Annotated in this window: 95 protein-coding genes and 1 tRNA gene (1 of these 96 running past the window's edge); 50 read left to right on the top strand and 46 right to left on the bottom strand. The window is 40.1% G+C overall.

The window, feature by feature from the left end:
• Together ppk1 and R2Q78_RS20215 are read left to right on the top strand one after the other, a co-directional pair.
• Window positions 1-1,853, top strand: the 3' portion of a protein-coding gene (gene ppk1, locus R2Q78_RS20220; RefSeq protein ID WP_316794374.1) for a polyphosphate kinase 1. Its footprint begins 205 nt before the window's first position; the window shows 1,853 of its 2,058 coding nt (coding positions 206-2,058); the start codon falls outside the window, past its left edge; the stop codon is at window positions 1,851-1,853.
• Between the two features lie 3 nt (window positions 1,854-1,856).
• Entirely contained in the window at window positions 1,857-2,744 is an 888-nt protein-coding gene (locus R2Q78_RS20215; RefSeq protein WP_316794373.1) for an exopolyphosphatase, read from the top strand.
• On the opposite strand, the gene R2Q78_RS20210 is transcribed toward R2Q78_RS20215, so the two are convergent.
• From R2Q78_RS20210 to R2Q78_RS20155, 12 genes are all read right to left on the bottom strand, one after another.
• Window positions 2,739-3,200 carry a 4'-phosphopantetheinyl transferase superfamily protein gene (locus tag R2Q78_RS20210; protein WP_316794372.1) on the bottom strand — a complete coding sequence of 154 codons (462 nt, stop codon included), beginning with the start codon at window positions 3,198-3,200 and terminating at the stop codon, window positions 2,739-2,741. The two genes, R2Q78_RS20215 and R2Q78_RS20210, sit on opposite strands and share 6 nt — an antisense overlap.
• Window positions 3,197-3,451 carry an acyl carrier protein gene (locus tag R2Q78_RS20205; RefSeq protein WP_316794371.1) on the bottom strand — a complete coding sequence of 85 codons (255 nt, stop codon included), beginning with the start codon at window positions 3,449-3,451 and terminating at the stop codon, window positions 3,197-3,199. The genes R2Q78_RS20210 and R2Q78_RS20205 overlap by 4 nt, the downstream gene beginning before the upstream one ends.
• Window positions 3,444-4,721, bottom strand: a complete 1,278-nt coding sequence (locus R2Q78_RS20200; RefSeq protein WP_316794370.1) for a beta-ketoacyl-[acyl-carrier-protein] synthase family protein — start codon at window positions 4,719-4,721, stop codon at window positions 3,444-3,446. Before R2Q78_RS20200 ends, R2Q78_RS20205 begins: the two co-directional genes overlap by 8 nt.
• Entirely contained in the window at window positions 4,714-5,160 is a 447-nt protein-coding gene (locus R2Q78_RS20195; protein ID WP_316794369.1) for a 3-hydroxyacyl-ACP dehydratase FabZ family protein, read from the bottom strand. The genes R2Q78_RS20200 and R2Q78_RS20195 overlap by 8 nt, the downstream gene beginning before the upstream one ends.
• Before the next feature lie 190 nt (window positions 5,161-5,350).
• On the bottom strand, window positions 5,351-6,406 hold the full coding sequence (locus R2Q78_RS20190; protein WP_316794368.1) for a type III polyketide synthase: 1,056 nt from the start codon (window positions 6,404-6,406) through the stop codon (window positions 5,351-5,353).
• Between the two features lie 10 nt (window positions 6,407-6,416).
• Complete coding sequence (locus R2Q78_RS20185; RefSeq protein WP_316794367.1) at window positions 6,417-7,130, bottom strand: methyltransferase domain-containing protein; 714 nt, start codon at window positions 7,128-7,130, stop codon at window positions 6,417-6,419.
• Window positions 7,131-8,258, bottom strand: coding sequence for an NAD(P)/FAD-dependent oxidoreductase (locus R2Q78_RS20180; RefSeq protein ID WP_316794366.1), 1,128 nt, complete (start codon window positions 8,256-8,258; stop codon window positions 7,131-7,133). It abuts the gene before it with no gap.
• A 64-nt stretch (window positions 8,259-8,322) separates the two neighbouring features.
• A complete protein-coding gene (locus tag R2Q78_RS20175; RefSeq protein ID WP_316794365.1) occupies window positions 8,323-9,306 on the bottom strand; it encodes a type IX secretion system membrane protein PorP/SprF in 984 nt (327 codons plus the stop codon).
• Window positions 9,307-9,310: 4 nt separating this feature from the next.
• Entirely contained in the window at window positions 9,311-10,267 is a 957-nt protein-coding gene (locus R2Q78_RS20170; RefSeq protein WP_316794364.1) for a gliding motility-associated C-terminal domain-containing protein, read from the bottom strand.
• Between the two features lie 24 nt (window positions 10,268-10,291).
• On the bottom strand, window positions 10,292-11,023 hold the full coding sequence (locus R2Q78_RS20165) for a hypothetical protein (RefSeq protein ID WP_316794363.1): 732 nt from the start codon (window positions 11,021-11,023) through the stop codon (window positions 10,292-10,294).
• A 38-nt stretch (window positions 11,024-11,061) separates the two neighbouring features.
• Window positions 11,062-13,527 (bottom strand): Ig-like domain-containing protein, encoded by a 2,466-nt coding sequence (locus R2Q78_RS20160; protein ID WP_316794362.1) that lies wholly within the window; start codon window positions 13,525-13,527, stop codon window positions 11,062-11,064.
• 795 nt (window positions 13,528-14,322) lie between these two features.
• The gene (locus R2Q78_RS20155) at window positions 14,323-14,775 is read right to left on the bottom strand and encodes an Lrp/AsnC family transcriptional regulator (RefSeq protein ID WP_316794361.1); all 453 of its coding nucleotides are present in this window, start codon (window positions 14,773-14,775) and stop codon (window positions 14,323-14,325) included.
• A gap of 115 nt (window positions 14,776-14,890) precedes the next feature.
• Here R2Q78_RS20155 and rocD point away from each other — a divergent pair, with 115 nt between their 5' ends.
• The 9 genes from rocD to R2Q78_RS20110 all read left to right on the top strand — a co-directional run bounded on the left by rocD (window position 14,891) and on the right by R2Q78_RS20110 (window position 28,662).
• The gene (gene rocD, locus R2Q78_RS20150; RefSeq protein ID WP_316794360.1) at window positions 14,891-16,150 is read left to right on the top strand and encodes an ornithine--oxo-acid transaminase; all 1,260 of its coding nucleotides are present in this window, start codon (window positions 14,891-14,893) and stop codon (window positions 16,148-16,150) included.
• Window positions 16,151-16,155: 5 nt separating this feature from the next.
• Window positions 16,156-17,124 (top strand): arginase, encoded by a 969-nt coding sequence (gene rocF, locus R2Q78_RS20145; protein WP_316794359.1) that lies wholly within the window; start codon window positions 16,156-16,158, stop codon window positions 17,122-17,124.
• Between the two features lie 141 nt (window positions 17,125-17,265).
• On the top strand, window positions 17,266-17,859 hold the full coding sequence (locus R2Q78_RS20140) for an RNA polymerase sigma factor (RefSeq protein WP_316794358.1): 594 nt from the start codon (window positions 17,266-17,268) through the stop codon (window positions 17,857-17,859).
• 150 nt (window positions 17,860-18,009) lie between these two features.
• Complete coding sequence (locus R2Q78_RS20135; protein WP_316794357.1) at window positions 18,010-19,137, top strand: FecR family protein; 1,128 nt, start codon at window positions 18,010-18,012, stop codon at window positions 19,135-19,137.
• A gap of 317 nt (window positions 19,138-19,454) precedes the next feature.
• A complete protein-coding gene (locus tag R2Q78_RS20130; protein WP_316794356.1) occupies window positions 19,455-23,093 on the top strand; it encodes a SusC/RagA family TonB-linked outer membrane protein in 3,639 nt (1,212 codons plus the stop codon).
• A gap of 13 nt (window positions 23,094-23,106) precedes the next feature.
• Window positions 23,107-24,567 carry a RagB/SusD family nutrient uptake outer membrane protein gene (locus tag R2Q78_RS20125; protein ID WP_316794355.1) on the top strand — a complete coding sequence of 487 codons (1,461 nt, stop codon included), beginning with the start codon at window positions 23,107-23,109 and terminating at the stop codon, window positions 24,565-24,567.
• Window positions 24,568-24,583: 16 nt separating this feature from the next.
• Entirely contained in the window at window positions 24,584-25,972 is a 1,389-nt protein-coding gene (locus tag R2Q78_RS20120) for a substrate import-associated zinc metallohydrolase lipoprotein (protein ID WP_316794354.1), read from the top strand.
• Between the two features lie 2 nt (window positions 25,973-25,974).
• On the top strand, window positions 25,975-27,435 hold the full coding sequence (locus R2Q78_RS20115) for a DUF4302 domain-containing protein (protein WP_316794353.1): 1,461 nt from the start codon (window positions 25,975-25,977) through the stop codon (window positions 27,433-27,435).
• Window positions 27,436-27,603: 168 nt separating this feature from the next.
• Complete coding sequence (locus R2Q78_RS20110; protein WP_316794352.1) at window positions 27,604-28,662, top strand: metallophosphoesterase; 1,059 nt, start codon at window positions 27,604-27,606, stop codon at window positions 28,660-28,662.
• Between the two features lie 114 nt (window positions 28,663-28,776).
• Here the strand turns inward: R2Q78_RS20110 and R2Q78_RS20105 are convergent, their stop codons facing one another.
• On the bottom strand, window positions 28,777-30,753 hold the full coding sequence (locus R2Q78_RS20105; protein ID WP_316794351.1) for an FUSC family protein: 1,977 nt from the start codon (window positions 30,751-30,753) through the stop codon (window positions 28,777-28,779).
• A gap of 104 nt (window positions 30,754-30,857) precedes the next feature.
• Here R2Q78_RS20105 and R2Q78_RS20100 point away from each other — a divergent pair, with 104 nt between their 5' ends.
• Entirely contained in the window at window positions 30,858-31,985 is a 1,128-nt protein-coding gene (locus tag R2Q78_RS20100) for a DEAD/DEAH box helicase (RefSeq protein ID WP_316794350.1), read from the top strand.
• A gap of 24 nt (window positions 31,986-32,009) precedes the next feature.
• Entirely contained in the window at window positions 32,010-32,330 is a 321-nt protein-coding gene (locus tag R2Q78_RS20095; protein WP_316794349.1) for a hypothetical protein, read from the top strand.
• Between the two features lie 71 nt (window positions 32,331-32,401).
• Here R2Q78_RS20095 and R2Q78_RS20090 read toward each other — a convergent pair whose 3' ends face one another.
• Window positions 32,402-33,847, bottom strand: a complete 1,446-nt coding sequence (locus R2Q78_RS20090; protein WP_316794348.1) for a TlpA disulfide reductase family protein — start codon at window positions 33,845-33,847, stop codon at window positions 32,402-32,404.
• A gap of 276 nt (window positions 33,848-34,123) precedes the next feature.
• Here R2Q78_RS20090 and R2Q78_RS20085 point away from each other — a divergent pair, with 276 nt between their 5' ends.
• Window positions 34,124-34,654 carry a DUF4833 domain-containing protein gene (locus tag R2Q78_RS20085; protein WP_316794347.1) on the top strand — a complete coding sequence of 177 codons (531 nt, stop codon included), beginning with the start codon at window positions 34,124-34,126 and terminating at the stop codon, window positions 34,652-34,654.
• A gap of 55 nt (window positions 34,655-34,709) precedes the next feature.
• On the opposite strand, the gene R2Q78_RS20080 is transcribed toward R2Q78_RS20085, so the two are convergent.
• The 5 genes from R2Q78_RS20080 to R2Q78_RS20060 form a co-directional block, all read right to left on the bottom strand.
• Window positions 34,710-35,936 carry an FN3 domain-containing metallophosphoesterase family protein gene (locus R2Q78_RS20080; RefSeq protein ID WP_316794346.1) on the bottom strand — a complete coding sequence of 409 codons (1,227 nt, stop codon included), beginning with the start codon at window positions 35,934-35,936 and terminating at the stop codon, window positions 34,710-34,712.
• A 214-nt stretch (window positions 35,937-36,150) separates the two neighbouring features.
• The gene (pgl, locus tag R2Q78_RS20075; protein WP_316794345.1) at window positions 36,151-36,876 is read right to left on the bottom strand and encodes a 6-phosphogluconolactonase; all 726 of its coding nucleotides are present in this window, start codon (window positions 36,874-36,876) and stop codon (window positions 36,151-36,153) included.
• Window positions 36,877-38,388, bottom strand: coding sequence for a glucose-6-phosphate dehydrogenase (gene zwf, locus R2Q78_RS20070; RefSeq protein ID WP_316794344.1), 1,512 nt, complete (start codon window positions 38,386-38,388; stop codon window positions 36,877-36,879).
• Window positions 38,389-38,414: 26 nt separating this feature from the next.
• Window positions 38,415-39,821, bottom strand: a complete 1,407-nt coding sequence (gene gndA / locus R2Q78_RS20065) for an NADP-dependent phosphogluconate dehydrogenase (RefSeq protein WP_316794343.1) — start codon at window positions 39,819-39,821, stop codon at window positions 38,415-38,417.
• 31 nt (window positions 39,822-39,852) lie between these two features.
• Window positions 39,853-40,614: an ROK family protein gene (locus R2Q78_RS20060; protein WP_316794342.1), complete on the bottom strand. Its 762-nt coding sequence runs from the start codon at window positions 40,612-40,614 to the stop codon at window positions 39,853-39,855.
• A 687-nt stretch (window positions 40,615-41,301) separates the two neighbouring features.
• On the opposite strand from R2Q78_RS20060, the gene R2Q78_RS20055 reads away from it, so the two are divergent.
• Genes R2Q78_RS20055 through R2Q78_RS20005 form a run of 11 tightly spaced genes read left to right on the top strand, consistent with a single transcriptional unit; the run spans window position 41,302 to window position 59,901 of the window.
• Complete coding sequence (locus R2Q78_RS20055) at window positions 41,302-44,295, top strand: SusC/RagA family TonB-linked outer membrane protein (protein ID WP_316794341.1); 2,994 nt, start codon at window positions 41,302-41,304, stop codon at window positions 44,293-44,295.
• Window positions 44,296-44,323: 28 nt separating this feature from the next.
• Window positions 44,324-45,874: a RagB/SusD family nutrient uptake outer membrane protein gene (locus R2Q78_RS20050; RefSeq protein WP_316794340.1), complete on the top strand. Its 1,551-nt coding sequence runs from the start codon at window positions 44,324-44,326 to the stop codon at window positions 45,872-45,874.
• Window positions 45,875-45,891: 17 nt separating this feature from the next.
• On the top strand, window positions 45,892-47,109 hold the full coding sequence (locus R2Q78_RS20045) for a fasciclin domain-containing protein (RefSeq protein WP_316794339.1): 1,218 nt from the start codon (window positions 45,892-45,894) through the stop codon (window positions 47,107-47,109).
• 29 nt (window positions 47,110-47,138) lie between these two features.
• Window positions 47,139-48,260, top strand: coding sequence for a DUF5007 domain-containing protein (locus tag R2Q78_RS20040; RefSeq protein ID WP_316794338.1), 1,122 nt, complete (start codon window positions 47,139-47,141; stop codon window positions 48,258-48,260).
• Window positions 48,261-48,285: 25 nt separating this feature from the next.
• Complete coding sequence (locus R2Q78_RS20035) at window positions 48,286-51,447, top strand: SusC/RagA family TonB-linked outer membrane protein (protein ID WP_316794337.1); 3,162 nt, start codon at window positions 48,286-48,288, stop codon at window positions 51,445-51,447.
• A 24-nt stretch (window positions 51,448-51,471) separates the two neighbouring features.
• On the top strand, window positions 51,472-53,091 hold the full coding sequence (locus tag R2Q78_RS20030; protein WP_316794336.1) for a RagB/SusD family nutrient uptake outer membrane protein: 1,620 nt from the start codon (window positions 51,472-51,474) through the stop codon (window positions 53,089-53,091).
• Between the two features lie 15 nt (window positions 53,092-53,106).
• Complete coding sequence (locus R2Q78_RS20025; protein WP_316794335.1) at window positions 53,107-53,883, top strand: fasciclin domain-containing protein; 777 nt, start codon at window positions 53,107-53,109, stop codon at window positions 53,881-53,883.
• 28 nt (window positions 53,884-53,911) lie between these two features.
• Window positions 53,912-55,519, top strand: a complete 1,608-nt coding sequence (locus R2Q78_RS20020; protein ID WP_316794334.1) for a DUF5008 domain-containing protein — start codon at window positions 53,912-53,914, stop codon at window positions 55,517-55,519.
• A 31-nt stretch (window positions 55,520-55,550) separates the two neighbouring features.
• Window positions 55,551-57,353 (top strand): DUF4983 domain-containing protein, encoded by a 1,803-nt coding sequence (locus R2Q78_RS20015; protein WP_316794333.1) that lies wholly within the window; start codon window positions 55,551-55,553, stop codon window positions 57,351-57,353.
• A 10-nt stretch (window positions 57,354-57,363) separates the two neighbouring features.
• Window positions 57,364-58,815, top strand: a complete 1,452-nt coding sequence (locus R2Q78_RS20010) for a hypothetical protein (protein WP_316794332.1) — start codon at window positions 57,364-57,366, stop codon at window positions 58,813-58,815.
• Between the two features lie 45 nt (window positions 58,816-58,860).
• Window positions 58,861-59,901: a PKD domain-containing protein gene (locus R2Q78_RS20005; protein ID WP_316794331.1), complete on the top strand. Its 1,041-nt coding sequence runs from the start codon at window positions 58,861-58,863 to the stop codon at window positions 59,899-59,901.
• A 46-nt stretch (window positions 59,902-59,947) separates the two neighbouring features.
• On the opposite strand, the gene R2Q78_RS20000 is transcribed toward R2Q78_RS20005, so the two are convergent.
• The 4 genes from R2Q78_RS20000 to R2Q78_RS19985 are packed head-to-tail and all read right to left on the bottom strand — an operon-like array spanning window position 59,948 to window position 62,538.
• Window positions 59,948-60,250, bottom strand: a complete 303-nt coding sequence (locus R2Q78_RS20000; RefSeq protein ID WP_316794330.1) for a hypothetical protein — start codon at window positions 60,248-60,250, stop codon at window positions 59,948-59,950.
• A 2-nt stretch (window positions 60,251-60,252) separates the two neighbouring features.
• A complete protein-coding gene (locus tag R2Q78_RS19995; RefSeq protein ID WP_316794329.1) occupies window positions 60,253-60,969 on the bottom strand; it encodes a pirin family protein in 717 nt (238 codons plus the stop codon).
• Window positions 60,970-60,973: 4 nt separating this feature from the next.
• Window positions 60,974-61,603 (bottom strand): alpha/beta hydrolase, encoded by a 630-nt coding sequence (locus tag R2Q78_RS19990; RefSeq protein WP_316794328.1) that lies wholly within the window; start codon window positions 61,601-61,603, stop codon window positions 60,974-60,976.
• 2 nt (window positions 61,604-61,605) lie between these two features.
• Window positions 61,606-62,538 carry a ring-cleaving dioxygenase gene (locus R2Q78_RS19985; protein WP_316794327.1) on the bottom strand — a complete coding sequence of 311 codons (933 nt, stop codon included), beginning with the start codon at window positions 62,536-62,538 and terminating at the stop codon, window positions 61,606-61,608.
• A 102-nt stretch (window positions 62,539-62,640) separates the two neighbouring features.
• Here R2Q78_RS19985 and R2Q78_RS19980 point away from each other — a divergent pair, with 102 nt between their 5' ends.
• The 4 genes from R2Q78_RS19980 to R2Q78_RS19965 all read left to right on the top strand — a co-directional run bounded on the left by R2Q78_RS19980 (window position 62,641) and on the right by R2Q78_RS19965 (window position 70,036).
• On the top strand, window positions 62,641-65,172 hold the full coding sequence (locus tag R2Q78_RS19980) for a BamA/TamA family outer membrane protein (protein WP_316794326.1): 2,532 nt from the start codon (window positions 62,641-62,643) through the stop codon (window positions 65,170-65,172).
• 98 nt (window positions 65,173-65,270) lie between these two features.
• Entirely contained in the window at window positions 65,271-65,873 is a 603-nt protein-coding gene (locus tag R2Q78_RS19975) for a sterol desaturase family protein (RefSeq protein ID WP_316794325.1), read from the top strand.
• Between the two features lie 138 nt (window positions 65,874-66,011).
• Window positions 66,012-67,844 (top strand): beta-N-acetylhexosaminidase, encoded by a 1,833-nt coding sequence (locus tag R2Q78_RS19970; RefSeq protein ID WP_316794324.1) that lies wholly within the window; start codon window positions 66,012-66,014, stop codon window positions 67,842-67,844.
• On the top strand, window positions 67,844-70,036 hold the full coding sequence (locus R2Q78_RS19965) for an alpha-galactosidase (RefSeq protein ID WP_316794323.1): 2,193 nt from the start codon (window positions 67,844-67,846) through the stop codon (window positions 70,034-70,036). The genes R2Q78_RS19970 and R2Q78_RS19965 overlap by 1 nt, the downstream gene beginning before the upstream one ends.
• A gap of 98 nt (window positions 70,037-70,134) precedes the next feature.
• Here the strand turns inward: R2Q78_RS19965 and R2Q78_RS19960 are convergent, their stop codons facing one another.
• From R2Q78_RS19960 to R2Q78_RS21925, 3 genes are all read right to left on the bottom strand, one after another.
• Window positions 70,135-70,443 carry a GNAT family N-acetyltransferase gene (locus R2Q78_RS19960; RefSeq protein WP_316794322.1) on the bottom strand — a complete coding sequence of 103 codons (309 nt, stop codon included), beginning with the start codon at window positions 70,441-70,443 and terminating at the stop codon, window positions 70,135-70,137.
• An 84-nt stretch (window positions 70,444-70,527) separates the two neighbouring features.
• A complete protein-coding gene (locus R2Q78_RS19955) occupies window positions 70,528-70,650 on the bottom strand; it encodes a hypothetical protein (RefSeq protein ID WP_316794321.1) in 123 nt (40 codons plus the stop codon).
• Window positions 70,622-70,903: a hypothetical protein gene (locus R2Q78_RS21925; protein ID WP_410478498.1), complete on the bottom strand. Its 282-nt coding sequence runs from the start codon at window positions 70,901-70,903 to the stop codon at window positions 70,622-70,624. Before R2Q78_RS21925 ends, R2Q78_RS19955 begins: the two co-directional genes overlap by 29 nt.
• Between R2Q78_RS21925 and R2Q78_RS19950 the strand changes: the two genes are divergently transcribed.
• From R2Q78_RS19950 to R2Q78_RS19930, 5 genes are all read left to right on the top strand, one after another.
• Complete coding sequence (locus R2Q78_RS19950) at window positions 70,815-71,405, top strand: TetR/AcrR family transcriptional regulator (RefSeq protein ID WP_316794320.1); 591 nt, start codon at window positions 70,815-70,817, stop codon at window positions 71,403-71,405. The genes R2Q78_RS21925 and R2Q78_RS19950 overlap by 89 nt on opposite strands.
• Before the next feature lie 12 nt (window positions 71,406-71,417).
• Window positions 71,418-71,636 (top strand): hypothetical protein, encoded by a 219-nt coding sequence (locus R2Q78_RS19945; RefSeq protein ID WP_316794319.1) that lies wholly within the window; start codon window positions 71,418-71,420, stop codon window positions 71,634-71,636.
• 5 nt (window positions 71,637-71,641) lie between these two features.
• Window positions 71,642-72,886, top strand: a complete 1,245-nt coding sequence (locus tag R2Q78_RS19940) for an MFS transporter (protein WP_316794318.1) — start codon at window positions 71,642-71,644, stop codon at window positions 72,884-72,886.
• 96 nt (window positions 72,887-72,982) lie between these two features.
• Window positions 72,983-74,011, top strand: a complete 1,029-nt coding sequence (locus R2Q78_RS19935) for a hypothetical protein (protein WP_316794317.1) — start codon at window positions 72,983-72,985, stop codon at window positions 74,009-74,011.
• A 231-nt stretch (window positions 74,012-74,242) separates the two neighbouring features.
• Window positions 74,243-75,766 carry a PAS domain S-box protein gene (locus tag R2Q78_RS19930; protein WP_316794316.1) on the top strand — a complete coding sequence of 508 codons (1,524 nt, stop codon included), beginning with the start codon at window positions 74,243-74,245 and terminating at the stop codon, window positions 75,764-75,766.
• A 1-nt stretch (window position 75,767) separates the two neighbouring features.
• On the opposite strand, the gene R2Q78_RS19925 is transcribed toward R2Q78_RS19930, so the two are convergent.
• A complete protein-coding gene (locus R2Q78_RS19925; RefSeq protein ID WP_316794315.1) occupies window positions 75,768-77,270 on the bottom strand; it encodes a hypothetical protein in 1,503 nt (500 codons plus the stop codon).
• Between the two features lie 131 nt (window positions 77,271-77,401).
• On the opposite strand from R2Q78_RS19925, the gene yiaA reads away from it, so the two are divergent.
• Entirely contained in the window at window positions 77,402-77,869 is a 468-nt protein-coding gene (gene yiaA / locus R2Q78_RS19920; RefSeq protein ID WP_316794314.1) for an inner membrane protein YiaA, read from the top strand.
• A gap of 321 nt (window positions 77,870-78,190) precedes the next feature.
• Here the strand turns inward: yiaA and R2Q78_RS19915 are convergent, their stop codons facing one another.
• From R2Q78_RS19915 to R2Q78_RS19865, 11 genes are all read right to left on the bottom strand, one after another.
• Window positions 78,191-80,353 carry a hypothetical protein gene (locus R2Q78_RS19915; RefSeq protein WP_316794313.1) on the bottom strand — a complete coding sequence of 721 codons (2,163 nt, stop codon included), beginning with the start codon at window positions 80,351-80,353 and terminating at the stop codon, window positions 78,191-78,193.
• 249 nt (window positions 80,354-80,602) lie between these two features.
• Complete coding sequence (locus tag R2Q78_RS19910; protein ID WP_316794312.1) at window positions 80,603-82,984, bottom strand: hypothetical protein; 2,382 nt, start codon at window positions 82,982-82,984, stop codon at window positions 80,603-80,605.
• Between the two features lie 156 nt (window positions 82,985-83,140).
• Window positions 83,141-85,420, bottom strand: coding sequence for a hypothetical protein (locus R2Q78_RS19905; protein ID WP_316794311.1), 2,280 nt, complete (start codon window positions 85,418-85,420; stop codon window positions 83,141-83,143).
• Window positions 85,421-85,644: 224 nt separating this feature from the next.
• Window positions 85,645-85,887, bottom strand: a complete 243-nt coding sequence (locus R2Q78_RS19900; protein WP_316794310.1) for a hypothetical protein — start codon at window positions 85,885-85,887, stop codon at window positions 85,645-85,647.
• Window positions 85,888-86,217: 330 nt separating this feature from the next.
• Window positions 86,218-86,302, bottom strand: a tRNA-Ser gene (locus R2Q78_RS19895).
• A gap of 78 nt (window positions 86,303-86,380) precedes the next feature.
• The gene (locus tag R2Q78_RS19890) at window positions 86,381-86,971 is read right to left on the bottom strand and encodes a YdeI/OmpD-associated family protein (protein WP_316794309.1); all 591 of its coding nucleotides are present in this window, start codon (window positions 86,969-86,971) and stop codon (window positions 86,381-86,383) included.
• 27 nt (window positions 86,972-86,998) lie between these two features.
• Window positions 86,999-87,565: a DUF4256 domain-containing protein gene (locus tag R2Q78_RS19885; RefSeq protein WP_316794308.1), complete on the bottom strand. Its 567-nt coding sequence runs from the start codon at window positions 87,563-87,565 to the stop codon at window positions 86,999-87,001.
• A gap of 11 nt (window positions 87,566-87,576) precedes the next feature.
• A complete protein-coding gene (locus tag R2Q78_RS19880; RefSeq protein WP_316794307.1) occupies window positions 87,577-87,960 on the bottom strand; it encodes a DoxX family protein in 384 nt (127 codons plus the stop codon).
• A 6-nt stretch (window positions 87,961-87,966) separates the two neighbouring features.
• Window positions 87,967-88,431, bottom strand: a complete 465-nt coding sequence (locus R2Q78_RS19875) for an SRPBCC domain-containing protein (protein ID WP_316794306.1) — start codon at window positions 88,429-88,431, stop codon at window positions 87,967-87,969.
• A 1-nt stretch (window position 88,432) separates the two neighbouring features.
• Window positions 88,433-88,756, bottom strand: coding sequence for a metalloregulator ArsR/SmtB family transcription factor (locus tag R2Q78_RS19870; RefSeq protein ID WP_316794305.1), 324 nt, complete (start codon window positions 88,754-88,756; stop codon window positions 88,433-88,435).
• A 266-nt stretch (window positions 88,757-89,022) separates the two neighbouring features.
• The gene (locus tag R2Q78_RS19865) at window positions 89,023-89,373 is read right to left on the bottom strand and encodes a VOC family protein (RefSeq protein ID WP_316794304.1); all 351 of its coding nucleotides are present in this window, start codon (window positions 89,371-89,373) and stop codon (window positions 89,023-89,025) included.
• A gap of 114 nt (window positions 89,374-89,487) precedes the next feature.
• Between R2Q78_RS19865 and R2Q78_RS19860 the strand changes: the two genes are divergently transcribed.
• Together R2Q78_RS19860 and R2Q78_RS19855 are read left to right on the top strand one after the other, a co-directional pair.
• Complete coding sequence (locus tag R2Q78_RS19860; RefSeq protein ID WP_316794303.1) at window positions 89,488-90,483, top strand: hypothetical protein; 996 nt, start codon at window positions 89,488-89,490, stop codon at window positions 90,481-90,483.
• Between the two features lie 228 nt (window positions 90,484-90,711).
• Window positions 90,712-91,695, top strand: coding sequence for a pentapeptide repeat-containing protein (locus tag R2Q78_RS19855; RefSeq protein ID WP_316794302.1), 984 nt, complete (start codon window positions 90,712-90,714; stop codon window positions 91,693-91,695).
• A gap of 4 nt (window positions 91,696-91,699) precedes the next feature.
• Here the strand turns inward: R2Q78_RS19855 and R2Q78_RS19850 are convergent, their stop codons facing one another.
• The 4 genes from R2Q78_RS19850 to R2Q78_RS19835 form a co-directional block, all read right to left on the bottom strand.
• Window positions 91,700-92,077: a helix-turn-helix transcriptional regulator gene (locus R2Q78_RS19850; protein WP_316794301.1), complete on the bottom strand. Its 378-nt coding sequence runs from the start codon at window positions 92,075-92,077 to the stop codon at window positions 91,700-91,702.
• A 7-nt stretch (window positions 92,078-92,084) separates the two neighbouring features.
• The gene (locus tag R2Q78_RS19845; RefSeq protein ID WP_316794300.1) at window positions 92,085-92,390 is read right to left on the bottom strand and encodes a type II toxin-antitoxin system HigB family toxin; all 306 of its coding nucleotides are present in this window, start codon (window positions 92,388-92,390) and stop codon (window positions 92,085-92,087) included.
• 304 nt (window positions 92,391-92,694) lie between these two features.
• Window positions 92,695-93,972, bottom strand: coding sequence for an erythromycin esterase family protein (locus R2Q78_RS19840; protein ID WP_316794299.1), 1,278 nt, complete (start codon window positions 93,970-93,972; stop codon window positions 92,695-92,697).
• A 104-nt stretch (window positions 93,973-94,076) separates the two neighbouring features.
• A complete protein-coding gene (locus R2Q78_RS19835; RefSeq protein ID WP_316794298.1) occupies window positions 94,077-94,271 on the bottom strand; it encodes a hypothetical protein in 195 nt (64 codons plus the stop codon).
• 145 nt (window positions 94,272-94,416) lie between these two features.
• On the opposite strand from R2Q78_RS19835, the gene R2Q78_RS19830 reads away from it, so the two are divergent.
• Complete coding sequence (locus tag R2Q78_RS19830; protein ID WP_316794297.1) at window positions 94,417-95,661, top strand: glycoside hydrolase family 27 protein; 1,245 nt, start codon at window positions 94,417-94,419, stop codon at window positions 95,659-95,661.
• 10 nt (window positions 95,662-95,671) lie between these two features.
• On the opposite strand, the gene R2Q78_RS19825 is transcribed toward R2Q78_RS19830, so the two are convergent.
• Together R2Q78_RS19825 and R2Q78_RS19820 are read right to left on the bottom strand one after the other, a co-directional pair.
• Window positions 95,672-95,977, bottom strand: coding sequence for a helix-turn-helix transcriptional regulator (locus R2Q78_RS19825; RefSeq protein WP_316794296.1), 306 nt, complete (start codon window positions 95,975-95,977; stop codon window positions 95,672-95,674).
• The gene (locus R2Q78_RS19820; protein WP_316794295.1) at window positions 95,958-96,308 is read right to left on the bottom strand and encodes a type II toxin-antitoxin system RelE/ParE family toxin; all 351 of its coding nucleotides are present in this window, start codon (window positions 96,306-96,308) and stop codon (window positions 95,958-95,960) included. Before R2Q78_RS19820 ends, R2Q78_RS19825 begins: the two co-directional genes overlap by 20 nt.
• A gap of 319 nt (window positions 96,309-96,627) precedes the next feature.
• Between R2Q78_RS19820 and R2Q78_RS19815 the strand changes: the two genes are divergently transcribed.
• Window positions 96,628-97,197 carry an RNA polymerase sigma-70 factor gene (locus R2Q78_RS19815; RefSeq protein WP_316794294.1) on the top strand — a complete coding sequence of 190 codons (570 nt, stop codon included), beginning with the start codon at window positions 96,628-96,630 and terminating at the stop codon, window positions 97,195-97,197.
• Window positions 97,198-97,330: 133 nt separating this feature from the next.
• The gene (locus tag R2Q78_RS19810; RefSeq protein ID WP_316794293.1) at window positions 97,331-97,783 is read left to right on the top strand and encodes a PA2169 family four-helix-bundle protein; all 453 of its coding nucleotides are present in this window, start codon (window positions 97,331-97,333) and stop codon (window positions 97,781-97,783) included.
• A 244-nt stretch (window positions 97,784-98,027) separates the two neighbouring features.
• On the opposite strand, the gene R2Q78_RS19805 is transcribed toward R2Q78_RS19810, so the two are convergent.
• Both R2Q78_RS19805 and R2Q78_RS19800 read right to left on the bottom strand, forming a co-directional pair.
• Entirely contained in the window at window positions 98,028-98,426 is a 399-nt protein-coding gene (locus R2Q78_RS19805; RefSeq protein WP_316794292.1) for a hypothetical protein, read from the bottom strand.
• An 82-nt stretch (window positions 98,427-98,508) separates the two neighbouring features.
• Window positions 98,509-99,090 carry a DoxX family membrane protein gene (locus R2Q78_RS19800; protein WP_316794291.1) on the bottom strand — a complete coding sequence of 194 codons (582 nt, stop codon included), beginning with the start codon at window positions 99,088-99,090 and terminating at the stop codon, window positions 98,509-98,511.
• A 168-nt stretch (window positions 99,091-99,258) separates the two neighbouring features.
• Between R2Q78_RS19800 and R2Q78_RS19795 the strand changes: the two genes are divergently transcribed.
• The 10 genes from R2Q78_RS19795 (at window position 99,259) to R2Q78_RS19750 (ending at window position 115,088) form a co-directional block, all read left to right on the top strand.
• Window positions 99,259-99,834 carry an RNA polymerase sigma-70 factor gene (locus tag R2Q78_RS19795; RefSeq protein ID WP_316794290.1) on the top strand — a complete coding sequence of 192 codons (576 nt, stop codon included), beginning with the start codon at window positions 99,259-99,261 and terminating at the stop codon, window positions 99,832-99,834.
• 139 nt (window positions 99,835-99,973) lie between these two features.
• Window positions 99,974-101,086 carry a FecR family protein gene (locus R2Q78_RS19790; protein ID WP_316794289.1) on the top strand — a complete coding sequence of 371 codons (1,113 nt, stop codon included), beginning with the start codon at window positions 99,974-99,976 and terminating at the stop codon, window positions 101,084-101,086.
• Between the two features lie 98 nt (window positions 101,087-101,184).
• Window positions 101,185-104,691 (top strand): TonB-dependent receptor, encoded by a 3,507-nt coding sequence (locus tag R2Q78_RS19785; protein WP_316794288.1) that lies wholly within the window; start codon window positions 101,185-101,187, stop codon window positions 104,689-104,691.
• Window positions 104,692-104,703: 12 nt separating this feature from the next.
• Complete coding sequence (locus R2Q78_RS19780) at window positions 104,704-106,458, top strand: RagB/SusD family nutrient uptake outer membrane protein (RefSeq protein ID WP_316794287.1); 1,755 nt, start codon at window positions 104,704-104,706, stop codon at window positions 106,456-106,458.
• A gap of 23 nt (window positions 106,459-106,481) precedes the next feature.
• Entirely contained in the window at window positions 106,482-109,277 is a 2,796-nt protein-coding gene (locus tag R2Q78_RS19775; protein WP_316794286.1) for a SusC/RagA family TonB-linked outer membrane protein, read from the top strand.
• Window positions 109,278-109,301: 24 nt separating this feature from the next.
• Window positions 109,302-110,987: a RagB/SusD family nutrient uptake outer membrane protein gene (locus R2Q78_RS19770; protein WP_316794285.1), complete on the top strand. Its 1,686-nt coding sequence runs from the start codon at window positions 109,302-109,304 to the stop codon at window positions 110,985-110,987.
• Between the two features lie 12 nt (window positions 110,988-110,999).
• Window positions 111,000-112,424, top strand: a complete 1,425-nt coding sequence (locus R2Q78_RS19765; RefSeq protein WP_316794284.1) for a Gfo/Idh/MocA family protein — start codon at window positions 111,000-111,002, stop codon at window positions 112,422-112,424.
• Window positions 112,425-112,653: 229 nt separating this feature from the next.
• Window positions 112,654-113,085 carry a DUF1016 N-terminal domain-containing protein gene (locus tag R2Q78_RS19760; protein ID WP_316794283.1) on the top strand — a complete coding sequence of 144 codons (432 nt, stop codon included), beginning with the start codon at window positions 112,654-112,656 and terminating at the stop codon, window positions 113,083-113,085.
• A 287-nt stretch (window positions 113,086-113,372) separates the two neighbouring features.
• The gene (locus R2Q78_RS19755; protein WP_316794282.1) at window positions 113,373-114,401 is read left to right on the top strand and encodes a virulence RhuM family protein; all 1,029 of its coding nucleotides are present in this window, start codon (window positions 113,373-113,375) and stop codon (window positions 114,399-114,401) included.
• Between the two features lie 120 nt (window positions 114,402-114,521).
• The gene (locus tag R2Q78_RS19750; protein WP_316794281.1) at window positions 114,522-115,088 is read left to right on the top strand and encodes an RNA polymerase sigma-70 factor; all 567 of its coding nucleotides are present in this window, start codon (window positions 114,522-114,524) and stop codon (window positions 115,086-115,088) included.
• Window positions 115,089-115,343 lie beyond the last annotated feature (255 nt).

The following is a 115,343-nucleotide window of genomic DNA, read 5'->3' as shown; positions in this document are numbered from 1 at the left end:
AAGCTTTACTGGGCTTTAATCCGAGGAAGGTACTCAATGAAATCAAAAATATAGTAGTAAAACAAGAGCGCAAATTTGAGCAGCTTTTTCAGGCAACCTTAATTAACGAACTTGCCCAGAATAGGATATTTATCCTGAATGAAACACAGCTAAACGTGTCCAGAGGGGAGTTTGTCCGCAATCATTTCAGGGATAAGATATTATCCAACCTGGTTCCGATAATGCTCGATATGGACAAACCATTTCCAGAGCTTAAAGACAGGTATCTGTATTTCTTTGTTCGTCTTTCCAGAAAGACTTCCAAAAGAAATGCGAAATACGCATTGATAGAACTGCCCCCGGATCTGCCCAGATTCCTGGTGTTACCTGAGACCAATGGGTTGAAATTTATCATTCTTGCCGAGGATATCATTAAATATTGTCTTGATGATATCTTCTACGTGTTCAATTATGATGTTTTAGATGCCTATTCCATTCAACTGACAAGAGATGCAGAGCTTGATATCGATAAGAACATCAGTGATAAGTTTATTGAAGAGTTGAAAACAAGTCTGGATAAACGAAAAAAAGGCAAACCGATGAGGTTGCTTTACGATACGGAGATGCCTTTTGATATGCTTACTGTACTGATCAGTAAATTAAAGATAGAAGCAGAAAGTCTGATCCCTGGAAACAGATACCATCGTTTTGGTGATTTCATTGCATTTCCAAATGTAGGTGCCAAGGATCTGGAATACGCGCCAAATGTGCCATTGAAAGTACATGGACTGCACCGTACAGAAAGCATTTTCAATAAATTGCATGAAAGAGATTATGTCATAAACCTGCCATACCAGTCCTACGACTATATTATCCTTTTCTTACGTGAGGCAGCTATAGATCCTAAAGTAACTGAGATTAACATTACCTTATATAGACTGGCAGAAAACTCCAGGGTCATTAACGCCCTGATCAATGCAGCTAAAAACGGTAAAAAGGTCAACTGTCTGGTTGAGCTGAAGGCCAGGTTTGATGAGCAGGCCAATATATTTTGGACCAGTAAGCTAGAAGAAGAAGGAGTACATGTGAACTATGGATTGACAGACTATAAGGTACACTCCAAGATCTGTCTGGTGAAAAGGATGGAGAAGGGAAGACCTGTATACTATGCTAATCTGGCGACCGGTAACTTCAACGAGAAAACGGCTAAATTGTATTGTGATCACAGCATATTTACAGCTAAGAAAGAGATCACATCAGATCTGATCAAACTGTTTACTGCACTCAATAAAAAGACGGTAATAAAAGGCTTTAAACACCTGATCGTATCTCCATTAGAATCACGCAGTAAAATGTATGGATTGATAGACCGGGAGATCAAAATTGCAAAACAAGGCAAGCCTGCCTATATGATATTGAAAGTAAACAGCCTTGCAGATGAGGGAGTAGTTGAAAAGCTCTATGATGCCAGCAATGCGGGTGTTAAAATTAAGCTGATTGTAAGAGGTATTTGTACTTTAGTTCCCGGTATTGAAGGGTTCAGTAAGAACATCACCGTAATCAGCATCATTGATAAATTCCTTGAACATGCCAGGGTATTTATCTTCGGTAATAACGGCAAGGAGGAAATGTTTCTTTCCTCAGCAGATCTAATGAGCCGTAACTTTGAACATAGGGTAGAGGTAGGTTTTCCAGTGTTGGATGAAGATGTACGCCATGAAATCAGGGATATTATTGAATTCCAGTTGCAGGACAATGTAAAAGCAAGGGACATCACCAGGCTCAATAATAATAAATACCATAAAAACAGACTTACTACCAAAGTTAGGGCGCAAGTGCAAACCTACAATTACCTAAAAAACAAACATCAATAATACATGTTAAGATACGCTGCCATCGATATAGGATCTAATGCCGTAAGGTTACTCATCGCTGATATTTCAAGAACTGAAGGAGGATATACATTTAAAAAAAACACATTGGTACGTGTACCTTTAAGATTGGGCGATGATGCGTTCCTGGATCAGCACATTTCAGATCGTAAAGTAGAAGATCTCGTAAAGACCATGATTGCCTTTAAGAACCTGATGGATGTATATCATGTATCAAAATACCTTGCCTGTGCTACATCAGCAATGCGCGAAGCAGAGAACGGAGGAGAAGTTATCAAGAAGGTAAAAAAGATGGCTGATCTGGATCTGGAGATCATAGAAGGACAGCGTGAAGCGAATATTATTTATTCAAACCACATTGAAGAAAACCTGGATGCTAAAAGGAGCTATCTGTACATAGATGTTGGTGGGGGAAGTACTGAATTATCTGTTTTTGTAAATAAAATGCCTGTGGCCTCTAAATCCTTTGATATCGGCACCATACGCATTCTTGATAACCAGGATAAAGATGAAACCTGGGAGTCAATGAAGCAATGGGTTAAGGAAAATACCAAATCTCTGAAAAATGTTGCAGGTATAGGAACTGGCGGAAATATCAATAAACTATTCCGCATGTCTGATGAAAAAGATGGGATGCCTCTGTCTTTTATCAAATTAAAAGGTTTATACAATCAACTCAACAGTCACTCTCTGAAGGAAAGAATTGGTGTTTTCGGGCTTAATCCAGATAGAGCAGACGTAATTATTCCAGCTTGCGAGATCTACATCACTCTGATGAAATGGACGGGTATCAAACAGATCTATGTGCCTAAGGTAGGGATGGTAGATGGTATTATTAATTTATTGATAGAAGAAAACCTCGTCGACTTATAAATAGGCAAGTGCGAGATACTTGCCATGATGGCTTACGCACTGCGGATTACTGTTTTTATAATCCGGATAGCAGCCTGTAATCTCTACCCGCACAGTTTGTAATGCAGCCTGTTCACCTGATGCGATGGTATGCACATAAGCGTCATTCAAATCACTACGGGTATAATAACACTCGCTTTCATAAGTTACGCTCCCTGTGGCGCTATGCTCATGAATGCTGATGTTGTCGCAGACCAGTCTAACCGGAGCAAAAGACCTTAAGCCTGTTTTTCTGGAATTGATTTTGTAGGCCGATTCTTTCATGGTCCACAACAGCCAGACCATTAAATTGGCATCAGGGGCTGAGGCGATCAGGCATTGTTCAGAGGCAGTAAATAATTTATCCAGATAACCTTTTCTTCCCCAGTTACTGTCCTTTGCCGCCTGCTTCAGATCTACAATGTCATTGCCGATCATTTGTCTGCCAGCTTCTGTTCAACTACATCAATGGAAGCGCCAACGCTCAGCATTTTTTCCATAGCAGTATTATCTATCTCTATTCCAAATTCCTCCTCAACATCTAAAACGATATCTACAAGATTGGCCGAATTGATCTTAAGGTCCTTAATGAAATCTGTCGACTCATCAAGCTGATCCAGCGCAGACTTGTCATCTACATAAACGGTGATGATCGGTTTTAATCGGGCAATGATTTCTTCTCTATTCATTTTTATAACTTTTGAAGATGATACAGGCATTTACATCACCAAAGCCAAAGCTGGCTTTGGCCACTATATTTAAATCCTTTTTCAATAATTTGACTGGAATCTTTTGAGCGTTAATGATGCTTGTAATTTCAGGATTCAGATCTTCACAATTGACATTTGGAAAAATAAACCCCTGGTCAAGCTGCAATACCGACGCTACAGATTCTAGACTTCCTGCTGCGGTAAGGCAGTGGCCTATAGTTGATTTGAGTGAATTGATTAAAGGAAATTCAGTGCCTTCAAGACCTAGCGCCAAACTCCAGTTTCGAATCTCTACCGCATCTTTTGCTGTTGCGGTCAGATGACCATTAATAGCATCAATATCTTTTGCTTCAATGCCGGCATTTATCAATGCGGCTTTAATGCAACGTTGAACAGCGGTATTGTTCGGCGCAGTCATGCTACCTGTCCCAAGCTGCCCACCCGAATTGATGTTACCACCCAAAACTTCCGCATAAATCCTGGCGCCACGTGACAGGGCAGAGTCCAGGCTTTCCAAAACCAAAGCCCCTGCGCCACTTGAGGGTACAAATCCGGAGGCGCTTTCGCTCATTGGCCGGGAGGCTTTTTCCGGAGATTCGTTGTGCTTATAAGTACAAACCTTTAATGCATCAAAACCTGCCCATATATAAGGGCCACTATCACTCGTGCTGCCGGCCAGCATCGTAATCGCCTGTCCGCTTTTAATTCGCTCATAAGCCATTAAAATACTCTCTGTGCCCGTGATGCAGGCCGATGAATTGGTGGTGACCTGATTGCCTAGTCCAAGTTTCCCTCCAAGGTAAGCACTTACGCCACTTGCCATGGTTTGAGCGACTACAGTACTGCCTAATTTACGGATTTGTTGTTCATCGATTTTATAAATCGACTCCCTGAATTTATCGATGCCCGACGTACCAGTTCCGAATATCGTTCCGCTATCCCAGTCGGGTTCATCGCCCTCACGACTCCTCAGGCCAGCGTCATGCCAGGCATCCATTCCGGCTATTACACCATAAAGAATGCCTGTACTATTGAAGTTCTTTAATTCTAAAGGAGTAAAATAACGGGATATCAGTTCGTCGCTCAATTCGGGTGTACCACTGATCTGGCAGGAAAAACCGAGTTGCGCCAATTGCGGATCATATTTAATTCCTGATACTCCATGCTGGATTGCCTGAGTAAAAGACTTTAATCCGATCCCATTTGGTGCCACCACACCTAATCCCGTTATGACAACCCTGTTATCCATTCATTTTATTGGTTACCATTCCAGATACAGTACCCTTACATACTACTTCTCCGGCCTCATTTAGCATCTGTACATTGCAATGCAGTTTTTTAAACCTGAAATAGATTTTCTCCGCTACTACTTTAACTTTTTCCCCGGGATAAACGGGTTTCATAAAGTCGATCGCAGTAGAAGTAAGCATCACATGTCCTGGCAGGCCACCCTCGGCACTACCTGATAAATAGATGCCCAGACAAACCAGTCCGACCTGAGCCATAGTCTCGGTGAGTATTACGCCTGGGGTCACGGGTGCATCTTTAAAATGGCCTTTATAAAAATCAAGTTCTTTGTCGAAAGTATAACTGCCGGTAATGCCGGTTTCGTCGATTTCATCGATGGTGTCTACAAACAGAAATGGTTTTGAGTAAGGTAAGTGTGCTAAAATTTCTTCTTTATTCATGTTGTGTTTTTTTATCGTTAACCAGTCATCTCTAGCTTGCGAGAGATCTCTTGATCATGTTTTACCAGAAACAAATTCCGCTCAAACAAGAGATCTCTCGTTTCACTCGAGATGACGACCGGTTCATCAAACTCCTGCCAGGCAAGATAACTACCCAGCAAGATAATTGCTTAGCAAAACTAACCTTAAATCACCATTTCAACAAAATCCTTTGCGCAGAAAAACCCGGTCCAAAACTTAGCATCAAACCATACTGCCCTGCAGCAGGTTTCACGTCATCCATATACCTTTCCAGCACATACAGCACCGTGGCGCTCGACATGTTTCCATACAACCTTAAAACTGTTTTAGTCTCCTCAATGTTCTTTCCAAGTTTAGAAAAAAGTCCTTCTACCAGCTGTACAATTTTTTTTCCTCCAGGATGAAAGATCAGATGGTCAATCTGCCCGACTGACAGTCCGTTTGCCGCGAGAAAGGGATGTATGATTTCCGGGAAATGCTGTTCTATGGTATCAGGTACACTAACATCCAATACCATCTGCAAGCCAGTATTGGTCAACTTAAATCCCATCATCTCCTCGGCATTATAAAAATGGTACATCTCATCAGCAATAACCTCCGGACCTTCGTCATCAGGATGAGAAGAGAGCAATGCACAGGCTGTTCCATCACCAAAAATAGCAGCACTTACGATGTTTGCCATAGAGAAATCATTGAGTTGGAAAGTAGCCGTCGGCGACTCATAAGCTAGTACTGCTGCCCGTTTTCCGGGATTGGCCATCAGAAAATTCTTCGCATAAATTATGCCCGAGATGCCCGCCGCACAACCCATTTCAGTAACTGGTAAGCGTATGATATCTTTTCTTAATCCCAAAGCGTTGATCAGGTATGCGTCCAAAGAAGGGATCATGATCCCGGTACAGCTTACTGTGATGATGTAATCAAGGTCCCGGGGCTGCCATCCTGCTTTCTCCAGTGCTTGCGATAAGCAGCTACTGCCCAGTTTGATACCCTCCCTTATGTAAATCTCATTGCGTTGCTCAAAAGACATGTTACTGAAAACCTCTTCGGGCGACATGATGGAGTACCGTTCGTCCACACCTGCATTCTCAAAAATCTTCTTTACCTTTTTTACAAAACGCTCATCCTGACCATCTAGCCAAACGTCTAAAAATGGCAGAATATCTTTTGTTTTTCTTGAATAATCGGGCAATAGCTTACAAACATTAGTTATTTTTACGCTCATGACAAAAAGGTTATAAAGTTTTGATCAGCCATTGATACCTGAAGGCCCATTTCCATTTGATGCTATATTTTTTCAGACCCAGGTCCCGGGAATACGCCAACAGGTCTTTCCGTTTAAATCCCCTTAAAATAGAAACCAGTCCATCATCCCTCGACATTTTATTGAGGCCAAATACGAAGCACAGTGCCATGAAAAGGTAATAAGCCAATGCGCTTCTGTGAAGATCATTAATTACAATTCCTTTAGCCGCTTGTGTCATAAAGCCATTGATGAGTTTGATGATTTCCGAATCTTTAAAATGATGCAATGTTAATGTACATAGGATAACATCATAGTTTCGAGGTTGTTTAATTTCCTCAAAAATATCCGCACATAGAAAACTGATATTCGGATATTCAGCAGATAAATTGCCGGCATGCTTAATGGTGAAATTGTTTGCATCTATGCCAACCAGATTAAATCTAAGGTCATTTTCGGCAGCATAGTCTGCCAAAGTCCTCAGCATATCGCCATTGCCACAGCCTACGTCCAGGATGCTCACTTCATTGCCTGGCGAATGATCCTTCAGCAGCCATCTCAAGCCCTGAAGCGTTACTTTATTTCCACCAAGCAAGCGGTTGATGCTGGCAATTTTATCCAGTGCATCTCTAAGTAGGTCGCCTTCCATTTCAAAATCATCCATGATTTCAGGAGAGTTGCTTCTGTATCGGGTGTTTATAAACATCTATCGAATAGGTTTTCCATGAGTTAATTTAATAATGAAAGACAATGCTGATGGGAATTTAACGAATACATTTAACAAAGGTTTGAGCAATCTTTCTTTCCTTAAAACTGTAGCCAAAATTCTGCCTGTCAGTAGCCTGTCCTTAAAAGTACGGTCCCATTGTTCTGAATAGCGTTTTTCAAGGTCTGCTCTTGATGTTATACTGCCTTTTTTATATTTAATGAGTAGTTCTGCGCAAATCTTAGCACTATGTATCGCCATCGCCATGCCATTTCCACACAGCGGATGAATAAGTCCTGCAGTATCACCAGTCATTAAAATATGGTTGTACACTGGTTCTTTTTTGTCGAAGGAGATCTGACTAATAGTTAGGGGTTGTTCGAATAACAATGTGCAGGATTCAAATATTTGTTTTAGATGAGGATTTTTAGATAACACCCCTTTTTGAAATTCATCGATATTTTTAAAGTTTTTGAAACTTTTGTAGTCTGTCAGATAGCAGATATTGATCCTGTTGTTTTCCACTTTAGAAACACCACAATAACCACCTTTAAAATTGTGTATTGCTACAAGTCCATCTGGAAAGTTTCCTGCATAATGCGCTTTTATAGCCAGCCATGGTGACTTTTTAAGAAGGTAGTTTCTGTGAAGCTTTTGATCTATATTTGCTCTTTTGCCATAAGCGCCTATTACAAACGACGCTTTGAATATGCCTGATAAATAGGTGTTTACTGTAAATTCATCGGCTGAAAACGAAACCTGATCAACCGTGTCCCTTATGAAATTACAGCCCAGACTTACAGCCTTTTCATACATGAAATTGTCCAGCGCAAACCTGCTGATCCCGAAACCACCTAAAGGTAGATCTGTAGTAATTGCCTTTCCCTGCGGAGAAGAAAATGTCAATCTGGAAATCTGTTCAGGGTCTAATGTAAAAGGATCAATATCCAGCGACCTTAAATAGGGGAGTACTTCATTAGATATGTACTCACCACAGACTTTATGCTGCGGAAAGGTATTCTTTTCAATAAGCGTTACCTGAAGACCGGATTTTAATAGATGTATTGCACATGTTAGTCCTGCCAGACCTCCGCCTATAATAATGATATTGGTATTTTCAGGATTCATGGCAATCTGGTAGAGCTGTCAGTAAATGTACTGATTTACAACATTGAAAACCCGTGATTGTTCTTTAAAAATCGTAGCAGTTCAGTTGCCTGTCTTTTCTTGATGATTTACGGTTTAAATAAAATCCTGCAGAGATTTCATGACTTCCCGAGTTGTAATTCTGAAGTTTGTTGAGCGTGTAGTCATAGGAGTACCCGATTCGCAGGTTGGGAGTGGCAAAAACTTCAATTATCAGACCGGTAGCACTGCTTTTCGGTAAATTATTTTGAAGATTGGGTTTGTTATACAGGCCCACAGAAGTTCTATAAAATGCACCTAGCCAGATTCTTTCGTTCAATAGAATAAATCCGTTGATGTCCAGTGATGTTGGGCCTTTTATGTCGTCTTTAAGCATGACAACCGGTTTTATAGTAAGTTCATCAGAAAGCGGAAAAAGTGCCCCGGCTGTAAGGTAAAAGTGTGGCTCGGGAACTGGAACAGTCAGATTGCTCATGTTTTTTCTCGCCGCATAACGCGACAGCATATTGGTAGCCGAAAATCCGGCAAAGAAGTTTTCATTAGAATAATATACGCCGACACGTACATCGGGCAGTATTCTGGTTTGTGAGGATGTGGCAACAGATCCGTCTGTCTGATCAATGCTCTGCAATTTATTGCCATCAAGACCCAGTTGTATCAGTCCGGCCGCAATGCCGAAAGACAGCCTTGAATTCTCGTAATAACCCAGCCTGATCTTGTATGCGTAGCTGCCATAAGCGCTCAGATAGCTTTGGGCGCCAATCTGATCATTAGTAACAGACAAACCTAATCCGATATTGCCTTCAGGAGTAGCCCCATCTACGGCAACGGATAAGGTTTTTGGAGCACCTTTAATTCCCTGCCATTGTGCGCGGTAAAAGGACTGGATATAAACGTTTTCCTTGTAGCCGGCATATGCCGGATTAATGTGGATGCCATTAAAGAGATACTGCGTAAACTGACTTTCCTGCTGTGCATGTGCGAAGCAAGAAAAGATCAATCCGGTCAATATTAAAATAATTCTTCTCATGGCTTTACTTGTTGTTGATGCCTCTTATTAAGGTGATATAGCCTTTATATACTTCCCATTTGTTACTCGCAGATTTGAGCTTTAACAAGTAGAAATAGGTCCCTTCATTGAGTGAACTGCCATCCCAGTCATTTTTGTAGCCTTTTTTCTGGTAAACTGTGCTACCCCATCTGTTGATGATGGTCATTTCATTCTCGACGTACTTATCCAGTCCCGGGATTTCAAACGTATCATTTTTGCCATCTCCGTTTGGTGTAAACACATTTGGAATGATGATTCCGATGATTTCTTTGTTGTCTTCCGAGCTATTGTTGTTTGGATTAGGGTCGGTCTCTACAGCGCTAACGGTAGCTGTATTTTTGACTAAACCCGGTTGCAGTGCTTTAGTTCTTATTTTTAGTTCTGCGCTCTGACCGTTATCAAGCTTGTCGATTTCCCAAAGTACCACTCTGGTAGAATTGTTATAATCAGCTTTTCCTAAACTAGGGGCGAGCAACTGCTCCATACTGATCTCGGGTGGAAGAGCATCATGTACTTTTACCTGTGTGGCATTTGCAGCACCATTGTTCGTTATTTTAATTAGGTATTCAAAAGTATCATTTATGCTAACAGCCTTGACCTCGGAAGTCTTCCTAACCACCAGGTCAGCGGTTAATGCCACTGGAACACCTATTACAATTTCCAGAGGATCAGATATATCTGAAGCACAGCCTTCAGCATTAAAGGATACAACATTATATTTACCAGCAGAAGTCGCAAGGTACTCCTGTTGAGTAGCATTAGCTATCGCAACGTCATCTTTAATCCACTGATAAGTGGTGGCGCCAACAGAATTCGCCCGCAGTTTTAGTGAAGAACCCTGCGCGATCTTCACGGGCTGCGAACTGCCAGATTGCGCAAAGCCTGCCGTTGCACTAAGCAACAGCAGACTTGTCACGAAACCTGTTTTTCTGTTAAACATTTCAACAATTATGAATTGAGCAATTTAGTTCCCAGCGATGGTAATAACCGGTTTTGTAGGTCCATTGGTAACTGTAACTGTTTTTTTATCCGAAGTAATCAAATCACAGCTTTTCAGTGCATAAGTTGTTTTTACATATACCTCGTAGCTCTCAGCTGTGGTTGGCGAAGTAAGAGCAAGCGTTGCTGATGTACCACCTGTAGCTACAGCTGTTTCAGCTCCTGCACTTGCTTTTGTATACCATTGGTAAGTCACTGGGAAAGTGAAACCTGCTGCTGTGTTACCAGTTACGTTAGACGAAAAATTGAAAGTTTCGGAAACATTATTACAAGCAGCAACATCAGAAGGGGCGGTAACAGTTACAGATTGTTCTGGAAGTACGAAAACAAGCTGATCATAAATCTCAGAACATCCGGTTAGCGTATTTGTGGCTTTTAATTTATAGGTATAAAATCCGGCTGCAAGTGCCGCTGCTTCATCAAATGTGCCTGTATTGACAGCAAGTGCGGTCCCGGTTCCACTTCCATCAGCTGAGGGGAAGCGCGTTTCCCATACATAAGTAGTGTTGGCAGGAGGAGTAGGAGTTTCCAGATGTACTTTTTTTCCGGCGCAAATTACCTGATCTAAGCTGGTTATGTTGGCATTTGCAGCGGTGAAATTAGCAAGCGAACTGATTGTTTGGCTGTATACATTAGCTGTAAACATGGAGAAAAGGCAAATGATTGCAGTTTTCAAAATTGTTGATTTAGTGTTCATAATGAAATTGTTTTTAAGAGATTTAATGTTATATGTTATTAATTTGAACTTATGCTTGTTACCGGATGTATCGGTTTAGGATTTATTATGATCGTTGCAGTCCCACTTTGTGATTGAGCACATTGTGTTGAACTGTTGTCTTTTATGCTAATCAGATTGTAATTGAAGGTGCCCGAAGTGGTTGTCGGTATTGTCAGACTAACAGAATTTCCACTAGTTGTTGTAATTGTGGTATTGCTTCCTCCATTTATGTTATAAGTGAAAGTATAAGGTGCAGTTCCTGATGCACCTGTGAATGTGACTGTTGGAGAGGACGTACCCTGACAAACCGTTGTTGTTCCAGATAATGAGGCTGTAGGCAAAGGGTTAATATCTATTACTCTAATTGCAGGGGTGGAACAACCGTTCGAAGTCACAGTGTAAGTGATTATGGTTTGCCCTGCTACAAGCCCGGTTACCAGACCACTGGAATTTATAGTAGCGCTGGTGGGGTTGCTGCTTGCCCAGATTCCTCCGGGAGTTGAATTGGCCAACGTGATTGTATTGCCCACACAAAGTGAAGAATTTCCTGTAATTGAATTTACAATTGGCAAAGCGTTAACTGTAACAGACATAGTTGTGGAGTTTGTACAGGTAGTACCAGGATCAGTTACAGTATAGGTTATAGTTGCAGTTCCTACCGCGATACCGGTAACTGTCCCAGTACCATCTACAGTTGCTTTTGTCTCGTCACTGCTTGTCCAGAGTCCACCGGGTGTCGCATTTGTTAAGGAGGTTGTTTGTCCTAGGCAGACCCCAGCATTTCCGGTGATTGTACCTGCAGAAGGCAATGCGTTTATATTGACGGTAACTTTTGCTCTTGTTCCAACACAAGTGGTTGTATTATTAGTGGCCTCAACATAATAATCCTTAGCTGTTGTTAATGTAGGGGTGGTGTAACTGGTTCCTGTATTAAAGCTTATGCCTCCAGAAGAAACAGTATACCATTTGTAGGTATAATTAGCATCTGGAGATGTTACTGACAATGTTGTTGCTGTCCCGGTACAAATGGCTTTTCCGGGAACTGTTGGTGCAGAAGGTAGCGCATTGACTATAATCTTTACAGGAATTCTTCCTGAGGTCTCTGTACAATTGGTTCTTGTTGCTTCAAGATAAAATATGTTGTCTCCTACTATTAAACTCGATGCTAGAGGGGTGTAGGCTGTAGTTCCGGTATGAACTGCTGTACCTCCAACAGCGGTTTTATACCAATTATAAGTAGTACAATATTGAGTTTCACTAACTGATAAAATAGCTGTATTACCAAAACAAACATCTTTGGAAGCAACTTGGTTACCATCTATTAGAAGTGTAGGTTGTATAATTCTTTTTACGTCATAGATTCTTAAACCAGGTTCTAGCCCAACAGTTGCAACACCACCTATTTTTACCTGCACTCGATCATATGCTCCGTAGCTTGCAGGGACAGCTATCATTAATTCTCTCTTCGTTTCACCTATGGCTGCTCCAGGAAGTAAATTCAATGATAACAGGCCGGTAGAACTACTTGTTAATGGAACTCCAACGGCATTAGGACCGTTGTACAATTGAATGGAAAACCCCGATAAGACCCCTAAATTCAAAAGACCCCCCCCAGGTTTTTCCACAATCATTTTAACAACATCTCCTGGTTGTGCCTGAGTCTTGAAAATGGTTGTATGGTATATTTCGCCAACTAAATTAACACCTGCATTTAATTCGGCAAAGGTTGTCAATAATGGATCAGTGTCAATCGCATAGTATTGACCAGTAACGCTCGCAGTTGCATCTAATACACCTCCGACTAAACCAGCTTTCACTCCGGCTAAAACGTCAATAGGATTATTGCAGGCCGCAGTAGTTAAATCATTCTCTGTTACATAAGCACTGTAAATATTGGCACTTACACCTACGCCAACCACAGAACCAATGTTAACCCATATTCCCTGATATTGTTGAGTTGGCGTAATTGTAAATTCCAATTCACCTACGCCATTGACGAGATTTACAAGTGCTGCGCCGGTAAAGGCGGAACCAACCGCATCAGCCTCCCATCTTGCTCCGACTCCAAAAATACCTGGATTGTAGTTTAGGTTTTTAAATGGTTGAAGTTTTACATTATCTAAGACTCCCAGTATTGATGTCGGGAGTGACATTCTAACTGTAACAGGAGTGTTAGCTGGAATATATGTGGATCCGCTAGTAAATTCTAAGTATTGCGTGGCTTGACTTTGATTTAATACACCTACATCCACAGAAAGAGTGGAGAAAGTTTTTAAATCCCCATCAACCGCTTTTGCTCCATCTGAAATCGTTCCAGGTAATAGGATGCCTAAAAGTGCTTGTCCGTAAAATTCTTGTCTTGTCGAGTACCTCCTTTTTTTAGGAGTACAATCTTGCCCCTTCACATTCTCTACAAGCAACATCACACCAACTACTGTAAACAGCAATATTAAAAGTGATGGATATGGGAGTTTCAGTTTCAAAATGTAGAGCAATTAATAAGTTTTGCGATTTTTCAGTTAAGTTTTTTAAGTAAAAACACACTTCATTGTATCGTTTATCAAACTTATTACAGAAACTTCATTGATTTTTATTCATTACGTTCAGTTTGTGAATACACTAAAGCCTCAGAATCTCAAATAGAAATTCAGATTTTAAAATCGCGGAACAGATAATTGATTGAAAATCAAGAACATTTTTTTGAAAGCCAGAGGTGTTCATTTTGTTCACAAAAAATGTTTTAAACATGATCTGAAATAAAGCAATTTTTGTCTAATTTTCGTCTGCCTAAAATGTACTACATCAATATTAAATACGTTAGGCACTCGAGCGATTTGATCGTTTGACTCCCGATACAACAAATCCTAAAAACCCTGGTGTTTTCCAATAAAATCAGCAGTAACTAAACTCTGTCTCAGGACTACCTGCGCTCTATATACGTTTTGCCTTTATTCCACTAAAGTCTAACACGGGAATCAGTAGGGGGTTACTCGGGAATTAACCGGAACTAAAGTCCCGTAGAACTCCCGATTGATACGCATGATGCGCTAATGTGATATACGTGAGGGTACTGGATAGACTTTATAATAACCAAAACTCTTTGTTTCAGGATTTGTTACAAGGGGTATGACAAAACTTCCCTTACTTGGCATGCTCAAAATTGTCTGTGATCATGTTTCTGACCTGCAGCCCTATGGTTTTTTGATCGGCACCGAAAAGCAAAGGAGCAAGAAGATGGGTGTTATCGATAAAATAAAGGCAATGTTCAGCAGGTAATTTTATAGAATGATATTTCTTTTAAAAGCACATCCAAGTTCCATGATGGAATCAGTTTTCGCAATACCTGCGATGTTGTCAATTTTTTCATAAAGGACTTCTCGCATATGTGTATGGTTTTTAGCGATGATCTTGATGTATAAAGTATAAGTTCCGGTGATATAGTAACATTCCGTTACCTCCGGGATTTTTTTTAGCTCTTCAATGATACGGTTGGAATCATGATCCTTTTCCAGGATCAGGCCAGTGAAAGCACCCCAGTCATAGCCTAGTTTTTTTTCATCAAGCACTGGCCTTATGCCGGTCAAAATACCTTGTTCAGTCAGCCTGCTGACCCTTTGATGGATCATCGTATTGGATACGCCTAATTCAGTAGCTATTGCTGAATAAGCCATTCTGCCATCCTTCTCCAACTGCTTTAAAATCTGTATGTCAAAGTCGTCAAGGTTTTCCATTTATTTAGAAATTAAGTCAATATGTGTTTTTTAACAAAAGTAAAAGTTTAAATTGACTTTTTATAGGTGTTTGTAAAATTAATGTTTAATTTTGAGGCATCTTAAATTGAATGGTATGCAAAAGGAATCTGTAGCGAATCTAACCAAAAGCGAGAAGCTAATTACTAAGGAAAACAGTTACGGCGCTCACAACTATCATCCACTGCCTGTGGTATTGGAAAGGGGCGAGGGCGTTTTCCTATGGGATGTGGATGGAAACCGGTATTTCGACTTTCTGTCGGCCTATTCAGCAGTTAACCAGGGACACTGTCACCCTAGAATTATTGCAGCATTAAAGGCGCAGGCAGAAAAGCTGACTTTAACCTCGAGGGCTTTTTATAATGACAAGCTTGGTGATTTCGAGGAGTTTATGTGTAAGCTGTTCGGTTATAATAAGGCTTTGATTATGAATTCCGGGGTGGAAGCTGTAGAAAGCGCGATGAAACTTTGCAGAAAATGGGCCTATCAGGTGAAAGGTGTTCCTGACGGCCAGGCTAAGATTGTGTTTGCCAGAGGGAATTTTCACGGACGCACAATTTCAGTGATATCCGCGTCGGATGATCAGACCGCCAGAAAAGACTTCGGACCCTTCCTTGACGGTATACTTCAGGTTCCATATAATGATGCAGATGCATTTGAAAATTTGCTGAAGCAGGATCAGCATATTGCCGGGTTTATTGTAGAGCCCATACAAGGCGAAGCTGGTGTAGTAGTGCCTGATGAGGATTATTTGTTGCGCATTCACGATTTGTGTAAAACTTATAATGTGCTTTATATAGCCGATGAAATACAGACTGGTATCGCGAGAACAGGTAGTATGCTGGCTTCTTATGATATCAATACGGGCATCAACAGACCTGACGTACTCATACTTGGTAAAGCGATCTCCGGTGGTGTACTTCCTGTTTCGGCGGTACTGGCCGATGATGAGATCATGCTTTGCATCAAGCCTGGTGAACATGGTTCTACCTACGGTGGGAATCCACTGGCCTGTGCAGTTGCCACAGAAGCAATGCAAGTAGTATTGGACGAAAACCTCGCTTTAAATGCGCTGAAATTAGGCGAACAGCTGCGGGAGGGACTTAGAGATATAGCTGATCGACTGGGTCTGATCAAGACGGTACGTGGAAAGGGATTGCTGACCGCTATTGTCATCGATAGCGAGGAAAACTCTGATCTGGCATGGAACATTTGTATGGAGTTTAAGAAGCTGGGGCTTCTGGCAAAACCTACTCATGGCAATAAAATCCGTCTGGCACCACCGTTGGTGATTACTGAAGAACAGATTAAAGAGAGCTTGAAGATCATTGAAAAGGCGATTTCTAATTTCGCGTAGGGTTTATGAAAAGATCCATTAAAATCATCAAAAACAGGTCTGACATTGGTGCGGGAACAAGGGGTTCAGATATGGGGGTAGACGCTATAGAGATCGCGGCAATTAATAAGGGGAGTCAGTATTTTAACGAGCATCCTTTTATTGAAGTGCAGACGAGGAACGAGTCTGTTTACCGCGCAGATCAGAATGCCTTTGCTAAACGAATTGAAGAGGTAAAAGAACAGTGTGACCGTCTCGCTGCCGTTGTAAGGCAAACATTAACGGACAGCGAGTTCCCTTTGATTTTTTCAGGAGACCATTCTTCGGCCATCGGCAGTATTGCCGGAATCAAAGCCGCGTATCCTGATAAATTACTGGGAGTGATCTGGATTGATGCACATGCAGACCTGCATTCGCCATACACTACTCCTTCAGGAAACCTGCATGGCATGCCCCTTGCTGCTACAATTGGTGAAGATAATTTTCCCTGTAAGCTAAACGAAGTACCTGAGCTTACCAGCATTTACTGGGAGCATCTGAAAAATATTGGGATCAAAGGACCTAAAATTAAGCCTGAGCACCTGATTTATTTTGGTGTGCGTGATACAGAAGAAAGTGAAGACAAACTCATAGAAAATCTCGGGATCAAAAATTATCAGGTTAGCGAAATCAGGCGTAGAGGGATGGATGTATGTGTACAGGAAGCAATTAGTCAATTGTCAGATTGCGACGTTTTGTATATGTCCTTTGATGTAGATAGCATGGACTGTGACCTCATTTCTGACGGTACAGGAACGCCTGTTCCCAAAGGATTTGATCAGCAGGAGATCATCGCCATGACAGAAAAAATAATCAATTCAGGTAAAGTGATCTGTTTTGAAGTGGTTGAGGTTAATCCTCTGCTGGACCATAAAGGTAATCGCATGGCCGAAGTTACCTTTGAGATTCTGGAACAGATTACTCAGCCGATGTTAAATAGCTTAGACATTAACTAAGATTAATTCCCTTTGTCAGAATGATTTAAGAAAGTGCAGTAAATATAGGGCCTTGATGAAGAAACCTAGTGTAGCTGAAGGTTTAGGATGAGGATTATGGCATCTTATCGTTATTTTAGCTATAATTGCCGTGGTTATTATATGTCAATAAATTACTTATACACGGAAGCAGAACTACTTGGCCGGTTAAAACTGGGTGAGGAGCGTGCTTTTGAAGAATTGTATGTGATCTATAGTCCTTTGTTGTATAAGAAGTTGCTTAGGCTTGTTAAAGATGAAGCTATTGCCCAGGAACTTTTGCAGGATTTGTTTGTACGTATATGGGAGAAGCGGAGCCAGATCGATGCTGAAAAATCATTTCGAGCCTACTTGTTCCGGATCACTCAAAATTTGGTAACCGACTTTTATAGAAGAGTGGCCTTTGATAAAAAGATGATTGAAGTGTTTGTCAGGGAATCGACAGAGTATGTATATGCTTTTGAAGATGAATTGCAGGACGAACGTAGGCAGATACTAATGAAAGCGATGGATACCCTTTCGCCAAAGCGGAAAGAGATCTACATGTTGATTAAGCTGGAACGTAAATCTTATGAGGAGGTGGGTGAGCTTTTGGGTATTTCTGTGTCAACAATCAGTGACCATGTTGTAAAAGCTACCAAGACACTAAAAGAATACATCAGCAAAAATGATACGGCACTGATTGCGCTTATCGCCGTAACTTTAACATCCATTTAAATTTATTTTATTTTTTTTTAAGCAGAGCAGAGGGAATTGCTTTTTCATTCGTAATAGCATGAAAACAGAATTTTGGAAACAAAGCGAGAAACCAGCAAACTATTTCAAAAATTTTTAAATAATCAATGCAGCGCTTTAGAAATCGAACAGTTGCTAGAATATTTTCATACCGATAGGATCAGTATGCTCAATGAACTGATTTTAGAGGAGCTGGAAAAACCGGAAGATGCCCTACTGATTTCGGTACCTGTTGAGGTTTATCAGGGGATACAAAACAGGATTCATCACGTAGCGACTGAAAGTGTCTGGAGTCTATGGAATAAATTAGGAATAGCAGCTGCAATGGCTGCGGTTACGCTAGGGGTGTGGTTGTACTATACGGCTCGTTATGCTGGCGAAGGCCGGAATTCCGGAAACGCACAATATGCAATTGACATAAAGCCAGGGGGTAATAAAGCTACGATTACCCTGACAAATGGTGAGGTGATTAATTTAAGTAACGCAAAGACTGGGGTAATGATCGGAGATGGTAAAATAGCATACAATGATGGTCCTGACTCTGGCGGTCGTCATCCTGACCTAGAAGAAGCTGCGAAGCAAATTTTTCTAGAATCCGGGACTAAACGAGCTACCTTACTTACTGCAAGCACCCCACGCGGCGGTACTTATGAATTCACGCTTCCAGATGGTTCAAAAGTGTTTTTGAATGCTGCTACTACGATTAAGTTTCCATCGGCCTTTGATAAATCGGATAGGGTAGTTGAGCTCGTTTCAGGAGAAGCATACTTTGAGGTGGCCAAAGAAAAAAAACGTCCGTTTATTGTGAAAAATGAAAGGCAACAGGTAGAGGTATTGGGTACGCATTTCAATATTAATGCATATGCCGATGAGCCGATCATCCGAACTACATTGCTTGAGGGTAGTGTTAAGGTTAGCAACACTACTGAATCCCTTGTTCAGCAAATACTTCGGCCCGGGCAGCAGTCTATGCTGGCAGGTACCCGGTTAAACGTAGTGGATGTTGATGTTAATACCGTCATTGACTGGAAAAATGGTGAATTTATTTTTGATAATGAATCGTTAGAAAGCTTGATGAGAAAAATTGCAAGATGGTACAATGTCCAAATTGATTACGCGAACGCGGAAGCTAGAAATGTGATCTATTACGGAAGTATCAGTCGCTTCGAAAATGTCTCCAGAGTACTAAGTAAATTCGAGCAAACTGGAGAAGTAACATTTAAAGTGGATAAAAATAAAATTACTGTTTATAAAAGATAGATAACCAAATCATAAACCAACCAAACTAAACAAAAATGAAAAAAGACCATAAAACTTAAGCTCCCCCCTCCATAAAAAACTCAAATACAAAAAAAGAGGTGTTTCCGCACCCCTTTTTTAATGTATCTGTTTTTTAAAGTATTCCTAAAAATATTGGCATATCACTAGGAATTAACCATTGAAATTAACCGTGAATTATGATTAGTGGCGACACTATCGATAATTCCCTTATAAACAAAACAGATTGTCTAATGTATAAAAATTATACCAAAATTCTAAGTAGGCGTTTCGCATACCTACCAAAATTATTGCTTATTATGAAATTGTTAACGGTAATATTGCTTGTTTCCCTGGTTCAGGTAAGTGCTGCGTCTTTTGGACAGTTAGTAACTATAAAAGAAAAAAAGGCAACGCTTGAGAAAGTAATTAAAGAGATTAAACGACAGGCGGGTTACAACGTATTGCTCTCTACGGACAAGATACACAGCCGGTCTATTGTTGACGCAGGATTTAATAATGTCCAGGTAGAGCGGCTGATGGACAAAATACTGCAGGGAAGGGAGCTCACCTATACCATCGAAGATAACACTATTGTAATAAAACCTAAAGAGAAATCAATTATTGACAAAGTAGTTGATTATTTTAAAGCGGCATCAGCTATTAAAATAACGGGTGTTGTAAAAAGTAAAAGTGATGGTTTGCCAATGCCTGGTGTAAATATCACCATTAAAGGAACCAATACTACCGTAATCACAAATGAAAAAGGCGAATATCAGATTACAGCACCGGAAGATGCTGTATTGGTATTTAAGTACCTGGGGCATAAAACCATTGAAATCAGTATAAATGGCAGAATCAGAATAGATACTACGATAGAGGAAGATTCGTCACAGCTAAAGGAGGTAAACATTGTATCTACCGGTTATCAAAATATTGATCGAAAGTTATTTACCGGCTCGGCTACGCAGGTTAAAGCCTCAGATGCAGAACGTAGCGGTGTGCCTGATGTCAGCAGAATGCTAGAAGGGCAGGTAGCAGGAGTTTCGGTGCAAAATGTATCAGGCACATTTGGTGCTGCTCCAAAAATCCGTGTGCGTGGTGCCACTTCAATATCCGGGGATAACAAACCACTTTGGGTTGTAGATGGTATAATTTTGGAAGACGTTGTGAATATTTCCAACGACGCATTATCTACAGGTGATGCAAATACATTAATAGGCTCGTCGGTTGCAGGTTTAAACCCTGATGATATTGAATCTTTTAATATTTTGAAAGATGCCGCTGCAACAGCAATGTATGGCGCACGTGCAATGAATGGTGTAATTGTAGTTACTACCAAAAAAGGTAAGCAATCTTCCGGAGCAGCGCGCATTAATTATACGGGCAATTTTACTACTTATTTAAAACCAAGTTACAACAATTTTGACGTTTTAAATTCTGCAGACCAAATGTCGGTGATGATGGAGATGTCGAATAAAGGTTATTTTCAGCATACTTCTGCTTCAAGAGCGGCTGATGGCGGACCATTCTATAAAATGTATAATGCACTATATGATTATAACCCGGCTACCGATACCTATGCTTTAAAAAATACAGCAATGGATCGTGCTAATTTTTTAAATAGGTATGCAAATGCCAATACAGATTGGTTTGATATATTGTTTAGAAATTCCCTGATGCAAGAGCATTCGATGAGTTTTTCTTCAGGTACAGAAAAATTCCAGACCTACGCTTCGACTTCCTATCTGCATGATAACGGACAAACACTTGGTAACAATGTAGATCGTTTTACGGCTAACCTCAGGACAAACTTTAAATTGAATGACAAGTTTAGCGGAGAATTTATCATTAGCGGCTCTATCCGCGATCAAAGAGCTCCAGGGACATTAACACGGGTAACCGATGCGGTATATGGAACTTTTTCCAGGAGTTTCGACATCAATCCATATTCATATGCCTTAAATTCAAGCAGGGCATTGACACTGTATGACGAAAACGGAAATTTAGATTTTTTTACCAGAAACTACGCACCGTTTAATATTTTAAATGAGCTTAAAAATAACTACCTGGAATTGGGGCAAATCGACTTAAAAGTGCAGGGAGGTTTAAAATATAAAATTATCCCTTCTTTAACTTATTCTATTGATGGTGCATATAGATATGCAAAAACCAGCCGTAAGCATTATATCATGGATCATTCTAATATGGCTATGGCGTTTAGAGCTGCTGAAGATGCAACCACAATTGGAAATAACCCATTTTTATATACCAACCCTGATGACTTGACTCAGTTGCCTGTAGTGGTATTGCCAGAGGGTGGTTTCTATAACCAGACCAATGATGATTTAAAAAATTACTATTTCAGACAGAACCTGGAGTTTGATAAGACAATAAATGATGATCACCGTGTAAATTTCTTTGGCTCAATGGAGGTAAGATACATCGACCGTCAATATTCCAGGTTTGATGGAGTTGGTTATCAATATGACAACGGAGGGATAGTCAATTCAAGTTACCTCTATTTTAAGCAAGGTCAGGAAGGAGCTGCTCCTTATTTTAGCATGCGGTATGGCGCAGATCGTTTTGCTGCTTTTGCAATGAGGGGGGCTTACGCTTATAAAGACAGATATAGCGTTAATGCTACAACCCGCTATGATGGTTCGAACTTAATGGGTGCCAGCCGTTCGGCCAGGTGGTTGCCAACCTGGAACATTTCGGGAGCATGGAATATAGATAATGAAAATTTCTGGGAAGAGAATAATTTTATATCCTCGGCAAGGGTTAGGGCTACCTATGGTTTGGTCGCAAATATTGGTAATGCGGATAATACTGATGCCGTTTTTTACAACAGGCTTAGTCGCAGGCCTTATGCAAATGAAAGTGAAACCCTCACCTATATTTCTGGTTTAGCTAACTCGGAGCTCACCTGGGAAAAACTGAAAGAAGCCAACTTAGGGTTCGATTTAGCCTTTTTAGAAGACAGGATTAACCTGACTGTTGATTTATACCAAAGAAATATTTACGATTTAATTGGCAGCCTTAGGACTTCGGGCATCGGTGGAGAATTTATCAAAACAGCAAATTATGGGAAGATGAAAGGCAATGGTATTGAGCTTACTTTAGGGGCGAATGCCATCAAAGGCCAGGGACTTAATTGGAGGGCCCAATTTAATGTAGCCCATAACAAAAATAAAATTACCGAATTACAAAACACTCCCCGCATCATCGATTTAGTAAGGGATAACGGAGGTTCTATTGTAGGCTATTCGCGTGGAAGTTTGTTCTCTATCCAATTTGCCGGGTTAGACCATAATTATGGCTATCCAACTTTTATTGATGAGAATGGAAATAAAAATCCCTACGTATACTTACAAAGTCAGAATGTTGCTAACCTAAAATATGAAGGCCCAACCGACCCAACCCTTACCGGCGGATTTTACAACAAATTTAGCTATAAGAATTTCAGCTTGTCTGCCTTGTTTACATTTGCAACCGGTAATTACGTTCGTTTATCTCCGGATTTTTCAGCATACTATTCAGATACTTATTCGATGACAAAATCTATGTTGAACAGATGGATGCAGCCGGGTGATGAAGCTTTTACAACGATTCCATCACTTTTAGATCCTTATACTTCGGCAGTAGCTGTGACTGATGCCGGTGGCAATATTATATCTCCCCGTTATCCTTACAATACCTACAATTTTTCGTCAGAAAGGATCGCAAAAGGTGATTTTATAAGATTTAAACAAATATCGTTAAGCTATGAAGTGCCTAAAAAAATAGTATCTAAGTTAGGTGCTTCAAATGCACAGGTTTCTTTTGTCGGCAACAACATTGCACTGCTATATGCTGATAGGAGATTAAATGGTCAGGATCCGGAGTTTTTTGGAAATGGAGGGGTTGCTTTGCCTATTCCCAAACAATATACATTATCATTCAAGGTTGGATTTTAATAAAATATACATCATGAAAATTAATATATTAAAATACATGGCTTTTATCACTGTACTCTCGCTGGTATCGTGCGAAAAATATTTGGATACTGTACCGGATAACCGGACAGAAATCAATTCGGTTGAAAAAGTTGCGCAGTTGCTTGCGACAGCTTATCCTGAGGGCGATTACTATACCTTTGCAGAATCAGCTTCGGACAATGCTGAAGATAAAGGTACTGGCGTGGGCGATCTTGATGAGATTACCGATAAGCCCTATGTTTGGGAAGACGTAATAGGTACAGGCAGAGGAACTACAACGAACTACTGGACCACCTGTTATCAGGCAATTGCTTCAGCGAACCATGCTTTAGAGGCGATTGAAAAAAATAATTTGGGAAATGCAGCTTTACCATATAAAGGCGAGGCTTTGGTGGCAAGAGCGTATGCACACTTTATGCTGGTTACATTTTATGCAAAAGCCTATGTAATTGGGGCTACAAATGATTCGCCAGGTATACCTTACATAACTGAGCCTGAAACTGTGGCTATTAAGCAATATAGCAGAGGTACGGTGGCTTCAAATTACCAGCAAATAGAAAAAGATCTAACCGAAGGTATGGCTCTGCTTTCAGCAGCGGCCTATAAGGTGCCAAAATATCATTTCACACCTGCTGCCGCACGTGCTTTTGCCTCTCGGTTTTATTTGTTTAAAGGCGATTGGCAAAAGGTGGTAGACAATGCATCTTTAATTTCTACAGAAAGCTTTGCAACTATTGTCAGGCCGACAAACAGCACCCTGGCTGCAATGAGCTCTGCCGATGCCAGAGCTGCTTTTACACGCTCCGATCAGAAATACAATTTGTTGCTCATTAATATTTATACGAAATACCATCGCAACACGACACCACGTCATGGATTTGGACAGACTTTGTTCGACATGTTTTCTAATACAGGTAATATTACAGGTAAAAGATTTGCAAATAAGATCAGCGAGTCGGGGAAACCTAATTATTTTTCTTATAAGTATCCTAATTATTTTTATGTGACCAACCAGGTTGCAAACACTGGTATACACTATATGATGTCACCAGCATTAACTACAGATGAGGCTTTATTAAACAGGGCAGAAGCTTATGCCGAACTTGGACAGTACAGTAAAGCGCTTGATGATGTTAACATTATCCTGGCCAATAGTGTATTGGGATATACCAGTACCGATGCTGCAACTTTCCCTAAAATCGCAGGTTACTATGGTACATCAAATCAAAAAGAAGGGGTCATCAAATTGATTTTAGATACTAAAAAGGCACAGTTTATACAAGAAGGGATTAGGTGGTTTGATATTTTACGCCACAGGTTCACAGTAATACATAATGTTTACGATTCGCAAGGAAACCAGACATTTATGGAGTTAAAGGCTGATGATAATAGACGGGTATTCCAGATACCACAAGAAGCCACACTTTCTGGCGTCGCATTGAATCCTAGATAATTTAAAGTTTGATATTATGAAAAGAATTTTTAATCAAATATTTGCAGGATTATTGCTGTTAATTGCAATTGCATCTTGTAAAAAAGAAGATACAGTAAATATAGATCTGAAACAATATGTAGATAACCCTACATCAAATACACCATTAGAGACATGGATACAAACAACTTTTTTGGATCCTTATAATATGGCAGTAGTTTATCGCTATAGTGATTTTTACAAAGACGATGATAAAGTAATAAGTCCGGCAAATCCCGATAAGGTACAACCCCAAATGCAAACCGTGCTGGAAGGATTTATCAATCCATATAAAACTGTTGGCGGAAGTGCATTTATCAAAAGGATGCTGCCAAAGGAATGGGTGCTTTTTGGTTCTGCAGCTTATCAGACAAGTGGAACTGTAATTTTAGCTACTGCTTCTGCAGGCAGAAGGGTTACTCTTTATGATGTAAATAATTTTGATCCGAATAATGCTGACGTTATAACCAGGAAATTGAGGACAATCCACCACGAGTTTACGCATATCTTAAATCAGTTGGTGCCAATGCCTACCGATTTTCAGACCATTACTAAAGCTACATACAATGCAGGTTGGTCGAGCGTTGCTGATGTAACAGCACGTGATAATGGCTACGTGTCCCCTTATGCTACAGACCAGCCAGGTGAGGACTTTGCGGAAACGGTTTCTCACTTATTGGTACTTGGGCAAGCCTGGTTTGACGCACGTGCAAATGCGGCGACGGCAATAGGTAGGGCAGCTCTAAAAGCTAAAGAGGCAAGTGTTGAACAATATTTCACCATTAACCTGGGTGTTGATTTCAGAGCATTGCAGAGAGAGGTTCAAAATGTGGTCAGAAATACTTACAAATTGCAGACAGCAGGCTTGCCTTATTGGTTCGGACAGAATTTGTTTAAAACAATGACCATCAATTTGGAAGATCCTATTTATACATCAAATCCGATGTCCGATAGTTTTACAACTGCTTACAACAATTTTAAAGCGGCTGTTCTAGCTCAGAGTTCATCTGCGAAACACCACCTGGATTATGTGCAGTTTAGGTTTGAATCTACTACCGCGCTGACAGTGAGGGCTGCTTACACACCTGCAGCGGGCGGTACGCAACTGTTTGCCGATTATACATTTTCTTATACCATAAATGCCACAACAGGAGCTGTTACCTTTGTAAAAATTGCCCAGTCCGGCACCACAGGCAACTATGCAAATGCGGCTTTATTTACGGCTGGTTTTACGAGTTCAATCCAAGTTTATTTAACCGGAAAAACATTTATTGTGAACTGGATGCCTGCTACAATCGATAATGCAAACTATAATAAATTTGGAGGCATGTATGTAAGTGGCACGTCAGCAAATTACTTTTTTGGGTCATTAGGTCAAGCGTTATAATTATGAGAAAATTATTTTATTTATTTATGGCTTGCTTAGGTTTTGCAGGTTGTACAAAAGATTCTTTCGTTGCTAATTTTGGTCAAAAGCCAGAAGAAAGAATGGCTGCTTCGATAGCAGAAGTTAATGCAGTTTTGACGTCGGCCCCAAATGGCTGGGTTGCTACTTTGTCAACGCTTGATGGTGGAGGCTACGGATTTTACATGAATTTTGGTGCCAACCAGGAAGTGACTATGTATGGAGATTTGAATGACAATACCTCGTCGGCACTTGGAAAATCGACATTTAGAGTTAAAACAGGACTAGGTGCAGATCTGGTTTTTGATACTTATAATTACATTTCAATGTTAGCTGACCCCAACCCATCGTCTTTTGGTGGCGTTAGAGGTACTGGGTATAAAAGTGATGTAGAGTTTACTTATCAAAGAACTAACGGTGACAGCATTATTTTCATAGGAAGAGCTTATCGTCAGCCATTGGTTTTATTGAAAGCTACTGTCGCTGAAAAGACAATTTACAGCACAGTTGATGGTTATAAAACAGCGATTAACAAGGTTAAGAATTTCTTTGAAACCATAAGTAACCCCTATATCGAAGTGGTTTCTGGCAGTTCTACACAAAAGGTGGCACTAAGTATTGATGTTTCCAATTCCCTAACCGCGGGAAAGAGAACTATTTTCGCAAGCGTATCTGGCGATGGAAAAACAATAAGTTCGGTAACACAGAAATATGCTTTTAATGCAGAAGGTATAACGGTGGTAAACGGAGGTCTGGTTTGGGGAAATATTACTTTTGTAAGCTTTAAATGGAAAGATGCGGCCACTATGGCCGTTTACGATGCTACAGGTAAAGAGTATATTATAAAATCTTCTCTTGTTGCCATATTACCCTTACCTAATTTTCTGGATAGTTTCGGTTTAGATACCGACAACAAAGCTTATTACTCTATTACTGTTTTAGATGCCAGTAAGTCAACCAATTTCCAGGCGATATGGGATGCTATTGCCGCGGAGTATAGCATTTATTCAACAACCCCGGTATCTTTCATTCAGCTTGTTTGGCAAGCGACTGGCGGCGATAATGTATTGCAGGTGAGAGTGTATACGAATGCAACAAGCTATCTTAGAATGAACTTTGGGGTGAGTTTGGATGCAAATGGTGTGACCATATTCAGGTACATAAGTTCATCGTCCAGCAACACTGTCAGAGGAAGATTTACCAAGCTGGAGAAATTTTTCACAGGTACTTATCCTGCCAGTACCTTTACTTCTGGTGGTACCATCTATAATATACCTGCTGATCCAAATCCCGGTTCGCAACCTAAATTTGTTTGGTCCTGGAAAGATTCCCGCTACTTAAGCAATGGTTTGGGCGGTATGTTCGTTATGGATAACAGTGGTGAGAAGACAGGAGTTTCCCTGATTGGTAAGGTGGGCAGAGGTACTGCTCACACCTCATGGTAAGAAATTTGTAATTCGACCTAAGGGAGAAATCTATGTCTCAGTACGATCACTTTAGATTTCTCCCGGGTCGGGTACACGCGGGAATACTAGATTTAAACTATAAATTTCAGATATATGTTCAGTTTTTTAAAGGTCACATTTTTGACATCTATTCTTTGTTCTGCAACGATGAGCCACGCACAAGAGCATGAAAACCTAATAGATGGTCCTTACGTGTTATATCAGGGAGATACTATCCTTGTAAAGGAAACGAAATTAAGTACTGATGGGAAGACCACAGTTTATTCGCACAGCATTCATAAAAGTGAAAGAAAGAACTTACTGTTAAATATCAGGTTTTCAAATGACAGCACCAAGAATTTCAAAGTTAGACTTAGAGATCAGATCGCAAACGAAATGTCCATATGGGAACAACCAAAAAAAATGTTTGTCATTTCAGATGTCGAAGGCGAGTTTGATGCTTTTAGAAATTTGTTGTTGGCTAATAAAGTCATCAATGAAAAATATGAATGGATTTTTGGGACAGGACATTTGGTTTTGTGCGGCGATTTATTTGACCGTGGAATGGATGTTACGGCTACGTTATGGTTGTTGTATAAGCTTGAGGACCAAGCCAGAGAAAAAGGTGGGTATGTACATACCATTTTAGGTAATCATGACATGATGAACATGGCCGGTGATTTACGTTATTTGGAGAAAAAGTATTTAAAAAATGCTGAGGCCATGGGATTATCTTATTTGGATCTTTTTACTGAAAATACTGAATTGGGAAGATGGTTGCGAAGTAAAAACCTGATCGAGAAAATTGGGGAAAACTTATGCCTTCATGCAGGTATTTCAGTAGAAATTGCAAAAATGGGGTTAGATGTAGAACAGCTGAATAAAATTTCAAGACCTTATTATGGTTGGAAAAATCTGAAAAACGCAGTCTCTAACGACACGATAAGGAGTATCTACAGTGGAACCATTGGTCTGTTTTGGTATAGGGGCTATTTTGTAGAGCCATTGATTGAAGAAAGTGCTATAGATCACATTCTGCGCCAATTTGAGGCTAAGCGTATTATAGTGGGGCATACCATACTCAAAGGAAATGTAGCTTTTCATTTTAAAGGAAAAGTCTTAGCCGTCGATGTGAATCAACATAAAGGCGACCACCAGGCTGTTTTGTATACATATAAGAAATGGTACAAATTAAATTTGACTGGAAATAAAACATTATTAAAATAAAGCATCCTTATTCCTGATCCACCCATGCTTTTTGTCAGTATACACTAAAAGATCTCTGGATTGATATTCCAGCACCTTATAAATGTTGTTCATAGTTTTTCAATCCGGATTTTCCTAGTCTTGCTGATTTCGTCTCAATTCCATTAAAAGAGATTCGAGCTGGAGTATCCGATCTCGCGAATACTGAAAGTCAGGAAGATTCCGCTTTTTTCCTATCATCAATGACAGACCAATAAGGAGCGAATTCGTACGGTAGGCCAGTGCCTGGAACTCAAACAGCCTGTCAAAATCTGTCTTTTTTCTCCCTGGCTCAGTTTGTAGCTGATGAAAGGCTTCAGAAAAAGTGGCTAAAGAAATGTGCGCTTTCTTACGATCCAGGCGCATACTGAAAAGATCAACTTTATCCGCTTCCAGACCTGACTTTATGGTTTCGAGGTATGCGGTGTTGCTTTCCACTACAGCATCTTTTAAACTAATGATTCCCTTGCTTTGTCTGACAGGGACAGCAAACCACCCTAAAAGCGCAAGCAAGGCTCCGAGCAACGTAAATAAGGCTCTGCTACTAAATAATTCCAGGCTGGCACCCTCAAATGTAAGTAAAGACACCAGTACGGCTATGGTAACAAACAAAACACTTACCAAATAATTAGGCCTGTTAAAAAGAAAGAAACCAAATAAACTAATGACGACTATGCTTAGCAGAACTGCTTTATTGCCCAGCAGCAATAAAATAAACATGCTGATGATCAAACCAAGAATTGTTCCGACGATGCGTTGGTAATTTCGTCTTTGGGTAACTGCATAGGTGGGCCTGGCTACAATGACTATAGTAAGCAATAACCAATATGAATATTTTGCCTGAAAGATTAAGAAACCAAATATGGCACTTATTCCAAATAGCATCGCCAGGCGAATTGAAAAGCGAAAAACAGGCGATTTAAATGTCAGTTGAGTCCTGATTGTGCTCCATCTTACACTGACACCGGGAATAAATTTGGTATAGTCAAAAACTGAGTCTTCAGATTCCGGCAGGGACTGGATGACTTCAAGTGTTTTTAAACTGAAGATTTTCTCTATGATTTCATTGATATTTCGGGTAGTCGCTTTCAGGATTTTTCCTGGTTCAGCCTTATGCCTATCCGATGATTGTGCTAATTCTGCCAAGTGAAGGCGAATGGAAGCCTCTAAAATTTGTTCTTTCTTGTGGTATTTTTTTAGAGGCAGATGAAGTGCATCAATAAGTTCAGCCATGAGCATGATGATTTTTCTAATCGGACTTAATGATGATTCGGCATCTAAATCCTGACGAATATGATCGTAATCATGATCAATTGCTGTTAGCAGTTCATAAAGATCAATCACACGATAGGTATGCTGCAGCAAATGTTGTCCTTTAGAATTATCTGATCTGAGCAGACTTTCTTCCCGCAACAATAAAGACCTTACATGTTCCTGTTGCTCGCTCACGATAACATGAAGCTTGCTGATTTTTCTATAAATGTCAACTATTGCGATGTCTTTACCGTAAAAGTCAGCTTTTGCACGCAGCAGGGTTGCCATTCCACTATAGCTTTCCTTCATGGCATAGTATAGAGAACGCTGAGGAAGTATGTAGGATTGAATGATGCTGATTAAAAAGTACCATAATGTGCCGCATGCGATGTATAAACTACAGTCGAAAGCCTTGCCCGGTTGCAGTCCAATCGTAAAACAGATTAAAATCAGCGTGAGCACACCAACATTGGCAATGCGTGTTCCCAACGAAAATAACATCCCGCAACTAAAAGCAGCAACTATCAGCCATATCGTGAGCACCCATGGATTAGTCAAGACTACTTCTGTTACCAATGCTGAAACAAAGAAAAATGAAATGCACCAGCTGGCAGACTGCAATTTATCCGCACGGATACCTGGAAGATCTGTTAAAGATGATAAGAGCGCGCCTACGCTAGTCGCGATTGCTACTTTTGTATCTCCTCCTAAGATTACTATAGAAAATCCAGGAACAAAGGTTGCAAATGTATTTCGGAGCGCATCGCCGGTGTGTTCTCTGCGAATAAAATTTAAACAACCATTAAGGAAAGCTTGCATGCTGCAAAATTATGTATAATTAAGCCGCTGGGGTAGTTTTTTATAAGAAAAACACAAAAGTATATCAGTCCATAATCTTTCTGTATTTTTGTAAAAAAAACACTATGTCTTTCGAATCCTTAGGTTTGTCTATTCCATTATTAAAAGCACTGTCAGATCAGTATTTTACACTGCCTACGCCTGTTCAGGAAGCTGCTATACCGGTTATATTAGATGGAAAAGACGTTTTGGGAATTGCAAAGACGGGATCAGGTAAAACAGCAGCCTATGTATTGCCGCTGCTGATGAGCCTTCAGGCAAAGCCAGGTATCAAAAACCGACACGTTGATATCCTTGTTCTCGTACCCACCAGGGAACTGGCTGAGCAGGTTAAAGAAGTGTTCAAGAAATTTAGCCAGGGCTTACCCCAACCGGTAAAAACACTGGCAGTATATGGTGGTGTCTCTATTAACCCACAAATGATGGCGATGCAGGGTGTAAATGTGCTGATTGCTACACCTGGGCGACTGCTGGAATTGGTAGCCGCCAATTCCGTCCATTTATCAACCATTCAAACGCTGGTATTGGATGAGGCGGATAAAATGCTTAACCTGGGCTTTCAGGAAGAAGTCAATAAGATCATAGCGCAATTGCCTGAGCAGCGTCAGAACCTCTTATTCTCTGCTACATTGAGTGCAGATATTCAGCATATTCATCAGGTATTGTTGCGTGAGCCCCTCATTGTTCAGATTGAGGCGGAAGAAGAATCACTGGATCTGATTAAGCAGGTAGCCTACCTAGTTTCAACGGAGAAAAAAGGGCCTTATCTGCGTCATCTGATCGAACATCACCAGATGAAACAGGTGTTGATTTTTGCTTCTTCCGTTCATCAGGTGGATGCCATTGTGCATAAACTTCTCAAACATAAAATCGACGCCAGGGCGATCCATAGTAAAAAGAGCCAGGGATCAAGAACAGAATCCCTGGCCCATTTCAAGTCGGGCAAGCTCAGGGTGCTGGTTGCTACGGATCTCATGGCCAGAGGTATTGACATCAATGACCTTCCTTTTGTGGTCAATTACGAATTGCCCAGATCTCCAAAGGATTATGTGCACCGTATAGGCCGTACCGGACGGGCTGCGGCTACCGGAGAGGCGATATCGTTGGTCAATGAAAGCGAGCTGCATCACTTTGAGGTGATCCAAAAAAAGATGGGCAAGAAGATAGAGCTGATTGACATCGAGCGATTATAGAAAAAACTGTACCTTCGCGACAATATGGCTTACACAAAAGAAAGAAAAAAGCTGGAAAAGCTTTCTGAAAAAACTACAGATCTTCAGAACTATGATGGCAAAAGCTTAGCTGTCATAACAGATATATATGAACAATATTCTCATACTGCGAGAATATTGAAAAACAAAGATACCGAACTGTTTAATGATCTTTACCTGAATGAATTGCAACAAGTAAAAGAAAGCAAAAGAGTACTTAAAGTAACTGAGGAAGAAGACGACCGTCAGGCTAATTTCATCAAATACAAAGGAACTTTGTTGGATGCTTTAAACAAAACCGTTCAGGCAATCGATTCCAACCCATAGCTCTTCCTACCTTAGAGTGTAGATTCTTTCCAGATATCGACTATAAGTGTAAATACGCTGAAAAATGCCTGTTACTTATCGTTTAGTAAAAAATCTATCTTATCACTGAACTGCTGCACCATTTCGGACTCATTAGCCGAGCTGTTGGCAAAGAAGCGGATTTGCCCGTTTTTATCAATAAAAATCGTGGTTGGCAATGCATTGATATTATACTTTTCAGCGATCTGATCAGTATCATAGTAGGAAGAAAAAGTATATTTTCTGGATGTTAAAAAATCTGACATTTTCTGATGCTTTTGTTTGAAATAATTAATCACATCCTCTTTAGGATTGCCCAATTCTTCCCGGTTAATGGCTAAGACTAATACCTTGGGATTAGATTTGTATTTATCAGATATTTTCTGAAAACCAGGAAATGCAGCAATACAAGGACTACACCAGGTAGCCCAAAAATCCAAAACGACAACCTTACCTTTCATATCCGCGAGGGAAAAATAATCACCATTTGCCTTTTTTATTCGGAAAGGCGCAGCGGGCTGGTTTATGCTGCTTAATTTCAGTGTTTCGCTTTTCTTTTTATCTGCCTGATTCTTCAGATCATTTATAATTGTTGATATTTCTGTCGCAGACTTCCCTAAATGCAGTAAGGAAGTGTTTAAGGATTGGTCTATCTTATCGTTCCAATAACCGGATTTTGCCAACGAAACTGACAATTCAGAAACCTTTTGATATTTTTTTGTTTTCAATAAGATATCCAGGTAGCTTTCTCTAACTGGATTATTAGCGTTTGGTTCCATACTATACAACGTGTCGTACACAATAACTGCTTCCTCTAAGCGACCTGCCTTTTCAAGTCCCCTGGCGTAAATAGAGTTTGTCATCATATTTAACCTCTTTTTGTCGGCCATGTCTAATGATTTTAGTGCCTCCTCAGGGGTATTGCGGATAATGTCGAGCTCTTTCTTGCATAATGAAAGAGCCAGTTCAATATCCTGATCATTTTCAATCATGCTTTGTGCTATTGAATGATAAAATATAGGGTGGTTTGGATCAGAAGAAACTACAAAAGCAATGGCTTTTTGATATTCTTTCTGGTTAACGTATAGATTCACAAGTCCCGACATAAGCATTTGTTTTGCAGGTGCTGGCATTTCCGGGAAATCTTTTAAAATCAAAGGAATTTCTGAAATGATTACATCCTTGTTTCCAGTCATAATTTTACCAAATCTGATTTCAAAGGCCAACTTTCCTTTTTTGTTGTAATGAGCTGCATTTTTGGAAATCTCCTGCATTATATCCTCAAACCTTGTTTGCCGGGCCCACATATAGCTGTAGTACACCAGATCTTCATTGTTAATATGCTTTTTGTATGCCGTGCTGATTGCTGCTTTTAAGTTTTCTAGCTTGCCATTTTTATATAGCTCCATCCATTGATGTTCATATTCCTTTTCAGTCTGGGCCGAAGCATTTATCCATACCGACAACAGTACGAAGAGCATTAAAATTCCTTTTTTCATTTGGATATCTGTTTATATTATTGATTTGTGAGTGGGTTATTGAAAGTACTTTGAATTACAAAGTTAAATGTATTTATTTTAAAACCAAATATTTATAAAAAAGAAGAAATGCTGTCTGATGTATTATCAGGCATTAAGATCCCATCCGGATGGGATGAGAACAATATTTATGATGGTTAAATTATATTTGTTTTGTGAAGCATGCTTATCTTTGTCGGTATATCTTGAGAGATAATGGTACAGATAAATTTTCGCGTTTTAGCCTTTGGGCTGCTTATGGCGTTTCAGCTGCTTATTGTTCAGGCCTTCGGCCAGACGGCAGATAAGAGCGATCCTTCGCCATTAAAATTTCCTACACCTAAGGGAATTGCCAATCAGCTATTTTATTTACAAAGAGATCCGAATATAAACACCATTATATGCGAACTAAATGCGGATAAAAATGGAGTGGTGGATAAAAAAGATCCTATCCTGGTTTATTGGATGAGGTATGGTGACAAGGGAGAAAAACAGGATTTGAGTTATATACAACGTAAGTTTGCTTACGGTATTCAGACCAAGGAGCTAGCTAAGGACCAGTATGAACTAAGGTTTGTTTCTCATAAGAAATTACCGATGTATCTGCAGCGTGGTGACGATAAAAAGTTCCATGTATATGTGACGGTAAACCAGAAGAAATTACAAATAGAAAGGATTTTTGTGAGAATAGAAGGCGGTTCTTTTTGGCTCCCTAACGTAAAGTATGTGGAGATAAAGGGGGTGAATACAGCGAATGATGCTATTGTTGTAGAGCGTATTAAAGTATAAATATTTTTACCGGATCCTGCTGTTCGGCTGAATCCGGTAAAAATAAATTTGGTGATTAAGCTTTCAAGCTGTATTTACCTACCTCAGTACCATCGTCTTTCAGCATGGTAAGATTGAGTGTCTTTTGATCCGCTTTTACCTTGATCAGTGTACGGTTGCCATCTCTTGGACCACCACCGATAATGATTGGATAAGGGTGCTCTGCAGAGGGTGGCCAAACGCCAAATTTGTGGGTATGTCCTGAAATAACAATATCAACTTTATGCTTTGCGAAAATTGGAGCAAACAGCTCACGTACATGTAGCGGTCCGTGTGCATCGCCGGAATGGAAATGCGGTATGTGCATCATGACCACACGGAATTTTGCGCGTTTGAATGCACTTGAGGTCATCACTTCTTCCAACCATTTTGCCTGTTCCATGCGGTAATCATCAAAATCAACAATTCCTGCATAGACCGGATGGCTGTCTTCTTTGTCTTCACCTGTATCCAGTACTACATTGAAAACTGGTCCCCACTGGTAAGCAAAATAGCCTTTGCCATCTTTATTGGAAAAATAATCAGCAAGTTCACGGCAGAATTTGCCCCTGGTTTCATGATTGCCCCTCACAAACATAAATGGTTTTGTGCTGGCAAAGGCAGAAGGGGTAAGCATATGATCTATGATCTGCTGCTCATCTGTCTGGTAATCAAATAAATCTCCGTTGTAGAAAACATAATCATAATTGTCTGTTCCGTTAAGTTTCATCAGGTGAGGAATAGATTCAGGCCTGTCATGAATGTCGTTCATGATCAGCCATTCTACAGTCTCCGGATTTAGTTTTGGAGTAGTAAAGGAATAAGTATCGCTGGTAATGGTTTCACCATATTTCAACGCGTAGGGTTTGAAATCTACGATTTCTTTGGCCACCACGCGGTAGCTATATTGAGTTCCGGGTTTCAGATTTTTAAGCGCTACTTTATTGATGCGATTGTGGGCATCAACAAGTCCGGCTGTAACCTGATGTGCTTTTTGGTTCAGGTTGTTGCCTTCACCGTACTCTACCCAGCTGTAGCAAAGCTTGTTGGTTATCCACCTGATAGTCATTCCGTCTGGTGCAGGTACCTGAAGATAAGGTTTAGTCAGGAAAATATGCCCTTCTGCTGGCTTGGCCGTGAGGTGTTGAAGTACTTCAGCAGAACTGCTGCCAGGTAAAAATGCGGCAAGTGAGCCCAGAATTCCGGCTTTAGAGATGTTCCCTAAAAACGCTCTGCGGGGCAATGCATTTAATTCTTGTTCCATAAAAACAGTTTCATTTTGGTTTGTGGCTAAAGTTTAGCTTTTATAAACTTTACTGCAAGTTACAAATAGGATTTTTTTTATTGTGTAACTATGTTGTTGAAAAAGTGCCCCTTGTTGTTAACGCTAGTCATCTCGAATGAAAAGAGATCTCTTGTTTGGAATCAGCATAATTCAAGAGATCTCTCAAGATGTCCGAGATGACTAGCGCCGTTGCCTAGCTGTCTAACAAACCAGCTGCTGCATCATCTAAAAACCAGGTGACATGACCATCAATTGGGTTGATCAATTGGGTAGGGTACAGGCTTGTATTCTTTTGCTCATCCTCAATAACGTGTTTTACTGCATTTGCTTTTCCTTCACCAAATACCAGGAAGGCAATGTTTTTTGCCTTATTGATCAGGGGTGCAGTAAAACTGATGCGGTAAGTAGAGAGCTTGTCTACATAAACCGAGTCTATTTCTACCTCTTTATTAGCTAGTATTTTTGTGCCGGGAAATAAAGATGCTGTATGGGCATCATCACCCATTCCTAATAGGATCAGGTCAAATGCCAGGTCGCCGCCTTTAAAGTGATTTAATATCGCTTTATGGTATTCTATGGCTGCTTTTTCGGGCTCCAGGGTAGTGTCAACATAAAAGATGTGATCTTCAGAGATATTTAGCGGAGCCAGTATCGCATTTTTAGCCATCAGGCCGTTATAACTTTCATGAGTTGGCGCTACATTGCGCTCATCACCAAAGAAGAAGAAGACTTTGCTCCAATCAATTTTATCTTTATAGGTGGTGGCCAGCAGCTCGTATAATGCCTTTGGAGAATTTCCTCCTGTAAGTACAAAGTTGAAACAGCCTTTTTGGCTGATCGACTGGTTTGCTATATTGACGATATAATCTATCAGGTCTTCAAATAATTCTGCCTGAGTTTTATAGATCAGTAAGTTCATTTAATCTTTGTTTAATGGAAGTGTAAACCAATGGAAGCCATCTCTTGCGATCAATGCTTCGGCATCTTCAGGTCCCCACGAATCTGCAGGATAGTTAGGGAAGCTCAGTGATTTTTTGGTTTCCCATGCATTGATAACCGGCATGAGCAGTTCCCAGGCAATCTCCACCTGATCGGCACGCATAAACTGCGTCTGATCACCAGTCATGACATCGAGTAGCAAAGTTTCGTAAGCTTCCGGAGACTCAGTAGTGTAGGTACCCTTGTAGTCAAACACCATATCTACCGGGTTTAACGTCATATCCAGACCAGGTCTTTTTCCCTGAACTTGCAGGCGGATACTCATTTCAGGTTGGATACTGATGATGAGCCTGTTTTGCTGCCAGTGTTCAGTAACGCCAGCAGGGAATACCTGATGTGGTACATCTTTAAACTGTATGGTGATCAGTGAAGAGGTCTGCGAAAGACGTTTACCTGTGCGTACATAGAATGGAATGCCTTTCCAGCGCCAGTTGTCCACAAAGAACTTGATGGCGGCGAAAGTCTCCGTATTGGACTCTTTATCGACATCCTTTTCCGAACGGTAACCTGCAACTTCATCGCCTTTAATCCAGCCTTTGGCATATTGCCCGCGTACAGTATTGAAGCGAATGTCTTCAGCAGAAAATGGACGCATTGCTTTCAGGACATCAACTTTTTTGTCTCTGATTTCATCCGCATCAAAGTTTATCGGGGTTTCCATACCAATGATACAAAGCAATTGTAGTAAATGGTTTTGAATCATATCACGCAGGGCACCAGATCCATCGTAGTAACCACCTCTGTCGCCCACACCCAGTTGCTCGGTAACCGAGATCTGTACATGGTCAATAAAATTCCTGTTCCACAGCGGCTCCAGGAAAGAGTTGGCAAAGCGGAAGGCCATGATGTTTTGTACGGTTTCCTTGCCCAGGTAATGATCGATGCGATAGATTTGTTTCTCTTTGAAACGCTCTTTAAGTAGCTCATTTAGTTCACGGGCTGTTTCCAGATCCTTACCAAATGGCTTTTCTACTACAATACGACAGTTGTCTTCATTTTCAGCCAGCTTGAATTTAGCCAGGCGTTTGGCTATAGGCGGGAAAAGGTCAGGAGATACCGCCAGGTAATAAATAATCTGGGTTTCCGGACCAAACTCATCCTTAAATTTATCTATGTTTTCTTTAAGCGTATCAAAAGATGCAGAATCCTTTACATCAACAGAGTTGTAATGGATATTTGGAGAGAAAGTATCCCATTTGTGTTTTTGTACTTTTCCGGTACGTGAAAAGCTATTGATACCTTCCATCAGGGTTTCGCGGAACTTATCATCCGTTAAAGGTCTTCTGGCGGTACCGATGATGGCAAACTTTTCAGGCATATATCCTTCGGCATACAGATTGTACAATGCAGGCGCCAATTTGCGCATATTTAAATCGCCTGTGCCACCAAAAATGACAATTATGGTAGGATTAAGGCTGATGCTAGTTTTCATTATTTTATTGTGTTTGCTAATTGAATTTAATTCCAGTCGGCGTGGAAAATACCTTCTTCATCTATACGTTCGAAAGTATGCGCGCCAAAAAAATCTCTTTGTGCTTGTGTTAAATTGAGAGGCGATTTATCTGTTCTGAGCGAATCATAGTAAGTCATTGCGGAAGCATAACAAGGGATGGCAATTCCATTAGCGATTGCTGTAATGACAATATTTCTGGTTCCCGGAATGATTTCTTTTAATTGCTGTTGGATGCTTTCGTCTGAGTACAGGTGCGGCAATTGAGGCTGTTTCTTGTAAGCCTGATAAATGTCTTCCAATAATTCAGCTCGGATGATGCAGCCACCACGCCAGATCTGAGAAATTTCTTTCAGGTTTAATTCATATTTAAACTCAACCGATGCCTGTTCAAGCAAGTGAAGCCCCTGAGCATAAGAGGTAATCATTGCGAAATAAAGCGCTTGTTCCAGGTTAGCTTCAAATTCCGCAGTATCTTTAATGGCAACAGGTTGATGTGGCAATGCTTTTGAAAGTGCTACACGTAATGATTTGAACTTAGAAAGATCCCTGGCGCTTACAGATTCATTGATGGTAGGAATGGGAAGTTGAAGGTCCATTGATACCTGCGAAGTCCATTTGCCGGTTCCCTTTGATTTAGCTTCATCTTTGATCATGTCCAGCAGGAAGTTACCTGTTTTTTCGTCTTTAACTTTAAAAATGTCACGTGTCACCTCCAATAAGAAAGACTTCAGACGACCATTGTTCCATTTTTCAAAGAGGCTATAGATTTGGTCATTGTTGTAACCCAATCCATTTTTCAGGATGTCATAAGTTTCGGCTAATACCTGCATCATTGAATATTCGATGCCATTATGTACCATTTTTACAAAGTGACCTGAAGCTCCCGGACCGATATAAGCTACACAAGGATCGCCATTTACTTTCGCCGATACGGCTTCAAGGATTGGTTTTACAGCGATGTAGGCTGCTTTGTCTCCACCCGGCATCATACTTGGTCCGAAACGGGCACCTTCTTCACCACCTGAAATACCCATTCCAAAGAAATGAATCCCTTTTTCAGAAAGTTCAATAGCCCGGCGGCTGGTATCTGTAAAGTGTGAGTTTCCGCTATCGATAATCATGTCTCCTTTTTCAAGCAGGGGAACAAGTTCCGCAATTACACTGTCTACAATTTTACCTGCAGGTACCAGTAGCATAATTCTTCTTGGCAATTCCAAACTCTGTACAAACTCTTCCAATGATTCAAAGCCTTTTAAGTTATGTGCTTTGCCATCTTCTTCAAGTTTCTTTAACATTTTGGGATCCTTGTCGTACCCAGTTACCTGAAAACCATTGTCGGCCATGTTCAGCAATAAATTGCGGCCCATGGTGCCAAGGCCAATCATTCCTAAAGTATATTTATTATTCATCATTCATTGTTATTGGGCATGAGGACATGCCTGTTTATTTTTGGGGATGTACAGTGTATACGTGATATTTTTCAGCTACCTGCCAAAGTTTAGCTCCGCCTTTAATACCATCTTTATTGGTTACCAGTTGAATGTTATGGTCCAAATCAAGTGTGATGTGTTTTGAATTGCCACCACCTATGTATAAGGTATCATAATTAAAAACTGTTTTGTAGATTTCAATGATGCGTTCCAGGCGTTCATTCCAATCCTTCTTTCCAATTTTATCTAAAGCCTTTGTACCGATATAGTCGTCGTAATCTTTGGTTTTTGTAACTGGCAGGTGGGCAAGTTCAAAATGGGGGAGTAGTTCCCCATCAAAAACCATAGCTGTTCCAAAGCCTGTACCTACAGTAAAAACAATTTCAAAACCTTTGCCGCTGACGATACCTAAAGCCTGCTGATCAGCATCATTAATCAGACGTACCGGTTTGCCAAAAAGGTTACTCACTTGCTGGGCGAGGTCAATGTTAGTCCATTTGTTTTTAGCCAGATTAGGGGCAGTTTGTACTTTTCCGCATTTCACGTATCCGGGAAATCCAATAGATATCTTGCTGAATTCAGCTTCCAGAGATGGAACCAGTTCCTTGATCACTGCAATTACCGCTTCCGGTGTAGAATCTTTTGGGGTTGGAATTTTTTTGAACTCGGAGATTAGTTCTCCATCTTGACTTAATATACAGGCTTTAATGCTTGTGCCGCCAATATCAATAGATAATACGTTGCTGCTGACTTCTTTTTTTTGTTTAACTGGCATGTCTGTTTTGGTGAAAGGGCCTGTCTGTTTTTATTTATACATCAAAATAACAAATTTTCATTCATTAAACTGGTGATATTATTGTTTTTATATATTAATAATTACTGAATAGTGATAAAAGGTTTGCTGTGATTGAGCAGTAAAAATAACAATAATGTATATATACTTTGTAGAGTAATCATTTAAAAGTACTATAACGTTATAGCGCAGGACAAAAGGGATAATATTTCACATGTTTATGTTAAAATAAGATTATAAAAAATTTGTAAAAAAAATGATGCAAAAGATTTGGATTATAACTTTTCTTTCGTATAATTGTTATAGATAATCGATTTAGCACCTAAAGATCGGTTAATCTGCAACCAAATAATTACCTAAATATAACCGAACTATGAGTCAAATCTTTACAAGAGCTAACGGGAGTGGGTTCTCACATCCTTTCAATTATCATTTTCAGAAACACAGTCAGTTGCTATCAAAAATTAAAGCTACAGCAGGGGTATCTATTTTTTTAGTTATACCTAGCTAAAACGTTTTAATTTATTTTAAGTTTTCTTGTAAATTTTTCTTCGGTGTACTTAAAAGGTATGCTGGGGTAGGAAGTATTTGCTTGATTTTTTAAGATGGTTCTGATATAAATACGATTAACAAAAAGATTTTCAATCAGTTAATACTTAATTGTCTGTTATGCGCATTATTGCAACTATAACTTTCCTGGGTGTTTTGTGTACGGCAACATACCCTTTCGGCAATACGGCTAGGTCTGCCTGTATTTCGAATAATCTCTCGTTCAATGAGAGCTTTCTGCAGCAAACTGATACGGCTAAAAAATCGGTAGATACAGGTATAGTAGGTATTGCCGGCTCTAAAAAAAGCATAGAGAAAAAAATGCAGTCTAAAGGCAATAGGCTGGATCCCAAAAAACTTTCTGTTTTTCCAGCGATGTCTTTACAGCAGTATCTAAAAGGGGAGTCTGCTGGTCTCTATGTTCAGGAGCCTTCAGGTGAACCCGGGACTGTTCAGCACATGTTTATCCACGGCACTTCACAGCCACTTTTATCGGCACGTGAGTTGTTTGCTACGCAGCCGCTGGTTGTTCTGGATGGTGTTCCTCTGGTGGGTGAGCATCCGTTTGCTTTTGATATTCAGCAGTTCAAATATGACAGAATAGGACCTGCTACGAATACGCTTGCAAATATTAATATGGCAAATATCAAGTCTATAGAGGTCTTGAAAGATCTGTCTTCGACTGCCATCTATGGACCCAAGGGCGCCAACGGAGTGATTTTAATTACTACAAATGCACCCGGTACCAAAAGAAGGATTACGTTTGACAGTTATGTTGGGTTAGCTCAGCCAAATTCTGTTACTACGATAAATGGAAAATTTGAGAATGATTTCAGAAGGCAGTTCTATAATAAATACACCGCCAACGGTAATTACTCAGAAAATGATGTTTATCCTTTATATTTAAGTGATTCATTAAATAATGCTTTTTATGGCGCTTCTAACTGGACTGATGAGTATTATAAAAGCGAAGTTGTTTACGGTGTAAACGCCAGTATCTCAGGTGGTACAGAACGGGCCAACTTTAGATTTTCGCTGGGAACGCTTCGCAGCGGTGGGGTAGCGGATGATACAGGCGCAGATCGATACGATACCAGATTCATCATCAATATGAAACCCGTTAGCTGGTTTACTGTGAGCGCAATGGTAAATGCCAATCAGGTCATGCGTCAGCGCAATAGAAATGTTCGCGACAGGCTTTCGCAAGTGAATTACATTCCTGATTTAAGTTCGCCAATTGCTCCTAATAAGGATTACTATAGTTCTTATCTTTCAGAGTTCAATAAAGGCTTTGATAAAAACAAAACCAACATCATCGAAGGTTACGTAAAACTCGGTGTTAATCTGGGTAAGTTTAATTTCATCAGTACGCTTGGCCTGGACTATAATGAGGGTACGAGGGATATTTTCTTTGCGAGAACGTTGTTGCAAAGCACCAATTATGCATCCAACTATTATGGTTATAATCAACGTGCTACCATCGACAACGTTGCAACTTATGATTATGATTTAAATGAAGATCATAAATTCAATTTTTCAGCAGGAAGTATTATCCAGTATGATAAATACAGATACAGCTATGCTTATGCATATAAAGGAAGTAATGACTTCATTAAACTTAACCTGCTGGAATCTGATCCTAATAATGGCAATTACCTACAGCCAACGGTATTCAGAAGAGAACTGGTATATAAGTTTTTAGATAAAACGAGAAATAACCAGGTTTCATTTTATGGAAAAGCGGATTATACTTATAAAGAAAAGTATAGTTTTTCAGCTATTTTACGTGGTGATGCATCTTCTAATCAGCAGCCTACGAACCGCTGGTTTTATGCACCTGTGTTCTCTGCAGGATGGGACATTAAGAAAGAGTTTCTGGCAACCAATAGTACCGTGTCATCTCTTAACTTAAGAGCAAGTGCAGGAAGAATGGGACGATACGAAAACTTCGATAATTATGCTCAGGGTCCTCAGTATACTGCCTTTATAGGTTTTACGGGAAATCTTATAACTCCTGGCTATAACGGTTTTGCAGTGCTAAATCGCCCTTATACTGCAGGATCAGTTGGCTATGACTTAAAGTGGGCCTATACCGATCAGGCATCTTTAGGTATCAATGGATCTTTCTTAAATGACAGAATCACTGCAAGTGTAGATGCCTATTTTAAAGAAGATAAAAATATGCTGCTGGGAGTTCCTTCAGGAGCTGAGTATGGTTATACATCAGTTATAAAGAATGGTATGGCTATCAGAAATACTGGGTTAGATGTTGCCATTAGCGCAAACATCCTGCCTGCTGAAAAACTGTTCTCATGGAATTCTTCCATCAACCTGAATTTTAATCAAAATAAATTGACTGCATTGCCTGGTGGACTGAACCAGCTGATCATTGGAGACAGACTTTTAAAAATAGGTGAAGCAGTAGATCGCTATTGGGTATTGACCAATGAGGGGATTTACAATACTGATTCTGAAGTTCCGGTAAATTCCGGAGGATACAAGCTGAGCTATAATGGCATTGGTTTAAAAGCAGGGGATCCAAGATGGAAAGATCTAAATGGCGATGGAGCAATCAATAATGAAGACAGGACATTAACAGGTCATGCCTTACCTCTGGTATCAGGTGGTTTCAACAACGACTTCAGCTATAAGAAATGGACATTAGGATTGAATTTCTATTTCAATCTGGGCCGCGAACTGGTAAACCAGGAGATGGCAAACAGATTTGACTTCGTAAACCGTGAAGGTCAGAACAACATCAATTCGGTAAGAGAAATCACTTTTTGGGAGAAGAGAGGAGATTATTCTAAATATCTGCTTTACAACCCATGGAGCTCTGTAGCACCATATCAGGCTAACCAGGATATTTTTGTAGAAAATGCTTCTTTTTTAAAGCTACGCACGCTATCGCTTACTTATGACCTTACTGAGTTCTTTAAAAAGAAAGCAGCAAATGTTCAAAAGTTCCAGGTTTATGGAAGTGTTCACAACGTGTTTACATTAACCAAGTATACAGGACAAGATCCTGAACTGGTAAGCTATACCGGTTATGATACAGGATATGGAATGCAGATTCCAAGAACATTCACCCTGGGTGTAAAAATGGATTTTTAGTGTTTGATCATAGATAAAAACAGAAGAAATGAAAAAAATAATTTTGCTGGGCCTTATTATTTCTAGCTTGTTTGCAGGCAGCTGCAAGAAAGCTCTGGATATTAACTCGACAAGAGTAGTGAATGAAAATAACTACTGGAATACACTGGAAGATGCCAGGGCTGCGATAATGGGTGTGTATGGTTTAACAAGAGCTGCATTGGCCGATAATAACGGCCACTGGATCTATGGTGATGTACGCATGGGGAATTTTGACAGTCCTAACCGTCAGGATCTGAAGGCTGTTATAAAAAATGACCTTAATGCTTCCTATCCGGTTGTAGAACAGTTGTCTAACTGGAGAAGATTTTATGCGATCATCAATGCCGCTAATATATTCCTGGAACGTATTAAAGAAGTAAAGGCAAAAGACGCCAGATATACCGAAAACAATATGGTTGTGGATATGGCACAGGTTCGTTTCTTAAGAGCCTTCGCTTATTTCTATATGATCAGGATTTGGGGCGATGTACCATTTATCAGCTCATCAGATGATAGTAGTTTTGAAAACAGACCCAGAACTGATCAAAAGGCCATACTTGAGTTTGTACAATCTGAAATGGTTGCAGCGGCAGAGGTATTACCTTATCGCTACAGTGTAAATGACATACAGCAACCTGGAAATTACTACAACGAGGGAAGCGGCAGATGGGATGGTGCATTGGTTAGGAAATTATCAGCTTATGGTGTACTCGCACACGTAGCTGCGTGGCAAGGTAAGTACGTTGATGTCATCAACTATTCGAAAATTGTGTTAAATGATTATGGGAAAGCATCGATGGGTTATGTTTCTACTCAGGACTTAACAGATCGTCAGGGTCTTTTTTATGATAAGAAATCTAATCAGCTACTTGCTTTTGGTTTTGTATTTGGCCATCAGGATGCAACCTATGTAGGTAATATTGAATCTTTGACATTGGCTGAACCAGTGGTGAACAAGAACATCCCGGATATTTTTGTTCCGAAGGATTCGATCTTATCCATATTTAAAGAAACCAATGATGGCCGTTTCAATATAGACACGACTGGTATTACCCATTCACAGCTTTATTTTACAAACTTCGCGGGAAGGTATCCTATCTTCAGTAAGATCAAGTGTATTCAGGGTGGGTCAACAGATCCGACATTCAGGATTTTCTCCAGCGCTATTTTATTTACAAGGTTAGAAGATATCACTTTGTTAAGGGCTGAAGCATATGCTGTGCTGGGAGAAACAACTTTAGCAACAAACGACCTGAACCTGGTAAGACAAAGGAGATATAATGTTGACCATATGGGTTTGCAGAATTCGAGTTCAACCGACTACGTTGCTTATTCACCTGTTCAGCACGGTACTTTGATTGAGGCCATCTTTAAAGAGCGTCAAAAGGAATTTATGGGTGAAGGCATGCGCTGGTATGATCAGATCAGGTATCATAAAATAAAACAGAATAACCCTGCTTTTTTGCATTTGATAGAAACCGGAGGTATTTACTGGCCTATAGCAAAAGAATTGCTGGCTCAAAACCCATTGTTAAAACAAAATCCATTTTGGAAGTAATCAAAGTATAGATAGAGATGAAAAAATCAACTTTTTTTGGTAAATGTTTGCTGGTGCTTGCATTTGCTGCACTCACATTTCAGATAGGATGTAAGCGTGAAGAAGGCTTTTATGATACTTCGGATATTGTTAATCAGACAAATTTAGATACTTATGAGTATTTGAAAAGCAAACCTGGGGTTTATGATTCTTTGTTGTTTTTAATCGATAAATTAAACATGCAGAGCATCTTAAAACAAGAACAGGTGACATTGTTTGCTCCGTCAAACTCAAGCTTTCAAATCGCCATTAAAAATTTAAATGATGTACGCAAAGCACAGGGTAAAACTGCTATTTATCTGAATGATATTGCGGAAGGTGTAAAGCCGGGCATGACGAATAAAGAAAGGCCTAAAGCCATTGCAGACAGTTCACATTTAGATACGATGGTGTCGAGATACATCATCAAAAAATTGTTTGTAGCAAATGATTTTGCGGTAGGTGACGGGCAGACAGTCTATAGTGTAAGGGGAGATTACCCTATGCACGGAGTCCGTGCTTTCGCTGATGCTCAGGGATGGCAAAATGGTGGTTCTGCTATTATAGAATTTGCCAACACCAAGCGCAGTATTTTTGTACCAAACTGGTCTAAAACAACCACAACTTCGGTAAATATAAAAACGAAAAACGGGATTGTACACCTGCTAAGGCCTGATCATGTCTTCGGATTTGATGAATTTGTGAACCGCCTTACATTAATCCCGCCGCCACCAAACTTGTTTACTTACCCTACAGGTGGAATCTGGTTTATAAAATGGGACGATGTAAATACTGTCGACGGAAGTATCAGTCCGGGTGAGAAGTTCATCAAGGTACTGGACAATAACTTTCAGACTAAAATGCTCAATAATTTTAGTTCAACCAATAAAATCTATATGAACTGGATACCGAGTGAGCCCAAAGTAGCCAATTCTTACACCATTACGTCTGCAAATGACAGCAAGACCTATCTGGACAGGGATCCAAAGGCATGGAGGCTGGAAGCTACGAATGATCCGGTGACCGGAACTCAAAATTGGGTGCAGCTTGACATCCGTCAGGATCAGAAGTTTACCACAAACTACCAGCAAAAAATCTTTGATTTTGTAAATACAGTTCCATACAAACAATACCGTCTGGTCTTCTTGCAAAATAATGGAGGTAACACAATTCAAATATCTGAGTGGACAATGAATTTAAGGGAAATATTTAATTAACCGCTAAGACAGATTTAAATAGTAATATTATGCAAGACGCAACAAAATATAAAGTTTTAATATTGTTAACTGCAGTAATCTCCTTTACGGGATGCAGAAAAGTATTTGACCTTCCGGAAGAAGTAGATTACCTGAGTACAAAGGCAGATTACAATACCAAGATCTTTACACCAAGACTGGGAAGAACATCTGTAACAACAAATGCATTTAATCCGGATGCATCCAGTTTCCCCATGACCTTCACGATTCAAAATGCAAGATTTGGCGATGGAAGGGATGCAAGTGATATGATGGCCGTAAAGCCTACATTGATCTGGGCTTCTGAATATACCGGTCAGGAAAAGACCCTGGCGGAAATAGAAAGCAAAAGAAGGATTGAAAACAGACCGATGGTTGAGCTTCGCGGATCGGGCGATCTGATCATGTGGTACACTGCAACAAGGGATCTCCTTAAGCCAAGTGATTCAGTAGTATATCCTCAGGACATCCGGTACTTCGATGTGAAAATCTCGAATTCAGGTGGTTCCAGGGTGATTAAGAATTTGCAGATCATCCCGCGTATAGATGTTCCTTATGAGCCTAGTGATGATTACAATACCATTAATGGTAAGCCAAATACCACTACGCCAGGCGGCAAAGTAAGGGTGTTTAATTACCCATCAATCAGTGGGATAAAAGGCGCTACAACAAATGTTGCCATGAATGATCCTAAGAACCCAACCACTGGCCGTGTATACTTATACATCAGAAAATTCTCTAATGACGCCAATGGTCACAGGTTGAGATTCAAGTTTTTGAACAAAGACTCTGTTGCCATGAATCCTTTACTTTTCAATGAAACTAAATGGCTTGAGCAAGTACACGGATTTAATGAAGCGGGTACAGAGCTGGGTTATAAGATGACTACTGAATATGTAGAATATAATGTGGCCTATCCCATCCCTCTAGCAAGGATACCAACAAGGTTTACCGCCGGTGGCCCTACCGGATCAGGCGACATGGCCCACGTAGAATTTGCCTTCTCGAGAGTTGGTTTTGGTGGAGTCAGAGAGTTCGGAAAGCTATCCAAAGACTTTAAAATTTATGAAAAGGGTGATTGGGAAATTGTATTCCACTTTAAAGACATCAACCCTAAGTTTGATAACGACTAGAATCCTAATGATTAAAATTAATACGATGAGAAAACACATTATTTTGCTATCAATTTTTTTCAGCTGCATGTTTTTATGCGAGGATTTGATGGCGCAAGCTAAGAAGATAACACTAACGGGTACCGTCCTTGATGCAGATACTAAATTACCAATGGTAGGCGCTACAGTAGCTTCAGGTACGCCAAGAAGGGTAGTTGTGGTAGACAGTAAAGGGAAATACAGCATTGTGGTAGATGAGGGTGCAGCGGTTATATTTACTTACGTTAGTTATGAACCAAAATCAGTTACACTTTCTCCGGGTCAGACCGTATTGAACGTAAATCTGCAGGAAGAAAAAAATAACATGAAAGAGGTTGTAGTACGTGGTTATGTAAAAAGAACCCGTGACCAGACAACAGGTTCATCTGCATTGGTTTCCCGTAAGGAGATTCAGGATGTACCGGTTGGTAACGTTGAACAGCTTTTACAAGGAAAAGTAGCCGGATTGAACATCCAGAACAATACAGGAGCCCCCGGTATGCGTGGTACTGTAAATATCCGTGGTCTTTCTACGATTGCCACTACAGGATCAGGAGACGATGCTTTCTTACAGCCAACATCACCGTTGTATGTAATTGACGGTGTGCCGATGGATGCAGATAAAGCGTCCGAATTTGGATTTGACCAGCAAGGACCCGGAGTAAGTCCGCTGTCTCTGATTCCTCAGGAAGATATTGCGAGCATTGAAATCCTGAAAGATGCTACAGCAACCGCCTTATATGGGTCAAGAGGTGCTTATGGTGTGATTTTGATCCAGACCGTAAGGGGACAATCTGAAATTCCAAGAGTGATCTATACCTCTAACTACTTCGTGTCAACCGTACCTAAACTACGTGAAACTTATGGAGGTACGTATGAGCGTAACTTTAAGCTTGACCAGATTTTACGTTACGGATTAACAGATGACATCTACAGGATAACAAATACGCCGTTTTTGGCAGATAGTTTAAGTGCTTTTTATAATAACTCTACTGACTGGCAGGATATTTTTTATTCCAACAGGTTTAACATGACGCATAACGTTTCTTTGGACGGGGGAGATGCCAAATTCAATTACAAAACGAATTTAAACTACTTTTCTCAGGACGGTATCGTTGAGAATACCGGTTTCGAAAGATACAGTTTGAATATGAATATGGAGTTCAAACCTTCACCAAAGCTCAGCTTTTTCGGATCTATCAGAAGCTCCATCGGTAATGTGAAATCCGGTAGTGGTAGCGGTGTGTTACAAAGAGTAGTTGACGACAGTGGTCAAAGGTCTTCATTATTACCTGGCCCATCATTCTTATTGGCTACCAGTGATGTTTTGACCACGCTTCAGATCAGAGAGAGTGCTGGTCCAAAAAACATAACTGCAAATATGACTGCGAGTTATGATTTGTTGCCTGGTTTAAATATTGGAACTTCAGGTAATTATGATTATACGATAGAATCTAAAGATACATTCTTACCAGCTGCGGCAAATTCACAGTTTGCACGTGTATATAATTATTACAGTTATAGTTCTACGTTATACAACCGTAATAACATATCCTATACAAAGTCGGTTAACAATAACCACAATTTCTTTGTAAACATATTCTCGGAGATCTACATCAAAAAGAATCAGGAAAACATTACTCAGATTGAGCGGTCTCCAAATGATCAGTTTGAAGGTCCTTTGGGCTATGATGGTTACAACTCAAAAGGGGGTGGTGTATTGACCAGCTTCAGAGATTTGAAACAGGCTTCACTGGCAGCTGCTTTTACCTATGATTATAAAAAGAAATATATTCTGGATGTTACTTACAGGATAGATGGTTCTTCGGCAAGTGGTCAGTTAGATCCTTATTCAAAGAACCCTTCTATTGGTCTTCGCTGGAACTTTGCTAAAGAGGATTTCCTGAAAGGCACTGCTAACTGGTTGTCTTATGGTTCACTTAGGTTAACAGCAGGACAGAATATCTTCCCTCAGGGTAATCTTGTTGATATTTATGGAAGATATAATCCTTATGGATTTTACAACAACGCTGCCCGCGTAGGTATTGACTATGGTCAGATTCCCAATCCATTCTTAAAGGCCAAAAAAGTATTGATGTATAACCTGGGTGTTGATGCCGGCTTCTGGGATGGTAAACTGGATGTCGTTTTTGAGACTTACTTCAAAAAAGTTGACAATGAGTTATTCGATAACAGGCTGTCAAATACATTAGGCTTTGGTATCTATAAAAGTAATGGCGCAGCATTAGCGAATTACGGATATGAGCTCTCATTGTCCAGCAGACCTTTGTCAAAAAACAGCGCTTTTCAATGGACATTCTCTATTAACGGAGCTTTGAACTATGACGTATTGACAAGATTGCCCGAAGAATACAATGGTCAGTATATCGATTTCGTAGATCAGGATGGTATTGGTCAGTACATTGCTAAGAGGGTCGGCAGAAACTCACTGTCGAACTACCTGTTTATTAACCAGGGTGTATACGGTTCTACAGGTAGTGTACCTGTTGATCCCGTGACCGGATTGAGAATGAGAAATGGAAGCTCCGGAAGTTATCTTAACTCATACGAAGGAGGAGATGCGATCATCTGGGATGCAAATGGTGATTATGTAATTGATAACAGAGACAGACAGGTGACAGGTAATACCCAGCCATTGATTACGGGTGGTATTACCAATACATTCCAGTACAAAGATTTCTCTTTAAACTTTTATGCATCCTATACCGCAGTACGCTCCATTCTGAACAATGCATTGTCTAAGCGATTGCTGTTGCTGGGTGATCCTTTTGGAACTAAGACTGTACCTCCGGCCGGAAGCTTAGATATTTGGACCGGTCCCGGAGATACTGATGCGACTTATGCGAATGCATATGATTATGAGCATGGCCGTTACATGGGCAACTTCAGATACGAACAATCTCTATGGCAGGAGAGTGGCAGTTATCTTAAAATCAACCAGGCTACCCTAGCTTATACCTTTAAGAAAAAGCTGGCGAAAAGAGTAGGTGTAAACGGAATAAGAACATATATCTCATCAGCAAACTTAGTTACATTCTCTCCTTATTCAGGACCAAACCCAGAGAGCGTAACCAGTTTGGGTAAAGATTTATCAAGTGGCTATCCAAATCCACGTACATATACCCTTGGTTTTAACGTAACATTTTAATTGAAGTCACAAAATAAATAAGACATGAAAAAGATTACTATTTGCTTATTAATTGTGTTAAGTGCTTCACAATTTAGCTGTAAGAAATTCCTGGACATCACGCCGATTGATAAATTGACAGGAAATAATTTTTATCGCAGCGCAGATGATATAGAAAGTAACATCACAGATATGTATGGTAGGTTATTTGATAAATATACCAAAACATCTTTTGCGGGTGCCACAGGAGAGTTTCGTTCAGGCGAAGCGATACCAGCTGTACAGGGTGGCGAGCTTAGAAGAGGGATCAGCCGTCTTGGCGGTCACACCAGGCAAACTCCTGATCCAAGAGGTGTTACCGATAAACAAGTAATACCAGAAACATCGATCGACGACAGGTTATTATTGGAAGCCGTACAATCCGGGCGCTCCTGGTCTAGTTATAACTTTGGAGATTTAACCGTATGGAATGAATATTACCAGGTAATTCAGGCTGCCAACCTGTTGATCAGTAAAGTTGAAGAAGGAATTCCGGCACTAACAGCAGAACAGTCTAAACGTTATGTTGCAGAAGGAAAATTTATCAGGTCATTCTGTTATTTTCAGATGGTTCGTCTTTACGGAGATGTGGTTTATTACACTACTGCTTATCAGAAAGATCCACTGCCAAGGGAAAATATGGTGACTGTGGTCAATAAATGTATTGCTGACCTGAAAACAGCGAAACCTGATATTGTATGGACCATGAATGATCCTTCTCTGCGTGGGGTTAGAGCTTCCAGAGGGGCAATAGTAGGTTTGCTAATGAATCTTAACATGTGGAATGCAGGTTTTGATCCGGCTAATAAGAATAAATATTATGAGGAAACAGCAGCCCTGGGTGATGAACTGATCAAAAGCAATGCTTTCCGTCTGCTTCCTATTACCGAATGGGCTACAGTAGCCAAAGGCCGCTCTGAAGAAAGTCTATTTGAATTGTTTAGAACACTCAACTATAACGACGCTGACAACCCATTTGCGCAGGCAAACCCATTTTCTCCGTTTGCGGATGTGTTTATTCACTTCCCTTATAAACAACCGGAGTATACACACAGATACAGCAATGCCGTATTTACTGAATTGTATATGAAAAAACTATATCCTGACGAAGGAGATGGCCGATTGAACTATTGGTTTGTTTCACCTTTCGATCAGAATGCAGAAACATTCCAATTGAAGAAATTTGCTTACAACACATTTGTTGATGCCAGTAATCCGGGGCTGGATATAAATCCTGACAATAGCTATTTAATCATGCGTTATGCTGATGCGATTTTACTTCGCGCCGAAGCTCTGGCAGAATTGGGTACCCAGGACGAAGAGGCAACAAAGATGCTGAACATGGTTAGGGATCGCGGACGTGCAACACTTTTTCCTAATGCCGTTGGAGATACAGATTTAAAAGATGCCATATTCTGGGAACGTGCTAAAGAATTGATGGGAGAAGGTACCCACTATTTTGATCTGGTACGGACAAAAAGGGTGCTGAATAAATTGTATACAGATAATCCGCTGACCTACGATAAGTTTAACCGGGGAGGATGGACTTGGCCGATCGACCCATCAGCTTTAAATAACAATCCATACATGTCATTGAATGAATATTGGATAGGTACCGGACTTTAATAAATTGATAAGCACATGAAAAATATTATAAAAAAATACATTATACCTATCACAGCATGTTCTGTTTTGCTGATGTGTACCATTTCTTCCTGTTCCAAAGATGAATATTATCAGGATGGAGGTAAGGCAGATCCGGTTTTTAACGGCACAGTAATGCAGTACCTGCAATCCAATGCAAAATTTGATACCATAGCTCAGATTATTAAACTGGCGGGAATGGAAGACGTTTTTAATAATGAAGAGATTACCTTCTTTGCGCCAACAGATGAAGTGATCAGACGTACAATCGGCCTGGTAAATTCAAATCTGCCAAATGTGAGTAACCGGTTGAATCAGCAATTGTTCAACGCCAATAAAGACACGATAAAAGTCCTGTCTGACATACCTGGCGATATCTGGAAAAAACACCTGATGAAATACATATTCAAAGGTAAGCTCAGATTAAAAGATTACCCTCAAATTGATTTTAACCTGAGGGCACTCTATCCGGGAGGTTATTATTTCAGCTACAACAGTGACCTTTCCAATATAGGGGTCGTTTATAATTCTTCAAATAATGTGAAGTATACCGGCTACAGGCAGCTCAGTATCGCTAATCTTCCTGACCAGTCTAATCCTCAGGTTTATTACACAGCAGCTGTCTCATCTTCAGATATACAGCCAAAAAATGGAGTAGTACATGTACTTGCCGTATACACCGGAAACGCCATAGGAGAGCTCTTCCCTGACGAAGGTGCGAACAGGTTTGGCCTTGGATATGAGTTTGGCCAGGATGTTCTTTTAAACAGATAAGGATTGATAACAGAAAAATAAAAGTATTATGAAATTTAAATATACCGGATTGTTTATTGTCATCGCAGGGTTGCTTTTAAGTAGCTGTAAGGACGATAAGACTGTGTTTGAAAATCCTTATGACGGCGGAAAAGCACCATTGGGGATCATCACAAACGCACAGCAGATACCTGTTCCAGCAGCTGGATATGCAGGTACCGAAGTAACCATTACAGCAACGGGGCTGGTGCAGCATAAAGCCAACCTGAAATTTTTGTTTAACGGACAGGAAGCTGAAATAGTTGAGGTTACTGAAACAGGAATTAAAGTAAAAGTTCCTATCAAGGCAAGTTCCGGAGTAACATCCTTTGTTGTAAACGGACAACTGGTTTTCGGTCCTGTATTTACTGTAATGGGTAAGGTAACTATAGATCCAACCTATGTGGCCATAAATGGAACAAACGGAGCTGTAAACAGTGCATTTATACTGCCTGATAATAACATCATTTTACTGGGTGGTTTTACAAATTACAATAATCATGGTGCTGTAAGAGAACTCAGAAGAATTGTAAGAACATTTCCTAACGGAACCTGGGACAGGTCATATTTATCAGGTAATGCGTCAAATGGTACTTTATCAAGTATGGCAACATTGAATGGCTGGAGCTATATCGCTGGTGGATTTAGCGGATATGCACAGCGTGGGGACATCAGTAATATTACCAGGATTTCAGCGGCTGGAGTTATTGATACCGTGCAGGCAACGACATACACTTTAAAAACAAAGAACGTTCCTAAATTTAACGGGGGTGTTACCGGATACATCCGTAGTCTGTATAGTTTCGGAGGCAAGCTGGTGGCCACAGGTGATTTTACCTATTATGTTAAACGCAGATATGATATCAATTCCTATAAATATCAGGACAGCACGGCTATAGATAGTTCTGAGGTTAGACAACTCGTAAGATTTCATGAAAGTGGAGAACTTGATTCTACATGGAGATATGACCTGAATGCAATAGGATATAAAGGCAAAAAAGGGAAGAGCTGGGCAGGTGGAAACGGGAGGTTATTTTCATTGATGCACGCTGATGGGAAGTTATTGTGTTATGGACAGTTCAATAAATTTGATGATGCTGCAGCAGGATATATTGTAAGGTTAAATCCAGATGGAACCATTGACCCTACTTTTACCCCTGGTACCGGGGCTAATGATTATATCGATCACGTGAGCTACAGTCCTGAGCTGAACAAATACATTGCTGTAGGCAGATTCAGGAGCTTTAACGGAAAGGAAAGCAAAAACATGGTTTTACTGAACTATGATGGTACCGTAGATCAGACATTCGCACCTAAGGTTTTCATTGGAGGGGCTCCGTATTTCGTGAAATTGCTTAAAGACGGACTGGCAGTTGTAGGCGGTGATTTTAAATCATACGATGGCGTGGTGAGAAATGGATTCCTGATTCTGGATAAGACAGGGAACCTTGCAGAGGGGTACAATACGACGGGTAACGTCGTAGGTTCTCAGGCCAAGTTTAACGATATCTATGAGACAACTTCAGCAGACGGAAAACGTGCACTTTTAATCATGGGGCAGTTTAACGTGTTTGACAATAAGCCAATTAACAATATCATCAGAGTAGTATTAGAGTAGGGGTATGAAAACTAAATATAAATTGAAAGGTATGAAAACACTTAAAACCAGGTTCATGGGGGCTTCATTTTTCGTATTGGCTCTATTAGGCGCATGTAACAGCGACTTTGATAAAGTCATTCCGGAATCTCCTGAGCTTAATTCCAACATAAAATATAAAAAACCAAAAGTGCTTTACATCATTGCTGACGGAGCAAGGGGCACGTCTGTAAGAGATGCTGATATACCCGTGCTTAAGTCGCTAATTGCGAAGTCTATATATACATGGAACTCATTGGCAGATTTAAATGGTACGGATGCGACCAACTGGACGGACATGATGACGGGTGTGAAAAAGGAAAAGCACCTGGTTTTAACTGAAGACTTTGCAGACAATAAACTCGCAGATTATCCTGTGGTGTTTCAACGTATCAAGTCGATCAATCCTAACATCAGGGTTGCCTCATTTGCTTCATCAAGTGTCTTTAAGGATAAATTGACAACCGGGGCAGATGTTTCTGAGTCATTTGGCAACAATGATGAAGCGGTCAAGGTCCGTATGGTTGATTTTCTAAAATCGGATACGGCCTCATTTGTGATCGGACAGTTTTCGGGAATCAATTTAGCAGGTAAGGCTTCCGGATATGATAACTCTTTTACAGCCTACAAAACAGCTATAAAGGATTTTGATACACGTGTGGGGGAGATCATCAATTCTGTAAAAGCCAGGTCTACTTATAAAGAGGAAAACTGGCTGATCATCATCACTTCAAACAAAGGCGGGCAATTTGCATTGCCTCCGGCACAAGATGATAAAACGATATTCAGCAACATGAATGTGAATACTTTCACAATGATTTACAGTGAGTCGATCAAACAGACTTTCATAGCCAAACCTTTCCTGGGAAATTCCATTTCAGGTAATGCAGTGACTTTTTTGGGAGATCCTGAAAAGACAGTTGGTTTAGTGAGTCCGGCATTGTCTGCAAATTTTAATTTTGGTGATACGGCAAGTTTTACCATCTCAGTAAAAATCAAAAAAGGGAAAAACCCAACCAACATTTCAAGAGGAGATTATTATTATGAGTGGCCTTCTATATTGGGTAAGAAAGCGACAAGCGGCTGGGGAGATGGTCAGGGGCCTGGCTGGGAATTTAGTTTGCTTCAGAACCGCTGGAGGTTCTTTATCTCCGGTGGTACAGACTTTAGAAATGGATATGAAATCAATGGGTTGGAATTCAGCGGAGATACATGGCATGATCTGACTGCAGTTGTGGAGCGTAAACCTGACGGTAAAAAATATGTGAGAGTTTATACTGACGGGGTTTTGGGAGTTACCAATAATGTGGGGGTGACTGGTGTTGGTGGCTCGATTCCAACACCTGCAGCAAAAGAGGTAGAATTACCGGGTAAGCCAAATTTCGATAACAATGCGCAACTGAGGGTAGGATATACAGGTGGAGAGATCAATGGCTCTTTTGGTAAGATCAATGTACAGCTCGCAGAATTTAAAATTTGGAAAGCAGCGCTTCCTGATGCGGTTGTTAAGCAATACGCCTGTGATCCATCCATGAACGTAAGTCATCCTTATTATGCAAATCTTCTAGGATACTGGCCTATGAATGAAGGATCCGGAACAAAGTTGGCAGATAAAGGGCCTTTTGTTGCAGATTTTACACTTCAGGGCACGTATACATGGAATAGCTTTACAAGTCTGGTATGTTCACCTAACAACACAAATCTTTCAAATCTGGTTCCTAAGAACTCAGATCTTCCTGCTCAGATCTTAAGTTGGTTTAATATTGCACTTCAGGACAAATGGGCTCTGGATGGTAAAGTTTGGATAACAAATTAAAATGAAAATCATGAAAAAGATATTTATTCAATTGCAGTTGGTATTTGTGGCCTTGACTGCAATATTAATTTCATCATGTGAACGTGAATCCTTAGATAATGTCCTATCAAAGGAAACTTATCCTGGTGTAAATGTTTCACTGACTAATAAAACAGAGATAGGTACAGGAAGTTCATTCACTTTGAATGGGTTGGAACTAAGAGTTCCTGTTACATTGAATTTTTCTGCTGCGACAACACGTGCATTTACTGTTCAGTTGCAATCTAAAACAGATACCATTGCCCAATTAATTACAGCAGGCCAGTTGCCTGTTGGTACAGTTCCCCTTATTGAGGGAGTATTTAAGGTGCCACCAGTTTTGAACGTTCCTATAGGCGTTAAGAGCTTTACATTTGAGGTTATTGTCAGCAGATCTTTTCTTGAGATCCAATATGGCAAAATGATCGCATTAGTAGTAAAGATTGAAAATCCATCGAAAGGAAATACTATAGAAGAAGGGAAAAATGCAGCAATTCTGGTGATGAATACCAGTCAGCTTATCGACGAGGCATCTGTTCACACCATTTATTTCGGTACCGGAAATATGATCTTCAATGTACCTTCTGCAAACAATTTTTCTAAAGGTTCTGAGGAGGTTACCATTAGCGTACCAATCCAGTTGCAGGGACAGGTGGGTGCGGAGTTTACTGTCGATGCTGTAACTGCTCCCGATAGTGTAACCAAATACATCAATAATGGAACATTGTCAAATTCAGTATTGTATCCTGCAGCAAATTTTTCAGTGGTGAACAGTAAAGTAAGATTTGAACCAAATAGCAGTAAAGCAACTTTAACTATAACTACCAAGATATTGAAATTACTTTCGGTAACGAATAAAATGCCGACTATAGCCATCACATTAAAGAATCCAAGCAAGTTCCAGGTTGCTCCCAAACTGCACACAGTTTATCTGGTGATAGACCAGGGTGCATTCAGGTCTTATTATGATACACCATTTCTGATTAAAGGAGCTATTAATGCGGTATCTGATCCCATATATGCCGCCTATTATGATTTCGGCGGTGAGGGTATAGCTTATCATGATGATAATGGCAAATCTGGTGATGGTAATTGGAGGATTCCTGATATGGTAGATGTATCGGGTGATTATAATCCAAGGACTGCAATTGGATGGACTGCGGCTAATGAGTGGGTAACCTATACAGTTTATGTAGAAGAGTCAGGTACTTATGAAATGGACATGTATTTTGGAGCCAGCAACAGCAATGGAAAATACAGTGTATTTATGGATAACGTTGACATCAACGGCGGTATAAGAGCTTCTCAGAATACAGGAGCGCACAATAACCAGAAATCACACCTATCTACGGTTACACTGACGAAAGGCAGACACATATTCAAGGTGTTCTTCAATGGAGGCGATCCGGATTACCGAGGTACAATCTTTACAAGAAAAAGTTAAATTGTTTATACAAGCATAATTAGGTGGAATTATAAAATTATAGCCATGAAAAAATTATTCAAACCATTGATATTGTTGTTGTTTGCCGGAGCTGTAGCCTCCTGCTCAAAAAGCGACAAAGGATTTGCGGAAGTGGAACCAGAAATCATAAATCCTCTGGTTAATTACGAAATTATTAAAGGGGATGATCCGTTTTCCTTTGAGTTTAAAAACTTGTCAACCAAGTATACCAAACTTGAATGGAGATTTGGAGATGATACCTTGTCTACCGAAGTATCACCTAAACATGTGTATTTAAGAACCGGGAAATTCCAGGTAGATTTAAAAGCCTTCTCTGAGACGGGAGCGGTGACCAGGAAAATGGTTGATATCAACATCGATCCGGACAGCGTACTTCAGGTTTCAGCGGCTAAGACAGGGGTACTAAATCAGGTTAAATTTGCATTGCAAACAAAAGCGCAGATCGCATCTGTACTTTGGACCTTTAAAGATTCTTCGCCTGCTGCAACAGCTACCGGTTTAACACCTACAAAGAATTTAGCAGCAGGAGCTTTTGTTAATTTTACGGTTAAAGTAACGACCACAAAAGGCTCAGTCGTAACACTAGATAAATTTGTAACTGCAGAGGGTGTAGCAGACAATATTACACGGAAGGGAATTTATAGTGTTCCAAGAGACAATACCAACGCAAACGAAAATGCGGCCAAGTTTATTGATAATGATTTGAATACCAAATTCTTAATTGGAGATCTTCCTGTTGTCGTTAACTTTGCTTACGAATCCCCGCAAACCATTAAATTATATGCTGTTGGCCAGGCAAATGATGCTCATGAACGTGATCCTATGGTATGGAAATTTGAAGGTTCGAATAACCAGCAAACCTGGGAAGTTGTGAGTTCAGTAACCAGAACACAAAGCTTCAAAGAAGAAATGGAAGCCCAGGGAAAAACAGGAGATGCAAGGTATAAAAACCTCTTCTATTATGCGATTGCAAACCCTAAACCTTTCCTTTACTACAGATGGACAGTAACCGCATTAAAAAGTGGCACTACTTTCCAGGCTTCTGAATTCAGAGTCTACAGATAACATTTAAATCAATGCTTTAGAGCGGGCCAGAGATGGCCCGCTTTTTTTATTTGCTGAGTCCCTGGTGTATCTCTGTAAATAACAAACCACTGCCACCACCATAGTGCAATACTACGGGCGTTTTAGGGCTGGTTTTTTTGATCGATTCTACAAGCTCCGTTTCCTCTGCTGATTCCAGACCCGCACCCACCAGTACCAGATCAAAAGATGCTGATTTGAATACGGTAATTGCCTGTTCTAATGTACTTACAGCTGTTGCGTTCATTGTAGGATTGTTATTGATCAATCTCACAATGGTTTTCAGAATTTCTTCCTGGCAACAGACAACCATGATTTCTACCTGCTTCATAATTAATAATTCATTGGAACCTCCATTAAAAGGATTTCTGCATCAGTTGAGGCTACTACAGACACTTTTTCTGTTTCCCATATACCGAGACCATCCCGCTCATTCAGGGCCTGTCCATTTACTTCAATATCACCTTTGAGCACAAACACATATAAGCCATTGCCCTCTTTTTTAAAGAGATAGTCTGTGCCGGCACCTTTATCAAATTTACCAATATTAAACCAGGAATCCTGATAAATCCAGACTCCTTCGTCATTTTTATCCGGTGAAAGAATTTGGGTGAACTGATTAGGTATCATTCTGTTATCATATCTTTCCTGCTGATACCTTGGTGATACATTTCTTTGGTTGGGAAAAAGCCATATCTGAAGAAATTTAACCGGTTCATTCTTGTTTTTATTAAACTCCTTGTGATAGATACCCGTACCTGCACTCATTACCTGGATTTCTCCTGATTCAATTACGGCAACATTTTCCATACTGTCTTCATGCTGCAATGATCCCTCCAGTGGAATAGAAATGATCTCCATATTGTCATGAGGGTGCTCTCCAAATCCTTTTCCACCATTCACCCAATCATCATTGAGTACCCTTAGTGCACCAAACTGTATCCTCTCCGGATCATAATGCATTCCGAAGCTAAACGTATGAAAACTTTTAAGCCAGCCATGGTCTGCTTTGGCCCGTGTATCTGCTTTGTGTAATATTGTCTTTGCCATTGAATTATATATATTTAAAAATAAGCAATTTAGCCAGTTCTATTTCCTTTTGACTGATGGTATGCACTCTTCCTGCATATATTTTAGTAGTGACATCAGCATTCAATTTTTTCATAATGGTTTCAGTCAGCTCTACTCTTCTTACCGGAACATGAGGGTCTGGGTCACCTGTGGTAATCAATACAGGTGTTTTCATAAAATCCCCTTTGTAATTTTTCATGTTGATCTCTTTACCTATTAACCCTCCTGTAAATGCGACTATACCACCGTATTGTGCAGCATTGCGGGTTACGTACTCCAGTGTGAGACATGCTCCTTGTGAAAATCCGCAAAAAAAGATTTTATCCAAAGGAATACCTGAGGCTACAATCTCGTCAACCAGAGTTTTCAGAACAGTGAGCGCTGAATCCAAAGCAGGTTGGTTTTGCTCAACAGGCGCGATAAAGCTATATGGGTACCAGCTATTATTTGTAGCCTGAGGTGCAAATACTGCAGCACCTTTGAGGTCTAAATGCTTGCTCAAAGAGACGATATCTTCCGCAGAAGAACCCCGGCCATGTAAAAATATAACAGCGCTTTTCGCTTCGTTTACCGGGATCCCTGCGGTCAAAATATTGTGTTCGTGTACGTACATGTCTAATTTATTTTAGGTAAAATGCCTTCAATCTCATTCCTTCTGCTTTCATATTGTGCAGGAAGTTTCAGATTTGTTCCCAACTCATCCAGTGTTTCATCAACAGTAAAGCCTGGGTTATCAGTAGCAATCTCAAACAATACACCTCCCGGTTCGCGGAAATACAAGGAGTAAAAATAATTGCGGTCTATTTTCTCAGTGATATTGAGACCTAAGGCAACAATCTTATCTCTGAAGTACATCAGTGCAGTTTCGTCTTTTACCCTGAAGGCAACGTGATGAACAGAACCTCCTGCTACATGTCCTGCTGTTTCACCCGGTGCCTCCACAAGGTCGACTATTGCAGCGTAATCCACCGCGTCTGTAGTAAATCTATGGCGGTTTACTTCGCTTTTACTCAATTTGTAACCGAATACATTGGTTAAAATGCCAGCAGTACCGTCCATTTTATTGGTAGTAATGGTGATGTGATGAAACCCATATATCGCATTGTCTTTACCGATTTCTGCTGTAGTCCATTGGTCACGGTCATCTGCGCTACTTTCAGTCAATTCAAATTTCAATCCGTCAGGGTCCAGAAAAGTAAGGTAACGTTCGCCAAATTTCACAGCAGGCTTATTGTATATCACGTTGTGCTCTTCCAATCTATTTTGCCAGAATTCCAGACTCCCTGCAGGAACGCTATAGCCAATTTCGGTAGCCTGTCTTGTTCCTCTTCTTCCGGCAGTAATTCCTTCCCATGGAAAAAAGGTTAAGATGGTACCCGGGGTGCCCTGCTCATTGCCATAATAAAAATGATAAGTATGCGGATCATCAAAGTTTACAGTTTTTTTGATCAACCTTAAGCCTAGTATTCCTGTATAAAAATCGTAGTTCCTTTTTGCATTTCCTGCAATTGCGGTAATGTGATGAATACCTAAAATTTTCTGTTCCATAACGATATGTTTAAATTAACGATACAAATTTACAGCTGGTATTTGTCAAAAATCTTAACATAGAATAAGAAATGACTAGCTTTATATTTAGATATTTAGACCATGCTTAAATTCCTCCTCTCGGCTTTTTTGATGATCGTTTGCAGCGTCGTTAATGCTCAGGACTCCATTACGGTCATAATTTATCCCAAATACGATAGTGTAAGCAGGGTTCACCGCTTTTTATTTGGTGAAAACTACCGCAAAGAATATGCTGCACCAACAAAAGTCCCTGTAATTAAGATATCTGAAATTAAAGGAGGACTTGTTCCAACCCAGCGCGGTGGCGGTAATCAATCGCATTCCCTCAGGCTGGTTGATAAACGCGGAAAGGAATGGGTATTGCGAAGTGTCGAGAAATATCCGGAGATATTGTTGCCTGAAGTATTCAGGAAGACTTTTGCAGGTGATGTCGTAAAAGACAACATGTCTGCCCAGAATCCATTTTCAGCATTAATAGTCCCAACCATAGCAGATGCAGTAAATGTCCCGCATACAGATCCTATGATCGGCTGGGTAGTTCCTGATGAACAGCTGGGTGAATTTTCATCACTTTTTGCAAATACATTATGTCTTTTAGAAGAAAGGGAACCTGTGGGGGATACAGACAATTCAGAAAAGATGATGCGAAAACTGGATGATGACAACGACCATTTCTATGACGGTGCGTTACTTTTACGGGCGAAAGCACTGGATGCATTACTTGGCGACTGGGACCGGCATGAAGATCAATGGAGGTGGAAGCCGGAAAAGAATGCAGATGGAACAGTAAAATATCTTGCCATACCGAGAGACAGGGACCAGGTGTTTTACCTGTCACAGGGAGTGATACCGAGATATGCGCAAGCATCATGGTTACTCCCGATGATACAGGGGTATGAGCGGAACTTGCCTGATATCAACTGGTTCTTTTGGGAGGGCAGGGGAATTTACAGCAGGTTTTTTTCTCAGTTTGATGAAGACGAATGGAATTTAATCGTCAAGAATTTCTGTGTGCTGTTAACCGATGAACTGTTTGAAAGTGCGCTTAGAAAACTTCCAGAACCCGGTTATTCACTGCGGCATGACCAGTTGCTGTCACAATTGAAGGAGCGGAGAGCCAAACTCCCGGCAATGATGAATAAGTATTATCATTTCATCAGCAGGATTGTAGACATACAGGCAAGTAATAAAAATGAACTTGTCAGCCTAACAGATGCCGATGGCAAAGCTTTAAAAGTAACTATCAATAAAATATCAAAAGAAGGAAAAATAAAGGAAGTGATTTTTGAAAGGACGTTTCATCCTCAGGTTACCAGGGAGATCCGGCTGTATGTGAAAGATGGAAACGACAGTCTGGTGTTGAATAACAGCAATGATATCAGCGTAAGGGTTATAACGGTTGAGGGCAATAAAAAAATTTATACAGGAAGTTCATCCGGAAAGATCAGGGTCTATGGCAAGGATGATAACATTAGCTTTAGCGGAAATTCAGAAAGACTTAAAAAGATTTTAGACAACGATACCTCAAATACACATTTTGTACGTACAGATCTGTACACTAGAAAGATGCTGTTGTTAAATGGTGGCTATAACATCGATGACAGGCTTTTGCTGGGTCTTTCTTATAAGATAGTGCAACCCGGTTTTAGAAAATTGCCTTACGGAAGTATACATTCATTTTCATTTTTGCATTCCTTTGCCACATCGGGTTTCAGGTTCAATTACAAAGCGGAGCTGTTCAAAACACTGGGCAAAGCGGACCTGATCCTGCAGGCGGATGCTTACGCGCCGGAAAATTCACAAAACTTCTATGGTCTTGGAAATGAGACCTCATTTTTGAAGACAGGAGATTTTATCAGGTATTACAGAGCCAGATTTAGCTTGTTCCAGTTTGAAGCTGCCTCAAGATGGCGATTTTCAAAATCAACATTAAGTGTTGGGCCGGTATTGCAATACTATCGCTATAACAAAGATGACAATGCGGGCAGATTTATAAACAACACGTTAGAGTTACACTCGCCGGACAGTGCGGTGATCAATAAGGATAAGGTTTATGCAGGAATTGCTGTTAATTTCCTGAGCAACAACAGAAATAGTGATATTTTGCCGGATTCAGGAACTTACCTGGAAGCCAGATTACTGACCTATAAAGGGTTAAATTCCTTCTCCAATTCCATAGGGCAATTTAGCGGTAGTCTTTCCTTCTATAAACACTTGGATAAGAAAAGAAATTTTGTGTTGTCAGACCGAATAGGAGGTGGGTTAACGATAGGTAAGCAAGCATTTTATCAATCGCAATTTATAGGCGGACAAGGTAATCTGCTTGGATATCGTGAGTTTAGGTTTGGTGGTCAGCATAGTTTTTATAATAATCTGGAAATGCGCATAAGATTGGCAACTTTTATCAGCTATGTCTTACCCGGAGAATTTGGACTGGTTGGATTTCATGATATCGGCAGGGTATGGAAAAAAGGAGAGCGGTCAGACCTGTGGCACAATGGATACGGCGGTGGTGTCTACTTTGCCCCGGCGTCTATGACGGTACTCCGTTTTATGATGGGACACTCCAGCGAAGGATGGTATCCGTATGTAGCGATGAAAATAAGGTATTAGAAGTATCAAATTTTGGTAAATACTAGCATCACTTTATTAGAAATATGAGAAAAGCCGTATTTTAGATTCCTCATTTAAAAGCATCAAAAGTAATAGTGATGAAGAAGAATTTTGTATCCAATTCCAAAGAGTCTATAAGAATGTTCAAAAGCCCATTGCTTGAGGGTTTGTCAAAAGTTCCATTTTTTGTACCCCTGATTGTATACGTTCCCGTTGTCGGATATTTCTGCTGGAGATCAGTTGTTGCAAATGGCTTTTTATCCTTTGTTGGTTACCTGTTGCTTGGACTACTTGTCTGGACGTTAACCGAATACATTCTTCATAGGTTCATTTTTCATTTCTATCCCTCATCTGAATGGGGCAAAAGAATTCATTTCATTTTTCATGGTGTACATCATGACTATCCAAATGATGCACAGCGATTGGTCATGCCGCCATCTGCAAGTATTCCACTCGCACTCGCTTTCTTCTTCTTGTTTAAATGGTTGCTTTCTGATCTTATGCTTGATGGTTTCTTTGCGGGATTCATGCTGGGATATCTGTTTTATGATATGACCCATTATATGCTGCACCATGCACAGTTTAAAAATGCTTTCTGGAAGAAGCTTAAGCAACAGCACATGTTACACCACTACGACGATTCTACCAAAAAGTACGGTGTTACTTCTGATATTTGGGATAAAGTTTTTCGTACCAGATAAATACTAAAACAGCTTATTGTTAATATTTTACGCAAAGGTTTGCGTGAGTGGATTTGTTGATTTTGCAAAATAAAAATCATAAATAGCGTGAGTTTACAAAACTAAACACACACAATTTAAACAAATACCCAAACACAAATGAACCGATTGCTAATTATTGTTCTGCTGCTATTCTGTACTTTCAGATTATCTGCACAGTCTAAACCCTCTATAATTCCATTGCCTGCAAAAATGGAAGAAAGAAAGGGCACTTTCACCATTGATAAGAATGTTTACGTGAGCTACCCGACAGCAGACTTAAAAGTACTGGCAGGTTTTGCTCAGTCAGCCCTGAAGGAAACTACTGGAATTGCGCCGGGTCTGAGGACAGGCATGTGGATGCAAAAAGGTGCTAAGACGATCAGCTTAATTATAGATCCGAAAGTAACTGCTGCGGAAGGTTATACTCTGGAAGTTACCCCAAATAAGATCAGCATAAAAGCACGTACTGAAAATGGATTGTTTTATGGAATCCAGACGCTGGTGCAGCTGGTTCCGGTTAAAGGAGATAAAAAACTTTCTTGTGTTTATATAGAAGATGAACCGCGCTTTAGCTGGAGAGGAATGCTTTTTGACAGCTGCCGACACATTTTCTCTGTTGACTTTATCAAAAAGTTCATTGATCAGCTTGCCAAACATAAACTCAATAAATTTCACTGGCACCTCACAGAAGATCAGGGCTGGAGAATAGAAATTAAAAAATACCCAAGATTACAGGAAGTTGCTGCTTATAGAAATGGAACGCAGATTGGCCCTGACAGAAAAAAAGATGTTGATAGCATCAGGTATGGTGGCTATTATACCCAGGAACAAATTAAAGAGGTAGTTGCTTACGCTACATCAAGATATGTAGAAGTAATTCCAGAAATAGAAATGCCAGGTCATTCTGTAGCAGCCATTACAGCTTATCCTTATCTGGCTTGCGGAGATGTCAGTTTTGAAAATGGAAAGCCTTTCGAAGTAAGAAAGGTATGGGGTGTTTCCAAAGATCTTTATTGCGCTGGAAATGATTCCGTATTTACCTTCTTACAAGATGTTTTAAATGAAGTTATGCCTTTGTTTCCATCTAAATACATACATATTGGTGGAGATGAAGCCCCTCATGATGCCTGGCATAAATGTCCGAAATGTCAGGACAGAATGAAAAAAGAAGGCCTGAAAGATGAAGCTGCTTTGCAAAGCTGGTTCATTCAGCGCATGGAGAAATTCATCAATAGCAAAGGAAAAAAAATAATAGGCTGGGAAGAGATCATGCAGGGAGGTTTGGCTGATAATGCCACCGTACATTCATGGTTGGGTGTTGAGAGTGGGTTGAAGGCAGCTAAAAGTGGTCACGATGCCATCATGTCCCCATATTCCCATATGTATTTTGACGGTTACCAGGCAGATTCTAAAATAGAACCGATGGCTATTGGCTATTGGGTTCCTTTGGACAGTGCATACGCCTTTGAACCCGTGCATCCGGCATTGACCGAGACAGAAGCGAAACATATTTTAGGTGCCCAGGCAAATCTCTGGACAGAGTTTATCGGAACTGAGGATTATTTTCAATACATGGTATTTCCGCGTATCTCGGCTTTATCTGAAGTAGACTGGACGCCTAAATCGCTTAAGAATTTTACAGACTTTAAAAGCAGGTTAAACATGCAGTACCAGCGTTATGATCAACAGGGAATAAAATTCCGCATTCCTGTACCTGAATTTGCAACCGTTGCGGGAACTGATGCTCAGGTTAAGCTTACACTTAATGATCCGACCAAAGCCGGAGTGGTCAGGTATAGCCTGGACGGATCTGATGTGACCGCAAGTTCTGCAGTTTACAAACAACCAATAGATATCAAAGAAGGTGCTACTGTGCGCTATGCATTGTTTTATAATGGAAGAAAGAGCTCTACTGACTATTTTCCAAAACCAGCTAAAAAGAAAAAATAATGAAGGGGCTTATATTAAGTGGTTTATTGCTGCTCTCTTGCAGCACCTATGCTCAGGTATCTGTCGGTAAGGCTGCTCCAAAGAAAGCCCAGCCCCAGACTAAATCAGACTGGCTGTTGAAATCTTCTGCATACGAGGCGGAATGGATTCAAAATGCTGATAAACAAGAATTCTCACTGGACAATGGATTGGTGAGGAGGACTTTTAAACTTCAGCCTAATCTTGCGTGTATTGACTATGTAAACCTGAGCAATGGACAGCAACTGCTGCGGTCTGTAAAGCCTGAAGCAAGGATAAATATCAATGGTAAGGACTACAATGTCGGCGGATTGAAAGGGCAGAAGGAAAATGCTTACCTGCGCATGCAGTGGCTGGATCAGCTGACTGCCGACAAAAATGATTTTCACCTGCGTGGATTTAAGGTGGAAGACATCGTTCCACAGCTCAAATGGAAGAGTAAATTCTGGGCAAGCAATCATGAACAGCCAAAGGGGATAAAAGCGTCCTTCAATTTTATATCAGATCTTCCCGAACTGGAGGGCATAGAAGTTCTTGTACATTATGAGTTGTATAGTGGTTTACCTCTAATTGTAAAATCACTGACCATCAACAACAACGGATCCAGATCATTTAAATTAGGAAGGGTAACGAATGAAGTATTGGGCATGGTCGAGGAGCAAAGCGCTGTTGTGGGTAGTCCGGAGCAAATGGCCAAGCCACAGGGTATTTATTTCGAAACCAACTACGCCTTTAACAATGCGATGAGGTATGACTTAAGTGATCAGACCACCCATTGGAAGGTAGACTCCACTTATACTTCACAGGTAAACTACAATTATCAGACTCCGTGTCTGCTGGAGATTTACCCAGATAAAGCACCAAATATAACCCTGGAAAAAGGGGGGGCATTTAACTCCGTGCGTACCCATGAATTGTTAATGGATAGTTACGACAGAGAAAGGAGAGGGCTGGCTATACGGAAAATGTACAATACGATTGCGCCATGGACCACAGCAAATCCGATCTTCATGCACCTGGTGAGCAGAAACGATGAACAGGTGCGCACTGCAATAGATCAGTGCGCGGCAACCGGGTATGAAGCTTTGATCCTGAGCTTCGGCAGTCATTGTAAGATGGAAGATACATCCGCGACAAACATAAAAAAATGGAAGGACCTGGCAGATTACGCACACAGTAAGAAAGTCTTTATCGGAAGCTATTCTTTATTTAGCTCGAGAAGGATAAGTGATGAGGATGACGTAATTGATCCCAAAACAGGGAAACCCGGAGGTGCATTTTTTGGTGGCCATGCTCCGTGTTTTGGCAGTAAATGGGGACTGGGTTACAGAGATAAGATCAAGACATTTTACAGGCAGACTGGCTTCGATATATGGGAAAATGATGGCCCATATCCAGGTGATGTATGTGCTTCTACTACACATCCCGGACACAAGGGACTGGAAGATTCGCAGTGGAGGCAAATGGAAATTCAGAAAGAATTATACCATTGGCTTAATGAAAGAGGCGTTTACATCAATGCGCCCGACTGGTATTTTTTAGACGGTACCCACAAAATTGGAATCGGATATAGAGAAGTGAATTTTTCATTGCCGAGGGAAAATCAGATGATTCTGAACAGACAGAATATCTTTGATGGTACCTGGGAAAAAACAGCTTCCATGAGCTGGGGATTTGTTCCGCTTACAGCATATCAGGGTGGTGGTCCGGAAGCTGTGTTGGAGCCGTTGAAAGATCACTTGAAGGACTATGAGCAGCTGATGATGCAATACTATGGTGCAGGCGTACAGGCGTGTTACCGTGGTCCGAGGCTATACGACACTGATGCTACTAAAAACACCGTCATTAAGGTTGTGAATTGGTATAAGAAATACCGGAACATATTGAATTCTGAAATCATTCATTTAAGAAGGGCCGATGGAAGAGACTGGGATGGCATAATGCATGTAAACCCATCACTGAAAACAAAAGGCCTCGTGATGCTTTACAATCCCTTAAAAGAAACGATCAAAAGAACGATAAAGATTCCGCTGTATTATACCGGATTGACCACCGTTGCTACCTTGAAAGAGATGGAGGGTGTGGCAAAAAAATATACGCTCGACCGGAAATATGAAATCGAGTATACCTGTGTTTTGAAACCAGATAGCTATACATGGATCCAAATAGAATAAATAAGTAGAAGATCTTTTGTGATTACCCTGTTGCATTAAATGACTGGGGTGCTCATTTGGGCGCCCTTTGTCATTGAATCTGTTAAGAAGATTGACAATTAAAAAGGAGTGACACTTTCATCCAGAACCCTGTTCCATTCGGTATGCCGTTTCATATAAGCAACTACGAAAGGGCATAAAGGAATCAGGCGATATCCATTTTCTTCAATGTACGCAAGTGTTTTTTCTATTATTGCAGTAGCTGCTCCCTTTCCCTGTAGCTCAGCAGGAGATTCGGTATGGATCAGCCATATCTTTTTTCCATGCTCCTTATATACTATAAGTGCGGTGTGTCCGTCTATTTCTAATTCAAATTGGCTTTTTGATTCATTTTTAACCAATGGTAAGTCAAGATATTCTGCATTCATAATGAAATGATTTTTTCGCTGAATCAAACTTAGATAATTTATCACAGATAATACACACCCTTGTATGCTGAAATTGAAGCCTGATTATTTCTTTGTCTTCACTTTTTTTGCATCCTTTGCAGAGGTCGCATTTTCTGGTTCGGCACCTTTGGGTTTTTTCTGATCATTGACTTCTGCCTTAGTGGTTGCTGTTTTCGGACTTTTCATAAGCGTAGGTTTTATTACTTTCCTTACTAACAATTAAAAACCTGGTTTGGTTCGAATAATTAATTGTCTCTGGAATCACATTTCGAAGCACTTGTATATTATTTTTTTGTGAATCATAATAAATGAATGAATATTCATTTATATTTGCACGAACATTAAATAGTATGCGTGTAAGAGATTTAAACAAGGTTGAACTGGTAAAGCAAAAAGCTATTGAGTTGCTGGTTAAAGATGGCTTTGAAGGGTTCACCATGAATAAATTAGCAAAAGCCTGTAAGCTTTCTGTAGCGACCCTTTACATCTACTATGAAGATAAAGACGATTTGATCCTGAAAATTGGTATTGAAGAGGTTCAGCGGATGGGAGCTATAATGCTCGAAGACTTTGATCCGGAACTTCCCTTTGCAGACGGGCTGAGACAACAATGGAAAAACAGAGCCAGGTGCATGATTGAAAATCCTTTGTCGGCCCAAATGATAGAACAGTTACGCAATTCAACTTACCAGGATAAAATGTTCGAGACCTTTAAGAAGATATTTGGCTTCCCGCTTGGAAAATTTATGCAAAATGCAGTTGACCGCGGGGAAATTAACGCCATGCCTCTTGAAGTTTATTGGTGCGTTGCTTTCGCACCTTTGTATAGCCTGATCAGATTTCACAATGACGGACAGAGTCTTGCGGGCTCAGCTTTTGTTCTGACTGACAAGATGATCTGGGATACCTTCGAACTGGTACTTAAAGCATTAAAAAAATAAACCAATATGGAAATGGACTTTAAAAATATTCTACTTTTTAAGACTGATATCCGGACAATCGAAGATAGACAGCTTATAGCAAAAGTAATGGACGATAACAAAATAGATCAATGGACTATAGACCAGCAAGATATTGACTGTGTACTCAGGATAGTCTCTGATAAACTTAGACTTACTGACATCATTCAACTGGTGAGCCGAAACGGGTACCTGTGTGAAGAATTAACATAATTACAATGGATCAAACAACACAACTTACTCCCGATTCTTTTAGCCCTTACCAAAAGCTGGTAATTGCCTTGCTCGCATTGCTGCAATTTACCATAGTGCTTGATTTTATGGTGCTAGCACCTCTTGGAGATTTTTTAATGAAATCCCTGACCATCAGCCCTAAAGGCTTTGGTGTGGTGGTATCTTCCTATGCCTTTAGCGCAGGTGCCTCTGGAATTCTCGCCGCTGGTTTTGCAGATAAGTTTGACCGTAAAAAGCTGCTTTTATTTTTCTATACCGGATTTATTATAGGAACACTCTGCTGTGCTTTATCTACAACATACTGGATGCTGCTGGGTGCCCGGATAATTACAGGCCTTTTTGGCGGAGTGATAGGAGCAATATCAATGACCATCGTCACCGATCTCTTTTCTGTAAAACAAAGAGGCAGGGTTATGGGCTTTGTCCAAATGGCTTTTGCAGCCAGTCAAATATTGGGTATACCTATCGGCTTATACCTGGCCAATTTATGGGGATGGCATTCTGCATTTTTAATGATTGTGGTATTGGCTATACTAATTGCCATAGCGGTAATCGTTATTGTAAAGCCAATAGATAAACATCTTGAACTTCAGTCCGATAAAAGTGCATTTCTTCATTTATGGCATGCTGTTTCAAATCCTTCCTATCAAACCGGATTTATTGCCACTGCATTCCTTAGTGTCGGAGGCTTTATGCTGATGCCGTTTAGCAGTGCTTATTTGATCAATAACATCAGGATTACAGCCGAACAGCTCCCTATGGTGTTTATGTTTACAGGAGTGGCATCGATTATCATCATGCCGCTGATTGGAAAACTAAGCGATAAGGTAGATAAGTTTTTCTTGTTTACAGGAGGTTCAGTTCTGGCCATCATCATGATCTTAATTTACACCAACCTTGTTCCGATACCGCTGTGGCAGGTAGTGGTTGTAAATATGGTTTTATTTATGGGAATCATGAGCAGAATGATTCCAGCCACTACATTAACCATGAGTGTTCCTGATATGAAAGACCGGGGCGCGTTTATGAGTGTCAATGCCTCACTTCAGCAAATGGCCGGTGGCATTGCGGCATTGTGTGCCGGATTAATCGTAACGCAGAAAAGCAATGGCAGTCCGCTGGAAAATTATGGTATCCTTGGGATTGTAGTCTCAGTAATAATTGCGATCTGTATATTCTTTATATACCGGGTAAATGTCATGGTTAAGAAGAAACAGGAACATGAATAACAGAATTTGTTTTTAAATGACACTATTTTATTCAATATTTGCTGTAGAGAAGCCTATGGAATGGCTTCAGGAAAATACCCCTTATAATTACATTAAATGACCATTAATAAAATCCCTGGACTTAAGTTTTTATTCTTCTTAACTGTTTTTTCTTTTGCTGTAACTACTATTAATGCTCAGGAAGTAGAGGGTAACCTCAATATACATACATTTGCAGACAATAGGGAATATGCTAAATCGGAGCGTTTTTCTCAAACTATCTTTGGCATCAGGTTCTCTCCGGAAATAGGATTACTTCTGGATTCCACACATAGAATAAGAGTAGGATTCAATGCATTACATGAATTTGGCTCTCCAAAATTCACCAATAAAATAGATCCTGTTGTTTATTATGAATACCGTAAAAAGGACTGGAACTTCTACATGGGCGTTTTTCCAAGGCATAAGCTGCTTTCTGATTTCCCCCGGGCTGTGCTTACTGATACATTCAATTACTATCGTCCGAACGTAGAAGGGATGTTGCTCAAATATGAGAATGCAAACTGGAGGCAATTGTTGTTCATCGACTGGACCAGCAGACAAACGGCTACAGACAGAGAAAACTTTATTTTTGGTTTATCTGGAAGCTATAAGAAAGACGTTTTTTTTATCTCTCATTATGCGATGATGCTGCACAATGCAGGACCTGCAATTGACATTCCCGGAGACCACATTCAGGACAATGGAGCGGCAGCAGTGAAAGTAGGGGTAGATTTATCCGGGCGGACATTTTTAGACTCTCTTACCATCAATACGGGCGGACTGATGTCGTTCGAAAGGGTGCGTAGTATTGGAGGATGGAGAACACCTAAAGGCTTGTTGCTAGAAGCTCAGCTGGAGTACCGCAGGTTTGGCATTACCAATTCATTTTACACCGGAGAGGCGCACAACATTACTTATGGAGACCAGTTTTATACTGCCAAGACCTACAACAGAACAGATCTTACCTGGAGACCTAGAATCTACAAGGGCATTGAAGGACAGTTCACACTCTCTTTCCATTTTCTTGAAGGCGTGATCGATAGCCAGCAGGCATTTGGTATCAGGTATAACATTACCGGCAGCAAGTCCCTTAAAGGAAAATAGCTTGGTAAAATATCAAGATCTTTGAAGGCATGCCGTAGAACATGTTAAATTAAATAAAATAAATTTGGTGCTTTGGTAGCTAATTACATACCTTAGCCTTGAGAGCGTTAATTTAAAAGCGGGATGTTCGCCCTAAGCGATGCCCGCTTTCTTTATTTCCAGCCGTTGCCCTCACATAATTTCACTTCACTATTATGTATATTGGCTGAATATTATTTGACAGGGCCAGGTATGAAGAATTTCAAAACGCTGAATGAGAAGATCAACAGTCATTTGTTGAAGGAAGTTGAATTGAACGATGATATTCGCCAAAAAGAGCTGCTTATTGCAGTTATGCAACTGGCGGAGGAACGGACGGCAACTTTAACAGCAATCATAGAATCTTCTGATGATGCCATCATCAGCAAAAATCTTCAGGGAATTGTGACCAGTTGGAACCCTTCAGCGGAGCGGATCTTTGGCTATACCGAAGAAGAAATGCTTGGGGAGTCTATCTTAAAATTAATTCCACCAGACAGGCTGGAAGAGGAACCACATATACTCGGTAGAATAAGGGTCGGAGAACGTGTAGCGCATTTTGAAACTAAACGGATTACCAAATATGGCGATCTTATTGATGTGTCACTGACCATTTCACCGGTTAAAAATCCGGCAGGTGAAATTATTGGGGTATCTAAAATTGCGAGAAACATCACCGCCTTAAGACGCGCAGAGGAAAAAAGTGCCATACTTGCAGCTATTATTGAATCTACTGATGATGCGATCATCAGTAAAGACCTTAACAGTATCATTACCAGCTGGAACGGTGCAGCAGAGCGGATTTTTGGTTATACCGAAGAAGAAGTGCTTGGACAGTCTATTTTAAAACTGATTCCACCGGACCGCCTCCAGGAGGAACCCATGATCCTTGGCCAACTGAAAAGCGGGCAAAGGGTAGATCATTTCGAGACCAAAAGAATGACCAAACATGGTAAACTTATCGACGTTTCCCTGACCATCTCTCCTGTAAAGGATAAGGCCGGAAACCTCATTGGTTTATCGAAAATAGCGAGGGACATTACCTATAAAAAACTGGAAGAACAAAGGAAGAATGACTTTATTGCCATTGTGAGCCATGAGCTCAAAACTCCGTTAACCTCCATGAGGTCATATATTCAGCTGGCATTGGCCAAAGTGAGAGAGAAACAAGATGCCTTCTGTGAGAATGTGTTGGCAAGGGCAGAGGTACAGACCAGGAAAATGTACCTGATGATCAACGATTTTCTGAACCTTTCCCGGTTAGAAGAAGGGAAAATGTCTTTACACCTATCCAGGTTCAATTTGACTGAACTCGTTGATGAAATTGTAGGTGATGCCCGTATTCTGGCTCCTGCTCACGTTATAGAATACCAGAACTGTGATGAAGTGATGGTTGATGCAGACAGGGAGAAGATCGGACAGGTGATCAACAACCTGCTGAGTAATGCAGTAAAATACTCTTTATCCGGTACGATAATTAATGTGGGTTGTGAAATCTCCGAAGAAAAAGTCCTGATCAGTATTGCAGATCAGGGGTTCGGCATTTCCGTTGCAGATCAAAAAAGACTTTTCGAGCGCTTTTACAGGGTTTCAAACGATGAGGTAAAAAACGTATCAGGATTTGGAATAGGGTTATATCTGGTTGCTGAGATTTTGAGACTGCACGGCGGTGATATTAAAGTTGAGAGCCGGCACGGCGAAGGTTCTGTGTTTTCTTTTGCTTTAAGAACAGCATAGGCTACACCCCGTAGTTGTCATCCTGCATGAGCGTCATAACGGCCTTATAGGCGGTTTTTTTCTCCCAGCGTGCGATCAGCCAGGCGATAAAGCTCAAAGTGAAGATGTCGTTGTTTTCTACGCCGTCTATCAGGTTCAAAACAGCCTTTCGATACTCCGTTTCAAAAACTACATCAGGTTTTAACAGGTGTTTTTCAACCAGTCTAAGGTACAATAGGACGCGTTCCTCCGAAGTTTTCAGCAGGTACTTCTTGTACCGGCGCCGGAAACTGTGTAGCCGTGACATGGCAAGTTCGATGTTAGAGAATTGCGCATGGACTAAAATTTCCATTAGGTTCTTTCGAATGGTCCACAACATGCCCATCTTTTTTTCGTACCAGGCATCCGTACGCGTCAGTAAAGTCAGTTGTTTCAGACTTCCACGATCATCACACAAGGCTAAAAACATGGTCAGGCATATCCGCATGTCCTCAATGTCTTCCGGTTTAGACGTGTGCTTTGTATTGGAGAGTGCTTCCCGCAATATCAGGATGGCATCCTCAGCAAAGCCTGTAAAGAATAGCTTGAGGCCGGCGAGTAACTGATGGCGAAGGTAGAACAAGGTATAATAACGACTATCCGTCAGCATTAAATCCATCATTTCCTGAAGATAGGAAGCGCTCTTTGTGAAATCCTTTCGCCGCAGGTGAAAGTTTGCCAAAAAATACAAAATGGATATGTGGTAAAACAGATAAGACTGTTTTTTATCCGTTTGGCCTTGTATAAATTGATTCGTTCTATGGATGTAGCGCGTTATCAATCCATAATTCTGCTGTATTGCAGCGTATTCATTTGCGATGAAAAGAATTTGGTAAATGGACTTGTAGGTCATCAGGTCCTGTACCGAAATTTTGTATTTCCGGATGGTCGTCAGCATCAGGCTCGTCAGGTTAACGATCTTCCCTTTTAAATGGATTTGCTGCAGTTCCTGTCTCAAAAAGGCGTAGGCCATGTTGAGCTTAGCCTCACGTTGCATGTCCGACTGGTTCCGTATGAAGCGGGCGGTCAAAACTTCCAGGTCTTCTGCTCCGGGGAGGTGGGCATATTGCAACTTCAGCAACAAGAGCTCATTCAACAGGTTAAACTGCTCCAGGTGTTCAGCCAGGCGTTCAGCTTTATCCAGGCATTTAAACCCTGTTCTGACTACATCATTTTCCAACAAAAAGCGTCCCACCACAACCAGGCGCAGCGCATCATAAGTGTCGGAATGATTGCTTTCAAAAGTTTTCTGCGACAGGAATAACAACAAATTATCCTGCAGTCTTTTACGTAAAGCATGGTATGCGTCTTTATTTTTCTCCGAATTGTAGAGCTTGTTTAAGCCATTTATATCGTCAGTTTCTATCAATTCCAGTAACTGTAGGTTTTTTACATCAGCTCTTTTGTTTTTTTGCTGCAAAAACTGCCTGAAAAGCTTTTTGTCTGTAGTATTGAGTAAGTTGACTAATTCCGAAAGCGCATCCATATTTCAAGATATTGTATGTAAAAGTACAATAATTATAAAATTATATCGTCAGTAATTTTTGTATTCTGCTTTTCACAGGTCTGTTTTATCGCTGACATTTGCTTTCATATTAATCTAAAAAACAAAATAACATGGAATCGCTACAACACAAAACAGAAGAAAATTCAGCTATCGTAAAACATGGTGAGAAAGTTAGAAACCCGTTTAAACCAACTGCCGCATTTATCGGCGCCTCCTGGTTTGCCTTATTGACAGGAGCGGTGGGATATTGCATCGGTTTATGGAATGCAAGTATGCAGTTGAATGAAAAAGGCTATTATTTCACCATTTTATTATTTGGCTTATTCGCCGTGATCTCTGTGCAAAAAAGCGTGAGAGACAGGGCAGAAGGACTTGCTGTTACAGATCTTTACTACAGCCTGAGCTGGTTTGCCACTATTGCGGCAATGATCCTGTTGACGGTCGGACTATGGAATGCAGATCTTGCACTAAGCGAAAAAGGCTTTTACGCCATGGCATTCTGTCTAAGCATGTTTTCGGCCATTGCCGTACAAAAGAATACCCGCGACGCAAAGATGTTTGAGGATAAAGAACTGTAACGTAGCGGTTGCCACCCCGCAGTGCATTGCCAGGCGAGCCTGCGGGGTTTATTTCATTCGTCAGAATTGACGGCTCTCTAAAATGCGAAAAGCCTGCTATCGTTACGATTTGCAGGCTTTAGTTTTTTGAGCGGAGAATGGGTCAACCCGTTAGAACATTTGAAAGAACTTTTGAGAATTATACGAAATATTTATAAAAACAAAAACAAGGAAATTGAATAAATGAAGGCATAAAATGCTCTGGTAGAGATCGGATCAAATGTTTTAGTCTCTACATTTTTTGCTGCATCATCGCTTGATAGAGTGAAAAAGTGACGGACGCTACTGTTTTACAATATGTAAGCCTTTTTCATTGCTGACAATTGTATAAAAATTCCCTTTCCAGGAAACATTTTCCAACCTGCCATTAAATCCCCTTGGTGCATTTGGCGACATTAAAACAGGCTCTTCCTTTGATAGATCAGGTCGGAAGCCAAAAAACGAACGGATAATAACTTCTGTAAAAGCAGCGCCACAACCTTCATTTGCATCTTGCCCACCTCTGTTGGCCACTCTGACAATTGGATCATAACCACGACTATTCGGCCCAACAAATTCGTGTGCCTGAGCCCATGATCCCTGTCTGGTAACTTCTTCAGTCGCACGAAGAAATTTAACTGCTTTATCGAATTCCCCAAAACGACACATTACATCCATAGTAATCGGGGGCCAGGCATCGTAACTTCCCATAGGTCCATGGTCTGGGCGATCTGAAGTGGCGGCAGCAGGATCTTTAAATGACATTGCACGCATCCAGGTTCTGGTTAGTAGTTCGGTTTCTACGAAATTATTCATCTCCGACTTTTGCATCGACGATAAATCATATTCTAGTGCCTGACCTATAGTTACATAATCATAACAATGACGAATCGGAACTTTGTTTCCGGTAGAATCAAGTGCATTCCAAACACCTTGTCCCGGTTCATACAATGACATTACCTGTGGTAGAAGAGCCTTGGCCTTAGATTGGAGTTCCTGAGCACGAGCATTTTTACCTGAGGTTTCATAATATTGCGCTGTTTTACGAAGCATATAAACATTGGCTGCATTCAAAGATGGAACACCCTGAATATAACTTGGTGAACACTCAAGTAGGTTTTGAGGCCCGCCATAGTTGGCGAGTAAGGTTTCTTTTGTTAGTGGCCGACTCTCATAAAAAGTTGCCAAATCATCAAGATGTTGAAGTATTGTCTTTCCGTTAGACAAACTGTTAAGAAAAGCCTTGTCTCCATTTACATCTATATACGCTTCAATACAACGAAATATAGACCAATCGTTAGCAGCATACCAAGGTCCTGCACCCTCACCCGAAATACAATCTACTGCATAATGTTTATGGATATCTATCGAAAACCATTTTAGCAATTGCTCTTTCATGGATTTAGGCTCCAGCATGGCCCAGGTATTTGCCCACATCTCAGTATCCCAAAAATAGACCAGTGTATTTGCCCATTGAGGTCCTGCAGTCACAAAGGATCTTTTGCTGTAAGGGAGATTTGTACGGCAGAGCAGAAGTGGGACCAATGCACCATGATAGTATACACGACGTATTTTAGGATCATCTGTAACTAATTTAGGATAATGTCCTGAAAAATGTTTGTTACCGGGCTTGAATGAAGCCTGCCAGCGATCTTCCCATTTTGATTTGGCAATACCAAATTCATTTTTAAAGTTTGAAGCCCATTTTCCAGCTGTAGCAGCTACAGTTTCGGCATTGTTCCCAATTGCATATGCCAATTCAATATTTTCACTTTTCCCTGGTTCAAGTGTAATTGTCCATTTAATATCACCGCTTGCTCCCTTAGCTTCTATTATAGTGGGCTTATGGGAGAAGGAATAAACTGAAACGGCTGAGGATAATTTGTCCGAAACGATTAATCCCTTTCCATCCTTAGTTACGGATGCTACTAAATTTGAATCATATGGCCTGCTGTTATCCCATGTGCGCCATTCCTGAGGGGAGTACAATCGGATTCGCCCAACACCTTTCATAGAGAGGTTAAATGTGCGTCTTTTCTTTGTCGGATTAGTAATGCTCAGGCGAATAAATATCCCTTGTTGCTCAAAGGGCATTCGTATTGTGGATTCCAAGCTAACTCCGTCCACACTTGATTTTCTACGAACTTGATATGGATGCCACATTGATTGCGTAGCATTCAGAGGCTTACCGTCTAGCAATAATTCAGCAGATAAACCACCTTGAGCATATGGAGCGAATGTTAAGTGCTGAAAACCTGTTAGATTTTTTGAAGTTTTAGCACCCCCAACAAAATTCATAACGGAAGGATAGTTCAACATTGTGTTGACATCTATCCAGTCTGAAGACAATTCGTCCAGTGAGGGCACGTTCGATTCTTTTGAAGTTTGTAATTTATTTTTTGCTTCACTTTGACCAAATGCAGTAAGGCTAAATAAGAGTAATAAAATTAAGGTGATTCTTTTCATTTGTGCAAACTTTATATTTTGTTGTGAATAATAATTTTAGATATAATCGTTTTTCGGCAAGTGATGTAAATTCACGATGATTCGATCCACTTGGATAGATTTTTACAATCAGATTCGATATACATTCTACCAATACTTTTACTTTAAAAAACTTTTATTTTTTGATTACCGGTTTCGTAATTCCAAAAGATCCAGAATAAGGATTGCTTGCGTTACCTTCATTTATAAATAGCTTATCATTCAGTTTTCTTAATTGATTATTATCTTAGAATTTTCAATTCTAACCACTTTAACTTCACCAATACCTAGTGCAATTTTAGGCCAGTTTAAAAATGAGGTGTACCCAAGAGGCTCTTTGGCTTGTTGAGTTGTTTCAGCAAAAATGGCCACATTAGCCTCGTAAGCTGTTGGATTTTTAATCTTTAAGGTTACTCCATTATTATCCCGCTTTACTATCTCAGATTCCACCTGGTCAAACACAAAAAAATTATTACCGTCAGCTTGTAAATAAATACCAGGAAGTTCCATTGCCATAAGGATACCATTCAATTCGTTCCAACCTGTAATGTGATTTCCCCTATTCCCTACACTTCCTGGCTCTGCATCACAATAGGTCAGACGTTCATTTGTATACCCCCCGGTACGTATACTTTCCCCATGAGCACCAATAATATCTCGAAGGAGTTCAGCATAGCGAACTTCTCCGGTAGCACGATAGATCTTGAACAAAACGTCACATGAAGAAGTACATTCCCCAGGCGCACCATGCTTGTTTTGAGTACTGGCCCAAATAATACCTGTGAGCTTTGCTCCATTTTTCTTCAATTCTGTATGATCAGGAAGTTCATAGTCAAAGGAAGTGGTCCAGCTCGAAAAAAGATGGCATAGCTGACGTGACTTTTCTAACCATTGAGCATCACGGGTAACCTCATAAAGTGCCATTAAAGATTGGGCAAAAGCATAAGCAGAGTCGGCATCAGCATTTTGTAAAGTATCAGCACTATGCGCGGTAGTTTGACCGGTTTTTACAAAATCTCGTTGATAATAAAAATTAGCCGCTTTAATAGCAGTCTTAAGGTATTCTGGTTTATCATAATACAAAGCTGCCAATGCCAATCCACCAGGTGCCTGAGCACCACTGGTAGTATTATACACGGCAACTTTTCCATTAATAACATTTAAGAAATTTCCCCATTCACCATTCTCCTTCCATGTTTTAACAAAAGCATCTGCTAATCGCTGAATATGGTGTTCCCACTCCGGCTTAATCTGATTGGCTTTCCCCTGAGCTTTAAGCAGCTTAAATTGCTTGATCATCCAGAATAGCACATCGGCATTTTTCCTAGTCAAAACAATTTCCGGAAACTCATCATACCCTTCTCGTCCAAACGTCTTTCCATCATGATTAAGCGCTCCATAAAAATATCCGGCATCTCCTTGCCCTCTGGGAATAGCAAAATCAAAAGTCTTTGTTACACGTTCCAAATGCATGCCATCTCCAAGAGCGATCATCGGAAAAGTATTCATCAATCCTCCAATCCAGCCGAACGAAATCCAGTCGGCATTTTCAGGTTTGTAAAATTGAAATTCCTTACCCTGAAACCAACGACTATCTATACGCTGCGTCATCCAGGTAATCACTTGACTAAATGGAATCAGTTTCCGCGGATTATTGGGGCCAGTGACAGATTTCCGGACCTCCATGAATTTCTCTAACAAATCGGGAATACTTAATGCTTCAAAGGAATACAAACGTAAATGAAGGTTAATCTGATCACCTGCTTCGAAATTAGCTCCTCGATCTGTACTTTCTGCAAAGCCTACAAAAAGTGGCTTTTTCTCTCTTACCCCAGGTGCACTGATCACTAAACTTGCCTTTTGGCGATCCTCACTCTCTTCGACTATAAATCCGTTATCACCAGATTGTGTATTTTGATGAGTCAAGACTATAAAACCTCGCTTTTTCTCTTTACTAAAAAAACACATCGCTGGTGTTGCCATATTACAGGTATTTACTTCAAGTCTCGAAACAGCTCCTTTAATTGGTGAAAGCTGAGGAATCGGAACCGACATTAAGGGGATGTTCTGCTGATAAAGATATTTCCTATCCAGCCCTTCAGCATAACCACGATTGGTGATTTCCATACGATTGCCGTTATACACGGATGCAGGTAGCATCACATAGTTATCAGTGCTCCATTTATTAAAATCAAAAGCAACGGCAATACCAGAATCCCTTACCTTTCCAGTTTTTAGGCTAACCTGAACATTCAGGTCAATTCCAGTCGGATCAGATTTAACAGCACTTACCTCTAATTTGCTTTGCCACTGATTTCCATTTATTTGTAATCCTTCAGAATTAAACTCGCTGGCTTTTTCCAATTGCGCACCATCATACTTACAGTACAGCAGTCTAATCTGGCCATGAATAGATTTTAAAAAATCATCTACTTCAGGCATTATAGGTTCTAAGACCTTCTTATCTGAAATCCATTTATTTTTAAGTTCTCGCTCTGTACTTTCTCTTTTAAATTCTGAAAATGCATCAAAAGGTAAGCTGATCGAGCCCAAAGCAGCTACGCCTGCAAGTTGCGTAAGAAAACTTCTACGGTTGGTTTTTTCAGGTGTCATTATTTATTATACTAAATTTCTATTTTTTGTCTTGAGCAACTATTTTCACAAGATTTACTTTCGGTAGGTTAACCAGGTGTTTTTAGGAATTCTATTTAGGTAACTACCGAGAGTAAATCATATTTGTCTATTCTTTATCTGAGGCTTAGATGATTACTAATACCCGACAGCTCTTTTTAACTTCACAAACATTTTTTTGTTCGCGCCATCTCTACTTGTCTTGTATAAGTTCCAATTATTTGCATCCACACTTTCCAAATGAAATGACTGCCCGGGATCTGACAGCTGATTTTTCACCCATCTTGGAAATGCATTGGCAGCCCTTGCATCTTCCCATGTTCTTATTACTTTAAAAATCGCGTCTTTCTGAGGACAACTTTCTACATCTTTCTGGTTTAGTAGCAAACTGTATGTTGTACCAACTCCTACAGAGATTGCCTGTATGTGCTCATATTGTTCAACTGTTGAAGTGGCTTTAATTGGAAAATTACCTCCCATTCCCACAGGGAAATAATTTGAATACGTTACATCACGAAGATCTTTACCCTGACTGGTTGTACTTCCCCACTCTCTGGTATCGGCATCATACATATTCTTTCCTCCACCAACGTTCCAAATGCTTTGATAATGCCATGAGCCCTCAGATAGAGTTGCTCCTGTAAAACGAATGGGCGGAAGACCATGTTTGTCAGCTGCTTCAAACATTTTTCTAAAAAAACGTTTTACATTATAATAACCATGTCCGTTAAGGAACAAAAACTCCATCCCGTCAAAGTCATAATATCCTAAACCATTGATTTTAGCCACATCTGCGTAGTATTCAGAAATTTTATCCTGCAAGGCCAAATTTGGAATAATTCCATCATATCCGAAAATAACTGTCACCTGCGGTTTGTAAATGGTATCTTGGGCATTATGATTTGAAGGTATAGTTTTCCAATATCCTCTTTTTACATTCAAAAGCCGGTATGGTGCTTTATCAGAAACTCCCAAATAATGAATCAATTCTTTTCCAATTTTAACCATATTCAAACTTTTGAAATGTCCTTCAATACCGGCAATCTCTTCTAAATTTTTAGGATCATTAACCTCAATAATGGTATCTGTTGCCGAAATCGCTTTTGCTAAAAGTCGTTTTTGCTGATAACACAAACTGTCACTCGGAATTGGACTGACATCTTTGGTGCCAGGTGCCAAAGAATTAGTGATTGGAGTCCTTCCTATTGTAATTCCGTATTTTGCAGCCATCTCGGCAAACTCTTTGTGCGATTTATTTCCGGATGTCAGCTTTATAGGCTTTTTTTCAAAATTCAGTCCATCGATATAGCCTTTGTTGCCACGATCTGGCCGTAAAAACGGTTGGTCATACAAACTGATCGCCTTAAAACCCAACCTTGCAGTGTAAGCTATTATACTGTCACATAAATTCCCGATGGTCACGGCGTCAGGCACAAAAGCGGCGGGATCTTTCACCCATTTCCCATTAATTGTTGGATAAGGCAAGCCTTCTGCTTTCACAATATCCTGAATAACATTCATCAATGCGGTGTCGTCTGGACTTCCCCATAAAGCAATCGAAGAACCTATATAATCTACTCCAGGTAATGGCTCTACATCAAAATGGTTTGGACTATCCCCTGGCAAGCCTGGTCCTAATGAATAATACAATTCTCTCTTGAATGTTCTATCCCTTGAATGGTAGTTTATTGATATTTGTCCTTTATTGTCATTTGTGGCTGCATTACCATACAATATTCTGTAATAGGGCTCTTTGTGAAAATAAAAAGCAACATCACTTATTCCATCACCTCCCCAAGGAGAAAACTCTCCTTCATGCAAATTACTTGGCAGAGGGTAACGCTTGGCATCTGGTGTATGAATAACATAATGCCCAGGGAATACATCACCTAAGGTTTCTGAAGTACCTCCAATAGTATTGTCATTTAAAGCAAGCATCCCTATAGAATAATTAACAACAGCAGTGGTGTCACGAGCGACCCCTATGATTTCTCCCATCAAATTTGTGATATTGGTATGATAGCTCCCCCATTGAACATCCTCAATCCCTTCACGTTTTGTGAGCGATTTAAGTGTCAATTTGAAATATTTCTTTTTAGATTCCAAAGAGATTTTAGCCAATGATCCGTTAGGATAATTTAGCGTTATTAATTTACCAGCCTTGTCATAACTAGCCTTGGTAGGCAAATAATATGTTTTTTTCTTACCATCATAAAGACTCATCAGCGGCGATGGCTTATCAGTGGGGCTAAATTCCCTGTTTGGACTTACCGTTGTATTTTTCATACTGGTGATGAAACCCTTGCTGCTGATCTGGATTTTAAAGTAATCGGTGCTGAAATTGTATTGTGCAAAGACCGATGCTGGAATTGCCGTAACAAAAAAGGCGATTACGATTTTAATGAAGTTTAATTTCATAATGGATTGGCTTTTCAGTTGTGTGTTTTTATCTGAAGTTTATTCCTCATTTATGAGAGGGATACTAGTACTAAGTTATCCACTCAAGACGATCTATAAAACTACTATTTTGACTAAAGTTGATTGAATATTTGCTCAACATATAAAATCATGGCGGAAGAATTCCGGCCATGATTGGGGACACTAACCTCCATTTTTAAAATGGATTAACGGTTGTAAAAAAACTATTGTAATGGATCGAAAGAACCGCCCCATTCTTTATTGTGCGGCACAATAAAGAATGGCAGTATAGTAAAATTCATGTAGCTATCCGGGTAGTAATACTGCCTGGTCATGATTTGTTTCTTATTCCTGAAATACCAAATTAACTTATAGTTTTCAAATAGACCAAAACCTGCAGTATCTGCAGCTTTAGCCGCATTGTACGCATTTGTCCATCTGTTCTGATCGTTTGTCGGGTTAAACAAGGTTTACACAGAAGCCCACCACTGGGACAGAAGCATGCGATGATTAGAGAGGTGTTCAAAGATACTCTCACATATAAAAATGGGATGTTTAGAACACCTTCGATTAATCCAGATTTAAAATGTAACTTGTTGTTGTTGAAGTAAATATGGTTGCTAGATATCGAGCAACCCTATGAGTTTGAGAAATCATTCTCCTATTGCGGAGAGCGAGGGATTACCTGCGCTGTGCTCCGGTGATCCCTTTCCCGATTTTGCATTTTAAGGCTGCGCCTAAATGAAAAGTCCGGAAAACAAAAAACCCGACTATCGTCGGGCTTTAGTTTTTTTGAGCGGAGAGCGAGGGATTCGAACCCCCGGACCTATGACAGTCAACAGTTTTCAAGACTGCCGCATTCGACCACTCTGCCAGCTCTCCGCCGCGAAAATACGAATCTAAACTGATTCTACAAACTTAGATTTGTTTATTTATTACTTATGATTGAAATAATGTGCGTTAAAGATCATTTAATCCTTTTCCATTTAGAATCCGGGGCATACATTTTTCAACTCTTGATTCCCTTGTTATTGATTGTTTGGGTGCAGAAAAATGCAACAGGTAGGCCCTTTGTCTTCCTGGGGTCAATGCTTCGAAAGCAGTTTTTAACGCAGGGATCTGATCCAGTTTATTTTGAAACTCTGCAGCCATTGCGAATTCTTCAGGCTTTTTAAACTCTACTTTCAAGCCCGCCTTTTCAACTTTAATGGCTTCAAGAATATAGGTTTTTAGGGTAGGGGCCATGTCAAATATTTCCCTGACGTTGGTGAAGCGGATCTGACGTGCCGATTGTACATTCTTCGTTTGCTGGATCAGAATACCGTTGGGGTCATTTAATAAGGCACCTTTGAAAAATAAAAAGGCGCAGTATTCTTTAAAATCGTGGATTAAAACAATGTTACTATCCTGGCGGGTGTAGCAAGGAACGCCCCATTTTAATTCTTCGGTAAGTCCGCAGTCAAGAGCAATAGTTCTCAGCTGCTCCAGTTCCTGCTGCCATTTTTTAGCTTGATTGAAATAAAAATCAACCATAGGATTCATATTGCTCATGGTCATGGTATTTTGTTTCACAAAATTTTAAACCCTTAGTGAACCACGGAAAGCCCTGGCCGCGTAATAAGATTCCGCACCATTGTGATAGGTAAAGACAGTTCCATAGCGAAAATCGCAAAAGAGGGCCCCGCCCAGCTTTCTGATGTCAGCAGGTGTTTTTATCCAGCTGGAGGTTTTCGTATCGAACTTTCCAAATTGCTGAAGCTCCCTGTACTGTTCTTCCGTTAAAATTTCAATGCCCATTTCGGCAGCTGCATCAGTAGCGCTATTTGCCGGCTTATGTTCTTTTCTTGATTCCAGGGCAGCGCCATCATAGCAAAGACTTCTGCGGCCTTTGGGACTTTCTGCCGAACAATCATAAAAAATATATTCGTCCGTCTTTTGATCATAACCTACCACATCAGGTTCGCCTCCGCTGATTTCCATGTCATCAAGAGACCAAAGCTTTCCTTCATTGGCTTCCAGTTTTTGCTGCACTTTAGCCCATTCAAGACCTTTGTGCCGGTTCATGTTTTTTTCAAAACGCGCTTTCAGTACGTTGAGTAATTCCTCACGTTGTTCTGAAGACAATATCTTTTTATTAGGTTTCATACGTTTATACTTTATAGGCCAGCTGAATTGATTTTTCGCTCTGCCGGTCTGATATACCAAGATACAAAAGTCAGGACAAGCAATAAAGCAGGCCCAAAAAATTCTTTGGCGCCATCACCAACTGCCAGGTGCGAAAATAAGGCTCCGGACATGGCAAAGAAAAAGCCGGCATATGTCCATTCCTTTAGTAAGGGAAATTTAGGGACAAGTATCGCTACAACTCCCAATACCTTCCATACCCCGATTATGGTCAGGAAATAGACCGGATAACCTAATTTTGTGATCATATCCACTTCCTCTTTCAATTTTAACAATTGTACGATTCCCGTCGACAGCATTCCTAATGCCAGCCATACAGTAGCAACCCAATAGATGATTTTTTGTGTCTTTGTCATGGTATGTTATTTTAATTTGCTTACAATTTCTTCCAGTCGCTGATGTGCCATATTGATGCCCTGTGCAAAAGGCAATTGCAGCATCTGATCTCTGAGTTCGACTGATTTATAGACCATTTGCATGCTGAGTTTGCTGGTGTGCTCTGTCAGTTTTTCAAATTCCAGGTATTCAATCCAGACCGCAAAAGGAGTGTTCTCCATTTCAAAAGTCCTAGTGATTTTCTCATTGGTCACAAACTCATGGATTACCCCGTTGAACCCATGCTTGTTTCCTTTGGGATCAGTTGTTTCGAACTGGTAACTGCCGTGCCTTTTATTTTCAAGTTTCAGTACTTTGGTTCCCATCCACTGCTCAACAATTTCAGGTGTTACATAGGCTTTAAAAAGTAATTCCAGCGGCAATTCGAATTCCCGGGTAATCACCAGTTCCTGTTTGCCGTCTTCGGCATTGATTTTAGTTTTCTGTTCCATGTTATTTATTTGGCAGGTAGTTTTTCATGATGTCTTCCAGTTTATTAAAACGCTCATCCCACATCTGGCGGAATGGTTCGATAAAGTCAGCCACTTCTTTCATTTTTTTTGCATTAATATGATAGTAAATTTCCCTTCCGTTTTGCTCTTGTTTGAGCAATTCACATTCTGTCAGGATCTGCAGGTGCTTAGAGACTGTTGGTCTTGCTGTGTCGAAATTTGATGCAATGACCCCCGCAGTCATAGACTGAGCAGCCACCAGCATCAGGATGGCCCTCCTTGTTGGGTCTGCTATGGCTTGAAATACATCTCGTCTTAAATTCATTATGTAGTTATTTGACTACTAATATAAATGTAGTTATTTAACTACGCAAATATTTCTGAAAATAATTAGGAAGTGTTAAGAGCTATTCAGGACGATGCCAGGTAAATTCAGGACTGAGGTGAAAATATAGCAACTATTGGACTGAAAGCACACAGATTCGTAACTGATAGGGGATAGCTTCGGAAAACGGGTACCCATTTGCGAAGCAGACCCGAAGCTGCCCTTGATCTGTTACGAAGCTGGTAGGTCGTTATCCAAAGGTTAGTTTAAACGTGACACAGAATATTGATAAGCTTCCCGAAAGGATCACGGGTATAAAATCTTTTGACTCCCCAGGGCTCAACAACGGGGCCGTATTCAATAACAAATCCTGCCTCTTTTGTGCGGTTTAAAGTCTCTTCGAAATCATCAACTTCAATTGAAAGATCTGGCACTGGTGTTCCTGATCCGCCTTCTGAAGCAAAGCTGATTTGGACATTCATTTTTTGATCTTCAGCTCCATAGGTGGTAATCCAGCCATGATCCATTAAAAGTTCAAGCCCTAATACATCTTTATAAAAAGCTTCGGCTTTAGCAGTGTTTTCTGTATGAATATTAGCGACAATTCTTTTAACCATGGTATAGAAAAACAAATCTAATCCCTTTTAGCAAGAAAAATTAAAATTTTATTTTCTATTGTAGTTGGCTTTTATAAAATATCTGAATGAATTTAGCTGACATGAAAATATAAGATGTTAGAATTTACGATTTTAAATGAGCCGGGCGTGCCTTATGGGCCTGAAAAAACTGGTAGGCCTACAGCACCAAGCCGGCCACAGAAAGATGACCTGTTATGGAAAGGAATTCTTGAAGATGTATTTGAGGATTTCCTTCAATACTTTGTTCCTGAAGCTGAAAAGGAATTTGACCTGAAGAGAGGTTTCGAATTTCTCAGTCAGGAACTCGAACAGCTTTTTCCTCCTGAAGATGATCAGTATCATCCAAAAAGGATAGATAAGTTGATCAAGGTATTTAAGAAGGATGGTGCGGAAGTATCTATACTGGTACATATTGAGATTCAGGGCAAATATGAAAAGGATTTTAGCTTAAGAATGTACACGTATTATTCCCGGATTTTCGACAAGTACCGAAAACCGATTACTGCTTTTGCGATATTAACAGAACCTACGTATGTAAAAAGGAGCAACAGCTTTAATATTTCAGCCTATGGTACTAATCTGAATTATACTTTTAATGTATATAAGATTGCAGATCAGAATCCTATGGAGTTGTACAAGAGTAAGAATGCTTTCGCAATGGTGGTGTTAATAGCGCAATCGGCACTGTACGGGAAGCTTCTAAGCGAAAACAACAGAGACGAGTTTTTACTGGATCTAAAGATGAAACTGGCTAAAGAGCTGTTGTCCATAGATATGCCCAAAGAAAAGATCCGTGTGCTGATGGATTTTCTTAAATACTATGTGCGTTTCAATGCTGAAGAAAATAATATTATATTTGAACAAGAACTACAAAAATTAACAGGAAGGAGTACCACTATGGGAATCGAAGAATTGTTACTGGACCGTGCGAAGCACGAAGGGAAAGTTGAAGGTAAGTTGGAAGGTAAATTGGAAGGGAAGCTAGAAGAGCAAAGAGAAATTGCTCGTGAAATGAAGCGGGATCAATTTCCCATTGCTACCATTGCGAAGCTTACTAAGCTTTCTGTAGATGAAGTAGAGCGGTTATAAGCAAATACATAATAATTATTTACAAGCTGGTCATGATAACGACCGGCTTTTTTTGGGTGACGACCACATTTGAATGGAATACAAAACCCCTTCTAATTCCTTAAGTTGAGAGAGTAGTTGCGCATACAACTATAAGTAGCGCAATTACAACCAACAGTAGTTGTATTTTTACTGAACATGGAGGTGAATCTGAATATCTTTGCCCTGTAGAAACAAAGAAATACAACTATGTTAAATACCAGGATGATTGGCAATAAGATTGCTGAAGCAAGGAAGAAGCTAAATATTTCTCAGGCCCAGCTTGCTGAACGTCTGTTTATCAGCCCTCAGGCTGTAGGGAAATGGGAGCGGGGAGAATCTATGCCCGATATCATTACTTTTACCCGTTTGTCTGAAATTTTCGGTGTAGATCTCAATTATTTTTCAGCGGAACATCTTATTCAGGAAGCTGTTGTACAGGGATCCGGAAAGCGGGACAAAAAACTTAGCTGGGATATGTCGTACGGCAACTGGGTAGATGCTGACTTTTCCGGTTTGAAAAATCTGCATGAGAAATTCAGTTCCTCCAACATGCAGCGCTGCAAGTTTATTGGTTCAGATTTATCAGGACTTCTTCTCAAAAGCAATAATCTTGATAGCTGTGATTTCTCCGGTTCCGACATCAGTGGTAGTCATGTTCAAAGTTCCCATTTAGACAACAACCTGTTTAAAGACAGTTCATTTAAAACAGCTAAATTTTTGAAGAGCTATATCAAATCCTGTGACTTTTCCGGTTCTGATATGAGCAGCACCGAGATTCAGCGTTCGCACTTGAGTGGTAGCCTATTTAAGAGCAGTTCGCTAAAAGATGCTGAGTTTTTAAAGAGCCACATCGAAGGCTGCGATTTCTCAGGTGCCGACTTTACCGGTATGACGTTTAAATCCGGAGGGTTCGAGAATAGTAAAATTGCAGGTGCAATATGGAACAACAGCTCTTTTATCGATACACAGATTACTGATATGGTCTTTGAAGGTACATTGGAGGACTGCTATTTTGAAGACTGTGTGTTTAACTGGGTGAAATTCCAGAATGTAAGACTCACGAATACTTTCTTTAAAAATAATAGGTTTAAACGGATCCGGTTTGTCGACTGCGTGGCGGACAGGATCACGTACGAATTCCTGAAGACGACGAAAGCAGATCTGACCGGGCTTAGTTTGGTAAGTATTTAGAGTATTAAATATGCTCTAATATAAATTTAGGATCAACTTTAAGTTTATAGTAAATGGCTTTTATAAACGCCACATCTGGTTTGCGCTTACCGGTTAATATTTGAGAAAGTTTGGGTTTACCTATACCCAATTCATCAGCAAGTTTTGCTTGTGAAATTCTTTTTTCAAACATGAATAATTCCAATACTTCAGGTATGGAATCAGGCTGCTTGACAGGTTTCAAACCGAGAACCTTATCTTCAAATTTCTCTGTGGCTACCGTTAACTCACGTAGTCTCTCTATTTCTGATCCACTCAGATTTGCTTCTCCTTTATTCATTAGATCATAGATCACAACCATTGTTTCATGGTAGTGTTTTTCCGAAGTAATTTGAAATTCCATTTTATGTTTATTTTTTAAATGATACTTGAGCAGCATCAATTGTGTCGTATGTTTTGTGTGTCCCAATAAATAGAATGAATACTGTTCTTATTTTAAAAATAATAAGGGCAATTAGCCGATAAGAATTGCCTTTAATATTAAATACGTATCTATCGTTTCCAACAGCATCAACACTATTAAAAGTGAGCCTCATTTCGTTAAAGTTTTTCCATTCCGCATTTTTAACTATTTCGTACCAATCCTCTAAAGGTTTTTCCGAATCAATATTGGCTTTGGTAAAAGTATTTATTATAGTTTTTGAAATGATGACCATACAAATATAGCGTTTTATTTTTTATAATAAAATTTCATTATTTAAAATAATTGGACTCAAAACAGAGGAATAAGTCGACGTAAATGTAGTTAAACAAATAATAAATAACTAATATGAAATATTTTGTATTTTTTAGCAATAATCTGGATAAGTTTTCAGTTATTTAATTTGAATAGCATTATTGTGGGAATATATTGTTCGGTAGTTTTGGGGTGTCATTTTTCTAACCCAATATTACACTTTTTAGCATAGACGATATTACACTTAACTAATTCATACTAGGTGTTATACAAGAGATGACGCGTTAAAAAGCTATTCCCCTAGCATTCGTAGTTTGCTCGAAAAACACAATACCATCATATGCGCTGTCGACTCTGACTGGAAGCAAAATATCCTGTTCAGCACGTACCACCTGGGCTCCGAGTGCTCTGGTCAACAGTGGCTTTGAAAAATAAGTCTTCAGCGTTTTATCTTCAATTCCACGGCCAGTAGGCAGAAAGAAATTTGAATATTTTAATTGCTTAAGTACAAACTCAAACTGGCTGATGTTTTGAATAGCCGGTAGTTGTGCTTTATGAAAGGGGATACCGTTACGGGAATCCCACAATCTGGCGTAACCCTCTCCAACTGCAAACCCCAAGGCGTAATACCGGTCTTTTAGCTTGCTGCGTAGATGCATCCCTGTTGGCTTATAACTCCGCCATTTGTCTGCGCAAATGTGCCCGTTGTGTCCCCATATTGCCAGTGTCTGCTTATCGTTTATTTTATTTAAAAGCCATAATACATTTTCAGCCATATGCGCATCACGCTGAGTGTTCAATTGGATGTCATCGAGATTGATCATGCGCAGGGATTGAACAAGCAGGTGTACATAATGAGAATAGATCTCCAGCGAATCCGGGTTGAGTTTATCCTGAACAATAGTCCCCAGCTTGTCTGCAATACCAAGGAGATACTTTTTCCTTGTCTGTCCAAAATTTCTGCGCTCAGGCATTGACCTGATGTCAGCCAGATCTTTTTTGAGCCCCTGATCCAGGTGAGGGGATAGCGACTTGCTTTGCAGTATTTTGGAGGCGATGTGATATGGCATATTCGCATCCATGCCAGCAATGGTTACCTTATCTTCAGCGGGCTGCTTTAAATTAAATGCTTTAATCCATTGAATCAAATCTGCCACCTCCTGTGTTTTGTAGATATCAAACAGTCCATAATTACTCATGGCTTTTTCTAAAGTCAGGCCGTTCTTATTCGAAACATAGTCGTTGATGCTTTCCATGCCCACCATGTCCGATTCAAATACAAGCACCCTCAGTTCCTGATGTTCGATCAGGTATTTGATGAGCTTGGCCTTATACAGATAAAATTCTCTGGTCCCATGAGTAGCCTCGCCCAGACCGATCACTTTAAACCCCGATATCTCTTTTTTTAAAATGCTAAATTCAGAGGTATCAGTACTGTCGAATGATTTCAGTTCAAAAATTCTCTGGTTCAGCGCATCCAGGAGGATTGGACCATTTTGCTGCGCATGAGCATTGACAGCACACATACCAATCAACATGGCAACTACTTTAATCACATTCATTTCAGCTCAATTATAGTAAAATAAGACGGTTATAAAGCGAAAAAGGTTGCATTGCAGAAGCAACGTGAACCATTTGTCGGGCTGGCAAGTATCTTTAAGGTGGTTTAAATGGTGATCATGCCAGCAGCGGGAGCAGGTAATTGGTAATGCTCATCCTCATATTGCTTAATCAATAACAATGCAATTTGCAGTTGTTGACCTTGTTTGCTCTCAGGAGAAGGAAGTAAATCAAATTGATTATCAATCCAATCCAGTAGATCCTGATATTGCTTTTCTGTTTTTATGATTTGTAAGTCCATATATTGGGGTTTGAATGCCATCTTTGTTGTATGCAAATTTCTTCAACTTTGTTACTAAAGTGGTAATGAAAGCATAAATTTATTTTTAGTCGTTGCTGGGAACTATTTCCCGGTAAGTTTTTTATTTTTACGAAAAAACAGCCTTATGAATGTGTCTGGGATTAATTACCGTATTCTTTTTTTCCTGATTGTAATTTGCTTTTTTTCTACCAGACAGCTGTTGGCACAGACCCGTTCTGATGCACGTCCGAAAACACCCATTATGGGCTGGTCAAGCTGGAATAATTTTAGGGTGGCCATAGATGAAGGGATTATAAAGGCACAGGCTGATGTGATGGCATCAACCGCATTAAAAGAGGCCGGTTATCAGTTTGTCAATATTGATGATGGTTTTTTTGGAGGAAGAGATGCTAATGGGGGCTTGCTGACACATCCCGGAAAATTTCCATCGGGAATGAAATCGCTGGCAGACTATATACATAAAAAGGGTCTTAAGGCCGGAATTTATTCCGATGCAGGGATAAATACCTGCGCATCTATGTGGGACAGGGATACGATTGGGGTCGGTTCCGGTTTATACGGGCATGACGAGCAGGATCTTACACTGATGCTGAAGACCTGGGGTTATGATTTTATAAAGGTAGACTGGTGCGGGGGCGAAAAGCTAAAACTCGATGAAGAATTGCGTTATACGCAGATTGCAAACCGCATAAAGACAATTAACAGCAAAGCTTTGTTCAATATTTGCAGATGGCAGTTTCCGGGTAAGTGGGCTATTGAAATTGCGGATTCCTGGCGTATATCGGGCGACATCAACAATACCTTTGCATCTATACTCCACATTATTGATAAAAATGCAGACCTCTGGAAATACAGTTCACCAGGCCATGTAAATGATATGGACATGCTGCAGGTTGGAAGAGGGATGTCTGAAGAAGAAGACCGTTCACATTTCACGATGTGGTGTATCATGAATTCTCCTTTATTGCTCGGCAATGATTTGAGGACGATGACTAAACAAACTCTGGAACTTGTAACGAACAAAGAGGTTGTTGCCCTTAATCAGGACAGACTGGGATACCAGGCGAGAAGATTACAGAAGGCAGGAGAGCTGGAGATCTGGGCGAAACCTCTAATTTCTACAATGAGCGGGCAGGTGGGGGTCGCATTGCTGAACAGATCAGACAAACCTGCAACCATTATACTTGATATAGATGCTATAGGAATCGCTTCGGGCAAAGGGTATCAGATCCGGGATTTGTGGAAACATAAGACTTATGAGTTTACAAAAGCCCAAACAGAAAGCTATGAAGTTCCGGCGCATGGCATAATTACTTTGAAAATAACAGGCAAATCAAAGCCTTTTAATGTTTTTCAATCTGAAAAATAACCTTGCGATTCTACAATCTTATTGAAAGCTCCAAATGTCCACCTAAACCGATTTCGACGATTTTCTGAAGAGTTGAAAATCGAACTTCTTTTATATTGTTTTCGATCTTGGAGATGTAGGATTTAGTAGTGCCTGTTTTTTCAGCCAATTCCTGTTGTGTAAGGCCTTTTTCTAATCTTGCCTCTAGAATTAGTGCTCCGATTTTAAAGTTCTCGTAACCCGCCTCTAGTGCTACTCGTTTTTCTGTGCCACTTTTGCCGTAATGTTTATCTTTAAACTGATCCAGATTTATCGTGTTATCTTTTTTTGCCTTCATATTCTTTTTTAATTTTAATAGCCTTCTCTATCTCTTGTTTAGGTAATTTTTGAGTTTTCTTTTGGAAACCATTCATCAAAACAATCAATTGTCCCTGATCAAAAAAGCAGAATATCCTAAAAATATCATTTGCCAATTGTACCCGAATTTCAAATAGTCCATTAGTATTCTCTAAGTGTTTTAAGTAAGTTTCGGGAACTCTTTCCAATTCTTCAATCAATTGTAAAGTCCAGATAATTTTATCTTTTACTTTATCTCGTTGTTTTAGAAAGAACTCCTCAAAATAATCTTTGTAAAAAAGGATAGTTCGTTTTTTAAGTTTGTTAGCCATGCAAATATAAATAGTAAGTTGCACTAAAGTGAAACTTTTTATGAAATTAATGTCAGTGAAATTCCTCTTATTTTATAATTGAGTGTTAGTAGGAGAGAAAATATTTTTTCAAATTTATTTTTCGTTGTAGTTGGTTTATATCAAAGAACTTATATAATCTTGCAGAAGACCTGCGAGGGTATTGCCCGAAGCAAGCTTCATTACAAAAATGAAAACCGCCGAAGGCAGCTTTAATGCCGCTGACTGCAATTGAGATTAATGAAAAACAAACACCTAATGAAAATTTTGTTAAATTAGTATAACGGGATAACCAACTATCATGGCTGCTTATAGCACATATACCGATCAGGAACTGACTGCTTTGTTGAAGTCAGACGATCATTTGGCGTTTAATGAAATATTTAAACGTTATGGATCGTTATTGATTTCTTTTGCTTACCGGAAGTTATATGATAAAGAACTGGCCCAGGATATTGTGCATGATGTTTTTACTGATTTATGGGCGAAGCGCTTGATCCAGCAGATTTCAAAAGGCTTCGAACCTTTTATCTTTACTTCGGTAAAGAACCGGATACTGGATCATTATAAGCATGAGAAAGTTTCTCAGCGGTATCTGGATAACTTTAAGGAGTACGTGACGCAAACCGAGGATGGTGCAGACCATCTGGTGCGTGAGCTTGATCTTTCTGCATTGATTGAAAAAGAGATAGCCGCATTACCTGAGAAAATGCGGGTGGTATTTGAGCTGAGCAGGAATACCGATATGAGCAGGAAGGAAATTGCCGAGCATCTGGGGATACCCGAAGAGACCGTAAAAACCAATATGCACCGGGCATTGAAGATATTGAAAGGCCGTCTGGGAGATTCGCTGGTTTTGATATTTTTTTAGAAAGTTATTTATAGTTTGTAAGTTATAATTGATGATTTTAAATATTGGCAAACCGTCGATAATAGGAGTTCATTTGCTTTCGATCAAACAAATGGTGGTTCCCGTTGTTACTCCTGTTCAAAAACATCAACTTATGAAAACGACAACAATTTTAAATGAACTGATAGAAATTAACAATGATCGTGCGGATGGCTTTCTGAAAGCACTTGCCGATATCAAAGATGAAAATATTGATCTGAAAGGTGTTTTCCAGGAGTATAGTGCTCAGAGCCGTAAGTTCGGTCAGGAGCTAGTTGCTTTGGTGGCTGGTCTGGGAGGTGAAGCGGAGACTGGCAACACTGTTGCGGGTACCTTGCACCGGGCCTGGATCGATGTGAAATCTTTGTTTGGCGGTGATGACCGTGAGAGTATATTAAACGAAGCTGAGCGTGGTGAAGATGCGGCAAAAGCTGCATACAAGCTGGCTCTGGAGAAAGGTGAGCTAAGCGGGGAGGCGTTATCCCTTGTCAACAGCCAGGCGCAGGAAATTACTGCTGCACATGATGTGATTAAAGCGTTACGTGATGCCGCGAAAATCATCAATTAGTATTTGATCATTTAAGTATATAATATATAATAGGGTGTCTAAAAAGGTATATTTTGCTATTATTCTGTTCCCCGTCATCCTGAATTTATTTCAGGATCCCGTTTGAGCAGGTTTTTGAATAGCGTGTCCAGGATCCTGAAATAAATTCAGGATGACGAACGTACCTTTTTGGACAGCCTTTTAAAAAAAAAAAATCTCTGGTGTGCTGCTAACCGCTTTCATTTTCAAAATTGATTAATGATAATTAAGGCAAATCGAAAGCGAAGCTATACTTTAGCTTTCTTCCGCTCAAAATATACTCAGAAACCACTTTTCCATCAACAAGGATTTTATATTCGCCTTTAGATTTACGCTCAGCAGTGGCAAAAGTTTTAAGCTGAACATGGGTCCCTGATTTTAAGGTAACACTTTTCTCCCAGGCGCCACTTACTTCTTTTAATTCCGTTTCTTTTCCACTTTCATTGGAATAAGCTACATCAGCTTTTAAACCATCACTAAAGCTGGCCTGGTAAACAACAAGGTAACTTTCTTTTTTAGGAACATCTAGTTTACCTTTCGACATGGTATAAAGCACCGTCGGGAACTGAATCGAACAACTGCTCAGCATGAGTAAGAGCACAAAACAATAGAAAATATTTTTCATTTGATAGGGTTTAGATCAAGATGACGAGTGCGATTGAATAAAGGTTGCAAGCTATGAAGAGATTGTATTCTTCTGGTGAGCACTATCTCAGGCCCTGCTTGATGAAATGTATGATTCCGATGGGGATCGCCCCGATCATTTCGAGGATTGCACCGAAAACTGGCAGTAGCAAATATGCCCACCAGGGATACTGAAATCTGGTGGTAGTGGTTATAAAGTTACGGAGTGCCGGAATTACTTTATCTCTGTGATGCCATAAGATTAAAAAAGTAAGCAGCAGGTAGAACGGAAGTCTGATGGTAAAAGGTGTGTAAAGCCCCATAAAGGTCATATCCCACACCAGGATATTGAGCCAGAGCGGAATGGCCATAAAGGCACCGAGAATCACTGTCCTGTTGTAGATCAGTAAAGCCGCGGTAATTAACTGGGCGATACCGACGAAGGATTTGAAGGGTTCATGATCTGCCAGGTACCAGGACAAATTAAACAACCCCACGTCTTTAAGCTTCAGTTCCATCGTTGCATCGGTCACTCCAAACTGTCCGTCAATTATTTTGGAGTATCCGTATTGCATCAAGATGATGGCCAGCCAGATTCGGGCAATCAGGATAAAATAATCCCAAAGCAGTGCTTTAGAAAGTTTTGGAGTATTGGTGTCGGTCATGATAAGTTGTTAAATCTGGGTAAATGCCTCTTCAGTAAAGTTAATCTAAAGATGTTAATGTTCAATCGTGGACTGTTCAATAAGCATATAAAAGTTCAGAGAATATTAACTATAATTGTTCAGTTAAAATTAGCAACTGGTTGCATAAATCGTTAGTAGATCCTAGAAATGTTGAATTATAGTACATATAATGACCAGCAGTTGTTGGAACTTCTGAAAACAGGAGATAAGCGTGCTTATGCAGAAATATACAACAGGTATAAAAAACTATTGTATGCGTTTGCACTAAAGCGATTGGATAATGAACAGGAAGTTGAAGATATTCTTCACGAATTGTTCCTTTCGGTTTGGAACAAGCGCGAACAATTTGGCGAACAAACCCTGCTTGCCGCGTACCTGTATAACGGAGTTCGGTACCAGATTATTAATATTTTTTCTCGACAAAAACTTGCTGGTCGTTATCTGGATTCATTTAATCAGTATCTTCGACAAGAGCTAACTATCGACGAGACGGATCATCTCATACGTCACAAGGAACTTTCAGGACTAATAGAAAAGGAAATTGCTGCTCTACCAACAAAAATGCGAGAAGTATTTCAAATGAGCAGGCAGATCGGTTGCACCAGAAAAGAAATTGCTGAACAACTTGGTCTTTCAGAGGAAACCGTTAAAAGCCATATGCATCATGCGCTTAAAATCCTAAAAGTTAAGCTCGGAACGATGACAGTGTTACTGTTTATGTAATCTCTTTACATTCAGTTGAAATTTAATTTTCTGTAAAACAGTCAGTTAGAAAATTGTTGAAATTAATTTTAACAATTTATTAACCCCTAAGCCATCGTTCATTGACTATGTTGTGTATTAACGCGTACGAATAAATAGTATGAACGAAAAAGAATTTACTAAACTACTTGAAAGGTATAGCAAAGGGGAATGTACTGGCTCTGAAAAGTCACAGATAGAAAACTGGCTAACCTTTGGACATTTTGGAGGGCGAACGCTATCAGAACAACAATTGGACAATCGGCTTGATAAGCTAGCAAGAAGATTACAGTTACATCAAAAGCCATATAAGCTTTGGCTACGTTTGGCTGGAGCTGCGGCAATTTTGATCGTTATGGGTACGTGGTTATCGTATTATCAAATAAAAACCTCAGAAAAAAAACAGGAACCATTAGTAAAATATGTACAGGACGTTTTGCCCGGAAAAGTGGGTGCTACGCTAACACTTGCTAACGGGAAGAAAATCAGGCTGTCTGATGCTGTCAACGGTGAGTTGGTAAAGGAGTCTGGTATAGTTGTAAGTAAGTCTTCTGATGGACAACTGATTTATGAATTCAAGGGGCAAGATACCGACCCTAATCAGATTCATACGCTCTCAACAGGTAGGGGAGAAACTTACAACCTGCGTTTGCCTGATGGATCTTTAGTGTATTTAAATGCCGGTTCCAGTCTTACTTACGCTGCTTCTTTAATAGAGCATGGTAAACGTGTGGTTAGACTTCAGGGAGAAGGCTATTTTGAAATTAACAAAGATAAAAAGCATCCTTTTGTTGTGCAAACAGGTAAGCATGAAGTGGAAGTATTGGGCACACATTTTAATGTCATGTCATATCCGGACGAGCCAGGTATAAAAACGACCTTACTGGAAGGACGCGTGAAGGTAAGTAAAGAGGGGGCTTCAGCTATTTTAGCCCAAGGTCAGGAGTCTGTGTATAATGGAACCAGTTTTAGTGTCAAAAAAGTTAATGCAGAAGATGCAATCGCCTGGAAAAATGGGTTTTTCTTATTTGACGATAACGATGTTGAAATGGCAATGAGGAAGATTGCCCTTTGGTATGATGTCGAAGTTATTTATCAGGGTAAGTTTAAAGAACTTTATGTAGGTGGAAGAATTTCGCGTACTAAAACTTTGAAAGAACTCATTCAAATATTAGAATCAACAAAAAAAATCAAAATAAAACTAGAAGGGAGGGTGCTGACTGTTATGCAATAATATCTACTTAAGAACAAACAAGATAACAAAACTAACGAACCAAATGCGATAATTGGCAGACAGCCAACAGATTCGTAATCAACCTAACAATTCAAATTATGAAATTTAACGAACTTAATTCGTTTAGGAAATCCTTTGCGAATCGTAAAATTCTATTGACTACAAAATATACTATAGTTCTTTTAATTATAACCTTTCTTCAAGTAAGCGCCCGCGGTTTTGCACAAAGTGACATCTCTTTATCACTAAAAGAGGTAAGCCTTGAGAAAGCACTGCAGGAAGTGACAAAGCAAAGTGGTTATGATGTGTTTTTCTTTAAGATTGACCTGGGAAAAACAAAGCCGGTAACAATCAATGTGAAAAAGCGTAGTCTCCAGCAAGTACTGGATGATATATTTAAGGATCAACCGATAGAATACACTATAGAATCCAAAACAATTGTTGTTAAAGAAAAGAAAAGACCCTCATTTTTAGCATTTATCGATGTATCAGGTAAGGTTTTGGATGAAAATGGCAAAGGGATTAAAGGTGCCAGTGTGAGGATTAAAGACGGCAATATCATGGTAGCTACCGATGAAACAGGCAATTTTGCTTTAAAAAATATACCTGAAAATTCAATCCTTATTATATCCTATATCGGATATAGCAGGCAAGAAATAAAGGTGCTGGACAAGAATATCACCATCAGGCTGGTGCCTGAAAACAATGAGTTGAACGAGGTAGTGGTAGTCGGCTACGGTTCCAAATCTAAAAGAGATTTGATTTCTTCTGTTTCGACTGTAAAACGCGAAGATCTTTTAAAAACCCCTTCTTCAAATATATCTACTATGCTCCAGGGCAAAGTAAGCGGCTTTAGTTCGCAACAGCGCAGCGGCCAGCCGGGGCAAGATAATGCCCAGTTTTTTATCCGTGGTCTTGCCACTGAAGCCGGATCAGGAACTCAAACTCCTCTGATTATAATTGATGACGTGCAAGCTGATTATAACCAGTTCTCACGTATCAATCCTAGTGACGTGGAAACGGTCAGTATTTTGAAAGATGCAGCAGCAACTGCTATTTACGGTATCCAGGGTGCCAATGGCGTCGTATTGGTTACCACTCGCAGAGGTAAATTGGGCATTGCAAAAATAGACTTGCGTTCGCAGCTTAGCATCCAGCAATCTATTCGCCCCTTAAAATACCTCGATTCCTATCAGACATCAACTTTATGGAACGAGATGGTTGATAATGAGTTCAAGTACAAAGGGAATAATGCCACACAAAAATATAAATTCACTGATGCAGAGATTCAAAAATTTGCCGATGGATCAGATCCCTATGTATATCCAAATGTTGACTGGTATAATACCTTGATTAAGCCAGCTGCCTTGATGAGTACAAATGATTTAAACGTTTCCGGAGGTACTGAACGTATCAAATATCTGATCTCACTGAGTTATTTGTGGCAAAATGGGGTACTTAAAAATATTGAACCTACCAGTTATTATGGTCCACAGGAGTCTGTAAATAACAATTATTATTATAAGCGCTATAATTTTCGGTCAAATCTGGACATTAAAGCCACCAACAGCCTTGATTTTAAACTAGATCTGAGTGGTTATTCTGATGAAAGAAATCAGCCTGCCAGTTCAGGCAATGTTTTCGATGCTATCGGAATGTTTAGAAACCTTCCAAGCTGGGTATCTGCAGTTACCAATCCTGATGGTTCCTATGCGGTAGCCAATACCACCCTTCGTCCCTGGGCAAGGGATCCGAATGTAAACCCTAACAGTGTGATTGGCCAGTATGCTCTGGGCGGTTATTCCAGAGCTTTTGGCAGCCAATTGTCGATCAACTTAAGTGGAGTCCAAAAGCTGGATCAGTTGATCCCAGGGCTGAGTGTGAAAGGTTTAGCAGGTTACACCAATTACAATGGATCTTCCAGGGCTTTAACGAGAGGTGACTTTCCTTCATTTCAATATTATACCAATGCAAGTGGAAATGGTGTTTATATCCCAAGGGTAGCCAATACCTATCGTATTTCTCCTTATTCATTAAGTGTTAGTAATTTAAGCGTGACTCCTTTAAACCGATTAACAATGCAGGGCAGTCTCAACTATGTCCGCTCTTTCGGAAAGCACAATGTTGGCGGATTGCTGTTATACAATCGGAGTTCGCAGATTACTGCTTCAAATGATCAAAATAATATGTTGCCGGATAAATTTCAGGGTTATACCGGACGTTTCAATTATGATTATGATCACAAATATTTGTTGGAGCTATCGGGTGCTTACAATGGTACCGACAGATTTAATGAAAAATTTGGCTTTTTCCCTTCGGTAGCATTAGGCTATAACATTGCAGAAGAGCAATTTTTCAAGAATGCACTTCCTGTAGTCAATACCTTGAAGTTAAGAGGTTCTTACGGAATAGTGGGTACTGCTGATTTGGGTGGCTTTAGATATTTGTATTTAGAGACATTCAATATCGTAACCGGAGTAAATTCATATAATTTTGGTGAACAGAATGTTAACATTTCCGGTATTACAGAAGGTACACTAGCTAATCCAGATGTAACCTGGCAAAAAGAAAGAAAGGCTGATGTTGGTATCGAATTTGGGATTTTTAAAAATACCCTAACCGGATCCTTAACAGGCTTTAGTAACGAACGTTATGACATCTTATACAACCGCCAGACCATACCTCTATATGCTGGTATCGGAACCCCTCCGCCACAAAATTTAGGACGCATTTCCAATAAGGGAATTGAAATAGAGCTTGCTTATAAAGGAAAAGTGGGTGAAGTAGGTTATAATATAGGCGCGATGTATTCGTATGCAAAGAATAAAATCCTGGAAAAAGACGAAGCACCTAAGCTTTATCCGTGGTTGGTACAAACAGGAAGGTCTATTGGGGTAGAGCAAATGTATTTTTTTGATGGCTTTTATTCGGTAGAGGAGGCCGCTAAAATTAAAGAAGAAACAGCTGCGCTTGCGGCCAAAACAATAACCAAAAGAACTATAGCTACTCCTGTACAAGCGTTTGATCCCATTGCAGGTATGCTAAAATATAGGGATTTAAATGACGACGGTGTCATCAATACTAATGACCTCGCATACAGCGGTTATTCAAATCTACCAAGTACAAATGTGAGCTTAAACCTGGGTGTTAGCTATAAAAACTTTGCTGTAAGTGCGCTGTTTGTTGGTGCGTTCAACTTTAATTATCGTATTAGTAATGCCGGAGGAGATTCCTTTTGGTCTAATCCGACCACTTTAACTTTGGGCCGGTGGACTCCGGAAACTGCAGCTAGCGCAACCAACCCGATTTTATTGTATGGACACGATTATCAAAGTTCTACACAAAATTCGTCTTTTTGGTCTGAAAAGAGCTATTACATCAGACTGCGTTCCGTTGATTTTTCATACACTTTCGATAATACATTTGCCAAAAGAATTGGGCTATCTAATTTGCGGCTTATTGCAAATGCAAGTAACCTGTTTACAAAAAGCAATGTGTATAAAAAATATGGATTGGATCCGGAAAGTACGGCAACAGGGACCTCTGGCTTAGGAGCTTATCCAATGCAACGTTTATTTAATATTGGTTTAAATGCTTCATTCTAAAAAAATACTTACATGAAATATTTTTATATCAAAACATTATGTTTTATAGCAATTGTTGGCATTTTTAGTAGCAGTTGTAAAAAAGGAAATTTCCTGGACCCGGTAAATTTGGGTCTGGATACAAAAGCGGTCTTTACCGATAGTGTGCGTACTATGCAATATCTGGCTAGTATTTACAACGTGTTGGATGTAAATATTCCCAACGGAAGGTATGATGCCAATAGCTTTGGAGTCCCTACCGGCCAGTTAAGCGATGAGTCGGTGTCAAAATGGTCTGACGGAATTTTTCCGGGCTATGTATCGTCAAACACCTATAATTCGGCTTTTCGGACTCAAACTACAAATAACTGGACCACGCATTACGGAAAAATCCGCGCTGTTAATATTTTGTTAAAAGAGATTGAGGCAGGTCCGCTAAACATCGCAACAAAAAACAGAATAAAATTTGAAGCGCGGTTTTTGAGAGCTTTTTATTATGCAACATTATTAAAGTTTTACGGAGGTGTACCTTTAGTGGGCGATGAAGTAAAACCCGCAGATACTCCTTTTGATATTCTTCGCGGAACTTATGCAGATGGAGTAAACTACGTAGTTTCAGAGCTGGATGCTATCGCACCCGGCTTACCTTTAGAATACACAGGAATTGATTACGGACGCATTACAAGGGGTGCTGCGCTGGCCCTAAAAGCTAAAATATTGTTGTATGCAGCGAGCCCTTTCTTTAACGGGGGTGGAGAAACAACCAATCCTAACCAAATCGGGATTATAGGCTATCCAAACAATGATCCTGCCCGTTGGCAGAAGGCAATGGATGCTGCAAAAGCCGTAATAAGCCTGAATAAATATAGCCTGGTTACAGGGCCAAAAGGCATTGGTTTTTACCAGTTGTTTTTACAACGTGTTAACACGGAGTATATTCTGCCATTAATGCAGGCTCCAAATACTTTTATTGAGCAATTTGGATTGCCACCGTCAAGAAATAGTGGTATCGGTGGTACTTTTGGAATGCTGGAGATGCCAACGCAGAATTTGGTAGATCGTTTTACAACTATTGATGGTAAGCCTGCGGTTGCCGGCAATCCTTTATACAATCCAAATGAGCCTTACAGAAGAAGAGACCCTCGTTTTTATCACAGCATTATTTTTAATGGCGCTAAATACACAAACAGAACTGCAGGATATTCAGAGGTATTTACTTATTTCGGGGCAGCTGAAGACGGCTTTGTACCTGAGTTGGGTACCAACGGTACAAAAACGGGCTATTTCAACCGTAAAATGTGCGATTCAACTGTTACTGCAAACGGGGTTGGTTCAAACACAAACAGGGTTTTTCCAATCATCAGGTTTGCCGATATTAAATTAATGTACGCAGAGGCAGCTAACGAAACGGGACAACCTGACATTGCACTTCAGGAATTAAAAGATATCAGGGATCGTGCGGGGATTTTGCCGGGTAATGATGGAAACTATGGACTTCCTGTTTCTCCTACAAAAGACGAGCTACGAATCATTATTCAGGATGAACGAATGGTTGAGCTTGCTTTTGAAAATCAGCGGTTTTGGGATATTAAACGTTGGAATTTAGGAAAAGTATTGATCAATGGTCCGTTGACCTCAATGAGAGTTAACAAAGTGGGCACTTCATATACCTATGAACGCAGAAGTTTAGCAACAGTAAGAAGATTTACTGTTCAAAGTCAACTATGGCCAATTCCACAGCGAGAATTAGATAATAATTTCAATTTCCAACAAAATCCAGGATGGTAATTCTGGCTTAATCAATTAGAAAAATGGCAAAAGATATATATATCAAGAAGGGTGTATTGATAACGATTTTACTGTTTGCAGCAAATACCATGTATGCACAACAGCAAACCAGTCAAGAAAAGCCCCAGACAGACACCGCTAAGGTTTACCGCCTTCCCAATAAGTCATTGTCCTATCCGGTACTTTATGGGCAGGAAGTGAAAGATGAACACAACATTAGCTCATTGGGTTATTTAAAAGGCAAAGAATTGGAGACCACTCCATCTACCTTTATTTACTACCCTTTAACAGGCAGAATAGCAGGATTGGCAACCTTTCAGAGTTCCGGTATTCCGGGCGCTGACAATGTAACTTTTAATATCCGTGGACGCTCTTCTCCAATTGTATTGGTTGATGGTGTCGTGCGTCCATTATCGTCTATCAATCCCGAACAAATAGAATCGGTTACGATTTTAAAAGATGCACTATCATTGGTTACCTTAGGACAAAGAAGCATGAACAATGCTGTGCTATTTACCACTAAAAAAGGAAACCGTGGCGCTGATTATTTTAATTTCAATGTAAAAGCACAATACGGCGTACAATCTCCGGTAAGCAAAAGAGCATTTTTAAATGCATATGATTATGCTACACTTTACAACGAAGGTTTGGGGAATGAGGGGCAGAACCCTTTATACAGTCAACAGGCATTAAATGCTTATAAAAACCAGACCAATCCATTCTTATATCCTGATGTAGACTGGCGCAAGCAACTATATAAGAAAAATGCCGGGTTTAATCGTTACACCCTTAATGCAGAGGGTAGGGCGAAGTCAGCCGGATATTTTGTCTCTCTGGATTATTTGGATCAAAAGGGATTGTTAAACGAATCTGCCAACAACCTGTATTCGACAAATACCAATTACAAGCGTTACATTTTTCGTTCTAATATAAATCTAGACGTTACTAAAGATTTGGCTGTGTTTCTGAATATTTTCGGCCGTATAAATACAGGTAGTAATCCAGGAAACGGTGACACGAATGGTATACTTAATGAAATAAATAATACCCCTAATAATGCCTACCCAGTATTTAATCCAAATGGAAGCCTGGGTGGAAATTCAAATTATACCAATAATCTTTGGGGGAGATCGACAAGCTCAGGTTATTCTCAATCGTTAGAAAGAGAAGGTTATTTTGATACAGGATTTAAATATAATTTAAATTCCCTGGTAGAAGGCTTATGGCTAAGCAGTAAGGTTTCTTACAGCAATAATGTTTTGCTAAACACCAACAGGAGTAAAGCTTTTGAGGTTTTTAATTATAGTGAAAGTACGCCTGGCACACCTTCATATACACAGCTAACGACCAATACCACTCAAGTCAATACCACAGCCGTAAATGATTACAGTCAGCAGTTTTACGCTGAGGCAGCCATAGGTTACAGCCAAAAGTTTGGTAAGGAAGAAATCAGCACTTTTATCAATGCTAATCTCGATAGTCGGAGGGAATTCGATAATGGTCAATTACCCAATCGTTTCAAGACCCTTGCGGGTAGTTTTAAATTTATCCATGATGATAAATATATAGCTGAGGTTGCGGCATCATATGCAGGTAACGATTATTATCTGAGTGGAAAAAAGGCAGGGTTTTTCCCGGCGGCCGGGCTCGGATGGAATTTGCATAAGGAAGGCTTTATGCAATCTCTTAAATTTTTTAACACACTTAAAATCAGAGGTTCTTATGGCCTTACCGCCAATTCTGAATCTGGATACTATACCTATCAAAGAACTTATATTGGCGCCAATGGCTACGTATTTAATAACACTACTGCAGGGGGTATCGGCGAGGGGCCTTTGCCTTACGTAAGAACTTATGCAGAGGCTTTAAAGGCGAATATCGGGCTTGATATGACTTTTGCTGCCGGCCGTGGTTGGTTTGCTGTAGATTATTTTAATAATAAGCAAAGTAATTTGTTAGGGCAAATTCCGCAAGGATCAGATTTGCTTGGAATGAATTACCCACAAGGTAATATAGGAAAGAACACGTATACTGGCTATGAGTTTAATTTAGGATGGACAGATCAAATAGGTGGTCGTTTTAAATACGAGGTGTCAGCTAATTTGACAACACTTAACGGAACTGTTACCGAAAATGGCGAAGCGGCACAACCTTTTTCGTGGCTACAGAGAAACGGACAAAATGTAAACCAGATTTACGGATACATTGCAGATGGCTTTGTAACCGCGGCTGGACAAGGACCGGTAGTAGCAGGTTATCAATCTATTGCAGGCGATGTAAAGTATAAGGATCTAGATGGCAATGGCTATATTGACCAAAACGACGTTACTGCGATCGGCAATGATAAACCGATTGTGTTTTATGGGTTGAATACCCAATTGAGCTACGACCGTTTTTATCTTTCTTTCCTGTTTCAAGGAATGCAAAATTCTCAAGTAGTTATCGGTGGAAATACGGTTCTTCCATTTACTAACGGCGGCAAGGGGCAAGCTTATCCGCATAACCTGGAAAGATGGACGCCAGAAACAGCCGCTACTGCAAGTTTTCCAAGAATTAGCATAGGCAACAATTTAAATAATTATGCAACTTCCAGTTTATGGGTTCGCAACACGAATTTTATACGGCTGAAAAACCTGGAAATTGGGTACAACCTTAGCAATAAGATTTTGGAAAAAGCAAAGATCAGGAACATCCGGTTGTTTGCAAACGGCGTGAATTTGTTTACAATATCACCATTTAAGTTTGGGGATCCTGAGATGCCCGCTACAGACTATAGTTTGCAAAAAGTTATCAATACAGGTTTATCTGTTACTTTTTAATGGTCCACTAATTCGAAAATTGAAATGAAAAAAATACACATATCAACATATTTAAGTTGTGCATTCCTCGGGATGGCAATACTAACCAGTTGCCAGAAATATGAAGCTGAACCACTAAATATTACTAAACCCAGTGATGTTTACGACCCGCTTGATTCAGCAGGCGTACTATTGCAGCAAAGGGTGAATAATCTATATTCCACGTTGCCTCAAGGTTTTAACCGCCTAAGCGGTACATTGCCATTAGACGCAGCAACCGATGATGCTATCGCTACTCTGCCCGGACAGAACACAGAGCTATTGTCTAAATCGTTGCTTACCGCTGGTGTTACAAATCCAGATGAGTACTGGAAAAAGGGCTATGCCGCTATTCGTAATGCCAATGATTATTTCGCTTACGAGAACAAGGTGCCGGCCGTGGTGGCGAGCACAACTGCCCTTACCATAGCCAGAAAAGAACAGTTTAAGACAGAAGTTCGCTTTATCAGAGCCATGCAGTACTTCGAGTTGATTAAACGATATGGCGGCGTGCCGCTAATTGGAAATGCGATTTTTGATGATCAGCACCCAATCAACGTACCCCGAAACACTTACCAGGAATGTGTAGATTATATCGTTTCTGAATGTGATGCGCTGATAACCGGTAATAATTTTCCAACTGGCGCAGCATTTGTTGTAGGCCGAGTGACCAAAAATGCTGTTTTAGCCTTAAAAGCCAGGGTATTACTGTACGCTGCCAGCCCTTTAAACAATGTCAGCAACGATGCAGTTAAATGGCAAGCCGCCGCCGATGCTTCAAAAGTACTTTTAGGTGCCATTACCGAAGCAAATCTATATTCGTTATTAGAGGCCAGTTATAACAATGCCTTTCTTGTCCGTACCAGTAAAGAGTTGATCTTTGGTTTTCATTTGGCCAATAATACCAGCTTAGAGCTGCAATTATCGCCGGTAGGTTATGTTTTTCCCGGGCAGATCAGCACAGGGAATGTAAGCCCAACCCAGGACCTGGTGGATGCTTTTCCCAACCTGGATGGATCAGCATATGTTGCTGGTACCGCCACTCAGAATCCCTATACCAACCGTGATCCGCGTTTGGCATTAACTGTATTTTATAACGGCTTGCCATGGTTAAACAGACCTGTAGAAACTTTTATAGGCGGAAAGGATAACCTGGAAGGGCAAGTCGGAACGACAAGAACCGGATATTATCAAAGGAAATTTTTAGGTAATTTAAATACAGCGCTGAGCTTTAGTGCCCAAACACGTACCTGGCCAATTTTTAGAACTGCCGGGATTATGTTGGATTACGCAGAAGCGGTTAATGAGGCAGGCAACCAAAACGATGCATATGCAGTATTGAAAACAATTAGAAAAAGAGCCGGTATTACTGCAGGAACAAATGGAATGTATGGGTTGGCTATTGGAATGAATACTTCAGATATGCGGACGGCTATCAGATTAGAACGCAGAATTGAATTGGCTTTTGAGGAACAACGCTTTTGGGATGTCCGCAGATGGAAAATTGGGGGGGTGGTTGCCAATAAAAATCTTACAGGCATCCGCATTGTCAAAAATCCAGATGCTACATTAACTTATACCCGTTTTGTAGCTGATAAGATTTCGTTCAGCAGTGACAAATACAATCTTTACCCTATCCCGTTTAATGAGATTTTAGCAAATCCTGCCGTTAAGCAAAACGTTGGGTATTAAAAAAATGTAGATATGAAAGCAAACAGAAGAAAATTCCTTCAACAACTGGCCGTTGGATCAGGGGCACTGACACTAGGATTGCCTGATTTTGTTAAGGCGAACGATGGTGAAGAGACCATTTCGGACTCTTTTAACGGCTATGGTTCAGCACCCAGATTTAATATGAGCGGTTACGCAGCGCCAAAGATTGACAAGGTGAAGATAGGTATCATTGGATTGGGAATGAGGGGGCCAGGTGCAGTAAACCGATTGTCTAATATTGAAGGTGTTGAGATTAAAGCACTTTGTGATAAATTACCAGAAAGAGCTACCGCAGCACAAAGGTATTTGGTAAACAAGGGGTTGCCAAAAGCCGCTGAATATTCGGGAGAGAACGGCTGGAAGACGATGATCGACAAAGAAGGGCTCGATCTTGTCTACACCTGCACGCCCTGGGATTTGCATACGCCAATTGCCGTTTACGCCATGGAAAGTGGATGTCACGTCGCTACAGAAGTCCCGGCTGCATTAACGATAGAAAATTGCTGGAAATTAGTAGATACTTCAGAAAGAACACGAAAGCATTGTATGATGCTGGAAAACTGCTGCTATGACTTTTTCGAGATGCTTACTTTAAATATGGTTCGCAATGGTATGTTTGGTGAGCTGATTCATGCAGAGGGTGCTTATAACCACGATTTATTAAGCCTTAATTTCAACAAAAAGGGATATCAGGATATGTGGCGGTTAAAGAAGAATATCAATTTTAATGGAAATTTATATCCTACCCATGGTCTGGGGCCGATTGCTCAATGTATGAACATCAACAGGGGAGATAGAATGGATTATCTGGTTTCTGTTTCCTCCAATGATTTTCTAATGGGTGCAGAAGCAGAAAAACGAGCGCAAAAAGATGAATTCTATAAACAATTTGCGGGCAAAAACTATCGTGGAAATATGAATGTTACGACCATTAAAACGGTTAAAGGGAAAACCATGATGTTGCAACACGATGTGACAACACCAAGACCATATTCCAGGATTCATTTATTGAGTGGTACAAAAGCTTTCGCCAGCAAATATCCTGAACCAGAACGTATCGCGTTTGGAGAGAGATGGGTAAAAGAAGCAGAGCTCAAAAAATTGTATGATACATACAGCCCTCCCATCATCAAACATGTTGGCGAGATTGCGAAGAAAGTAGGCGGCCACGGTGGAATGGACTTTATTATGGACTGGCGTTTGATTGACTGTCTACGAAATGGATTGCCACTGGATCAGGACGTTTATGATGCTGCGGCATGGAGCTGTATAGTTCCGTTAAGTGGAAAATCTGTAGCTAAAAAATCGACTAGTATTGATATTCCTGATTTTACGAGAGGAGCCTGGGCAAGTAACAAGCCTGTAAACCTTACACTGGATGGTGGCGGCAATACTTTAATAAGAGGTCAAAAATAACCTATAAGGTTTTATCAAACCAGTTGTAAAAGCTCCGGATTTATCCGGAGCTTTTTTTTTAATCATTTATATTATTGGATAAATTTACAGTATATTGTATTGATAATCAGTACTTTGTAAGGTATTTATTTTTTGATTTGTGTGTTTTTATATTGGGAATTATAGAGCTTTGCTTGAAGTAAATCTCCCACCATTGGTTGGAGATTTAATTAACTAACATTTAAGCATTATGGAATTAGAAAAACAACAAACACAGTTCATTTTAGAGATTAAAGATAAAGTAAGAAGCGCACAGTATGAAGCGCTGAAAGCGGTTAATACCCAGCTGATCAATTTGTATTGGGAAATTGGAAAGTCGATTACGGAAAAGCAGAAAGATGGTTGGGGGAAAGCGATAGTTCCAAAGCTATCTTTGGAGCTGCAAAAAGAGTTTCCTGGTATGTCAGGGTTTTCGGTAACAAATCTATGGTATATGACACAGTTTTACTCTGAATATTATTTAGTTACAAATCTCCAACCATTGGTTGGAGAAATTAGCTGGAGTAAGCATTTGATCATTTTTTCCAAATGCAAAGACAACCAACAGCGTGAATTCTACATCAAAGCAGAGTTATTTAAATACCCATCCCGTCATCCTGAATTTTTCATTAGTATCTGTTGATTTTGGTATTCAAGAGCACTTCGTGGTTTATTTCAGGATGACGGAGGTACAAGATGGAAGTTATAAAATTTAGAAGATAATGACGGTGTAGTGGCGGTGTAAAATTCAAAATGTTTTTAACGAGGATGTTATTTAATGGTTCTGAAGCAGTATTTAAATCTGTGTGTCGGCTGAATTTATTTTCTTTTAAACAGGCCTTGAAATAGCATTCAGGGCCTGTTTTTTATTTAAGTCCTTGAGTGTTATTTATACACTGCTTTTTTTGGGTGGTTTATTGCAGAAATATTATGGAGCTTTGTATTGTAATTTTATTATACTTTAGAAGTAATATGGCGAATTCGAATATATTAATCTATCAGACTGAAAATGGTGATACTAAGATTGAAACGTGGCTCGAAGATGAGACGGTATGGTTGACCATTGACCAAATGACTCAACTTTTTCAAAAGTCGCGGTCTACTATAAATGAACATATATTAAATATTTTTGAGGAACAGGAATTGGAAGATAAACTGGTTATGAGAAAAATCGGAATTTCCGATTTTTCTACAAAACCGACTAATCATTACAATCTTGATGTAATCATATCAGTTGGTTACCGGGTAAAAAGTCATCAAGGCACTAAGTTTCGGCAATGGGCAACGGCAAGGCTTAGAGAATACATTGTCAAAGGATTTACAATGAATGATGAATTGCTTAAGCAAGCAGGTGGTGGCAACTATTTTGATGAATTGTTAGCCCGTATCCGGGACATTCGTTCTTCTGAAAAAGTTTTTTGGAGAAAGGTGCTGGATATTTATTCGACAAGTATCGACTACGACCCTAAACTTGAAATGTCTGTTTTGTTTTTTCAAACCGTCCAAAATAAAATGCATTGGGCAGCTCATGGACATACCGCCGCCGAAATTATTTATGAGCGAATTGATGCCAGTAAACCAAATTTAGGTCTAACCAATATGAAGGGAAGCCGTCCAACTAAGCAAGAAACTGAAATTGCAAAGAACTACTTGAATGAAACCGAACTTAACTTGCTTAACAGAATGGTGACAGCTTATCTGGAACTTGCGGAATTGCAGGCTCTGAATAGAAAGCCAATGTATATGAAAGACTGGATTGAGCGGTTGGATGATTTCGTAAAGATGACCGGTAATGAGATTCTTCAAAATGCAGGTACTGTTAGTCATAAACAAGCGTTGGAAAGGGCAGGTATAGAATTCGAAAAGTATAAAAAGCAAAACGAGACTGAATTAACGACGGTTGAAAGACATTTTATCGCACAAATAGAAACAGCGAATAAAAAGCTGAAGAAAAAATAAACCAGTCCTTGAGCGTTATTTATACACTGCTTTTTTTTGTGTGGTTTATTGCTAAAATATTATGGAGCTTTGTATTGTAATTGCGTAACTTTAAAGTAACGGGGTAATAACTTATAATTCATGGCTGCTTATAGCACATATACCGATCAGGAACTGTTGTCTTTATTGAAAGAGGGAGACCATGCAGCTTTTAATGAGGTGCATCACCAGTACTATGCTTTGCTGATTCGTTATGCATATAACATTATCAAGGATAAGGAGGCATGTAGTGATTTGGTGCAGGATGTCCTGGTGTGGTTTTGGGAGCACCGTGAGCAACACCAGATGAGCAGCATAAAAGGATACCTGATTATGGCTGTAAAGTATCAGGTTTCTAATGTAATCAGAAAGGGTAAGGTGCGGGAAAATTATGTGCTTTCTGCTTTGAATGCCCCGGGTTATTCATTAAATGAAGAAAGCCTGGAGCTAAAGGAGTTGCAGGCTGTAATCGAAAGTTTTATACAGCAGCTCCCTGATAAATGCGGGGAGATCTTTAGGATGAGCAGAGAAGAGCAGCTGACCAATAAGGAGATAGCGGCTAAACTGGGTATATCGGAAGTTACAGTGGCTGTACAGATCAAACGGGCTTTGGATAAACTAAAAGGTAATCTTGGTAAAATGTATTTCTGGATACATTTCTTTGTTTAATAATAGTAAGTATTAATTCAGTTTTTTGGATTATAAATAAACTTATTGTATTGATTATCCAATATATTGTATTGATAATCAGATAATTGTAAATATTTTTTTTCGAATTTAGTTGGTCTTTTTGCTGGAAAGTGCAGAGCTTTGTGAGCATCTCAAATGATGCTTAAAATAAGCTATGAATAAAATACAAAAAAACTCCTTCCCACTTTTTGAAAGCGTAAAAACCGTGATTACCGAAACCCAGCAGTATGTGGT

The sequence above is a fragment of the Pedobacter frigoris genome, assembly GCF_032678645.1.
Taxonomy (GTDB): Bacteria; Bacteroidota; Bacteroidia; order Sphingobacteriales; family Sphingobacteriaceae; genus Pedobacter; species Pedobacter frigoris_A.
This window is presented reverse-complemented; position numbering and strand designations above follow the sequence as displayed.

Excerpts from the sequence above, each read along its gene's own strand:
- R2Q78_RS20215 (WP_316794373.1), top strand. The coding sequence starts at position 1,857 with ATGTTAAGATACGCTGCCATCGATATAGGATCTAATGCCGTAAGGTTA.
- R2Q78_RS20210 (WP_316794372.1), bottom strand. The coding sequence starts at position 3,200 with ATGATCGGCAATGACATTGTAGATCTGAAGCAGGCGGCAAAGGACAGT.
- R2Q78_RS20205 (WP_316794371.1), bottom strand. The coding sequence starts at position 3,451 with ATGAATAGAGAAGAAATCATTGCCCGATTAAAACCGATCATCACCGTT.
- R2Q78_RS20200 (WP_316794370.1), bottom strand. The coding sequence starts at position 4,721 with ATGGATAACAGGGTTGTCATAACGGGATTAGGTGTGGTGGCACCAAAT.
- R2Q78_RS20195 (WP_316794369.1), bottom strand. The coding sequence starts at position 5,160 with ATGAATAAAGAAGAAATTTTAGCACACTTACCTTACTCAAAACCATTT.
- R2Q78_RS20190 (WP_316794368.1), bottom strand. The coding sequence starts at position 6,406 with ATGAGCGTAAAAATAACTAATGTTTGTAAGCTATTGCCCGATTATTCA.
- R2Q78_RS20185 (WP_316794367.1), bottom strand. The coding sequence starts at position 7,130 with ATGTTTATAAACACCCGATACAGAAGCAACTCTCCTGAAATCATGGAT.
- R2Q78_RS20180 (WP_316794366.1), bottom strand. The coding sequence starts at position 8,258 with ATGAATCCTGAAAATACCAATATCATTATTATAGGCGGAGGTCTGGCA.
- R2Q78_RS20175 (WP_316794365.1), bottom strand. The coding sequence starts at position 9,306 with ATGAGAAGAATTATTTTAATATTGACCGGATTGATCTTTTCTTGCTTC.
- R2Q78_RS20170 (WP_316794364.1), bottom strand. The coding sequence starts at position 10,267 with ATGTTTAACAGAAAAACAGGTTTCGTGACAAGTCTGCTGTTGCTTAGT.
- R2Q78_RS20165 (WP_316794363.1), bottom strand. The coding sequence starts at position 11,023 with ATGAACACTAAATCAACAATTTTGAAAACTGCAATCATTTGCCTTTTC.
- R2Q78_RS20155 (WP_316794361.1), bottom strand. The coding sequence starts at position 14,775 with ATGGAAAACCTTGACGACTTTGACATACAGATTTTAAAGCAGTTGGAG.
- rocD (WP_316794360.1), top strand. The coding sequence starts at position 14,891 with ATGCAAAAGGAATCTGTAGCGAATCTAACCAAAAGCGAGAAGCTAATT.
- rocF (WP_316794359.1), top strand. The coding sequence starts at position 16,156 with ATGAAAAGATCCATTAAAATCATCAAAAACAGGTCTGACATTGGTGCG.
- R2Q78_RS20140 (WP_316794358.1), top strand. The coding sequence starts at position 17,266 with ATGTCAATAAATTACTTATACACGGAAGCAGAACTACTTGGCCGGTTA.
- R2Q78_RS20130 (WP_316794356.1), top strand. The coding sequence starts at position 19,455 with ATGAAATTGTTAACGGTAATATTGCTTGTTTCCCTGGTTCAGGTAAGT.
- R2Q78_RS20125 (WP_316794355.1), top strand. The coding sequence starts at position 23,107 with ATGAAAATTAATATATTAAAATACATGGCTTTTATCACTGTACTCTCG.
- R2Q78_RS20120 (WP_316794354.1), top strand. The coding sequence starts at position 24,584 with ATGAAAAGAATTTTTAATCAAATATTTGCAGGATTATTGCTGTTAATT.
- R2Q78_RS20115 (WP_316794353.1), top strand. The coding sequence starts at position 25,975 with ATGAGAAAATTATTTTATTTATTTATGGCTTGCTTAGGTTTTGCAGGT.
- R2Q78_RS20110 (WP_316794352.1), top strand. The coding sequence starts at position 27,604 with ATGAGCCACGCACAAGAGCATGAAAACCTAATAGATGGTCCTTACGTG.
- R2Q78_RS20105 (WP_316794351.1), bottom strand. The coding sequence starts at position 30,753 with ATGCAAGCTTTCCTTAATGGTTGTTTAAATTTTATTCGCAGAGAACAC.
- R2Q78_RS20100 (WP_316794350.1), top strand. The coding sequence starts at position 30,858 with ATGTCTTTCGAATCCTTAGGTTTGTCTATTCCATTATTAAAAGCACTG.
- R2Q78_RS20095 (WP_316794349.1), top strand. The coding sequence starts at position 32,010 with ATGGCTTACACAAAAGAAAGAAAAAAGCTGGAAAAGCTTTCTGAAAAA.
- R2Q78_RS20090 (WP_316794348.1), bottom strand. The coding sequence starts at position 33,847 with ATGAAAAAAGGAATTTTAATGCTCTTCGTACTGTTGTCGGTATGGATA.
- R2Q78_RS20085 (WP_316794347.1), top strand. The coding sequence starts at position 34,124 with ATGGCGTTTCAGCTGCTTATTGTTCAGGCCTTCGGCCAGACGGCAGAT.
- R2Q78_RS20080 (WP_316794346.1), bottom strand. The coding sequence starts at position 35,936 with ATGGAACAAGAATTAAATGCATTGCCCCGCAGAGCGTTTTTAGGGAAC.
- pgl (WP_316794345.1), bottom strand. The coding sequence starts at position 36,876 with ATGAACTTACTGATCTATAAAACTCAGGCAGAATTATTTGAAGACCTG.
- zwf (WP_316794344.1), bottom strand. The coding sequence starts at position 38,388 with ATGAAAACTAGCATCAGCCTTAATCCTACCATAATTGTCATTTTTGGT.
- gndA (WP_316794343.1), bottom strand. The coding sequence starts at position 39,821 with ATGATGAATAATAAATATACTTTAGGAATGATTGGCCTTGGCACCATG.
- R2Q78_RS20060 (WP_316794342.1), bottom strand. The coding sequence starts at position 40,614 with ATGCCAGTTAAACAAAAAAAAGAAGTCAGCAGCAACGTATTATCTATT.
- R2Q78_RS20055 (WP_316794341.1), top strand. The coding sequence starts at position 41,302 with ATGCGCATTATTGCAACTATAACTTTCCTGGGTGTTTTGTGTACGGCA.
- R2Q78_RS20050 (WP_316794340.1), top strand. The coding sequence starts at position 44,324 with ATGAAAAAAATAATTTTGCTGGGCCTTATTATTTCTAGCTTGTTTGCA.
- R2Q78_RS20045 (WP_316794339.1), top strand. The coding sequence starts at position 45,892 with ATGAAAAAATCAACTTTTTTTGGTAAATGTTTGCTGGTGCTTGCATTT.
- R2Q78_RS20040 (WP_316794338.1), top strand. The coding sequence starts at position 47,139 with ATGCAAGACGCAACAAAATATAAAGTTTTAATATTGTTAACTGCAGTA.
- R2Q78_RS20035 (WP_316794337.1), top strand. The coding sequence starts at position 48,286 with ATGAGAAAACACATTATTTTGCTATCAATTTTTTTCAGCTGCATGTTT.
- R2Q78_RS20030 (WP_316794336.1), top strand. The coding sequence starts at position 51,472 with ATGAAAAAGATTACTATTTGCTTATTAATTGTGTTAAGTGCTTCACAA.
- R2Q78_RS20025 (WP_316794335.1), top strand. The coding sequence starts at position 53,107 with ATGAAAAATATTATAAAAAAATACATTATACCTATCACAGCATGTTCT.
- R2Q78_RS20020 (WP_316794334.1), top strand. The coding sequence starts at position 53,912 with ATGAAATTTAAATATACCGGATTGTTTATTGTCATCGCAGGGTTGCTT.
- R2Q78_RS20015 (WP_316794333.1), top strand. The coding sequence starts at position 55,551 with ATGAAAACACTTAAAACCAGGTTCATGGGGGCTTCATTTTTCGTATTG.
- R2Q78_RS20010 (WP_316794332.1), top strand. The coding sequence starts at position 57,364 with ATGAAAAAGATATTTATTCAATTGCAGTTGGTATTTGTGGCCTTGACT.
- R2Q78_RS20005 (WP_316794331.1), top strand. The coding sequence starts at position 58,861 with ATGAAAAAATTATTCAAACCATTGATATTGTTGTTGTTTGCCGGAGCT.
- R2Q78_RS20000 (WP_316794330.1), bottom strand. The coding sequence starts at position 60,250 with ATGAAGCAGGTAGAAATCATGGTTGTCTGTTGCCAGGAAGAAATTCTG.
- R2Q78_RS19995 (WP_316794329.1), bottom strand. The coding sequence starts at position 60,969 with ATGGCAAAGACAATATTACACAAAGCAGATACACGGGCCAAAGCAGAC.
- R2Q78_RS19990 (WP_316794328.1), bottom strand. The coding sequence starts at position 61,603 with ATGTACGTACACGAACACAATATTTTGACCGCAGGGATCCCGGTAAAC.
- R2Q78_RS19985 (WP_316794327.1), bottom strand. The coding sequence starts at position 62,538 with ATGGAACAGAAAATTTTAGGTATTCATCACATTACCGCAATTGCAGGA.
- R2Q78_RS19980 (WP_316794326.1), top strand. The coding sequence starts at position 62,641 with ATGCTTAAATTCCTCCTCTCGGCTTTTTTGATGATCGTTTGCAGCGTC.
- R2Q78_RS19975 (WP_316794325.1), top strand. The coding sequence starts at position 65,271 with ATGAAGAAGAATTTTGTATCCAATTCCAAAGAGTCTATAAGAATGTTC.
- R2Q78_RS19970 (WP_316794324.1), top strand. The coding sequence starts at position 66,012 with ATGAACCGATTGCTAATTATTGTTCTGCTGCTATTCTGTACTTTCAGA.
- R2Q78_RS19965 (WP_316794323.1), top strand. The coding sequence starts at position 67,844 with ATGAAGGGGCTTATATTAAGTGGTTTATTGCTGCTCTCTTGCAGCACC.
- R2Q78_RS19960 (WP_316794322.1), bottom strand. The coding sequence starts at position 70,443 with ATGAATGCAGAATATCTTGACTTACCATTGGTTAAAAATGAATCAAAA.
- R2Q78_RS19955 (WP_316794321.1), bottom strand. The coding sequence starts at position 70,650 with ATGAAAAGTCCGAAAACAGCAACCACTAAGGCAGAAGTCAATGATCAG.
- R2Q78_RS19950 (WP_316794320.1), top strand. The coding sequence starts at position 70,815 with ATGCGTGTAAGAGATTTAAACAAGGTTGAACTGGTAAAGCAAAAAGCT.
- R2Q78_RS21925 (WP_410478498.1), bottom strand. The coding sequence starts at position 70,903 with ATGGTGAACCCTTCAAAGCCATCTTTAACCAGCAACTCAATAGCTTTT.
- R2Q78_RS19945 (WP_316794319.1), top strand. The coding sequence starts at position 71,418 with ATGGACTTTAAAAATATTCTACTTTTTAAGACTGATATCCGGACAATC.
- R2Q78_RS19940 (WP_316794318.1), top strand. The coding sequence starts at position 71,642 with ATGGATCAAACAACACAACTTACTCCCGATTCTTTTAGCCCTTACCAA.
- R2Q78_RS19935 (WP_316794317.1), top strand. The coding sequence starts at position 72,983 with ATGACCATTAATAAAATCCCTGGACTTAAGTTTTTATTCTTCTTAACT.
- R2Q78_RS19930 (WP_316794316.1), top strand. The coding sequence starts at position 74,243 with ATGAAGAATTTCAAAACGCTGAATGAGAAGATCAACAGTCATTTGTTG.
- R2Q78_RS19925 (WP_316794315.1), bottom strand. The coding sequence starts at position 77,270 with ATGGATGCGCTTTCGGAATTAGTCAACTTACTCAATACTACAGACAAA.
- yiaA (WP_316794314.1), top strand. The coding sequence starts at position 77,402 with ATGGAATCGCTACAACACAAAACAGAAGAAAATTCAGCTATCGTAAAA.
- R2Q78_RS19915 (WP_316794313.1), bottom strand. The coding sequence starts at position 80,353 with ATGAAAAGAATCACCTTAATTTTATTACTCTTATTTAGCCTTACTGCA.
- R2Q78_RS19910 (WP_316794312.1), bottom strand. The coding sequence starts at position 82,984 with ATGACACCTGAAAAAACCAACCGTAGAAGTTTTCTTACGCAACTTGCA.
- R2Q78_RS19905 (WP_316794311.1), bottom strand. The coding sequence starts at position 85,420 with ATGAAATTAAACTTCATTAAAATCGTAATCGCCTTTTTTGTTACGGCA.
- R2Q78_RS19890 (WP_316794309.1), bottom strand. The coding sequence starts at position 86,971 with ATGAGCAATATGAATCCTATGGTTGATTTTTATTTCAATCAAGCTAAA.
- R2Q78_RS19885 (WP_316794308.1), bottom strand. The coding sequence starts at position 87,565 with ATGAAACCTAATAAAAAGATATTGTCTTCAGAACAACGTGAGGAATTA.
- R2Q78_RS19880 (WP_316794307.1), bottom strand. The coding sequence starts at position 87,960 with ATGACAAAGACACAAAAAATCATCTATTGGGTTGCTACTGTATGGCTG.
- R2Q78_RS19875 (WP_316794306.1), bottom strand. The coding sequence starts at position 88,431 with ATGGAACAGAAAACTAAAATCAATGCCGAAGACGGCAAACAGGAACTG.
- R2Q78_RS19870 (WP_316794305.1), bottom strand. The coding sequence starts at position 88,756 with ATGAATTTAAGACGAGATGTATTTCAAGCCATAGCAGACCCAACAAGG.
- R2Q78_RS19865 (WP_316794304.1), bottom strand. The coding sequence starts at position 89,373 with ATGGTTAAAAGAATTGTCGCTAATATTCATACAGAAAACACTGCTAAA.
- R2Q78_RS19860 (WP_316794303.1), top strand. The coding sequence starts at position 89,488 with ATGTTAGAATTTACGATTTTAAATGAGCCGGGCGTGCCTTATGGGCCT.
- R2Q78_RS19855 (WP_316794302.1), top strand. The coding sequence starts at position 90,712 with ATGTTAAATACCAGGATGATTGGCAATAAGATTGCTGAAGCAAGGAAG.
- R2Q78_RS19850 (WP_316794301.1), bottom strand. The coding sequence starts at position 92,077 with ATGGAATTTCAAATTACTTCGGAAAAACACTACCATGAAACAATGGTT.
- R2Q78_RS19845 (WP_316794300.1), bottom strand. The coding sequence starts at position 92,390 with ATGGTCATCATTTCAAAAACTATAATAAATACTTTTACCAAAGCCAAT.
- R2Q78_RS19840 (WP_316794299.1), bottom strand. The coding sequence starts at position 93,972 with ATGAATGTGATTAAAGTAGTTGCCATGTTGATTGGTATGTGTGCTGTC.
- R2Q78_RS19835 (WP_316794298.1), bottom strand. The coding sequence starts at position 94,271 with ATGGACTTACAAATCATAAAAACAGAAAAGCAATATCAGGATCTACTG.
- R2Q78_RS19830 (WP_316794297.1), top strand. The coding sequence starts at position 94,417 with ATGAATGTGTCTGGGATTAATTACCGTATTCTTTTTTTCCTGATTGTA.
- R2Q78_RS19825 (WP_316794296.1), bottom strand. The coding sequence starts at position 95,977 with ATGAAGGCAAAAAAAGATAACACGATAAATCTGGATCAGTTTAAAGAT.
- R2Q78_RS19820 (WP_316794295.1), bottom strand. The coding sequence starts at position 96,308 with ATGGCTAACAAACTTAAAAAACGAACTATCCTTTTTTACAAAGATTAT.
- R2Q78_RS19815 (WP_316794294.1), top strand. The coding sequence starts at position 96,628 with ATGGCTGCTTATAGCACATATACCGATCAGGAACTGACTGCTTTGTTG.
- R2Q78_RS19810 (WP_316794293.1), top strand. The coding sequence starts at position 97,331 with ATGAAAACGACAACAATTTTAAATGAACTGATAGAAATTAACAATGAT.
- R2Q78_RS19805 (WP_316794292.1), bottom strand. The coding sequence starts at position 98,426 with ATGAAAAATATTTTCTATTGTTTTGTGCTCTTACTCATGCTGAGCAGT.
- R2Q78_RS19800 (WP_316794291.1), bottom strand. The coding sequence starts at position 99,090 with ATGACCGACACCAATACTCCAAAACTTTCTAAAGCACTGCTTTGGGAT.
- R2Q78_RS19795 (WP_316794290.1), top strand. The coding sequence starts at position 99,259 with ATGTTGAATTATAGTACATATAATGACCAGCAGTTGTTGGAACTTCTG.
- R2Q78_RS19790 (WP_316794289.1), top strand. The coding sequence starts at position 99,974 with ATGAACGAAAAAGAATTTACTAAACTACTTGAAAGGTATAGCAAAGGG.
- R2Q78_RS19785 (WP_316794288.1), top strand. The coding sequence starts at position 101,185 with ATGAAATTTAACGAACTTAATTCGTTTAGGAAATCCTTTGCGAATCGT.
- R2Q78_RS19780 (WP_316794287.1), top strand. The coding sequence starts at position 104,704 with ATGAAATATTTTTATATCAAAACATTATGTTTTATAGCAATTGTTGGC.
- R2Q78_RS19775 (WP_316794286.1), top strand. The coding sequence starts at position 106,482 with ATGGCAAAAGATATATATATCAAGAAGGGTGTATTGATAACGATTTTA.
- R2Q78_RS19770 (WP_316794285.1), top strand. The coding sequence starts at position 109,302 with ATGAAAAAAATACACATATCAACATATTTAAGTTGTGCATTCCTCGGG.
- R2Q78_RS19765 (WP_316794284.1), top strand. The coding sequence starts at position 111,000 with ATGAAAGCAAACAGAAGAAAATTCCTTCAACAACTGGCCGTTGGATCA.
- R2Q78_RS19760 (WP_316794283.1), top strand. The coding sequence starts at position 112,654 with ATGGAATTAGAAAAACAACAAACACAGTTCATTTTAGAGATTAAAGAT.
- R2Q78_RS19755 (WP_316794282.1), top strand. The coding sequence starts at position 113,373 with ATGGAGCTTTGTATTGTAATTTTATTATACTTTAGAAGTAATATGGCG.
- R2Q78_RS19750 (WP_316794281.1), top strand. The coding sequence starts at position 114,522 with ATGGCTGCTTATAGCACATATACCGATCAGGAACTGTTGTCTTTATTG.